Annotated in this window: 101 protein-coding genes, 1 tRNA gene and 1 pseudogene (1 of these 103 running past the window's edge); 62 read left to right on the top strand and 41 right to left on the bottom strand. The window is 68.9% G+C overall.

Annotation, left to right across the window (positions count from 1 at the left end; translation table 11 throughout):
* Positions 1–51: 51 nt before the first annotated feature.
* Entirely contained in the window at positions 52–696 is a 645-nt protein-coding gene (locus QFZ27_RS15940) for a (d)CMP kinase (RefSeq protein WP_429227357.1), read from the bottom strand.
* Between the two features lie 252 nt (positions 697–948).
* On the opposite strand from QFZ27_RS15940, the gene QFZ27_RS15935 reads away from it, so the two are divergent.
* The 8 genes from QFZ27_RS15935 to QFZ27_RS15900 all read left to right on the top strand — a co-directional run bounded on the left by QFZ27_RS15935 (position 949) and on the right by QFZ27_RS15900 (position 6,449).
* The gene (locus QFZ27_RS15935) at positions 949–1,422 is read left to right on the top strand and encodes a TIGR02300 family protein (protein ID WP_429227356.1); all 474 of its coding nucleotides are present in this window, start codon (positions 949–951) and stop codon (positions 1,420–1,422) included.
* A gap of 119 nt (positions 1,423–1,541) precedes the next feature.
* Positions 1,542–1,617, top strand: a tRNA-Ala gene (locus tag QFZ27_RS15930).
* Between the two features lie 119 nt (positions 1,618–1,736).
* Positions 1,737–2,237, top strand: a complete 501-nt coding sequence (locus QFZ27_RS15925; RefSeq protein WP_429227355.1) for a MarR family winged helix-turn-helix transcriptional regulator — start codon at positions 1,737–1,739, stop codon at positions 2,235–2,237.
* 1 nt (position 2,238) lies between these two features.
* Positions 2,239–3,489 (top strand): MFS transporter, encoded by a 1,251-nt coding sequence (locus QFZ27_RS15920; RefSeq protein ID WP_429227354.1) that lies wholly within the window; start codon positions 2,239–2,241, stop codon positions 3,487–3,489.
* A gap of 297 nt (positions 3,490–3,786) precedes the next feature.
* Positions 3,787–4,281: a YciE/YciF ferroxidase family protein gene (locus QFZ27_RS15915; RefSeq protein ID WP_429227353.1), complete on the top strand. Its 495-nt coding sequence runs from the start codon at positions 3,787–3,789 to the stop codon at positions 4,279–4,281.
* A 140-nt stretch (positions 4,282–4,421) separates the two neighbouring features.
* Positions 4,422–5,291, top strand: coding sequence for an SDR family oxidoreductase (locus tag QFZ27_RS15910; RefSeq protein WP_429227352.1), 870 nt, complete (start codon positions 4,422–4,424; stop codon positions 5,289–5,291).
* Between the two features lie 34 nt (positions 5,292–5,325).
* The gene (locus tag QFZ27_RS15905) at positions 5,326–5,937 is read left to right on the top strand and encodes a cysteine hydrolase family protein (RefSeq protein ID WP_429227351.1); all 612 of its coding nucleotides are present in this window, start codon (positions 5,326–5,328) and stop codon (positions 5,935–5,937) included.
* A 209-nt stretch (positions 5,938–6,146) separates the two neighbouring features.
* Positions 6,147–6,449 carry a hypothetical protein gene (locus QFZ27_RS15900; protein ID WP_429227350.1) on the top strand — a complete coding sequence of 101 codons (303 nt, stop codon included), beginning with the start codon at positions 6,147–6,149 and terminating at the stop codon, positions 6,447–6,449.
* A 104-nt stretch (positions 6,450–6,553) separates the two neighbouring features.
* Here QFZ27_RS15900 and katE read toward each other — a convergent pair.
* The 3 genes and pseudogenes from katE to QFZ27_RS15885 all read right to left on the bottom strand — a co-directional run bounded on the left by katE (position 6,554) and on the right by QFZ27_RS15885 (position 10,377).
* A pseudogene (katE, locus tag QFZ27_RS15895) lies at positions 6,554–8,663 on the bottom strand (catalase).
* A 226-nt stretch (positions 8,664–8,889) separates the two neighbouring features.
* Positions 8,890–10,059 carry a baeRF3 domain-containing protein gene (locus QFZ27_RS15890; protein WP_429227349.1) on the bottom strand — a complete coding sequence of 390 codons (1,170 nt, stop codon included), beginning with the start codon at positions 10,057–10,059 and terminating at the stop codon, positions 8,890–8,892.
* A gap of 21 nt (positions 10,060–10,080) precedes the next feature.
* The gene (locus QFZ27_RS15885) at positions 10,081–10,377 is read right to left on the bottom strand and encodes a DUF2934 domain-containing protein (protein WP_429227348.1); all 297 of its coding nucleotides are present in this window, start codon (positions 10,375–10,377) and stop codon (positions 10,081–10,083) included.
* Positions 10,378–10,533: 156 nt separating this feature from the next.
* Here QFZ27_RS15885 and QFZ27_RS15880 point away from each other — a divergent pair, with 156 nt between their 5' ends.
* Positions 10,534–11,613 (top strand): flavodoxin family protein, encoded by a 1,080-nt coding sequence (locus QFZ27_RS15880; RefSeq protein ID WP_429227347.1) that lies wholly within the window; start codon positions 10,534–10,536, stop codon positions 11,611–11,613.
* A 6-nt stretch (positions 11,614–11,619) separates the two neighbouring features.
* On the opposite strand, the gene QFZ27_RS15875 is transcribed toward QFZ27_RS15880, so the two are convergent.
* On the bottom strand, positions 11,620–12,477 hold the full coding sequence (locus QFZ27_RS15875; RefSeq protein WP_429227346.1) for an alpha/beta fold hydrolase: 858 nt from the start codon (positions 12,475–12,477) through the stop codon (positions 11,620–11,622).
* A gap of 11 nt (positions 12,478–12,488) precedes the next feature.
* Positions 12,489–14,246 carry a thiamine pyrophosphate-dependent enzyme gene (locus tag QFZ27_RS15870; protein WP_429227345.1) on the bottom strand — a complete coding sequence of 586 codons (1,758 nt, stop codon included), beginning with the start codon at positions 14,244–14,246 and terminating at the stop codon, positions 12,489–12,491.
* A 166-nt stretch (positions 14,247–14,412) separates the two neighbouring features.
* Here QFZ27_RS15870 and QFZ27_RS15865 point away from each other — a divergent pair, with 166 nt between their 5' ends.
* The 4 genes from QFZ27_RS15865 to QFZ27_RS15850 all read left to right on the top strand — a co-directional run bounded on the left by QFZ27_RS15865 (position 14,413) and on the right by QFZ27_RS15850 (position 20,759).
* Positions 14,413–15,510, top strand: coding sequence for an HlyD family secretion protein (locus QFZ27_RS15865; RefSeq protein WP_429227344.1), 1,098 nt, complete (start codon positions 14,413–14,415; stop codon positions 15,508–15,510).
* Positions 15,507–17,096 (top strand): DHA2 family efflux MFS transporter permease subunit, encoded by a 1,590-nt coding sequence (locus QFZ27_RS15860; protein WP_429227343.1) that lies wholly within the window; start codon positions 15,507–15,509, stop codon positions 17,094–17,096. The genes QFZ27_RS15865 and QFZ27_RS15860 overlap by 4 nt, the downstream gene beginning before the upstream one ends.
* Positions 17,097–17,196: 100 nt before the next feature.
* Complete coding sequence (locus tag QFZ27_RS15855; protein ID WP_429227341.1) at positions 17,197–19,572, top strand: phosphoketolase family protein; 2,376 nt, start codon at positions 17,197–17,199, stop codon at positions 19,570–19,572.
* Positions 19,572–20,759: an acetate/propionate family kinase gene (locus QFZ27_RS15850; protein WP_429227340.1), complete on the top strand. Its 1,188-nt coding sequence runs from the start codon at positions 19,572–19,574 to the stop codon at positions 20,757–20,759. Before QFZ27_RS15855 ends, QFZ27_RS15850 begins: the two co-directional genes overlap by 1 nt.
* Positions 20,760–20,842: 83 nt before the next feature.
* On the opposite strand, the gene QFZ27_RS15845 is transcribed toward QFZ27_RS15850, so the two are convergent.
* The 3 genes from QFZ27_RS15845 to QFZ27_RS15835 all read right to left on the bottom strand — a co-directional run bounded on the left by QFZ27_RS15845 (position 20,843) and on the right by QFZ27_RS15835 (position 22,617).
* Positions 20,843–21,475, bottom strand: a complete 633-nt coding sequence (locus QFZ27_RS15845; RefSeq protein WP_429227339.1) for a PQQ-dependent sugar dehydrogenase — start codon at positions 21,473–21,475, stop codon at positions 20,843–20,845.
* A gap of 66 nt (positions 21,476–21,541) precedes the next feature.
* On the bottom strand, positions 21,542–22,159 hold the full coding sequence (locus tag QFZ27_RS15840; RefSeq protein ID WP_429227338.1) for a DUF7133 domain-containing protein: 618 nt from the start codon (positions 22,157–22,159) through the stop codon (positions 21,542–21,544).
* A gap of 5 nt (positions 22,160–22,164) precedes the next feature.
* Positions 22,165–22,617 (bottom strand): DUF2231 domain-containing protein, encoded by a 453-nt coding sequence (locus tag QFZ27_RS15835; RefSeq protein WP_429227336.1) that lies wholly within the window; start codon positions 22,615–22,617, stop codon positions 22,165–22,167.
* Between the two features lie 193 nt (positions 22,618–22,810).
* Here QFZ27_RS15835 and QFZ27_RS15830 point away from each other — a divergent pair, with 193 nt between their 5' ends.
* From QFZ27_RS15830 to QFZ27_RS15805, 6 genes are all read left to right on the top strand, one after another.
* The gene (locus QFZ27_RS15830) at positions 22,811–23,806 is read left to right on the top strand and encodes an alpha/beta fold hydrolase (RefSeq protein WP_429227335.1); all 996 of its coding nucleotides are present in this window, start codon (positions 22,811–22,813) and stop codon (positions 23,804–23,806) included.
* Between the two features lie 126 nt (positions 23,807–23,932).
* On the top strand, positions 23,933–24,307 hold the full coding sequence (locus QFZ27_RS15825) for an avidin/streptavidin family protein (RefSeq protein WP_429227334.1): 375 nt from the start codon (positions 23,933–23,935) through the stop codon (positions 24,305–24,307).
* A gap of 165 nt (positions 24,308–24,472) precedes the next feature.
* Positions 24,473–24,694, top strand: coding sequence for a hypothetical protein (locus QFZ27_RS15820; protein WP_429227333.1), 222 nt, complete (start codon positions 24,473–24,475; stop codon positions 24,692–24,694).
* An 11-nt stretch (positions 24,695–24,705) separates the two neighbouring features.
* Positions 24,706–25,593 carry an HU family DNA-binding protein gene (locus QFZ27_RS15815; RefSeq protein WP_429227332.1) on the top strand — a complete coding sequence of 296 codons (888 nt, stop codon included), beginning with the start codon at positions 24,706–24,708 and terminating at the stop codon, positions 25,591–25,593.
* Positions 25,594–25,653: 60 nt separating this feature from the next.
* The gene (locus tag QFZ27_RS15810; RefSeq protein ID WP_429227331.1) at positions 25,654–26,610 is read left to right on the top strand and encodes an ABC transporter transmembrane domain-containing protein; all 957 of its coding nucleotides are present in this window, start codon (positions 25,654–25,656) and stop codon (positions 26,608–26,610) included.
* 109 nt (positions 26,611–26,719) lie between these two features.
* Positions 26,720–27,019 (top strand): putative quinol monooxygenase, encoded by a 300-nt coding sequence (locus QFZ27_RS15805; protein ID WP_429227330.1) that lies wholly within the window; start codon positions 26,720–26,722, stop codon positions 27,017–27,019.
* A gap of 4 nt (positions 27,020–27,023) precedes the next feature.
* On the opposite strand, the gene QFZ27_RS15800 is transcribed toward QFZ27_RS15805, so the two are convergent.
* On the bottom strand, positions 27,024–27,446 hold the full coding sequence (locus QFZ27_RS15800) for a MarR family winged helix-turn-helix transcriptional regulator (RefSeq protein ID WP_429227329.1): 423 nt from the start codon (positions 27,444–27,446) through the stop codon (positions 27,024–27,026).
* A 289-nt stretch (positions 27,447–27,735) separates the two neighbouring features.
* On the opposite strand from QFZ27_RS15800, the gene QFZ27_RS15795 reads away from it, so the two are divergent.
* The 7 genes from QFZ27_RS15795 to QFZ27_RS15765 all read left to right on the top strand — a co-directional run bounded on the left by QFZ27_RS15795 (position 27,736) and on the right by QFZ27_RS15765 (position 34,922).
* The gene (locus QFZ27_RS15795; RefSeq protein WP_429227328.1) at positions 27,736–28,683 is read left to right on the top strand and encodes a substrate-binding domain-containing protein; all 948 of its coding nucleotides are present in this window, start codon (positions 27,736–27,738) and stop codon (positions 28,681–28,683) included.
* Positions 28,684–28,767: 84 nt separating this feature from the next.
* Entirely contained in the window at positions 28,768–30,009 is a 1,242-nt protein-coding gene (locus QFZ27_RS15790; RefSeq protein ID WP_429227327.1) for an urea ABC transporter substrate-binding protein, read from the top strand.
* Positions 30,010–30,023: 14 nt separating this feature from the next.
* The gene (locus tag QFZ27_RS15785; protein ID WP_429227326.1) at positions 30,024–30,890 is read left to right on the top strand and encodes a branched-chain amino acid ABC transporter permease; all 867 of its coding nucleotides are present in this window, start codon (positions 30,024–30,026) and stop codon (positions 30,888–30,890) included.
* Positions 30,887–31,933, top strand: a complete 1,047-nt coding sequence (locus QFZ27_RS15780; protein ID WP_429227325.1) for an ABC transporter permease subunit — start codon at positions 30,887–30,889, stop codon at positions 31,931–31,933. Before QFZ27_RS15785 ends, QFZ27_RS15780 begins: the two co-directional genes overlap by 4 nt.
* Before the next feature lies 1 nt (position 31,934).
* Positions 31,935–32,663, top strand: coding sequence for an ATP-binding cassette domain-containing protein (locus QFZ27_RS15775; RefSeq protein WP_429227324.1), 729 nt, complete (start codon positions 31,935–31,937; stop codon positions 32,661–32,663).
* Positions 32,663–33,361, top strand: a complete 699-nt coding sequence (locus QFZ27_RS15770) for an ABC transporter ATP-binding protein (protein ID WP_429232463.1) — start codon at positions 32,663–32,665, stop codon at positions 33,359–33,361. Before QFZ27_RS15775 ends, QFZ27_RS15770 begins: the two co-directional genes overlap by 1 nt.
* A 46-nt stretch (positions 33,362–33,407) precedes the next feature.
* Positions 33,408–34,922, top strand: a complete 1,515-nt coding sequence (locus tag QFZ27_RS15765; protein WP_429227323.1) for an amidase — start codon at positions 33,408–33,410, stop codon at positions 34,920–34,922.
* A gap of 44 nt (positions 34,923–34,966) precedes the next feature.
* On the opposite strand, the gene QFZ27_RS15760 is transcribed toward QFZ27_RS15765, so the two are convergent.
* The 11 genes from QFZ27_RS15760 to QFZ27_RS15710 all read right to left on the bottom strand — a co-directional run bounded on the left by QFZ27_RS15760 (position 34,967) and on the right by QFZ27_RS15710 (position 51,194).
* Positions 34,967–35,839 (bottom strand): HpcH/HpaI aldolase/citrate lyase family protein, encoded by an 873-nt coding sequence (locus QFZ27_RS15760; RefSeq protein ID WP_429227322.1) that lies wholly within the window; start codon positions 35,837–35,839, stop codon positions 34,967–34,969.
* 204 nt (positions 35,840–36,043) lie between these two features.
* On the bottom strand, positions 36,044–37,549 hold the full coding sequence (locus QFZ27_RS15755; protein ID WP_429227321.1) for an FGGY-family carbohydrate kinase: 1,506 nt from the start codon (positions 37,547–37,549) through the stop codon (positions 36,044–36,046).
* Positions 37,546–38,394 (bottom strand): class I fructose-bisphosphate aldolase, encoded by an 849-nt coding sequence (locus tag QFZ27_RS15750; RefSeq protein WP_429227320.1) that lies wholly within the window; start codon positions 38,392–38,394, stop codon positions 37,546–37,548. Before QFZ27_RS15750 ends, QFZ27_RS15755 begins: the two co-directional genes overlap by 4 nt.
* 11 nt (positions 38,395–38,405) lie before the next feature.
* Positions 38,406–40,106, bottom strand: coding sequence for a glycerol-3-phosphate dehydrogenase/oxidase (locus QFZ27_RS15745; RefSeq protein WP_429227319.1), 1,701 nt, complete (start codon positions 40,104–40,106; stop codon positions 38,406–38,408).
* A gap of 265 nt (positions 40,107–40,371) precedes the next feature.
* Positions 40,372–41,364, bottom strand: coding sequence for an aldo/keto reductase (locus QFZ27_RS15740; RefSeq protein ID WP_429227318.1), 993 nt, complete (start codon positions 41,362–41,364; stop codon positions 40,372–40,374).
* Positions 41,348–42,328: a sugar-binding transcriptional regulator gene (locus QFZ27_RS15735; protein WP_429227317.1), complete on the bottom strand. Its 981-nt coding sequence runs from the start codon at positions 42,326–42,328 to the stop codon at positions 41,348–41,350. The genes QFZ27_RS15740 and QFZ27_RS15735 overlap by 17 nt, the downstream gene beginning before the upstream one ends.
* 5 nt (positions 42,329–42,333) lie before the next feature.
* Positions 42,334–43,305: an ABC transporter permease gene (locus QFZ27_RS15730; protein WP_429227316.1), complete on the bottom strand. Its 972-nt coding sequence runs from the start codon at positions 43,303–43,305 to the stop codon at positions 42,334–42,336.
* The gene (locus QFZ27_RS15725; RefSeq protein WP_429227315.1) at positions 43,302–44,852 is read right to left on the bottom strand and encodes a sugar ABC transporter ATP-binding protein; all 1,551 of its coding nucleotides are present in this window, start codon (positions 44,850–44,852) and stop codon (positions 43,302–43,304) included. The genes QFZ27_RS15730 and QFZ27_RS15725 overlap by 4 nt, the downstream gene beginning before the upstream one ends.
* 69 nt (positions 44,853–44,921) lie before the next feature.
* Complete coding sequence (locus tag QFZ27_RS15720; RefSeq protein WP_429227314.1) at positions 44,922–45,947, bottom strand: substrate-binding domain-containing protein; 1,026 nt, start codon at positions 45,945–45,947, stop codon at positions 44,922–44,924.
* A gap of 461 nt (positions 45,948–46,408) precedes the next feature.
* Positions 46,409–46,807, bottom strand: a complete 399-nt coding sequence (locus tag QFZ27_RS15715) for a RidA family protein (protein ID WP_429227313.1) — start codon at positions 46,805–46,807, stop codon at positions 46,409–46,411.
* A 397-nt stretch (positions 46,808–47,204) separates the two neighbouring features.
* The gene (locus tag QFZ27_RS15710; protein ID WP_429227312.1) at positions 47,205–51,194 is read right to left on the bottom strand and encodes an nSTAND3 domain-containing NTPase; all 3,990 of its coding nucleotides are present in this window, start codon (positions 51,192–51,194) and stop codon (positions 47,205–47,207) included.
* A 218-nt stretch (positions 51,195–51,412) separates the two neighbouring features.
* On the opposite strand from QFZ27_RS15710, the gene QFZ27_RS15705 reads away from it, so the two are divergent.
* Positions 51,413–52,321 carry a hypothetical protein gene (locus tag QFZ27_RS15705; protein WP_429227311.1) on the top strand — a complete coding sequence of 303 codons (909 nt, stop codon included), beginning with the start codon at positions 51,413–51,415 and terminating at the stop codon, positions 52,319–52,321.
* 215 nt (positions 52,322–52,536) lie between these two features.
* Here the strand turns inward: QFZ27_RS15705 and QFZ27_RS15700 are convergent, their stop codons facing one another.
* Positions 52,537–54,036: a CoA-acylating methylmalonate-semialdehyde dehydrogenase gene (locus tag QFZ27_RS15700; RefSeq protein WP_429227310.1), complete on the bottom strand. Its 1,500-nt coding sequence runs from the start codon at positions 54,034–54,036 to the stop codon at positions 52,537–52,539.
* Positions 54,037–54,129: 93 nt separating this feature from the next.
* On the opposite strand from QFZ27_RS15700, the gene QFZ27_RS15695 reads away from it, so the two are divergent.
* Entirely contained in the window at positions 54,130–55,017 is an 888-nt protein-coding gene (locus tag QFZ27_RS15695; RefSeq protein WP_429227309.1) for a LysR family transcriptional regulator, read from the top strand.
* Positions 55,018–55,174: 157 nt separating this feature from the next.
* A protein-coding gene (locus tag QFZ27_RS15690) for an IS5 family transposase (protein WP_429227308.1) occupies positions 55,175–55,929 on the top strand; the annotation gives its coding sequence in 2 pieces (ribosomal slippage) (positions 55,175–55,513 and positions 55,516–55,929; 753 coding nt in all).
* Between the two features lie 260 nt (positions 55,930–56,189).
* Here QFZ27_RS15690 and QFZ27_RS15685 read toward each other — a convergent pair.
* Positions 56,190–60,494 (bottom strand): Ig-like domain-containing protein, encoded by a 4,305-nt coding sequence (locus QFZ27_RS15685; RefSeq protein WP_429227307.1) that lies wholly within the window; start codon positions 60,492–60,494, stop codon positions 56,190–56,192.
* 263 nt (positions 60,495–60,757) lie between these two features.
* Here QFZ27_RS15685 and QFZ27_RS15680 point away from each other — a divergent pair, with 263 nt between their 5' ends.
* Positions 60,758–62,479 (top strand): cytochrome c biogenesis protein DipZ, encoded by a 1,722-nt coding sequence (locus QFZ27_RS15680; RefSeq protein ID WP_429227306.1) that lies wholly within the window; start codon positions 60,758–60,760, stop codon positions 62,477–62,479.
* Positions 62,480–62,493: 14 nt separating this feature from the next.
* On the opposite strand, the gene QFZ27_RS15675 is transcribed toward QFZ27_RS15680, so the two are convergent.
* Both QFZ27_RS15675 and QFZ27_RS15670 read right to left on the bottom strand, forming a co-directional pair.
* Positions 62,494–63,084 carry a dioxygenase family protein gene (locus QFZ27_RS15675; protein WP_429227305.1) on the bottom strand — a complete coding sequence of 197 codons (591 nt, stop codon included), beginning with the start codon at positions 63,082–63,084 and terminating at the stop codon, positions 62,494–62,496.
* A gap of 86 nt (positions 63,085–63,170) precedes the next feature.
* Positions 63,171–64,007 carry an alpha/beta hydrolase gene (locus QFZ27_RS15670; protein WP_429227304.1) on the bottom strand — a complete coding sequence of 279 codons (837 nt, stop codon included), beginning with the start codon at positions 64,005–64,007 and terminating at the stop codon, positions 63,171–63,173.
* A 97-nt stretch (positions 64,008–64,104) separates the two neighbouring features.
* On the opposite strand from QFZ27_RS15670, the gene QFZ27_RS15665 reads away from it, so the two are divergent.
* Both QFZ27_RS15665 and QFZ27_RS15660 read left to right on the top strand, forming a co-directional pair.
* Positions 64,105–64,665, top strand: a complete 561-nt coding sequence (locus QFZ27_RS15665) for a type 1 glutamine amidotransferase family protein (protein WP_429227303.1) — start codon at positions 64,105–64,107, stop codon at positions 64,663–64,665.
* The gene (locus QFZ27_RS15660) at positions 64,640–65,086 is read left to right on the top strand and encodes a helix-turn-helix domain-containing protein (RefSeq protein WP_429232462.1); all 447 of its coding nucleotides are present in this window, start codon (positions 64,640–64,642) and stop codon (positions 65,084–65,086) included. The genes QFZ27_RS15665 and QFZ27_RS15660 overlap by 26 nt, the downstream gene beginning before the upstream one ends.
* A 366-nt stretch (positions 65,087–65,452) precedes the next feature.
* Here the strand turns inward: QFZ27_RS15660 and QFZ27_RS15655 are convergent, their stop codons facing one another.
* Together QFZ27_RS15655 and QFZ27_RS15650 are read right to left on the bottom strand one after the other, a co-directional pair.
* Positions 65,453–67,060 carry an MFS transporter gene (locus QFZ27_RS15655; protein ID WP_429227302.1) on the bottom strand — a complete coding sequence of 536 codons (1,608 nt, stop codon included), beginning with the start codon at positions 67,058–67,060 and terminating at the stop codon, positions 65,453–65,455.
* Complete coding sequence (locus tag QFZ27_RS15650) at positions 67,057–68,250, bottom strand: HlyD family secretion protein (RefSeq protein ID WP_429227301.1); 1,194 nt, start codon at positions 68,248–68,250, stop codon at positions 67,057–67,059. The genes QFZ27_RS15655 and QFZ27_RS15650 overlap by 4 nt, the downstream gene beginning before the upstream one ends.
* Positions 68,251–68,387: 137 nt before the next feature.
* On the opposite strand from QFZ27_RS15650, the gene QFZ27_RS15645 reads away from it, so the two are divergent.
* The gene (locus QFZ27_RS15645) at positions 68,388–68,948 is read left to right on the top strand and encodes a TetR/AcrR family transcriptional regulator (protein ID WP_429227300.1); all 561 of its coding nucleotides are present in this window, start codon (positions 68,388–68,390) and stop codon (positions 68,946–68,948) included.
* 10 nt (positions 68,949–68,958) lie between these two features.
* Here QFZ27_RS15645 and QFZ27_RS15640 read toward each other — a convergent pair whose 3' ends face one another.
* From QFZ27_RS15640 to QFZ27_RS15630, 3 genes are all read right to left on the bottom strand, one after another.
* Positions 68,959–69,579, bottom strand: coding sequence for a cysteine hydrolase family protein (locus QFZ27_RS15640; RefSeq protein WP_429227299.1), 621 nt, complete (start codon positions 69,577–69,579; stop codon positions 68,959–68,961).
* A 182-nt stretch (positions 69,580–69,761) separates the two neighbouring features.
* On the bottom strand, positions 69,762–71,129 hold the full coding sequence (locus tag QFZ27_RS15635; protein WP_429227298.1) for an NAD-dependent succinate-semialdehyde dehydrogenase: 1,368 nt from the start codon (positions 71,127–71,129) through the stop codon (positions 69,762–69,764).
* Positions 71,126–71,875 (bottom strand): cysteine hydrolase family protein, encoded by a 750-nt coding sequence (locus tag QFZ27_RS15630; protein ID WP_429227297.1) that lies wholly within the window; start codon positions 71,873–71,875, stop codon positions 71,126–71,128. Before QFZ27_RS15630 ends, QFZ27_RS15635 begins: the two co-directional genes overlap by 4 nt.
* A 243-nt stretch (positions 71,876–72,118) precedes the next feature.
* Between QFZ27_RS15630 and QFZ27_RS15625 the strand changes: the two genes are divergently transcribed.
* From QFZ27_RS15625 to QFZ27_RS15595, 7 genes are all read left to right on the top strand, one after another.
* The gene (locus QFZ27_RS15625; protein ID WP_429227296.1) at positions 72,119–72,604 is read left to right on the top strand and encodes an alpha/beta fold hydrolase; all 486 of its coding nucleotides are present in this window, start codon (positions 72,119–72,121) and stop codon (positions 72,602–72,604) included.
* Positions 72,605–72,969: 365 nt separating this feature from the next.
* Complete coding sequence (locus QFZ27_RS15620; RefSeq protein ID WP_429227295.1) at positions 72,970–74,274, top strand: M24 family metallopeptidase; 1,305 nt, start codon at positions 72,970–72,972, stop codon at positions 74,272–74,274.
* The gene (locus QFZ27_RS15615) at positions 74,274–74,957 is read left to right on the top strand and encodes an isochorismatase family protein (RefSeq protein WP_429227294.1); all 684 of its coding nucleotides are present in this window, start codon (positions 74,274–74,276) and stop codon (positions 74,955–74,957) included. The genes QFZ27_RS15620 and QFZ27_RS15615 overlap by 1 nt, the downstream gene beginning before the upstream one ends.
* Before the next feature lie 29 nt (positions 74,958–74,986).
* Positions 74,987–75,649 (top strand): ABC transporter permease, encoded by a 663-nt coding sequence (locus QFZ27_RS15610; protein ID WP_429227293.1) that lies wholly within the window; start codon positions 74,987–74,989, stop codon positions 75,647–75,649.
* Positions 75,646–76,767, top strand: a complete 1,122-nt coding sequence (locus QFZ27_RS15605) for an ABC transporter ATP-binding protein (RefSeq protein WP_429227292.1) — start codon at positions 75,646–75,648, stop codon at positions 76,765–76,767. The genes QFZ27_RS15610 and QFZ27_RS15605 overlap by 4 nt, the downstream gene beginning before the upstream one ends.
* Positions 76,764–77,546, top strand: coding sequence for an ABC transporter permease (locus QFZ27_RS15600; protein ID WP_429227291.1), 783 nt, complete (start codon positions 76,764–76,766; stop codon positions 77,544–77,546). Before QFZ27_RS15605 ends, QFZ27_RS15600 begins: the two co-directional genes overlap by 4 nt.
* Positions 77,547–77,572: 26 nt before the next feature.
* Entirely contained in the window at positions 77,573–78,463 is an 891-nt protein-coding gene (locus tag QFZ27_RS15595; protein WP_429227290.1) for a glycine betaine ABC transporter substrate-binding protein, read from the top strand.
* 24 nt (positions 78,464–78,487) lie between these two features.
* Here the strand turns inward: QFZ27_RS15595 and QFZ27_RS15590 are convergent, their stop codons facing one another.
* Positions 78,488–79,537 (bottom strand): molybdopterin-dependent oxidoreductase, encoded by a 1,050-nt coding sequence (locus tag QFZ27_RS15590; protein ID WP_429227289.1) that lies wholly within the window; start codon positions 79,535–79,537, stop codon positions 78,488–78,490.
* Between the two features lie 118 nt (positions 79,538–79,655).
* On the opposite strand from QFZ27_RS15590, the gene QFZ27_RS15585 reads away from it, so the two are divergent.
* Positions 79,656–80,540: a LysR family transcriptional regulator gene (locus tag QFZ27_RS15585; protein ID WP_429232461.1), complete on the top strand. Its 885-nt coding sequence runs from the start codon at positions 79,656–79,658 to the stop codon at positions 80,538–80,540.
* 11 nt (positions 80,541–80,551) lie between these two features.
* On the opposite strand, the gene QFZ27_RS15580 is transcribed toward QFZ27_RS15585, so the two are convergent.
* Together QFZ27_RS15580 and QFZ27_RS15575 are read right to left on the bottom strand one after the other, a co-directional pair.
* Positions 80,552–81,337 carry a LytR/AlgR family response regulator transcription factor gene (locus QFZ27_RS15580; RefSeq protein ID WP_429227288.1) on the bottom strand — a complete coding sequence of 262 codons (786 nt, stop codon included), beginning with the start codon at positions 81,335–81,337 and terminating at the stop codon, positions 80,552–80,554.
* 55 nt (positions 81,338–81,392) lie between these two features.
* On the bottom strand, positions 81,393–82,394 hold the full coding sequence (locus QFZ27_RS15575) for a sensor histidine kinase (RefSeq protein WP_429227287.1): 1,002 nt from the start codon (positions 82,392–82,394) through the stop codon (positions 81,393–81,395).
* 479 nt (positions 82,395–82,873) lie between these two features.
* Between QFZ27_RS15575 and QFZ27_RS15570 the strand changes: the two genes are divergently transcribed.
* From QFZ27_RS15570 to QFZ27_RS15555, 4 genes are all read left to right on the top strand, one after another.
* Positions 82,874–84,376, top strand: coding sequence for an ATPase domain-containing protein (locus QFZ27_RS15570; protein WP_429227286.1), 1,503 nt, complete (start codon positions 82,874–82,876; stop codon positions 84,374–84,376).
* Positions 84,366–86,429 (top strand): ATP-binding protein, encoded by a 2,064-nt coding sequence (locus QFZ27_RS15565; protein ID WP_429227285.1) that lies wholly within the window; start codon positions 84,366–84,368, stop codon positions 86,427–86,429. The genes QFZ27_RS15570 and QFZ27_RS15565 overlap by 11 nt, the downstream gene beginning before the upstream one ends.
* 120 nt (positions 86,430–86,549) lie before the next feature.
* Positions 86,550–87,227: a GntR family transcriptional regulator gene (locus tag QFZ27_RS15560; RefSeq protein WP_429227284.1), complete on the top strand. Its 678-nt coding sequence runs from the start codon at positions 86,550–86,552 to the stop codon at positions 87,225–87,227.
* Between the two features lie 25 nt (positions 87,228–87,252).
* Positions 87,253–88,362: a mandelate racemase/muconate lactonizing enzyme family protein gene (locus tag QFZ27_RS15555; RefSeq protein ID WP_429227283.1), complete on the top strand. Its 1,110-nt coding sequence runs from the start codon at positions 87,253–87,255 to the stop codon at positions 88,360–88,362.
* Positions 88,363–88,367: 5 nt separating this feature from the next.
* Here QFZ27_RS15555 and QFZ27_RS15550 read toward each other — a convergent pair whose 3' ends face one another.
* Positions 88,368–89,120 carry a GntR family transcriptional regulator gene (locus QFZ27_RS15550; RefSeq protein ID WP_429227282.1) on the bottom strand — a complete coding sequence of 251 codons (753 nt, stop codon included), beginning with the start codon at positions 89,118–89,120 and terminating at the stop codon, positions 88,368–88,370.
* Positions 89,121–89,287: 167 nt separating this feature from the next.
* Here QFZ27_RS15550 and QFZ27_RS15545 point away from each other — a divergent pair, with 167 nt between their 5' ends.
* The 4 genes from QFZ27_RS15545 to QFZ27_RS15530 all read left to right on the top strand — a co-directional run bounded on the left by QFZ27_RS15545 (position 89,288) and on the right by QFZ27_RS15530 (position 93,922).
* The gene (locus QFZ27_RS15545; RefSeq protein WP_429227281.1) at positions 89,288–90,310 is read left to right on the top strand and encodes a sugar ABC transporter substrate-binding protein; all 1,023 of its coding nucleotides are present in this window, start codon (positions 89,288–89,290) and stop codon (positions 90,308–90,310) included.
* Positions 90,311–90,378: 68 nt separating this feature from the next.
* Positions 90,379–91,425 (top strand): ABC transporter permease, encoded by a 1,047-nt coding sequence (locus QFZ27_RS15540; protein WP_429227280.1) that lies wholly within the window; start codon positions 90,379–90,381, stop codon positions 91,423–91,425.
* Positions 91,426–91,439: 14 nt separating this feature from the next.
* Positions 91,440–92,408, top strand: a complete 969-nt coding sequence (locus QFZ27_RS15535; RefSeq protein WP_429227279.1) for an ABC transporter permease — start codon at positions 91,440–91,442, stop codon at positions 92,406–92,408.
* 2 nt (positions 92,409–92,410) lie between these two features.
* Positions 92,411–93,922, top strand: a complete 1,512-nt coding sequence (locus QFZ27_RS15530) for a sugar ABC transporter ATP-binding protein (protein WP_429227278.1) — start codon at positions 92,411–92,413, stop codon at positions 93,920–93,922.
* 18 nt (positions 93,923–93,940) lie between these two features.
* Here the strand turns inward: QFZ27_RS15530 and larB are convergent, their stop codons facing one another.
* The 3 genes from larB to larC are packed head-to-tail and all read right to left on the bottom strand — an operon-like array spanning position 93,941 to position 96,641.
* Positions 93,941–94,618, bottom strand: a complete 678-nt coding sequence (larB, locus tag QFZ27_RS15525) for a nickel pincer cofactor biosynthesis protein LarB (protein ID WP_429227277.1) — start codon at positions 94,616–94,618, stop codon at positions 93,941–93,943.
* Positions 94,615–95,418 (bottom strand): ATP-dependent sacrificial sulfur transferase LarE, encoded by an 804-nt coding sequence (gene larE / locus QFZ27_RS15520; RefSeq protein ID WP_429227276.1) that lies wholly within the window; start codon positions 95,416–95,418, stop codon positions 94,615–94,617. Before larE ends, larB begins: the two co-directional genes overlap by 4 nt.
* Positions 95,415–96,641 (bottom strand): nickel pincer cofactor biosynthesis protein LarC, encoded by a 1,227-nt coding sequence (gene larC, locus QFZ27_RS15515; RefSeq protein WP_429227275.1) that lies wholly within the window; start codon positions 96,639–96,641, stop codon positions 95,415–95,417. The genes larE and larC overlap by 4 nt, the downstream gene beginning before the upstream one ends.
* A gap of 95 nt (positions 96,642–96,736) precedes the next feature.
* Here larC and QFZ27_RS15510 point away from each other — a divergent pair, with 95 nt between their 5' ends.
* A complete protein-coding gene (locus tag QFZ27_RS15510; protein WP_429227274.1) occupies positions 96,737–97,492 on the top strand; it encodes a FadR/GntR family transcriptional regulator in 756 nt (251 codons plus the stop codon).
* Positions 97,493–97,499: 7 nt separating this feature from the next.
* Here QFZ27_RS15510 and QFZ27_RS15505 read toward each other — a convergent pair whose 3' ends face one another.
* The 3 genes from QFZ27_RS15505 to QFZ27_RS15495 all read right to left on the bottom strand — a co-directional run bounded on the left by QFZ27_RS15505 (position 97,500) and on the right by QFZ27_RS15495 (position 101,164).
* Positions 97,500–98,789, bottom strand: a complete 1,290-nt coding sequence (locus QFZ27_RS15505) for a nickel-dependent lactate racemase family protein (RefSeq protein WP_429227273.1) — start codon at positions 98,787–98,789, stop codon at positions 97,500–97,502.
* A 100-nt stretch (positions 98,790–98,889) separates the two neighbouring features.
* Positions 98,890–100,413: a GMC family oxidoreductase gene (locus QFZ27_RS15500; RefSeq protein WP_429227272.1), complete on the bottom strand. Its 1,524-nt coding sequence runs from the start codon at positions 100,411–100,413 to the stop codon at positions 98,890–98,892.
* A gap of 34 nt (positions 100,414–100,447) precedes the next feature.
* Positions 100,448–101,164 (bottom strand): FadR/GntR family transcriptional regulator, encoded by a 717-nt coding sequence (locus tag QFZ27_RS15495; protein WP_429227271.1) that lies wholly within the window; start codon positions 101,162–101,164, stop codon positions 100,448–100,450.
* Between the two features lie 182 nt (positions 101,165–101,346).
* Here QFZ27_RS15495 and QFZ27_RS15490 point away from each other — a divergent pair, with 182 nt between their 5' ends.
* The 9 genes from QFZ27_RS15490 to fhmpcd1 all read left to right on the top strand — a co-directional run bounded on the left by QFZ27_RS15490 (position 101,347) and on the right by fhmpcd1 (position 110,099).
* A complete protein-coding gene (locus QFZ27_RS15490) occupies positions 101,347–103,074 on the top strand; it encodes a GMC family oxidoreductase (protein ID WP_429227270.1) in 1,728 nt (575 codons plus the stop codon).
* A 33-nt stretch (positions 103,075–103,107) separates the two neighbouring features.
* On the top strand, positions 103,108–104,250 hold the full coding sequence (locus tag QFZ27_RS15485) for a cupin domain-containing protein (protein WP_429227269.1): 1,143 nt from the start codon (positions 103,108–103,110) through the stop codon (positions 104,248–104,250).
* 36 nt (positions 104,251–104,286) lie between these two features.
* The gene (locus QFZ27_RS15480) at positions 104,287–105,414 is read left to right on the top strand and encodes an LVIVD repeat-containing protein (RefSeq protein ID WP_429227268.1); all 1,128 of its coding nucleotides are present in this window, start codon (positions 104,287–104,289) and stop codon (positions 105,412–105,414) included.
* Between the two features lie 12 nt (positions 105,415–105,426).
* Positions 105,427–105,834 (top strand): RidA family protein, encoded by a 408-nt coding sequence (locus QFZ27_RS15475; RefSeq protein ID WP_429227267.1) that lies wholly within the window; start codon positions 105,427–105,429, stop codon positions 105,832–105,834.
* Positions 105,831–106,433 (top strand): glutathione S-transferase family protein, encoded by a 603-nt coding sequence (locus QFZ27_RS15470; RefSeq protein ID WP_429227266.1) that lies wholly within the window; start codon positions 105,831–105,833, stop codon positions 106,431–106,433. The genes QFZ27_RS15475 and QFZ27_RS15470 overlap by 4 nt, the downstream gene beginning before the upstream one ends.
* Positions 106,434–106,475: 42 nt before the next feature.
* Positions 106,476–107,312 carry an ABC transporter ATP-binding protein gene (locus QFZ27_RS15465; protein WP_429227265.1) on the top strand — a complete coding sequence of 279 codons (837 nt, stop codon included), beginning with the start codon at positions 106,476–106,478 and terminating at the stop codon, positions 107,310–107,312.
* Positions 107,309–108,112: an ABC transporter permease gene (locus QFZ27_RS15460; RefSeq protein WP_429227264.1), complete on the top strand. Its 804-nt coding sequence runs from the start codon at positions 107,309–107,311 to the stop codon at positions 108,110–108,112. Before QFZ27_RS15465 ends, QFZ27_RS15460 begins: the two co-directional genes overlap by 4 nt.
* A 65-nt stretch (positions 108,113–108,177) precedes the next feature.
* On the top strand, positions 108,178–109,146 hold the full coding sequence (locus tag QFZ27_RS15455) for an ABC transporter substrate-binding protein (protein ID WP_429227263.1): 969 nt from the start codon (positions 108,178–108,180) through the stop codon (positions 109,144–109,146).
* Between the two features lie 17 nt (positions 109,147–109,163).
* Positions 109,164–110,099, top strand: a complete 936-nt coding sequence (fhmpcd1, locus tag QFZ27_RS15450; protein WP_429227262.1) for a 5-formyl-3-hydroxy-2-methylpyridine 4-carboxylate 5-dehydrogenase — start codon at positions 109,164–109,166, stop codon at positions 110,097–110,099.
* Between the two features lie 324 nt (positions 110,100–110,423).
* On the opposite strand, the gene QFZ27_RS15445 is transcribed toward fhmpcd1, so the two are convergent.
* A complete protein-coding gene (locus QFZ27_RS15445) occupies positions 110,424–110,831 on the bottom strand; it encodes a hypothetical protein (RefSeq protein ID WP_429227261.1) in 408 nt (135 codons plus the stop codon).
* A 116-nt stretch (positions 110,832–110,947) separates the two neighbouring features.
* Between QFZ27_RS15445 and QFZ27_RS15440 the strand changes: the two genes are divergently transcribed.
* The 3 genes in view from QFZ27_RS15440 to QFZ27_RS15430 are tightly spaced (at most 54 nt apart) and all read left to right on the top strand, a layout consistent with a single transcriptional unit that may run on beyond the window.
* Complete coding sequence (locus QFZ27_RS15440) at positions 110,948–111,988, top strand: putative B6 ABC transporter substrate-binding protein (protein ID WP_429227260.1); 1,041 nt, start codon at positions 110,948–110,950, stop codon at positions 111,986–111,988.
* 54 nt (positions 111,989–112,042) lie between these two features.
* Positions 112,043–113,728 (top strand): putative B6 ABC transporter ATP-binding protein, encoded by a 1,686-nt coding sequence (locus QFZ27_RS15435; RefSeq protein ID WP_429227259.1) that lies wholly within the window; start codon positions 112,043–112,045, stop codon positions 113,726–113,728.
* Positions 113,725–113,935, top strand: the beginning of a protein-coding gene (locus tag QFZ27_RS15430; RefSeq protein WP_429227258.1) for a putative B6 ABC transporter permease subunit 2. 884 nt of this gene lie beyond the right edge of the window; only the first 211 of its 1,095 coding nucleotides appear in the window; it begins with the start codon at positions 113,725–113,727; its stop codon lies off the right edge, out of view. Before QFZ27_RS15435 ends, QFZ27_RS15430 begins: the two co-directional genes overlap by 4 nt.

The following is a 113,935-nucleotide window of genomic DNA, read 5'->3' as shown; positions in this document are numbered from 1 at the left end:
GCCGGGCCCGATGCCCGTATCTCCATCATATGATCGCCGACGGCCCGAGGGTCAGACAGCGTCGCGCGGGGGGCCGATCCGCCGGGACACATAGGCCAGAGCCTGATCGAACACCTGGTCCGCCGTCAGCTGGCTTGTATCCAACAGAAAAGCGTCGCTCGCCGGGACCAAGGGGGCCACGGCGCGGCGACGATCGCGCTCGTCTCTCTGTCTCAGGTCGTCGAGGACCTCGCCGTATATAGACTGGTGGCCGCGCTGCCGCAACTCTTTCCACCGGCGGGCGGCGCGGGTCTCCAGCGTGGCGGTGACGAAGATCTTGGCCGGGGCGTCCGGGCAGATCACGGTGCCGATGTCGCGGCCGTCGAGCACCGCCCCCGGCAGGCGCGCGGCGAAGCGGCGCTGGAAGTCGAGCAGCGCGGTGCGCACGCCGGGGATGGCGGACACCCGGCTGGCCGCCTGGGCCGCGGCGTCGCCGCGCAGCTCCGGGTCGCCGAGCACTGCCGGATCCAGCGCCAGCACCGCGGCGAGGCCGGCGATCGGGTCGTCCGGATTGCCGCCGGCGCGCAGCACGGCGACGGCGACGGCGCGGTACAGCAGGCCGGTGTCGAGATGGTCGAAGCCGTAGGAAGCGGCCAGGCGGCGGGCCAGCGTGCCCTTGCCCGAGGCGGCGGTGCCGTCGATGGCGATGACGGTCATGCCGCCGGGCCCAGGGCGCCGGCCGGGTGCGAGATCACGAGGCGCGAGATCACGAGATGCAAGGCGACCATCCCCATCACCGGCCCCGGGTTGCGCCCCGGGGCGAGAACTGTCGAACCCGCGGGCTGATAGCATGGCCGGGACGGCGGTGGAACGGCGACCGGCCGGTTCGATGACGTTTTGTTTTTGACAGCCGGCATTCTGCGTGGCAGATGGCGCCCTCTATCCCGACATGACCCGAGGAGGGCCGGCGTGGCGAAGCCTGAATGGGGCGCCAAGCGCATCTGCCACAATTGCGGGGCCCGCTACTACGATCTGCAGCGTGACCCGATCATCTGCCCGAAATGCGGCACCGAGTACGACCCGGAGGCCTTCCTGAAGTCGCGCCGGTCGCGGTCCATCATCGTCGATGAGCCGGTCGAGAAGGTGCGTGCCGTCAAGAAGGACGACGACAGCGACGCGCTGGACGAGACCGAGACCGAGGAGGCCGGCGACGACGAGGAGGCGGCCGAGGAGGTCGAGGTGATCGACGAGGGCGACCTCGACGAGACCTTGGTCGAGGAGGACGAGGACATCGCCGCCAAGGAGAAGGCGCCGGCCGACGAGTTCGACGCCGAGGAGGATCTCGTCGAGGACGCGGACGTCCTGATCGAGGATGCCGACGACCTCGGCGAGGAGGATGTCGACGTCGAAATCGAGGATGACGGCGAGGAGCGGAACCGCTGATCGCGGGGCCTGAAAAATTCCTGTAAAAAACCTCTTGCATAGGCGGGGCGGATGAATAAGATCCGGCCCCGCTGACGCCCCCCGGAAAACACCCCGGACGGTGCGTCACCCAGAGTTTCGGGGCCATAGCTCAGCTGGGAGAGCGCTACAATGGCATTGTAGAGGTCAGCGGTTCGATCCCGCTTGGCTCCACCAAGTAAAAGAGGCCTGGCCGGCGACGGCCAGGCCCTTTTCTTTTGTGCACCCCAGCGCAGTGCAAGCGGCAGGCGATCCGACGGAAGGAACCGGCACCGGCCGTTCCATGTTGCGGTCGTATGAATGAGTCATACGTCGCGAACCTGCTCGGTGCCTTCGGGCTGGCGATCACCGATGCGACAGAGGCGGCAGGCGCCGGGGAGCCGCTCTACGAAAGCGCCCATGAAGCGTTGGTGCTGATCGCGAACAATGGCGGCCGCAGCCTGGACTGGCTGCGACGGCGTCTCGACCTCACCCATTCCGGAGCGGTGCGGCTGGCAGATCGCCTGCAGCGCGACGGCCTGCTGACCCGGTCCCGCTCGGGTCGCGAGGTGGCGCTGGCCCTGACTCCGGCCGGGAGCGCCCTGGTCGCGAGGCTGATGGCAGCCCGGTCCCAGGCGCTGGCAGCGCTGCTGGCGCCGCTCGATGCCGGCGACCGTGCGGGGCTCGTCCGCATCATCGACGCGATGCTTTGTGCGAAGCCCCGGCGGCGGGCGGATGCCGATCGCGGCTGCCGGCGGTGCGATTGGGCCTCGTGTGGCGATCGCTGTCCGATCAGCCGCTCCGTATCGGAAGAGTGAGATGGCGATGTCGGGCACCACCCGGCTGACGGCCGTGCTGCTGCTGGCGACCACGGCCGACCAGTTCATGCTCATTGCATTGCTCTGGTTCGTGCTCGAGGAATCGAACGCACCGGCCATGGCGGCCATGGTGGTGCTGGCGCATCAGGTCCCGGCGATCGTCGCCGGGCCATTGGCCGGCAGGCTGCTCGACCGGTACGGCGCCGCCAGGCTCATGGCGACCGACAACCTGGCCCGCGCCCTGGTCCTGGCGGCGGTCCCGCTGCTGCATTGGGTCGGCAGCCTCGACCTCGTCGTCGTCTTTGTCTGTGTCGCCATGGCCGGGGCGCTCTCGCCCTTCACCTATGTGGGATCACGCGCCTTGCTGCCGTCGATGGCGCGAGGGCGCAACCTTGCCGGCGCCAACGGGCTGCTGTCGGTGGGAGACCAGCTGCCCTATATCTTCGGGCCGGCTTTGGGTGGCGCCCTGGCGGCCGCCCTCGGTGGAGCGGCGGCAGTGGCGGTGCCGGTCGCCTGCCTCCTCATCGCCGGGCTGCTCGCCGCCGGTCTTCCCGCCCTGGACCATTCGGCCGGTGAGTCTCCGGACGCCCGAATGGAGAACCACGGCGCCGCCGGCTGGCTGGGCTTCCGTCCGCTGACCTCGGACCCGGCCCTGCGGGCGCTGCTGGCCCTCAGCATCGTCTACTATTTCGCCTATGGCCCGCTGGAGCCGGCGCTCGCCGTGTTCGTGCGCGACCGGCTGGGATCCGGCGCCGCCGGCTTCGGGCTCCTGTGGACCGCATTCGGCATCGGCGCGATGGCCGGCCTGCTGCTCGTCAAAACCCTGTCCCGTCGCGGCCCGGGGCTCATGAACGCGCTGAGCGTCGTCGCCTTCGGCCTGGCAACGGCACCGCTGGCACTCGTCCACAACATGCCGGCGGCAATCGTCTTCATGGCCCTCGGCGGCATCGCCTGGGGGCCGTATGTGGCGCTGGAGGCGTCCGTGATCCAGCGGCGGGTCCCGGCGCGCCACCTTGCCGGGGCCTTCGCCGCGCGGCGTGCAATCCTGTGGACGGCCGCTCCGCTCGGGGTGGGCGCCGGCGGGCTCATGCTGAGGGTCCTGTCGCCCGAGACGGTCATCGGCTTGAGCGCAGGCGCCTGTGTCCTCGCCGGACTTGCCTGCCTGCTCATGCGGGACCTGCGGGCGGTCCGGGATCCGGACGCCGCGGTGGCGACCCCTGCACGCGCCGATGAATCGTTGTCGAACCACTGATGCCGTCGACGAGGTCTGTGGCGTACCCCGTCGGTCCAGCCAGGTCGATCCAGACCGGCGAGATCATCCTCAGAAATGGCAGTAGATCCACGTTGGCTCGCTTCAGATCTTTGAAGTAACGACAGATTATAGTTTGTTACATTTCGCCTTCTCGTTTCGCCGCCTCGTACCGTTTCGCCATCTGGAAAGAAGACTTTCGAGGAACGGAGAGCAGGTGACGCCTATTGACTTGTCGTCTGCGGCACGGCGCGTTCGATCGCTTCCGGCCGTCAGGTGGCAATCGATAGGGGGTAACCCATGGCGACGACTGAAAAGACACTCGACGACCTGTTCCTCGACACGCTGAAGGACATCTACTACGCGGAGAAGCAGATCCTGAAGGCCCTGCCCAAGATGGCGAAGGCCGCCCAATCCGCCGAACTCAAGGCCGCCTTCGAGACGCATCGCGACGAGACCGAGGGCCAGGTCGACCGCCTCGAGAAGGTGTTCGAGCTGCTGGGCAAGCGGGCGCAGGGCAAGACCTGCGACGCCATCATCGGCATCATCGACGAAGGCAAGGAGATCATGGAGGAGTTCAAGAACACCTCCGCGCTCGATGCCGGGCTGCTCTCGGGCGCCCAGGCCGTCGAGCACTACGAGATCTCCCGCTACGGCACGCTGAAGGCCTGGGCCGCCAAGCTGAACATGCCGGAGGCCGTGCGTCTGCTCGAGCAGACGCTGCAGGAGGAGAAGAAGACCGACCAGCTGCTGTCGAAGCTCGCGGAAAGCAGCCTCAACCGGAAGGCGGCCTGATCCGGCGCTGCGGCGAGCGATGATCCGCCCGGCATCGATCCGATGCCGGGCCACGTCCCGCTCGCCGCGTCACGGCCTGCAGGAGATCCTGACGTCCGGCGGCCTGTCTATCGAGGTCCGGACATCCGACGGAGACCATCATGACCGATCCGAAGACGGCCGGCCCGCAGCCGCCTCAGCCGGCACAGCAGCAGCGGCCGCCGGGCACGACGTCCGCGATGGACCCGCGCCCCGACCATGGCGAGGACAGCTATCGCGGCAGCGGCCGCCTGGACGGCAAGGTCGCGCTGATCACCGGCGGGGATTCCGGGATCGGCCGCGCCGTGGCGATCGCCTTTGCCCGGGAGGGCGCCGACGTCCTGATCTCGTATCTGAGCGAGCATGAGGATGCCCGCGAAACCGCCGATTGGGTGACGAAGGCCGGCCGCCGGGCGGTGACGATCGCCGGCGACGTCAGCGACGAAGGCCATTGCCGCGAACTGGTCGAGCAGGCGGTGCGGCAGCTGGGCGGCCTCGACATCCTGGTGAACAACGCCGCCTATCAGATGACTCACGAGACGCTGGAGGAGATCTCCGCCGAGGAGTGGGACAAGACTTTCCGCACCAACATCCACAGCCAGTTCTACCTGTCGAAGGCGGCCGTGGCGCACATGAAGCCCGGCGGCTCGATCGTCAACACAGCCTCGATCAACTCGAAGTCGCCGTCGCCGACCTTGCTGCCCTATGCCACGACCAAAGGGGCGATCGCGAACTTCACCGCGGGGCTGGCCCAGCTGCTGGCCGAGAAAGGCATCCGGGTGAACTGTGTTGCCCCCGGGCCGGTGTGGACACCCCTGATCCCGTCGACCATGCCGCCGGAAAAGGTCGAGCACTTCGGCGAAAACACCCCGTTGGGCCGTGCGGCGCAGCCGGCCGAGCTGGCCCCGGCCTATGTGCTGCTGGCGTCGCAGGAGGCAAGCTACATCACCGGCGCCGTGCTGCCGGTGACCGGCGGCCGCCCCATGCTGTGATGCCCTCGCGGACCCCATCGCCGGCGATGCCGCCGTGACACCCGACAAGGCGCTGCCGTTCGGCCGGCTGGGGGACAGGACGGTTCATCTCTGCATCGACATGCAGGAGCTGTTCGCGCGGCAGACCGCCTGGCACGTACCGTGGGCGCAGCGGACCTCGCCCATGGTGCGCCGCCTCGTCCGCCACCGGCCGGAGCACACCATCTTCACCCGCTTCCTGCCGCCCCGGCAGCCGGACGAGCTGCCCGGCAGCTGGCGGCGCTACTATACCCGCTGGGCGGAGATGACGCGCGGGATGCTGGATCCCAGGCTGCTGGAGCTGGTGCCGATGCTGGTGGAGTTCGTGCCGCCGGCCCTGGTCTTCGACAAGCACGGCTATTCCGCCTTCACGGCCCCAGGGCTCGGTGAGCGGCTTCGCGCCGGCGCGATCGACACGCTCATCCTGTCCGGCGGCGAGACGGATATCTGCGTGCTGGCGACCGCCCTCGGCGCGGTCGACCGGGGCTATCGCCTGGTGCTGGCGGAGGACGCGGTCTGCAGCACCTCCGACGACACCCATGACGATCTGCTCCGGCTCTTCCATGAGCGCTTCTCGCAGCAGATCGAGGTCGCGCCGGTCGATCTGATTCTCGAAGCTTGGCCGTGATCGGGCTGTCTCCTGCGGTGACGCGACCGGAGATGGAATTCGAAGCCTCAGCGGATATGCCCACTCCCCGCTGGAACAACGGCGATTCTGGATATGTTGCAGAAGTGCAGTTCATCGGAGCAGCGGGTTGTTCGGCCACTCGGCACCCCGACTTCAGCCCGTCCTGCTTCGTCCCGTCACGATCCGGCTGTCATGTGAGGAGTACTGCGATGCAAACCTGGCGCGTGTTCAATTCCTCCGGCTCGCCCGTGCCTCTGGACATTCAGGGCGAGGATCTGGTCAGCGCCATGGCCCGGCACCGGGAGGCGCTGCTCGCCGTCGCATTTCCCCAGGGAATCCAGGAGGTCGACAGAGCCTGGATGCATTGGGAACCCACGCTGCTGGACGGCCGTGGGGGAGTGGAGATCCTGGTGACCGGCCTTCGTGACGGCGCGGAGCGGGAAGGCCGCGTGATCATCGAGGCGACGCCCGGCGAGATCGCTCCGGATACCGGGCGCCCGGTCTTCTTCTGATCGGGCAACTGGGCGAGGCCCCTGTCGCTCGGTGCCGCGCGGCAGATCGGGGTGGCGACGGTCGACCAGATCCTCGACGCTTGGCGATGACACGCCGCCGGCCCCTAGCCGGCCGGTGCGCCCTCGCGCTCCCAGAACCGCAGGCGGCCCAGCGCTCCGACGAAGCCCGCCACGGCCCTGGCGCCGGCGATCTCGATCACGCCGGCATCGAGATCGCCGGTGATCCCTGCCTTGCCGAACAGTGGCCGTGCGGCCGGGACGTGGCCGATGAACTTGCAATGGGCGAACGCGTCGGCGACGAAGTCGCGCGCCGCGGGATCGGACAGCAGCGCCGCCACTCCGGTCTCCGAGGGCAGCAACGCCACGGCGTCGTAGAGGACCGCCGGACCGCCTGCAAGCATCTGATCCGCGACGACCTTGCTGCCGTCGCCCGCGGTCACGCCGCCGACCTTCGGCGCGATGATCTCGTGCACCGCTTTTTCGCGCTTCAGCGCCGTGATCAGGCCGTTCAGGATCGCCGCGTCCACGCCGTCGGTGACCAGGATGCCGAGCTTGCGACCCTCGAACCGCTGCGGCCCGTTCTTGAGGATGCTGAGCGCCGGCGACGGCGCCAGATCCTGGCGCGGGGCGACGGCGGCCGGCGCGGGCTTGGGCAGGCCGTCCAGGCCCAGATCCTGCGCCACCGTCTCGGCCAGGCCTTTGTCGATGTTGAGCAGATGCGCGACCAGGCGCTCGCGGATCACCGGAGTCTCGACCTTGCTCAGCTCGAAGGTCAGGGCGGCGGCGATGTGGGCCTGCTCGACCGGCGTCTGGCTGATGTAGAACTGTCGGGCCTGGCTGTAATGATCGGCGAAGCTCTCCGCGCGGATCCGCTGCTTCGGCCCCGCCTCCTCGGCGGCAAAGGACCGGAAGCCCTTCTCCGGCGACTCCCGCGGCCCTTCGCCCCAGGAGTTGGGCTGGTAGTTGGCCCGGCCGGCCGGGTTCCGCATCGCCATGTGCCCGTCCTGCTGGAAGTGATGGAACGGGCATTTCGGCGCGTTGATCGGCAGATGCGTGAAGTTGGCGCTGCCGAGCCGCTTCAGCTGGGTGTCGAGATAGGAGAAGTTGCGGCCCTGCAGCAGCGGGTCGTTCGAGAAGTCGATGCCGGGCGGGACGTTCTGGGTCATGAACGCCACCTGCTCGGTCTCGGCGAAGAAGTTGACCGGCATGCGGTCCAGCACCAGCCGGCCGACCATCCGCGGCGGCAGCACCTCCTCGGGGATGATCTTGGTCGGGTCGAGGATGTCGAAGTCGAACCGGTCGGCGAAGTCCTGGTCGAACAGTTGCACCCGCAGATCCCATTCCGGGAAATTGCCCGACTGGATCGCCTGCCACAGGTCGCGGCGGTGGAAGTCAGGGTCGGCGCCGTTGATCTTCACCGCCTCGTTCCACACCACCGACTGCATCCCGAGCTTCGGCTTCCAGTGGAACTTGACGAAGGTCGACTTTCCGTCGGCATTGACGAAGCGGAAGCTGTGGACGCCGAAGCCCTCCATGAAGCGGAAGGAGCGCGGGATCGCCCGGTCGGACATGACCCACATGATCATGTGCATGCTTTCCGGCGTCAGGCTGATGAAGTCCCAGAAATTGTCATGCGCCGACTGCGCCTGGGGGAAGCCCCGGTCCGGCTCGGGCTTCACCGAATGGATGATATCCGGGAATTTGATCGCGTCCTGGATGAAGAACACCGGGATGTTGTTGCCGACGATGTCCCAGTTGCCCTCGCGGGTGTAGAGCTTGACGGCGAAGCCGCGGACGTCGCGCGCCAGGTCGAAGGAGCCCTTGCTGCCGGCGACGGTGGAGAAGCGGACGAAGGCCGGCGTGCGCTCACCCACCCGCTGGAAGATGTCGGCGCGGGTGACGTCGGTCAGGGCCTCGGTCGTCTCGAAATATCCATGCGCGCCGTAGCCGCGGGCATGCACCACCCGCTCCGGGATCCGCTCATGGTCGAAGTGGAAGATCTTCTCGCGGAAGTGGAAGTCCTCCAGCGCGGTAGGGCCGCGCTCGCCGATCTTGAGCGAGTTCTGGTCGTCCGAGACCGGCCCGCCCTGCGCGGTGGTGAGGACGGGTGTCGCCCCCGGCGACCTGATGCAGTTCGCCCCCATGTCCGCGCAACAGCGTCTGATCGTGGATCGTCGCCCGATCCGGGGCGGCACGCTTGGATGATCTGGCCATGGGAGCTCCCGAGGGGTTGCCTGCGTGGTCCGACACGTCCGCATCGGCTGCGCCATGCAACGCCAACCGGGCGGGCGGCAGCGTGGTTCCACCGATTCCGCGGGACCGTTCCAGCCGCTCATGCGCGACCGCGGCCTCGGGGATCAGGACGCTGGCCCGCCCGCAGGTCGCCATGGTCGAGCAGCCCCTGCCATGTGGTCAGGCCGGCAGTGGCGCGGCAGCTGCCTCAGTAGCGCAGCGCGGCCGCAGCCGGCACCGAGCGCGGCAGCTTGTCCCGCGGCAGGCTGAAGGCGGTGCCGCCGGTCGCCAGCGTCATCACTGCCGCCAGATTCAGCAGGTCCTCCTCGCCGTTCGGGGTGCCGCGCGCTGCGGCGATGCCCCTGCCCTCGTCGAAATGGCCCCAGATCGTCTCGTCCGCGGCGATCAGCAGCGAGTCCACCCGGCCATCGCGCGCGGCGGCCAGGATCTCCTCCAGCCTGATCGCCACCGTGGGCTCTGCCGTTCCCAGCCGGGCCTTGATACGGTCCAGCACCGGTTCCGCCTTGGCCTCTTCCGGCGGCAGGACGGCCAGGGCGGCGTCATGCAGCTCCTGGTCATCCATCCGCGCAGGATGACGGCTCACGAAATCGGGCAATAGCTCCGGCCAGTCACCCGCGTTGCGGACGTGGCCGGCCAGATCCGGCTCGGCGACCAGGACGACCGGCGCCGGGTCACCGGCCAGCCGGCGCCGCACTGCCTTGACCGAGCGGTGCACGAAATCGACGAGCTGGGTCTCGTGCAGCTCCGCCGGACTTTCATAGCTGTGCCGGGCCGCGGAGGCGGCCTCGCCGGCACCGCCGCGCCCGGCCGGATTGGCCTGCTTCGTAGCCTCGACATCGGTCTCCGCCGCCACCTGGTCGAGGGAGCGCGGCAGATCCGGCGGCGTGATGTCGCGGCAGGTCTCGCGCGTCGCCTTGAGCAGCCGCGATCCGCCGGCGCTGATCGCCAGGACGTGGAAATGGTCAGCCGGGCCGAAGCGGTCGAGGATGGGGCGCAGCAGGAAGCGATGTCCGACGGCGCTCATATCCTCCACCGGCGCTTCGTCCAGCGGCAGGGCATGGACGCGATCTTCCGCCAGGAACAGCGCGAAGCCAGGGTCGAGCGAAGGGAAATCGGCGGTGGACAAGGCCTCTTCGCCCGCGGCCAGCAGCGCCTGGCGCTGATCCGGTGCGAGATCGGCGGCCCGCAGCCGCTCCTGCAGCATGTGCTTCAGGTTCCGGCGCTTCGCCCCGAGGCCACCTGCTGCGCGCTGCACCGGCTCGGTGGCAACGTAGAGGGTGACCGCGGGATCATGGGCGGCCACAAGCCATGCCCTGTCCTGCGGGCTGATCGTGGGGTCGGCTGTCGGGTGCGCCATAAGCGGGCCTCCTTCTACAGATCAGCGGGCGCGCTTGCGCTTCCGCTGCGGATAGTCCGGACGCTCGGCCTGGTCGGTCCGGCCGGGCAGATCGCCGAGGGACTCCACGGCCTCGATCGGCTCGACCGGCTCGGGATGGCTGGCTTCCTCGCCATCGGCCGCGACCGGGTTGGGCTTGGTCGCGTTCCGCTGGTTGTCCTCGATCGCGACCAGCTCCCGCGCCATCTCCCAATGCGCCTCCTCCCGGCCGGAGGGGTAGCCTTCCTCGACCCAGATGCGATGCGCATGCGCGCGGATCCGCTGCTCGAGATCGTCCATATCGCTCCTCCTCCGGGATGCCTTCCACTGGCGAACAGGCTCAACGGGAAGGCGGTTCCGGCTGGTTTGGAGCCGCCCTGCCGGTTGGTTCGAGGGAACTCGACCCCGCGGCGCACCGTCATTCCGGACAGGCCCATCGCCGCCGCAGGAGCCGCCGTGACCGATCTCGAACCACGCAAGGGCACACCCAGCCCCCGTTTGGCCGAACCCGAGTTCCGCCGGCGGTTCCTCGGCCAATTCCAGGATCCCGCCTACGATCCGCTGCAGGCGGAGCTCGGCCGGATCGCCGATGCTGCCTGGGACGCCTACAGCCATTCCCGGAAGAGCCCGCACACGCGGAAAGCCGGTCCCGGCTTCGCCGACCCGGATTACGACCTGTCGGTCGACTGGATTGCCGCCCGCGATGCGATCCGCGAGGCGGAGCGCCGCCACGGCGACCCGGCACTGCCGGCGCGGATCCTGCTGGTCTGCGGCTCGTCGCGCAGCGAGCACACCTGCCCCAGCGAGATGTCGAAGACCTTCCGGCTGACCGAGCTGGCGCGGGAGGTCTTCGCCGCCGCGGACGGAGTCGAGGCGGATGTGCTGGACCTCAGCCGGCTGGCCTCCGAATACGGGCGGCACATCCACCCCTGCAAGGCCTGCTTCTCGACCTCGGCCGCGCTGTGCCACTGGCCATGCTCCTGCTATCCGAACCATTCGCTCGGCCAGGTCCATGACTGGATGAACGAGATCTACCCACTCTGGGTCGCGGCGCATGGCGTCATGATCTTGACGCCGGTGAACTGGTACCAGGTCTCCTCGCCGGTGAAGCTGATGATGGACCGGCTGGTCTGCGCCGATGGCGGTAACCCGGACCCGACCTCGACCCAGGGCAAGGACGCCAGACGGGCGAAGGAGATGGAGATGGCGGGCTGGGACTATCCCCGCCACCTCGCCGGCCGGCTGTTCTCGGTCGTCGTTCACGGGGATGTCGAGGGCGCGGAGGGCGTGCGCCGCAGCCTGTCGGACTGGCTGAGCTCCATGAATCTGGTACCGGCCGGGCCGCTGGCGGAGGTCGACCGCTACATCGGCTACTGGGAACCCTACGCCATCAGCCATGCCGCGCTGGATAAGGACCACGCGGTGCAGGAGGAGGTGCGCAACGCGGCGCGAACCCTGCTGGAGGCGGTGATGGCCCAGCGCGTCGGGCGGCAGGTCGCCGCCGGCGCCGCGCTGCGGGAGCCGCGGCAGAAATAGCCGCGGTCAGCCCTTCAGAAATCTCCGCAGCGCGTCGGCCAAGGCCTCCGGCACCTCCTCGGCCATGTGGTGGCCGCAGTCGAGGCCGTGGCCGGTCAGGTCCCTCGCCCAAGGCCGCCAGACCGCCAGCACGTCGCCATAGAGCTCTTCGAGATCGTCGCGCTGCGACCACAGGGCCAGCGTCGGGCATTCGATCCGCCGCCCGGCGCGACGGTCCTCGGCGTCGTGCTCGCGGTCGATGCCGAGCCCGGCGCGATAATCCTCGATCATGCCGTGGACCGTCTCCGGGTCGTGGATCGCCTCGCGGTAATCGGCATAGGCCTCGGCCCCCATCTGCTCGGCGGTGGCGCTGTACCAGGCGTCCGGGTCGGCCAGGATGGCGCGCTCCGGCTTGCTCTTCTGGCCGAAGAAGAACCAGTGCCACCAGGCCTGCGCGAAGCGCGCGTCGCAGCGCTCCAGCGCCTCCAGGATCGGGACTGCGTCGAGCACGGCGAGGTGGCTGATCCGGTCCGGATGGTCCATGGCGGCACGGAAGGCGGTGTAGGCGCCACGGTCATGGCCGACGATGGCGAAGCGGTCGAAGCCCAGCCGCTGCATCAGCGCGACGCAGTCCCGCGCCTTGGCCCGTTTGGACGAGCCGGCATGGTCCGGCGTGTCGGCCGGCTTGGAGGACCGGCCGAAGCCGCGCAAATCCGGGCAGACCACGGTGTGCTCCGCGGCCAGCAGCGGCGCCACCCGGTGCCAGGTTGCATGGGTTCGGGGATGGCCGTGCAGCAACAGCGCCGGCGGCCCGGACCCGCCATGCCGCACCCGCAGCGTGGCTTCCGGCAGCTCGATCATCTGGAGCGCGAAACCCTCGAACATCGCGGCGGCTCCTAAACCAGCTCGCGCACCGTGTCGGAGGCGACGGTCAGAGCGATCTTGCGCCGGGCCGGCGTGCCCCGCGCCAGCGCCTCCGCCAGATGCGCCGCCTGCTTCAGCGTCGCCTTGGCCGGCATCGGCGGCTCATGCGGGTCGACCACCGCCTCGACCAGGGCTGGGCCCGGCGCCGCCATCGCCTCGCGCAGCACCTCGCCGCAGCGGGCCGGGTCGTCCACCGACCAGGCGGCAATGCCGAAGCCGCGCGCCACCGCGGCGAAGTCGATCGGCTGCAGCTCGCAGACATATTCCGGGTTGCCCAGGAACACCATCTGCTCCCATTTGATCTGGCCCAGGGCGTTGTTCTTGATCACCACGATCTTGATGTTGAGGTTGTACTTCACGCAGGTGGCGAGCTCGCCGAGCAGCATGGTCAGGCCGCCGTCGCCGATGAAGCACACCACCTGCCGGTCCGGATAGGCCACTGCCGCGGCGATGGCGTAAGGCAGCCCGCAGGCCATCGAGGCGAGGTTGCCGGAGCAGGAGAACATCATCCCGTCCCGCATCGTCAGGTGCCGCGCCGCCCAGGTGGTGATGGTGCCGGAATCAGTGGCGACGATGGCGTCGTGCCGCAGCAGCTTGTCCAGCTCGTGCGCCACCACCTGCGGTTTCATCGGCATGTCCTGCCGGGTGCCGCGCTCGACCATCAGTGCGTTCCACTCCTCCATTCCCTTCTGCGCCTGCGTCAGGAAGGAGCGGTCGTCGCGATGCTGCAGCCGGGGCAGCAGCGCCTCCAGCACCTTGCGCGCATCGCCCACCAGGCCGGCTTCGACCGGGTGCCGCAGGCCGATGCGCTGCGGGTCGAGGTCGATCTGCACCGCCCGCGCCTGCCCGGGCTTCGGATAGTACTCGATATAGGGGAAGGCGCTGCCGGCGATCAGCAGCGTGTCGCATTCCTCCAGCGCCTCCTGCGACGGCAGGGTGCCGAGCAGGCCGATGCCGCCGGTCGAATACGGGCTGTCGTCCGGCAGCGCGCCCTTGCCGAGCAGCGGCTTGATCACCGGCGCGCCCAGCCGCTCGGCCACCGCCTCCAGCACCTCGCGGGCGCCGAGCGCGCCGCGGCCGGCCAGGATCGCGGTCTTCTTCCCGGAGTTCAGGATCGCGGCGGCCCGAGCGACCTGGTCCTCGCCCGGCATCTGGGCCGGCGGCGCCATCACGTCGGAGACATGGCCGGGCACGTTGCGCTCCGACCGCGTCCGGGCCTCGACCGGCTGCGACTGCATGTCGACCGGGATGGTCACATGGGCGACGCCGCGGCGGCCGAGCGCCGTCCGGCACGCCAGCTCGACCGTGTTCTCGACGTGGTTCGGCCCCATGATCCGGACATTGTAGGCCGCGACATCGGCGAACAGCTTGTCCAGCTCGACATCCTGCTGGGTGAAGGTGTGCACCAGGTCGTGGAATTGCAGCCCGGTGATCGCCAGCACCGGCTGGCCGTCCAGCTTGGCGTCGTACAGCCCGTTCAGCAGATGGATGCCGCCGGGGCCGGAGGTGGCGAGGCAGACGCCCAGCTTCCCGGTCCATTTGGCATAGGCGCAGGCGGCGAAGGCGGCGGCTTCCTCGTGCCGCACCTGGATGAAGCGGATCCGGTCCTGCCGAATCCGCAGCGCCTCGATCACGCCGTTGATGCCGTCGCCGGGGATGCCGAAGACGGTGTCGACACCCCAATCGATCAAGGTTTCGACCAGGACGTCGCCGGCAGTGGGGCGGGCCATCTCGTTTCTCCTGCGTTCGGGGTTCGCCTGGGCAACGGCCGCCGGCAAAAGGCCGTTCCGGCGGGCGGCCCGGAGAAAATTCGTCGCAGGTTGAGCCGGACCGGCGGCCCCTCCTGTTGCCAGGGTGGGACGACGCACCGATCGGCACCGATCGCGAGGGCTTGCCATGACGCCAGACGATGCAGCACGCGCCGAAACGCCGGCGGCGGAGGACCGGAAGCGGGCCGAGCCCGAGGATCGCCGCGGCTTCCTCGCCCGGCACGGAAGGGCGGTGCTGATCGGCTCGGTCGCGGCGGTGGTGCTGCTGGCCGGCGCGGTCGGGTGGTGGCTGCATGCCCGCAATTACGAGAGCACCGACGATGCCTTCATCGATGCCCGCACCGTGTCGGTCAGCCCGCAAGTCAGCGGCGCCATCGTCGACCTCCCGGTGACCGACAACCAGCTGGTCGAGGCCGGCGCCGTGCTGGCCCGGATCGACGACCGCGACTATGCCGCCGCCCTGGCCCAGGCGCGTGCCAAGGTCGACCAGTCCCAGGCGGATATCGCGAACTTCGCGGCCCAGATCGAGGCGCAGCAGGCCAGGGTCGACCAGGCGCGGCTGCAGGTCACCGCCGCCCAGGCCGCACTGCAATTCGCCGAGGATGAGAACAAACGGGCGCAGGATCTGGTGAAGACCGGCGCCGGCACGCAGCAGCGGGCCGACCAGGCGGCGACCGACCTGCGCCAGCGTCAGGCCGATTTCAACGGCGCCCAGTCGGCGCAGACCTCCGCCGACAAGCAACTGGGCGTGCTGCGGGCCCAGGCCCAGGGCGCGGCGGCCGCGCTGGAGCAGGCGCAGGCCTCGCTGCAGCAAGCCCAGGCGAACCAGGACCGCACCGTGCTGACGGCGCCCGTCGCCGGCCGCGTCACCAATCTCTCGGCCGCGCGGGGCGCCTATGCCTCGCCCGGCCAGAGCCTGATGATGCTGGTGCCGCGCGACATCTGGATCACCGCCAACTTCAAGGAGACGCAACTCGACCTCATGCGCGCGGGCCAGCCGGTCTCGATCTCGATCGATGCCTATCCCGGCCGGGACTTCCCCGGCCATGTCGACAGCCAGCAATTCGGCAGCGGCACGGCCTTCGCCCTGCTGCCGGCCGAGAACGCCACCGGCAACTACGTGAAGGTGGTGCAGCGGGTGCCGGTGAAGATCGTGTTCGATCAGCCGCCGGACCTGCCGCTGGGCCCCGGCATGTCGGTGGTGCCGACCGTGACGGTGCGATGAGCGCCGCGGCCGAGGCCGCCGGCAGCCGCTCCGCGGCCGGCGGCCGCAACCCGTGGCTGATCGCCGGCGTGGTCTCGATCGCCACCTTCATGGAGGTGCTGGACACCTCGATCGCCAATGTCGCGCTGCGCCACATCGCCGGCGGCCTCGCCGCCGGGCAGGACGAGAGCACCTGGGTGATCACCAGCTATCTCGTCGCCAACGCCGTGGTGCTGCCGATCAGCGGCTGGCTGTCCGGCGTGGTCGGGCGCAAGCGCTTCTACATGATCTGCGTCGCGCTGTTCAGCGTGAGCTCGCTGCTGTGCGGCCTCTCTTCCAGCCTGGAGATGCTGATCGTCTGCCGGGTGCTGCAGGGGCTCGGCGGCGGCGGGCTGGCGCCGAGCGAGCAGTCGATCCTGGCCGACAGCTTCCCGCCGGAGAAGCGGGCCCAGGCCTTCGGCATCTACGCCATCGCCGTGATCGTCGCCCCGACCTTCGGGCCGACCATCGGCGGCTGGATCACCGACAACTACTCCTGGCACTGGATCTTCCTGATCAACGTGCCGATGGGCATCGCCTCGCTGATCCTGGTGCAGTGGCTGCTGGTCGAGCCGGATATCCTGAAGCAGGAGCGTCGGAAGGCCCTGGCCGGCGGGCTGAAGGTCGACTGGATCGGGTTGCTGCTGGTCGCGCTGTGGCTCGGCTGCCTCGAGGTCATGCTCGACAAGGGCCAGCGCGAGGACTGGTTCGACTCCGCTTTCATCACCGCCTTCGCGGTGATCTCCTTCGTGTCGCTGGTCCTGCTGGTGCCGTGGGAGCTGTCGTGCAAGGACCCGATCGTCGACATCCGGCTGGTGCTGCGCCGCCAGTTCGGCGCCACCTGCCTGGTGATGCTGGCGGTCGGCGCCATCCTCTACAGCTCGACCCAGATCCTGCCGCAGCTGCTGCAGGAGCAATACGGCTACACCGCCACCTGGGCCGGGCTGGCGCTGATGCCCGGCGGGCTGATGATGTTCGTGCTGATGCCGATCTCCTCCCGCCTCACCAACCTGGTGCCGCCGAAATACCTGATCATGGCCGGGATGACGGTGGTGGCGCTGGCGATGTGGCATTTCACCACCCTCTCGCCCGACGCGGATTTCAGCTATTTCGCCTGGTCGCGGGTGTTCCAGATGATCGGGCTGCCGTTCCTGTTCCTGCCGATCACCACCGCCTCCTATGCCGACCTGCCGCCCGACAAGACCGGCCAGGCGGCGGCGCTGATCAACGTGGCGCGCAACCTCGGCGGCTCGATCGGCGTGTCGCTGTCGACCACGCTGCTGGCCCGGAATGCGCAGGTGCACCAGAGCTATCTCGCCGGCCATGCCTCGCCCTCGGCCCTGCCCTATCAGCTGGGGCTGGACCAGGCGACCGCGCATTTCCTGGCCCAGGGCGCAAGCCAGGCCACCGCGCAGCAGCAGGCCTTCGATTGGATCGGCCAGCTGGTCCAGGACCAGGCCACGCTGCTGTCCTATATCGACGTGTTCCAGGCGCTCGCGATCGTGGCCCTGCTGATGGTCCCGGTCGCGCTGCTGCTGCGCCGTGGACAATCCGGCGCGGCGGGCTGACCATTGCAACGGAGCCCAGTCCTCGTCGGCGGAGCAGGAGCGCCGGCGCGCACCGAAACCCGTCACTCCCATCGGCAACGGCGTTGAGGAGACATTCGGCATGTCGCCAGACATCAAGGATCCGGACCTCGCCAAGCTCGACGCCTATTGGCGCGCGGCGAATTACCTGTCGGTCGGGCAGATCTATCTGCTCGACAACCCGCTGCTGGAGCAGCCGCTGGCGATCGGGCACATCAAGCCCAGGCTGCTCGGCCATTGGGGCACGACGCCGGGGCTGAATTTCATCTACGCCCATCTCAACCGGGTGATCGCCCGCGACGACCTGGACATGATCTTCATCTGCGGTCCTGGCCATGGCGGGCCGGCGGTCGTCGCCAACACCTATCTCGAAGGCATCTATTCCGAGATCTATCCGGAGATCCGGCAGGATCGGGAAGGCATGCGCCGGCTGTTCCGGCAGTTCTCCTTCCCCGGCGGCATCCCCAGCCATGCCGCGCCGGAGACGCCGGGGTCGATCCATGAGGGCGGCGAGCTGGGCTATGCCCTGGCCCATGCCTATGGCGCCGCCTTCGACAATCCGGAGCTGATCGTCGCCTGCGTCATCGGCGACGGCGAGGCCGAGACCGGGCCCCTCGCCGCCTCCTGGCACTCCAACAAGTTCCTCAATCCGAAGACCGATGGCGCGGTGCTGCCGATCCTGCATCTGAACGGCTACAAGATCGCCAACCCAACCATCCTCGGCCGCATGACCGACGAGTCGCTGCTGCGGCTGTTCCAGGGCTTCGGCTACGAGCCCTATTTCGTCGAGGGCTCGGACCCGGCGCCGACGCATCAGGCGATGGCCGCGACGCTTGACATCGTCATCGACCGCATCCGCGAGATCCGGACCGGCACTCAGGCGGACGGCATGGCCCGGCCGCCCTGGCCGATGATCATCCTGCGCACGCCCAAGGGCTGGACCGGGCCGAAGGAGGTCGACGGGCTGAAGACCGAAGGCTTCTGGCGGTCGCACCAGGTTCCGCTGTCCGGCCTGGCCGACAAGCCGGAGCATCTCGCCCGGCTCGAGGCCTGGATGCGCAGCTATCGGCCGCAGGAGCTGTTCGACGAGTCCGGCCGGCTGGTGCCGGAGCTGCAGGCCCTGGCGCCGCAGGGCGACCGGCGCATGGGCGCCAACCCGCACGCCAATGGCGGAAAGCTGCGCCGGGAGCTGGAGGTCCCCGACTATCGGAGCTTCGCCCTCGAGGTGCCGGAGCCCGGCGGCAGCCACGGCGAGGCGACGAGGGCGATGGGCCAGCTGCTACGCGACGTCATCCGGCAGAACCCGCAGACCTTCCGCCTGGTCGGGCCGGACGAGACCGCCTCCAACCGCCTCGACGCCGTGTTCGAGGTCACCGACCGGGTGTGGATGGAGGACATCCTGCCGGAGGACGTCCACCTGGCGCATGAGGGCCGGGTGATGGAGGTGCTGAGCGAGCATCTGTGCCAGGGCTGGCTCGAAGGCTACCTGTTGACCGGCCGGCACGGCCTGTTCTCCTGCTACGAGGCCTTCATCCACATCGTCGATTCGATGGTCAACCAGCACGCCAAATGGCTGAAGGTGACCCGCGAGCTGGAATGGCGGCAGCCGATCTCGTCGCTGAACTACCTGCTGACCTCGCATGTCTGGCGGCAGGACCACAACGGCTTCAGCCACCAGGACCCCGGCTTCATCGACCACGTCGTCAACAAGAAGGCCGACATCGTCCGCATCTACCTGCCGCCGGACGCCAACACGCTGCTGTGGGTGACCGACCATATCCTGCACACCTATGACCGGATCAACGTCATCGTCGCCGGCAAGCAGCCGTCGCCGCAATGGCTGGATATCGACCAGGCCGCCGCCCATTGCCGGGCCGGCATCGGCCGCTGGGGCTGGGCCAGCAACGAGGGCGACGGCGACCCGGACGTGGTGCTGGCCTGCGCCGGCGACGTGCCGACGCTGGAGGCCGTCGCCGCCGTAGCGCTGCTGCGCGACCAGCTGCCAGCGCTGCGCATCCGCCTGGTCAATGTCGTCGACCTGATGGCGCTGCAGCCGAAGGAGCAGCACCCGCATGGCCTGCCGGAGGAGGATTTCATCGGTCTGTTCACCCATGACCGGCCGGTGATCTTCGCCTTCCACGGCTATCCGCAGCTGGTCCACCGCCTGACCTACAAGCGCACCAACCACGACAATTTCCATGTCCATGGCTTCCGCGAGGAGGGCACCACCACCACGCCCTTCGACATGGTGGTGCTGAACCAGCTGGACCGCTTCCACCTGGCGATCGCCGCTATGGACCGCCTGCCGCAGCTCGGCGCCGATGCCGACCGCGCCCGCCGCCGGTTCCAGGAGCGGCTGGCCGAGCATCACGACTATGTCCGGCAGCATGGCCGCGACATGCCCGATGTCGCCGACTGGCGCTGGCCGAGCCGCGGCACCGCGGCGCCGTTCGACTGATGCCGCTCGAAATCCTGGCCCTCAACGCCGGCTCCTCCTCGATCAAGCTCGGCCTGTTCGAGGAGCGCGGCGGCAAGGCCATGCGCCGCGCCAAAGCCGTGCTCGACCTGAAGGGCCGGCCGCCGGCGCTGCGGCTGGAGGCGGAGGGCATCTCCGATACGATCGGGATCGGCGCCGCGGATCCGGCTGACCTGCGGGCCGTGCTCGACGGCTGCCTGCAGGTGCTGGACGACCGGCTCGGCCTCGACGGCTTGGCCCTGGCCGGGCACCGGGTGGTGCATGGCGGCGAGGCCTTCACCGGCCCGGTCCGCATCACCGGCGAGGTGCTGGACCAGTTGCAGGCGCTGGTGCCGCTGGCGCCGCTGCACCAGCCGCCAGCGCTGCGGCTGATCGAGGCGATGGGGGCGCTGCGGCCCGGCATCGTCCAGACCGCGTCCTTCGACACCGCCTTCCACTCCGGGCAGCCGGACCAGATGCGCCGTTTCGCCCTGCCGCGACCGCTGCATGACCGCGGCATCAAGCGCTACGGCTTCCACGGCCTGTCCTACCGCTTCATCGCCGAGGCGCTGTGCCGCGACCACCCGGAAATCGCGGCCGGCCGGGTGGTCGTCGCCCATCTCGGCAGCGGCGCCAGCCTCTGCGCCCTCAAGGACGGCGCCAGCGTCGAGACCACCATGGGTTTCTCTGCCCTGGACGGGGTGCCGATGGCGACGCGGCCCGGCGCGCTGGACGCCGGGGTGCTGCTGCACCTGCTGGGCCCGGACGGCATGACGGTCGAGGAGGTCGAGGACCTGCTCTATCACCGCGCCGGGTTGCTCGGCCTGTCCGGCATCAGCGGCGACACCCGCGACCTGCTGGCCAGCTCCGACCCGGCGGCCGGCGAGGCCCTCGACATCTTCACCTTCCGCATCGCCCAATCGATCGCCGGCCTCGCCGTCACGCTCGGCGGGCTCGACGCCCTGGTCTTCACCGCCGGCATCGGCGAGCACCAGCCGGAGATCCGCGCCCGGATCTGCCGGCGGCTGGAGTGGCTGGGTCTCGGCACCGATGACCGGCTCAATGCGAGGAACGCCGGCCGCATCGACGCCTCCGGCAGCGCCGCCCGGATCCTGGTGGTCCCGACGGATGAGGAGCAGATCGTCGCCGATGAGGGGCTGGCGATCCTGCCAGGCCAGGCGAACCGCTGAAGGAAGCGTGGAGCCCGGGCACCGGCCGGCCAAGGGGCTGAGGTCATGACGCCGGTGATGCCTCCTGCTTCAGGAGGCCGCAGCTATTCCGCCGTGACGCGCCACAGAGTGTTGCCGACGTCGTCCGCGATCAGCAGCGCGCCGGATTTGTCGATCGCGACGCCGACCGGCCGGCCGCGCGCCTCGCCATCCGCATTCAGGAAGCCCGTCACCACATCCTGCGCCTTGCCGTTCGGATGCCCGCCGCTGAACGGGACGAACACGACCTTGAAGCCGTTGAACTCACCCCGGTCCCAGCTGCCATGCTCGCCGACGAAGGCGCCGCCTCGGTAAGGCTGGGGCAGCGAGTCCGCCGTGCTGAAGGCCATCCCGAGCGGCGCGACATGCGAGCTTAGCGCATAGTCCGGGACGATCGCCTTCTCGACCAGGTCGGGGCGCTGCGGCTGGACGCGCGGGTCGAGATGCCGGCCGTAATAGCTGTAGGGCCAGCCGTAGAAGCCGCCATCCTTGACCGAGGTCATGTAGTCCGGCACCAGGTTGGGACCCAGCTCGTCGCGCTCGTTCACCACGGTCCACAGCGCGCCGCTCTCGGGCTCCCAGCTCAGCCCGTTCGGGTTGCGCAGGCCGGTCGCGAACAGGCGCCAGCGCCCGGTTTGCCGGTCGACCTCCCAGATCGCGGCGCGGTTCTTCTCCGCCTCCATGCCGTTCTCGGCCACGTTGCTGTTCGACCCGACGCCGACATACAGCAGCGATCCGTCCCGGCTGGCGACCAGGCTCTTGGTTCAGTGATGGTCGATCGGGCCGCCCGGCAGCGGCGTCAGCACCGTACCGGGCGCCGTGATGCTGGTATCGCCGGTGTGGTAGGGAAAGCGCAGGATCGCATCGGTGTTGGCGACATAGAGTTCGCCGCCGACCAGCGCCACGCCGAAGGGCGAGCTGAGATGGTCGATGAAGATGCTGCGCGTCTCCGGCTTGCCGTCGCCATCGGCGTCGCGCAGCAGCGTGATCCGGTTGCTCGGCAGATCGCCGCCGCCCGTCACCAGCGATTCGATCCAGCCGGTCACGATGCTCTTCGGCCGCCGGATCGGTTCGACCCCCGGCGGCTTGGATTCGACCACGAGAACATCGCCGTTGGGCAGGACGGACAGCGAGCGCGGATGTTCGAGGCCGGTCGCCAGGGCCTCGATCTTCAGCCCCTTCGCGACCGTCGGCGCCTCGCCCTGCTTCCAGCCGACGACGGAGGCGAGATGCATCGGCGGGAACAGGTATTGCTGCGGCTCGGGCAGGACGGGGTTGGCGCCGATCTGGCTGCCGGTGTCGAAGTCCTCCTCATTACAGGCCGCAAGGGCAAGCATCGAGGCGGCGGCCAGCGCCAGCGCCGCAGGCCTCAGGGGAAGCAATCCAATCATCGCTGGTCCACTCCCACGCCGTGGCGATAGACCATCGACCAGCCCATCCAGCCGGTGAACAGAAGAATCAGGACGACCGCGGCCGACAGGATCAGCCGCCAGGGGACCACCGAGGTCCAGCCGTCGCGGGTGTGGACCAGCATGTTCAGGGTCGCCAGGACCAGCACGACGACATTGCCGATCGCATGCGGCCAGGCCGGGCGCAGGGCCCGCACCCGGCGGTTGCCCAGGAAGTCGATCAGCCCGGCGATCGCGGCGAGGATGCCGAGGATCACGCCGACCGTGACCAGCCAGGCGGAGAAATCGGCCCACATCATCTCGGCGGTGCGCCAATAGGTGATGTCGGTCAGGAGCGTGCCGACGAAGCAGGTGATCGGCACCGACACGAGCATCACATGGATCGGATGATGGGCGATGTGGGCGGTCGGGCCGAGATCGGCTCTGGTCATCGCAATATCCCGCGGGACTAAGGATGCAGTCCTAGTCCAACGGCGCCCGAGGCTGCGCCGTTCCAGTCGGCCGCGAAGCCCGCGGTTCGAGGAAAGGGAACCCCTCGCCGGCAATGCGATTGAAACGGTGGGTGCGCCCCCGGAGCGCCGGCGGGCAGGCCTTCGATGCAGCCGACCAGCATTGGATCTGATCATGGTTCGACATTCGTGGATCGCCCTGCTTTCGGCGCTCGCAGTGTGCCTTTGCGTCGCCGTCTCACCCGGCCATGCCCAGGACACGCCCGGGCCGCTCCCCTCGCGGACCGGCCTGCCGGCCGATTTCGACACGACCTTTTCCCATCGGTTCGCGGAAGCGAACGGCGTGCGGCTGCATTATGTGATTGGCGGTCCGGCCGATGGCGAACTGGTCGTCCTTCTCCATGGCTGGCCCCAGACCTGGTACACATGGCGGCGCGTGATGCCGGAGCTGGCCAAGGCGGGCTTTCGCGTCGTGGCGGTCGACTATCGTGGTGCAGGCGAGTCGGAACGACCGCTCGACGGCTACGACAAGGCCACCATGGCGGCCGACATCCGGGATCTTGTGCGCCAATTGGGCCCGGCGAAGGTGGATCTTGTCGGCCGCGACATCGGGGTCATGGTCGCCTATGCCTATGCCGCGCAATGGCCGGACGACGTCGCCAGGCTCGCGATGCTCGACGTGCCGGTGCCCGGCACGCGGGTCTGGGACGAGGCGATCCACAAGCCCGATCCGGAGCTCTGGCATTTCGGCCTGCACCAGCAGCGCGACGTCGCCGAGATGCTCGTGGCCGGGCATGAGTATGCGTACATCTCGGACTTCATGAAGAAGCGGCTCGCCGCGCCGATCGCCGACGAGGATCTGGCTCTCTACGCGCGGGCCTATGCCGCGCCCGGGGGGATGCGCGCCGGCTTCGAGCTGTATCGCGCCTTTCCCGAGGACGAACGGCGGTTCAGGGAATTCCTGAAGGCAAAGCTGCCGATGCCGGTCCTGGCGCTCGCCGGCGAGCGGAGCAATGGCTGGAAGGAGCTGGATATGGCCAAGGAGGCTGCCGATAACGTCTCCGGTGCCGTGGCGCCGGAGACCGGGCATTGGCTGCCGGATGAGAACCCGGGCTTCGTCTCCCGGCATCTCATTGCATTCTTTCATGGCCGGGCGGAGAACGCGCAGTAACGTGGCATGGAAGGGCCGTCCCGGCGCCGCGATGGCAAGCCGCCGGGCCGGGGCACAAGCACAACACCGGGAAACCGAATCCAGAAACGGCCTGTTCATCCGGCATCAGGTCACGGAGGTGTCGACATGGCATCCTGGAACGGCACGTGGCGCAACCAGTATGGTTCGATCGTCGTGATCGAGAACGACAGCGACGGCATCATCCGCGGCGTGTTCCGTACCGCCCTGGAGGACAGCAGCTTCTTCGGGCAGGAAGTTCCGATCCATGGCGCAGCTCACGGCGACGTCATCGGCTTCACGGCCGCCGCCAACGGCACGACCGGACCGGCGGCGGTCAGCTACACGGGGCTGCTCAGGGACGGCAAGCTCAAGACGCTGTGGCACACCGTCGCCGACCAGACTCTGAGCGCAGCCGAGGAAGGTGCGCCGGCAAGGATCAGGAAGGTCGGCGCCTGGCGCGCCTTCGGGACCAGCCTGGACACCTTCGAACGCGTCAGCTGATCCGCTCGTCGGGCGGTCTGGCTCGCATCATCGCGAGAGCAGGCGGCGTGCCGCCGCGACCACCTGGCTGGACTATCTCGCTTGGATATGGCGAGGGATCGCGCGACCGGGGGAGGAGGCCGCACATGCGCCCGACGGCCCGGCGGCACGGAGCTGTCTGTCATCGTGGAGGTGGACCCTGCCGAGGATGGAAGCCCCGCGGCGGCCATAGTCCACAACCGGCGTCCAGGAAAGAATTTGCGGCCGAGCGGAACGGAGGCGGCCGGCCGTCCATTCGCTGACTCAGTGATTCTGCTTCAGGAGGCCGATATGGGCCGCGGCATTCTTCTCTGGCTTCTCGGGATTCCGATTCCGGTGATCATCCTCATCCTGCTGCTGTTCCGTTGAGGGAGGGCGACATGGTCGGCACTTATTCCGAATATTCCGAAACGCGCGCCGTCGTCCCGGCTGTGGAGGCGGCAGCCTCCGGCGTGTCCTGGGACGCCGTCTTCGCCGGCGCCGCCGTCGCCACCGCAGTCACCCTGGCGCTGATGGTCCTGGGGGCGGGCTTCGGCCTGTCCATCGTCTCGCCCTGGCCCGGATCGGGCGCCGGCGCCACGACCTTCGCGGTCACCACCGCGATCGGGCTGGTCGTCATCCAGTGGGTGGCCTCCGGCCTCGGCGGCTACGTCACCGGACGGCTGCGGACGCGTTGGACCAGCCTCCACACCGACGAAGTCGCCTTCCGCGACACGGCCCACGGCTTTCTCGCCTGGTGCGTTTCCACTCTGTTCGTGGTTCTGATCCTGGGCGTCGTCACCTACGGCACGGCGTCGACCGGCGTCCAGGCGACGGCGACGGTCGCGTCCGGCGCGGCGCAGGGCGCGACGGCGGCGGCCCCGGCAGCGGTGCCCGCCGACCCGACCGGCTACGCCATCGACCTGCTGTTCCGGCCCGCGCCGGACGCCCAGCCACCGGCAGCCGGCACCACCGATCCGCGTCCGGAGGTGGCGCGGATCCTGGCCAACGCCGTCGCGGCCGGCAGCCTGCCCGCGGCCGACAAGAGCTATCTGGCCCAGCTCGTGGCGCAGCGCACCGGCCTGAGCCAGGCCGACGCGGAGAAGCGGGTCGACGAGATGACGGCCCAGGTCGACGCCGCGGTGGCCAAGGCGCGCGAGACGGCGGATGCCGCCCGCAAGGCCGGGCTTTCGACCGCCTTCACCGCCTTCCTGGCACTGTTGATCGGCGCCTTCATCGCGGCGGTCAGCGCATCGCTCGGCGGCCATCTGCGCGACGACCGGATCTGAGGACACCAACCGCCTCGGCTCCGGCCGAGGCGGCCCTCGGACCTGGCATCGCGGACCACCATGCCTCAGGGCCTTTTCCGCTACATCTGGCGGGTCAGCGCGCGGGACCAGATCCTGCTGTCGCTGCTTGCCATCATGGTCTTCCTGCTCGACCTCGCGCCCCTGGAGCTGCAGCGGCGGATCGTCAATGGCGCGCTGGAAAAGCACGCCCTCGAGCAGTTGATCGTGCTGTCCCTGCTGTATGTCGGCGTCGTGCTGGTCCAGGGCGGCCTCAAGCTCCTTCTGAACATCTATCGCGGATCGGTGACCGAGGCCGCCAACCGGCGGCTGCGGCTGCAGCTGAGCCCATCCGGCGCCGACGGCGGGTCCGGCGAGCCGGACGCCCGCAAGGAAGGCATCGACATCTCGATCATCGTGTCGGAGGTCGAAGCCGTCGGCGGCTTCATCGGCGCCAGCGTCTCGGAGGTGGTTCTGAACGGCGGGCTGCTGATCGCCGTGTTCGGCTACATGGTGGTGCTGGAGCCTTGGATGGCGGCCGTCGCCGCCGTGCTGTTCCTGCCGCAGTTCCTGTTCATCCCGTTCCTGCAGCGGGCGATCAACCAGCGCACCGAGCAGCGGATCAAGGTCATGCGCGGCCTCAGCGTCGAGATCGTCGACGAGGCCGCCGAGCGGCGAGGTCCCCGCGAGACCGGCCGCTATCGACGGCAGGTCGGCGACATCTATCGCCTCAACATGCAGATCTACCGGCGGAAGTTCAGCATGAACTTCCTGATGAACCTGCTGCACCAGATCGGGGTCATCGGCATCCTGTTCGTCGGCGGATGGTTCGTCGTTCGCGGCGAGACCGAGGTCGGGACGGTCGTCGCCTTCATTTCGGGGCTGAACCGGGTCAACGACCCATGGGGAGACCTGGTCAACTACTTCCGCGACATGACCAATGCCCGGGTCAAGTATCGCCTGATCGCCGCCGCCCTCGGCGATCGCGCGATCGACGCCGACGCCGACGCCGCGACATAGCCGATGCCGCGCCACCTCGATCTCCGCTCCGGCCAGCCGGATTCAGTTAATTGAATATTCAATAATTTGAAATTACGATACAGAGGAGAAATCCAGGCACGAGGACAGGATGATCACGATCACGGCGGTCCTGCGCGCGAAACCGGGAATGGAGGCCGAGCTGCAGGCCGCGCTCCTCGCCGTCGCGGCGCATGTCCGGGCCGCGGAGCCCGGCACGGTAGACTTCTTCGTCTCCCGCGACGTCGAGACGCCGGCGGTCTTCACCACCTATGAGCGGTTCCGCGACCGCGCCGCCATGGACACGCATAACGGCTCCGCCGCCGTCGCCGCCTTCTTTGCTACGGCAGAGCCGATCCTGGACGGGAAAGCGACCCTGCACATCTGCGACGAGGTCAGCGCGAAGCGTTGAGACCTTACTCCGCGATCAGGCCGCGCAGGATCTCGGTCAGCCGCGCCAGATCGCCGGGGGAGAGGCGGTCGAGGACGCGCTTCTGCTGCTCGCGGGCATAGCCGCCGATCTTCTCCCACAGCGCCTGGCCGCGCCTGGTCGCGTAGATCAGGACGCGGCGCCGGTCGTTCGGGTCGGGCGCGCGGACCACCAGCGACTGCGCCACCATGCGGTCGATGATCTTGGTCAGGGTCGGTGCCTCGACGAAGACCTGCTCGGCCAACTCGGTCATCGGCCGTCCCTGGCCGTCGGCAAGCAGGCCGAGGACCCGGGACTGCTCGATCGGCACTCCCTGGGGCCGCAGCTTCTCCCTGAGCTCTTCCTCGAATTGACGGTTCACGCCGGCGATGAGGTAGGCCAGCTGGTCTTCCAGGCGTTCTGCCGTCATGCCTATTTAACCATCGAAATTTCATTAGATGAGTTCGGAAGTAAATACGCGGGACAGGTGCGGCTTTCAAGACCGGCAGGATGCGCGGCACGCCGCCGGCGTTGCCCAGAACATGGGCATGCAGGGCCGCCTCGCCGGTTTTTACGGCATGCCGGCCGCAACCGCAGGCCGTCCGGCCCAGGCCGCCGGGCTGGCATGGTCATTGCATTGGATTGTCGACAAACTCGAAGCTGCGCTCGACGGGCGATGCGACACTCCGCCGGCGCGTCCATCCTGCGAGGGATCTGGCGTGAAGATCGGGTTGCTGCTGCCGCGGGACGGGCCGGCCGGCCTGTGGTCCCCGTCGACCGAAGCCAGCGCCGTGCTGGCCGTCGCGGAGATCAACGCCCGCGGTGGCATTCGCGGCCGCCCGATCGACCTGGTCCTCGGCGATGCCGGCGGTACGGTGGCGGAAGCGGCGGTGGCGGCCGACGACCTGATCGCTCTGGACGAGGTCGACCTGGTGGTCGGCATGCATCCCAGCGACATGCGCGAGGCGGTGACGGCCGCGGTGCGCGGCCGCCGCCCCTATCTGTACACCCCACAATACGAGGGCGGCCGGATCGAGGCCGGCGTGACCGCGACCGGAGTCACCGCGGCCGAGCTGCTGCGCCCGGGCCTGCACTGGCTGTCGGAGCAGCGCGGCGCCCGGCGCTTTTTCATCGTCGGCAACGACTATGTCTGGCCGCAGGTGTCGGGCGCCATCGCCCGGGCGCTGATCCGCGACGGCGGCGGCACGCTGGTCGGGCAGAGCTTCCTGCCCTATGAGACGCGAGACTACGACCCGGTCTTCGCGGCGATCCGGCGGACCCGGCCGGATGTGGTGATCCTGCTGCTGGTCGGCCAGGAGGCGATCGCCTTCAATCGCGAATTCGCCGGGGCCGGGCTGGACCGCCACCATCTCCGCTTCGCGCTGGCGACCGACGAGACCGTGCTGTACGGCATCGGCGCCGAGGCCTCGGCCGGCCTCCACGTCACCGCGATCTATCTGGCGACGCTGCGCTCGGCCGGCAATGACGGCTTCCTCGAGCGCTATCACGGCAGCTTCGGCGACCATGCGCCGACCCCGAACGCCTTCTGCCGGTCCTGCTACGACGCGCTGCACGCTTTGGCGGGAAAGCCCCGCCCCGTGCCGCGCCAAGCCGTGCATCTGGCCGAGGCCGACGGGCTCGACTTCCGCGTGATCGCCAGCTTCTGAGCCGGCCGATAAATCTATTGCAATAGCAATAATTGCCGTTTCATATATATCCAATCCAAAAATTAGCGGCAGGAGAGGCGGCACATGCGGATCTCGCGGCGCGACGTTCTGAAGACCACGGCTCTGTCGGCGGCCGGCCTGCTGGCCAGCCCGGCCATCCTGCGGCACGGCGCCCTCGGCGCCGACGACCCGATCCTGGTCGGCAGCCTGCACGACCAGTCCGGCCCGCTCGCGGCCACCGGCGTGCCGATGGTCGCCAGCCTGCAGCTGGCGATCGAGGAGGCGAACGCCGCCGGTGGCCTGCTGGGCCGGCCGCTGAAGCTGGTGCATTACGACACCCAGTCGACGATCCAGATGTACAGCCAGTACGCCCAGCAGCTCGCGCTCAAGGACAAGGTCGCGATCGTGCATGGCGGCATCACCTCGGCCTCGCGCGAGGCGATCCGGCCGATCTTCGACCGGTTCAAGGTGCTGTACTTCTACAACACGCTCTATGAGGGCGGGGTCTGCGACCGCAACATCTTCTGCACCGGCACCACCCCGGCCCAGACGGTCGAGAAGCTGGTCCCCTCGGCGATGAAGAGCTGGGGCAAGAAGGCCTACATCATCGCCGCCGACTACAATTACGGCCAGATCACCGCCAAGTGGATGACCAAATACGTCCGCGACAATGGCGGCGAGGTTCTGTCGACCGACTTCTTTCCGCTGGACGTGACCAATTTCGGCCCGACGATCAGCAAAATCCAGGCCGCCAAGCCGGACATCATCCTGTCGGCCCTGGTCGGCGGCAACCACACCGCCTTCTACCGGCAATGGGCCTCGGCCGGGATGAAGCAGGAGATCCCGATCGCCTCGACCACCTTCGGCCTGGTCAACGAGCAGACCACGCTGGATGCGCAGGAGAGCGACGGCGTCCTCGCCGCCTACGGCTATTTCGAGGAGCTGACGACCCCGGCCAGCACCACCTACGTCAAGAAGCTGAAGGACAAGTTCGGCGCCGACATCCCCTATATCTCCGAGATCGCCGCCGCGACCTATGAGGGCTTCTACCTGTGGCTCGAAGGCGCGAAGAAGGCCGGCTCGCTCGACCGCATGAAGGTGATCGAGGCGCTGGAGACCGGCATCAGCTTCGACGGGCCGACCGGCAAGGTCGTGCTCGACCACGCCACCCATCACGCCACGCGCAACGCCTATCTCGGCAGCGTCAAGGACCGGCACTTCTCGGTGGTCGAGACCTTCGAGCAGCAGCCGCCCGCCGACACCGCGGCGGTCTGCAACCTGATCGACAAGCCGACCGACAACCAGCAATACGTGATCAAGGTCTGAGCGGGGCCGGACCGATGGATCTCGCCGCCATCCTCGCGCTCGACGTCCTGAACGGCGTCGCGTCCCTGATCCTGCTGTGCACCGGCCTGGCGGTCATCTTCGGGATGATGCGCATCATCAACCTCGCCCATGGCGAGTTCCTGATGCTCGGCGCCTACGCCACCGTGGTCTCGACCAATGCCGGGGTGAATGTCTGGGTGGCGATGCTGGTGGTGGCGCCGCTGTTCGTCGGCGCGGTCAGCCTGGTGGTGGAGCGCTGCCTGATCCGCTTCCTGTACGGCAGGCTGGTCGACACCATGCTGGCCACCTGGGGCCTCAGCCTGTTCATCGTCGGGCTGGTGACGACGATCTACGGCAACACCATCCAGGGCGTGCCGACGCCGCTGGGCGGCTTCTCGATCGGCGCCTACCGGTCCAGCCTGTACACCCTGTTCCTGGTGGCGATGGCGGTGCTGCTGCTGGCCGCGGTCTGGGCGGTGCTGCGCTACACCCGGCTCGGGCTGATCGCGCGGGCGACGATGCAGAACCCGAACATGGCGGCCGCCCTCGGCGTCAGCCCGAACCGGGTCTACATGGCCACCTTCGCGGTCGGCGCCGCCATCACTGGCCTGGCCGGCGGCCTCTTGGCGCCGGTCTCCGGCGTGGTGCCGACGATGGGCGCGGCCTATGTCGCCAAGGCCTTCATCACCGTGGTCGGCGGCGGCTCGTCGATCCTGGCCGGCACCGCCTCGGCCGCCGGGCTGTTCGGCTTCATCAACCAGATGGCGGCCTATCTGACCACGCCGGTGTTCGGCGAGGTGACCCTGTTCGTCTCGGCGATCATCCTGATCCGGGTGCTGCCCCAGGGCATCTCCGGCCGCTTCTTCGGGCGCAGCCTATGACCTCGCACCATCTCGCCAAGCTGGCGCAGGCAGCGGCGCTGGCCGCGGCGGTCGCCGCCGTCGTCGTGATGCCGCAGCAGGTCGAGATCTTCGACCTGATGCAGTACACGCTGTTCGCGGCGATGGGCATCCTGGCCCTCAGCCTCGGCTTCATCTGGGGCTTCGGCGGCATCCTGTCCTTCGGCCAGACCGCCTTCTTCGGCCTCGGCGCCTATGCCTATGCCGTCGCCGCGATCAATTTCGGCGACAGCACCGGCGCCGTGGTCCTGGCGGTGCTGGTGCCGGCGGGGTTCGCCCTGGTGCTCGGCTATTTCATGTTCTACGGCCGGATCAGCGACGTCTATCTCGGCGTGATCACGCTGACGGTGACGCTGATCCTGTTCAACCTGATCAACTCCACCGCCGGCGATGAGTACCGCATCGGCACGGCGGCGCTGGGCGGCTTCAACGGCATGCCGTCGATCCCCGGCCTGAACGCGCCGGGCAATCCGGACTACCTGCTCGACCCGGAGGAGCTCTGGTTCGTCACCGGCGGCGCCCTGATCCTGGTCTATGTCCTGCTGCGCCTCCTGCTGGCCAGTCGGTTCGGCCGGGTGGCGGTGGCGATCCGCGAGAACGAGACCCGGGCCGCCCTGCTGGGCTACGACCCGCGGCTGACCAAGCTCGCGGTGTTCGTCGTGGGCGGCGGCGTCGCCGGGCTGGCCGGCTGCCTCTATGCCAATTGGGGCGCCTTCGTCAGCCCGACGATCTTCAGCCTGGCTTTGTCGGCCGAGATCATCATCTGGGTCACGGTCGGCGGCCTGGGCACCCTGATCGGCCCGGTGATCGGCTGCGTCCTGATCCAGTACCTGGTGGCGCAGATCGGCACGCAGCAGACGTTCAACGCCAACCTGGTGTTGGGCGTCATCCTGATCGCCTTCGTGCTGCTGCTGCGCCGCGGACTGGTGCCGACGGTGCAGGATCTCTGCGGCCGGCTGGCCGGCCTGGTCCGCCGCCGCGCCCGGACCGCCGAGAGTATCGGCGCGCTGAAGGAGGCCGAGTGAGATGGCGACGCCGGTCCCCCTGCTCGAGACCAAGGCCCTGACCATGCGCTTCGGCGGCGTGACCGCGGTCAGCGAGGTCGACTTCACCCTGCGCGAGGCCGAGCTGCGCTGCCTGATCGGGCCGAACGGCGCCGGCAAGAGCACCTTCTTCAAGATGCTGACCGGCCAGCTCGCCCCCAGCGCCGGTACGATCATGTTCCGCGGCCGGCCGGTCGCCGGCGCCAGCCCGCACCAGATCGCCCGGCTCGGCGTCGGCATCAAGACCCAGGTGCCGAACGTGTTCAACGGGCTGTCGGTGCGCGAGAACATCTGGCTCGGCGCCCGGCGCACCCACACGCCGCTGCGCACGGCCGCGGTGGTCGACGAGGTGCTGGAGAAGATCCGGCTGACCGCGAAGGCCGCGACCCTGGTCGGCCAGCTGTCGCACGGCCAGCGCCAATGGGTCGAGATCGGCACGGTGATCGCGGCCGATCCGGAGTTGATCCTGCTGGACGAACCGGCGGCCGGCATGACCCATGACGAGGTGCTGCGCACCGCCGAGTTGATCCGCGAGATCAACCAGTCCCGCGCGCTGGTGGTGGTCGAGCACGACATGCAGTTCATCCGGATGATCGCGCGGACCGTCACGGTGTTCCACCAGGGCCGGGTGCTGCTGGAGGACACGGTCGACGCGGTGCTGCGCGACGGCCGGGTGCGCGACGTCTATCTCGGCAAGAAGGTCGCGGCGTGATGCTGAGGGTCCAGGGCCTGCACGGCGGCTACGGCCGCATCCCGATCCTGGCGGGGGTCAGCCTCGCGGTCGAGGCCGGGGAGTCGGTCGGCATCCTCGGCCACAACGGCATGGGCAAGACCACGCTGATGCGCACCCTGATGGGCTACCTGCCGGCCACGGCCGGGACGGTCAGCTTCGAGGGCCGCGACATCACCAGGGCGCCGACCGCCGATCGCGCCCGGGCCGGGATGGGCTTCGTGCCGCAGGGGCGCGAGATCTTCCCGAACCTGTCGGTGATGGAGAATCTGCGCATGGGCATGGCCGCCGCGCGCGAGGACCGCACCGTGATCGACGAGGTGCTGACCGAGTTCCCGCGGCTGCAGCGACTGCTCGACCGGCGCGGCGGCGCGCTGTCGGGCGGCGAGCAGCAGTTGCTGGCCCTGGCGCGCTGCCTGTGCATGCGGCCGAAGCTGCTGCTGCTGGACGAGCCGACCGAGGGCATCCAGCCCTCGATCATCGAGGAGATCGTGGAGACGCTGGATGGGCTGCGCGCCCGCCGCGGCCTGACCCTGATCCTGGTCGAGCAGAATCTCGATTTCATCGCCGCGCTGTCGCAGCGGATCCTGACCATCCAGAAGGGCCGGATCACCGGCAGCCTGGCACCCGAGCAATTCCGCGACCCCGAGCTGGTCGCCGAGTTCGTCGGCATGGCGTAGCCACCCGCACCACCGTTCCGCCCACACCCGATAGGGGAGCACAGCAATGGCCGTCACCCGTCCGTCCGTTCCGCAGCTGGTCGACATCGCCGCCGGCCTCGGCATGCATCTGACCACCGACCAGGCGGCGGAATACCTGTCGCTGATGGCCGGCAGCTTCGCCGCCTATGACGTGGTCGACGCGCTGCCGGACGAGGTGCCGGCGGTCAAGTATCCGCGCACGCCCGGCTATCGGCCGGGCCCGGCCGAGAATCCGCTCAACGCATGGTACTGGAAGAGCGAGGTCAAGGGCGCCGCGGGCGGCAAGCTGGCTGGCAAGACGGTGGCGCTGAAGGACAATGTCTGCCTGGCCGGCGTGCCGATGATGAATGGCGCCTCGACCCTCGAAGGCTATGTCCCGAACATCGACGCCACCATCGTCACCCGCATGCTCGATGCCGGCGCCACCATCCTGGGCAAGGCGGTGTGCGAGTATTTCTGCCTGTCCGGCGGCAGCCATACCTCCGAGCCCGCGCCGGTGCACAACCCGCGCAAGCGCGGCTATTCGGCCGGCGGCTCCTCCTCCGGCAGCGGCGCCCTGGTCGCGGCCGGCGCGGTCGACATGGCGATCGGCGGCGACCAGGGCGGGTCGATCCGCATGCCCGCCGCCTTCTGCGGCATCTATGGCATGAAGCCGACCCATGGCCTGGTGCCCTACACTGGCGTGATGCCGATCGAATCCACCATCGACCACACCGGGCCGATGACGGCGACGGTGGCCGACAACGCGCTGCTGCTGGAGGTGCTGGCCGGCCCCGACGGGCTCGACCCGCGGCAATACGCGCCCAAGGTCACCTCCTACACCGGCGAGCTCGACCGCGGGGTGAAGGGCATGAAGATCGCCGTCGTCACCGAGGGTTTCGCCGGCGCCAACCTGGAAGCGGATGTGAAGGAGAAGGTGCTGGCCGGGGCCGAGCGGTTCCGGTCGCTCGGCGCCGAGATCGCCGAGGTCTCGATCCCCGAGCATCTGGTCGCCGCCTCGATCTGGACGCCGATCGCGCTGGAAGGCCTGCAGTGGCAGATGATGCTGGGCAACGGCATGGGGATGAACTGGAAAGGCCTCTACAATGTCGGCCTGATCGACGCCCATGCGGCGTGGCGGGAGCGGGCCGACGACCTGTCCGAGAGCCTCAAGATCTCGATGCTCACCGCCCAGTACTTCATCAGCCACTACCGCGGCCGCTACTACGCCAAGGCGCAGAACCAGGCCCGCCGGATCAAGGCGGCCTACGACGCCGCCTTCGCGCAGTACGACCTGCTGCTGATGCCGACCCTGCCGATCAAGGCGACGCCGCTGCCGGAGCCCGGCGCCTCGATCACCGAGATCGTCACCCGGGCTTTCGAGATGATCGGCAACACCTCGCAGTTCGACGTCACCGGCCACCCGGCGATGTCCCTGCCCTGCGGCCTCGGCAGCGGCCTGCCGATCGGGCTGATGCTGGTCGGCAAGGACTATGCCGAAGCCACGATCTACCAGGCCGCTGCGGCCTTTGAGGCCAGCGGCGACTGGACGAATTTCTGAGGAGGACGGCCGCGACTGAGCGGCGCTGCGCTGGGGTCCTGACCTCAGCGATCGCCGCCGGCACCTGAATTGGGACCAGGTGCGGCCCGTCCCAGCATGCGCCGGGCCCGCTCCACGACCGGCGCGTCGACGAAGCGCCCGTCGACCAGATAGGCGCCCTTGCCCTCGCGACGGGCATCGGCATCGGCCTCGACCACCTTGCGGGCCCAGGCCAGTTCCTCCTCCGACGGGGCGAACGCCTGGTTGAGGATCGGCACGACGGCGGGATGGATGCAGCTGGCCCCGTCGAAGCCGAAGGTCCGCGCCTCGCGCGCGGACGCCGTCATCGCCTCGACGTCGCGGTAATCGGCGACCGAGCGCAGCAGGCCGTAGGAGCGCAGCCCCGCCGCCTTGGCGGCGTAGTGCAGCAGCAGCTTCGGCAGCCGCAGAGTCTCCGGCGTCGGCACGGCGCCGGTGGCGGTGGCGAAGTCCTCCGAGCCGAGGGCCAGCGCGACGACCCGGGGGCCGGCGGCGATCGCGCGGGCGTCCAGCAGCGCCGCCGGATCCTCGATCAGGGCGATGAACTCCATGGCCGGCCGGCCGAGGTCCCGCTCGACCGGATCGAGCCGCCCGGCCAGCTCCGCCAGCTCGGCCGCGGAGCCGGTCTTGGGCACCAGCAGCCCCGCCGCGCCGGCGCGGCAGGCGGCCTCCGCGTCGAGGAAGCGCAGCTCCGGCTCGGCGTTGATCCGCACATAGACCACGGCACCGGATTGCCCGGCCTGGACGACGCTGTCCGCCAGCGCGTCGCGCGCCGCCGCCTTGCGGGACGGCGCGACGGCATCCTCGAGATCGAGGATCACGACGTCGGCGCCGCGGGTGTGGGCCTTCTCGATGAAACGCGGCTCGGAGGCCGGGACGTAGAGCAGCGAGCGGATCATGTGGTCTGTCCCGTCATCTGTGCGGCCTTGCGGGCGGCCTGTACGGCTCGGCGGTTGCTGCTGCGTTCGGCGAGCTCGGCCGAGATCGCCTGCGCGCCGATCCTCGGCAGTGCGAGGGTATGCGCGACATCGACCCGGCGACAAGGTCTCGGACGTCCACATCGAGCTCAACGGCGCCGTCGGCCGTGCTGGCCTGCAGCGCGATCAGGCCTGGCCGAGGTCGCGCAAGGCCGCCCAGTGCGGCGCCAGGCTTTTGCCGACCGCCTGCCACAGGGCGAAGCGGCGCTGATAGAAGCCGGCCAGGCAGGGATCGGGCACGATCTCGCGCGACGGCGCCACCATCGCGGCGGCGGCCTCGTCCAGGCTGTCGTAGCGGCCGGCGCCGGCCGCGGCGGCCATGGCGGCGCCGAGCGCCCCGGTCTCCGCCTGCGCCGCGACCCTGACCGGCAGGCGCAGCACGTCGGCGATCATCTGCGGCCAGACCGGGCTGCGGGCGCCGCCGCCGGAGATGGTGATGCCGCGCAGCCGGGCGCCAGCGGCGAGCAGCTTCTCGACATGAGCGAGATGGGCGAAGGCGACGCCTTCGAACACCGCCCGCACCATGTCGCCGCCATCGTGCCAGCCGGCCAGGCCGAAGAAGCCGGCCCGGGCCGACGGATCGCCCGCCGCGCCGTAGAGATAGGGGTGGTACATCGGCCCGTCGGCCTTGGCCGGCGCCGCGGCGGCCAGGGCATCGGCCAGGGCGAAGGCGCTGCCGCCCTGCCGCCGGGCATCCTGCGCCAGCAGGTGATGGGCCAGCCATTCGAGATTGGCCGCCGAGGTGGCCGAGTTCTCCATCGACAGGAAGCGGCCGGGGGCGATGCCGGCCGACATGAACACCCCGTCCAGCGGGGCGTCGACCACCACCTGGTTGATGCTCCAGGTGCCGAGGATGATCGAGGCCTGGCCCGGCCGGGTGACGCCGGCGCCGACGGCGCTGGCCACCACGTCGAAGAAGCCGGCCACCACCGGCGTGCCCTCGGCCAGGCCGGTGCGGGCCGCAGCTTCCGCCGTTACCGTGCCGACCTTGTCGGTGGGCCAGTGCAGCGGCGGCAGCTTCGCGGCGACGCCGCCGAGCCCGTAGATCTCCAGCAGCCCGTCATCGTAGCGGTTCTCGGGCAAACGCAGCAGCCCGGCCCCGCCCATGTCGGTGATGTCGGTCGCCACCCGCCCGGTCAGGGCGTGGACCACCAGGTCCTTGCACATCAGCACATGGGCGGCGCGGGCCAGCACCTGCGGCCGGTGCCGCGCCATCCAGGCCAGCAGCGCCGGCGTCTGCGACGGCCAGGGCCGCTGCAGGCAGATCGCCGCCGCCGCCTCCCCCACCCCGGCCGCCGTCCACTCCTCGACCAGCCCGGCGGTGCGGGAGTCGAGCGACTGGATCGCCGCCAGCGGCCCGCCATCGGCGTCGAGCAGATAGAGGCCGTTGCCGTGGCCCGAAGTGCCGATGCCGGCGATGTCGCGGCCGTGCAGGCCGCTCTTGTCCAGGAGCTCGCGGACGAGGTCGGCGAGATCGGCACGCAGGCGGCCGATGTCGCGCTCGACCATCCCCGGCTCCGGGCTGTGGCCGCCGGTGTCGCGATGGGCGCAGGCCAGCTCGCGCCCCGCATCGTCGAACAGCAGCGCCTTGACCCCGGTGTTGCCGGCGTCGATGCCGAGCCAGGCGCTCATCGTCCGCCACCGTTGCGGTAGATCGACCAGGCGGCGTCGGCATCCGCGCCGTCATGGATCATCGCCATCAGCGCCGCCACCACGGCGCCGGGATTGTCGTGCTGGTAGATGTTGCGGCCATAGACCATGCCATGCGCTCCCTGCCCCATCAGCGCGGCCGAGGTCTCGAACACCCGCCGCAGGTCGGCCTTGCCGCCGCCGCGCACCAGCACCGGGCAGCGCGCCGCCTGGACCACGTGGCGGAAATCGGCCGGGTCGTCGGTCGGATCGGCCTTGACGATGTCGGCGCCGAGCTCGCGCGCCAGCCGCACCAGGGTGACGATCTTCTCGGTGTCGCCGTCGACCAGATAGCCGCCGCGCTCGTTCGGCTGCATCACCAGCGGCTCGACCATCAGCGGCATGCCGTATTTCTCGCAGTCATTGCCGAGCCGGCTGATGTTCTGCACGCATTGCCGGAACAGCCCCGGCTCGTCCGGCAGCATGAACAGGTTCACCACGACGCAGGCCGCGTCAAGCCGCAGGGCCGGCAGGATCGGGTCGGCCTCGTTCTGCAGCAGCGCCCACATCTCGCGATGGCGCTGGCGGTTGTACGGGTTGCCCATGTCGACCCGCATCACCAGCGCCGGACGGTTCTGCCCCGGCATCGACTGCAGCAGGTCGGCCTGGCCGTAATTCATCTGGATCGCGTCCGGCCCGGCCTCGGCCAGCATGCGGACCACGCCCGCCATGTCCTCCAGCCCGGCCATGAAGGAGGGCTCGTTGCAGACGCCGTGGTCGATCGCGACGTCCAGGCAGCGGCCATTCCGCATCAGCCGGTTCAGGCGGACCTTCTTGGTCAGATACATTGGAGTCCCCATCAATGTTGCGCAGCCTGCACGCGGTGGCGGCGGGCCATGATGCCGTCGAAGCGGGCGGCGGCGGCCATGGTCTCGGCCTCGGTCCAGTCGAGGGCGGCGGCGACCAGGCCTCCGGCCTCGGCGACCAGGGCCGGCGTGATCCGGCCTTCCATTCCCAGCAAGGTGCGGCGCAGCAGCAGGTCGCCGATGTCGCGCACCCGTTCGGTCTCGATCAGGTATTGCAGCTCGCGCCGCGAATAGTCGGGCGCGGCGGCGACCGGCGCGTCCGGCCCCTCGCCGAGGAAGCGGGCGACGGCGATGGCGCGGCTGCCGTAGCGCTCGCTGAGATCCTGGAAGCGCGCCAGCGGCAGATCGGCGGCGGCGGCCTGGTCCCGCTGCCAGCGCGATCGGGTGTCGGCGTCGCGCGGAAAGCCCCGGCCGCCGCCAATCGCTAGGTCGTGGGTGCCGACCCGGCGCGGCCGGCCGAGCTGGGCCAGGGCCAGGTCGGCGACCTCCTCGCCGAAGGCGCGGAAGGTGGTCCATTTGCCGCCGATCAGGGTCAGCACGGCGAAGGGCAGCGCGCCCGCCGGGTCGACCTCGACCGCATGGTCGCGGCTGATCCGCCCGGTCGCCTCATCCTCGCTGACCGGCAGCGGGCGGACGCCGGTGAAGACATGGACGATCTCGTCCTCGCGCACCTCCAGCTCCGGGAAGATGCCGGCCAGCGCTTCGAGCATGTAGCGCTTCTCGTCATCCAGGCAGACCGCGTCGTCAGGGTCGTCGATCCGGATGTCGGTGGACCCGACCATCGCCGCGTTCGCATGGTTGAAGGCGATGCAGATGCGGCCGTCGCCGTTCTCGAAATAGATCATCCGGTCGCCCAGCGCCTCCTGCAGCGCGGGGTTGCGGATCATCAGATGCGAGCCCTTGGTGCCCTGGACCCGGCGGCGGTTGGTGGCCGGGCCGATGGCGCCGCCGACGAGATCGACCCAGGCCCCGGTGGCGTTGACCACCACGCGCGGCGCGATCCGCCCGCTGGCGCCGGTCAGCCGGTCGCGCCAGGCCAGGCCGTCGCCGTCGCGGCCGGTGATCTCGGTGTAGGAGAAGGCGCGGGCGCCGGTCTCGGCCTCGGTGTCCAGCAGCAGCTCGATGCCCAGCCGCTCCGGCTGGGTGACGCGGGCGTCATAATACAGCACCCCCGCCACCGCCCGCCGGGTGATGCCCTTGGCCAGCCGCTGCAGCTTGACCCGGCCGATGCCGCGGTGCCGCGGCATGGTCCGGCTGCGCCAGGACAGGATGTCATAGAGCGCGAGCCCGGCCCGGATCATCAGCCCGGGCCGCGCCTTCGGCCGGTCGGCGATGCCGAGGAAGGCCCCGATCGTTGCCAGCGTGCCGCGCAGCCGGGCCGTCACCGGCACCAGGGTCGGCAGCGGCGAGACATAGTGCGGCGCGTTGCGCAGCAGCCGGTCGCGCTCCTGCAGCGACTGGCGGACCAGCCGGAACTCGCCGTTCTCCAGGTAGCGCAGGCCGCCATGCACCATGCGGGACAGGGCGGCGCTGGCGCCGGAGCAGAAATCGTCGCGCTCGACCAGCACCACGTCGATGCCCTGCAGCGCCAGCTCGCGGAAGGTGCTGATGCCGTTGATCCCGCCGCCGATCACCAGGACATCGGCCCGCTCGGGGATGGCCCGCTGGGGGATGGCCGAGCCATTGCCGGTCATTGTGTCGTGTCCAGCAAGAAGGCGGGCAGCGACATCGATCGAACATAAAGTGAGTCCCCCCTCCCCTCGCGGGAGGGGGTTAGGGGGAGGGGGTTCTCTCGGATCGAACCAGCCCGGACTGCCGCAAACCGGCACGGACGGCGAACTGGGTGCCCTGCCCATTCGCGCGCGGACGCGCGCAGACCCCTCCCCCTGCCCCCCTCCCGCAAGGGGAGGGGGGACTCAAAAGGGGCAATGTGTGAGTTGGACATTCCCAAAGCCGATCCTAAGCAGCCGCCGCGACCGGGCCGAGATGGGTGGCGATGGCGCGGTCGATCGCCGCCAGCTCGTCCGCCGCCAGGCGCAGCTCTCCCGCCCGCGCATTCGCCCGGGCCTGGTCGGCGTTGCGCGCGCCGCACAGGGCGAAGGTGATGCCGGGCTGCGCCAGGGTCCAGGCGATCACCACATCGGCGACCTCCACCCCATGGTCGCGGGCGATGCCGCCCAGATCCGCGGCGAAGGCAGCGACCAGGCGGCGGTTCTCGGCCGAGAAGCGCGGATTGGTGCGGCGCAGGTCGTCGCCGTCGAAGCTGCGCTCCGGCCCGATCCGGCCGGTCAAGAGGCCCAGCGCCAGGCTGGAATAGCTGATCACGGCGATGCCGGCCTGGCGGCAGGGCGGGATCAGCGTCCGCTCGAGCCCGCGGTCGAGCATGTTGTAGGCCTCCTGCACGCAGTCGACCGGACCGGCCGCACGGTAGGCGGCGAGGTCCTCGACGCTGGCGTTGCTGATGCCGATCGCGCGGGTCTTGCCCTCGGCCTTCAGCGCCAGCAGCGCCGCCATGGTCTCGGCGATCGGGGTCGTCGGGTCCTGCCAATGGGTGATCAGCACGTCGACATGGTCGGTGCGCAGCCGGCGCAGGCTGGCCTCCAGCTCCGCCCGCACCGACTCGGCGCCGAGATAGCGGTGGATGGTCTTGTCGTCCTGGCCGACGAAGGGGCGGCCCTTGTCGGTGTCCCAGACCAGGCCGCATTTGGTCACCAGCACCACCTCGTCGCGCCGCCCCTCGACCGCCCGGCCGACCAGATCCTCCGCCCGGCCCAGGCCATAGGCCGGCGCGGTGTCGATCAGGGTGACGCCGGCATCCAGCGCGGCGCGGATCGCCGCGACCGAGGCGTCGTCATCGCCGCCGCCCCACAGCCAGCCGCCCATGGCCCAGGTGCCGAGCCCCACCGCGCTGGCGGGGATCCCGCTGGCCCCGATCTCACGCTGCATCTGCATCCTTGCCCTCCAGCTTTTCGACGACGGCGCGCGCCGTCCGGTCGTCCGTGATCAAATGGCCCAGCGCGCCGCCACGCAGCACCGCGGCGATGGCCCCGACCTTGCGCTCGCCCGAGGCGACCGCGATGCGCCGCGGGATCCCCGCCAGCTCGTCCAGCGTCAGCGCCACCAACCGGCGGTTCGACGGGTGGTCGCAGGGCCGGCCGTCGCGGTCGACCAGATGGGCCAGAAGCTCAGCCTCGGCCCCGACGCGCTCGATCGCGCCGCGGTCGGCGGTGTCCGACAGGGTCAGGTAGGTGGCGTGCTCGTCGCGCACCGAGCCGATGCCGAACAACGCGACGTCGGCCGACCGCGCCATGTCGAGCACGCTGCGGATGGTCGATACCGACAGCAGCGCCGCCCGCTCCGCCTCGTTCGCCGCGAAGATCGGGGCGTGCAGCTGGTAGGCCTTGCCGCCCAGCTTCTCGGCCAAAGCGACGGCGACATGGTTGACGTCGGTGCGGAACTTGCCCTGGACGCCGCCGGTGGCCGGCACGACGCGGACGTCATAGGCCCGCGGCGGCGCCAGCGCCTCGATCGTGGCGCAGAGGGCGACGCCGCCGGAGACGGCGATGGTCATGCCGTCGGCCAGGCCTTCCAGCAGCGTGGTCGCCGCCGCCTCGGCCGCCGATTTCAGCACGATCGCCGGGTCGGTCGAGACCGCGGCCACCGCCACGGCCGAATCGAGGCCGCCCAGGCGCTTCAGCGTCACCGACAGCCCCTCCTCCGCGTCGAAGGGCGAGCGGATGCGGATGTCGACCAGCCCGCGCTCATGCCCCTCGCGGATCATGCGGTTGACGCTGGCCGGCGAGATGCCGATCTCCGCCGCGATGTCGGCCTGGGAGCGGTGCTCCTGGTAGAACATCACCAGGACGCGGTGGATGTTTCGCAGTCGTTCGGATTCGCTGTAGAGCGGGCGCGGCATCGGTCTCAGCCCCGGGCTTTGTTCATGTTGAGGAGGTGATCGATCGTCACCGCCACCAGCAGGATGGCGCCGCGAATGATGTCCTGCCAGTACACCGGCACGTTGAGCAGGATCAGCGACGACGTGACCAGCGACAGCAGGGCCGCCCCCAGCACCGCGCCGGCGATGGTGCCGGACCCGCCGTTCAGGCTGGCCCCGCCGATCACCGCGGCGGCGATGACGCTGAGCTCCATGCCGACGCCGAATTGCGGGGTGGCCGCGCCGAACCGGGCCATGTAGATCACCCCGGCGACGCCGGCCAGCGTGCTGCACAGCGTGGCGCAGATGATCTTGGTGCGCCTGGTGTCGATGCCGGAGAAGCGGGCCGCCTTCTCGTTGCTGCCGGTGTAGTAGACCCGCCGGAACAGCACCGATTTGCGCAGCAGCACGTCGAACACGGCGATCAGCACCAGGAAGATCAGGATGACGAAGGGCAGGCCGCCGAGGTTGCCCTGGCCGATGAACTTGAATTCCTTCGGCAGCGAGAACAGCGACTGCGGCGTGCCCTGGGTCAGCAGCAGGCTGAGGCCGCGGGTGATCACCATGAAGGCCAGCGACACGATGAAGAAGTGCAGCCCGATGCGGGTGACGCACAGCCCCATCAGGAAGCCGATGGCACCGCAGCACGCGACCGCGATCAGGCTGGCCGACCAGGGGTCGAGCCCGGCCAGGAACAGCGTGCCGCCGATCACCATCGACAGGCAGACCACCGATCCGACCGACAGGTCGATGCCGCCGACGATCAGCAGGATGGTCATGCCGATGACCACGATCCCCTCGATCGAGAAGGACAGCAGGATCGCCCGCATGTTCGACAGGGTCAGGAAATAGGGCGACGCGAAGCTCATCGCCACGAACAGCAGGGCGATGATGGCCAGGAGGCCGAATTCGCGGACCCGGACGACGCGCATCATCGGCGCCACGGCGGCCATGCTCATCTGATGTCTCCCATGGCGGCACGGCGCGGCGCGCCCTGCCGGTGGTGCTGGTCACCGAGGCCCGAGGCCAGCTGCATGATCGCCTCCTCGGTCATCCCGTCCGGCCCGAGCTCGCCGGCCAGGCGACCCTCATGCAGGACCAGGATGCGGTCGCTGATGCCGATCAGCTCCGGCAGCTCGGATGAGATCGCGACGATGCCGGCGCCCTGGTCGGCGAGCTCGCGCAGGATGGCGTAGATCTGCGCCTTGGCGCCGATGTCGACGCCGCGCGTCGGCTCGTCGACGAACAGCACGCGGGGGTTGACCGCCAGCAGCCGGGCCAGCGCCACCTTCTGCTGGTTGCCGCCGCTGAGCGTCGCCACCGGCTGGTGCACGCCGGCGCAGCGGATGCCCAGGCGCTGGCGCATCGCCTCGGCCAGCGCCGCCTCGCGCCGGCGGCTGACCATGACCGGGCCCGACACCAGGCGCAGGTCCAGCGACGAGACGTTCTGGGCGATCGACAGGTCGAGGAAGACGCCGTTGCCCTTGCGGTCCTCGCTCAGATAGACCAGCCCCTGCCGGATCGCGGCGGGGTAGTCGCCCGGCGGCACCTCGGCGCCGTCGCAGGTGACCCGGCCGGCAGCGCGCCGGGCAAGGCCGCAGATCGCCTGCACCGTCTCGGTGCGGCCGGAGCCGATCAGCCCGCCGAGGCCGACGATCTCGCCCGGCCGGACCTCGAAGCCGACATCGCGGACGATGCCGCCGTCGGACAGGCCCTCGACCCGCAGCAGCGGGGCGCCGGCGGCCGGGCCGCGGCGCGGCGGGTACAGGTCCAGCAGCGGCCGGCCGACCATCTTCGCCGCCACCTGCTCCGGCGTCGTCGCCGCGGTCTGCAGCGTCTCGACATAGGCACCGTCGCGGAACACGGTGATGCGGTCGGCGATGGCGAAGATCTCGGCCATGCGGTGGCTGATATAGATGATGCCGATGCCGCGCGCCTGCAGGCCGCGGATGATCGCGAACAGCGCCTCGGCCTCCGCCTCGGTCAGCGCCGCCGTCGGCTCGTCGAGGATCAGCACCCGGCAGTTCAGGGTCAGGGCCTTGGCGATCTCGACGATCTGCTGGCTGGCGATCGGCAGCTCGCCGGCCCGGACGTCCACGGGGACCGGATGCAGGCTGGCCAGCACCGCCTCAGCCCGCCGCTTCAGGTCGCGCGTGTCCAGCCACAGGCCGCGCCTGAGGCCGCGGCGGCCGTTGGTCTCGGCCATGAAGATGTTCTCGGCCACGGTGGCGTCGGGGCAGAGCGCGATCTCCTGGTGCACCAGCCCGATGCCGAGCGCCTGGGCCGCGGCCGGGCTGGGGATCCGCACCGGCTTGCCGTCCAGGCTGACCGTGCCGCGGTCGGGCTGGTGCACGCCGCCCAGGACGTTCATCAGCGTCGACTTGCCGGCGCCGTTCTCGCCCATCAGGGCGTGCACCTCGCCGGCCTGCAGCTCGAACCGCACGCCGGACAGCGCGCGGACCGGGCCGAAGCTCTTGGCGATGTCGTGGACGGAGAGCAGGGACATGGGACGTCGAAGGCTTTCCTGGTCGCGGAGGCCGGCCGGGACGGTCCCGGCCGGCGGGCGGATCGGCGATTACTCGTCGATGCCCTTGGTGCCGCGGCGCTGCAGATACTTGTCCCAGTAGAAGTTATCGGCATTGGCCGCCGTCACCACCGCGTAGCCATTGTCGATGAACGGGATCACCATCGGGTTCCGGCCGGCGCCCTTGGCGTCGTTCATCGGGTCGATCAGGTCGGGATGGGCGGCGAGATACAGCGCCATGAAGCCCATATAGCCCTGCATGCCCTGGTTCGGGTTGACCGAGCCGAACACCTGGCCGGCCTTGATCATGTCGAGGATCTTGGCGTTCACGTCGGCGGTCATGACCTTGATCTTGCCGCCGAGCTCGACGCTGGCCTGGGCGGCGCCGAGGGCCGAGTTCGCCTCCGGCATGAACAGCGCGCCGAGATTCGGGTTGGCCTGGGCCATCGACAGCACGGCCTGGTAGGCCTTGTTCGGGTCCTGGTTCGAGGCGGCGCGGGCCACCAGCTTCATGTCCGGCCACTTCTCCTCCATCCGCTTGATGAAGGCGGCGACGCGGCGGTCGTGGTTGTCCTGGCCCGGATTCTCCAGCACGCCGTATTCGCCCTTGCCGCCCATCGCCTCGGCCACCGCGTCGGCGGCGCCCTTACCCTCGAGGTCGTTGTTCGAGGTGATGAAGGCGGTGCGGTTCGAGTTCGGCGAATCCGCGGCGAAGGTGACGATCGCCGTGCCCTGCTCGATGGCGCGGTTGATCGGCTCGATGAACGGGTCGGAGTTCATCGGATGCACCAGGATGCCCTTGGGCTGGCGCGCCAGGATCTGGTCGAAGCTGGCGATCTGCTTGGTGACGTCGTAATCGGGCGTGCCGGTGTAGATGGTCTCGCAGCCCATCTGTTTGCCGGCCTGCTTGAACATCTCGTAGACCGGGAACCAGTACTCGACGCCCGAGACCATCACGTTCATGGCGTAGAGCTCGCCGGGTTCGCAGCGGAACGGCTCCGCGGCTCCGGCCGGGGCGGCGGACAGCACCGCGCCAAGGGCGGCGCCCGCCAGGATCCGGGTACGCAAGGTCTTCATCTCTCGTCCTCCCTAGCTCCGGCAGCGGCATCCGCGGCCGGTTGTTGATGTATATTTCAATGACTGAAATTTCTTCCCTTCAACAAAGCGGGCTTTGCCGTCGGCGTCAAGCGCTTTGTCGGAGGGCAAGGAAAAAGGGGCGCGCCGGCGGAACCGGCGCGCCCCTTGGGGTCGATCGAGGATGGACGACTTGAGCATGATCATTTCAGGTCAATCACGCCGGCGCACACCCGGCCGAAGATGACCAAGATGCCAAGCATCTTCGTATTGCCTCTCCCGCCTGGCGGGAGAGGTCGGGCTCGCGCAGCGAGACCGGGTGAGGGCGGACCGGGCCTCGACAAAAGGTCTCACCCGGGCCGCTCCGCGCCTTCGAAGGCCAGCAACGGCATCGACCGACAGAAAAACGAGTCCCCCCTCCCCTCGCGGGAGGGGGTTTTCGCCGTCAAACCCGAGCCTGGCCTCTAACCAGCCTGCGGGATGCGCGCGATGACCTTGATCTCGAAATCGAAGCCCGCCAGCCAGTTCACGCCGACCGCAGTCCAGTTCGGGTAGGGCGGCTCGCCGATCGCCTTCAGCCGGATCGGGCCGATCGTCTCCCACTGCGCGGCCGGATCGGTGTGGAAGGTGGTGACGTCGACGACGTCCTCGAAGGTGCAGCCCGCGGCCTTCAGCACGGAAGCGAGATTGTCGAAGGCGAGCTGGACCTGCTTGGTGAAGTCCGGCTCGGGCGACCCGTCCTCGCGGCTGCCGACCTGGCCCGAGACGAACAGCAGATCGCCCGACCGGATCGCCGCCGAATAGCGGTTGATCTCGTAGAGCGCCTGCCGGCCGGCAGGGAAGATCGCATCGCGCTTGGCCATCGTTTCACTCCTGTGCAGACAAGGCCGGGCCGCCCGGCCGGCGCGACGATCGCCCGGCTTCAGGGTTCAGGCCCGCTGACCGGGACGAGCATTCACATACGTCCCGTATGCCGGCATATCGGGACATACGCCGCGTATGTCAATACGCATACGCGACGTATGCTCTTTGAACCGTGTGAATCGAGGCCGGGTGATTCGTTCGGCAAAGCCGATAGAATGTCGAGCAACGATGAGGCGTTCCATACCTCCTGGCTATTGCTCATGGGATAGCCGCGGGGGACAATATCTGGCGACCGATCGGTATCGTGCGGAGCGGCGGAGCTATCGCCAGCTCCTTTACATCTTGTTCGTGAAGCAAGCGCTCGCCCCGACCCTGCGATGGGCAAGCAACGATGCTTCATCGTCTTTGCCCTTCTGTCTTTCGCTCGGGCTTGCCGGTTCTGGCTTTCATGTAGTTGAGCACCTCTGCGCACGCGTCATGATCACCCAAATCGGAAAAATCTAAATCGTCGATTTTGGATGGTGCGCTCCTCAACACCCAAGCCACCGCCCGATGGCCGGCAGGCAGCATTGCTACGATTTCTTCGGCAACCCGACGGTCGCGATCTTTGAGGTGCCAGACGATTGGAAGCAGAAGGACTTTTCGCTTGGCGTTAGCTGCCAGATCTTCCGCCACCGCGCGAATTGCCGAGACGTCTGCGCGCCGGCCCAAAAGCGCTGCGAGGATAGTTGCAACGGGCGCATACCTAGTGGCGACCAGAGGTGAGCTGATGGCGTTGATAACTCGTTTCCCAAGTGTTTCACCGGCCCGATGCAGGGCCTCGGCTGCCAATACCCTCACTGACGTTCGTCCTGGCCGAACCGCGAGATCAAAGAGCCTCTTCTGGCTAGCGACGCCTGATTCTGCCATCAACTGGAAAACTGCGCGCCGCAGTTTGGGATCGGAAGTGTCAGTCGCAATGTTGAAGAGGGCTTTTCCTGCCTCATCTCCGAGCGGCTTCAGAAGGAGCAATGCATCAACCGCCTCTCGTGCAATCGGATAGTCGTGGGATTCATTACCCCATCCTATCCCATTTGCCGTCCATCGATCGCTCGCGAGCTTGAGCAGCGTAGCTTGGTGATCAGTATGGGGTTTCGTCTTGAGCAACTCCACAAGCGCCCGTCGGACTGGACTGGCGCGGTGGAAAGCAAGTGCGAGGACGCGCTCAGGCAGAGGTGCTGCGAGCGGCGTCGCGACGGCCTTCAGGGCGAGTGCCGCCACATGGGCGAACCGGTGATCGAGCGCCGCCTCCACCTGCGCGTTCATTTCACGATGAATTGCTATCTTTATCGCAAGAACCGCGGTATCGGGGTCATCCTCTGTTACAAGAGCCCAGGTGACGTCTTCCTCAACCAGCAATCCGACGCTTGCGTCCAGCAGAAGCCGGAGTGAACGCACCTGGCGGCCCGCATCCGCGGTCGTGGTGAGTACGTCGCGTGCCACCGTGGAAAGGACAGGTATCTTGTCCCCCTCCAGCGCGACTTCCGCTGCGACGATGTCTCCGTATGGATCAGGCAATTGCGCAGCTGCTGCTGCCGCAGCAGCGATATGCTTCTCACCATCGCGCGAGCCGCCACCGAGCAGATAGGCAACCCCACGACCTATCTCAATGACACGACTGACCGCCCGTTGTCCGATGAGCTCGGCCACAATCCTGGGAAACGACTGAATGTCGTGTTCGATCAGGCACGTCAATGCCGCCCGCTCAATATTGACATCCGGGGATCCGTTGCGGAGCCTGTCCTCAAGTGAAAGACGATATCGTGAATCCCATCTCTTGAGGAGTACAACCCAGAGGTCATCTTCGTCCTTCGTGCCAAAACCCGCGGCGAAGGCACTAGCGAACTCCTGATCGTCGAACCGGCCTTGGCGCGCATCGGTGACCAGGATACGAAGCCAGTATGGCCGCAACCAATTCGCATGCCGATGTTGCACGATGTGCTGCCAGCCTATGGCCTCGCGGACGCGCTCAAGGTAGGCAACTAGGAATTGATCAGCGGTATAGCCATCATCATTGTGCTGGAGATACTCTACATAATCCTCGCTGTAGACTCCGTTAATAATATCGAGCCGCTTTTCTGCAGAATCCTGAAGATCCTTCGGCGTCGGCGTTAGAACGTCGACAGCCATATCAACAATTCTCTCAAATCCGCCGATATCCGCCAAAGCACCACGGGAAATAGCCTCATCGGATTCAATGTATCCGAAATGTACTGCTGTATCTGCTGCCTCAAGAAATGCACTCGTCAACCCAGATGAAAGCTGAGTGAGTTCATCTGCAAAATCTTCTGGATAGTAGATACGATCGTACGGCAAAATTGTCCGAATAAAGTTTTCAAGTACAGATTTAGTCGATGGATCGCTCTTGCGCGCGGAGTACCAAACAGTACTGAGTTTCGGCTTTGCCCAGGTGGTCAGATCGGGTAGGGACTCACCTCGTCGATTCAGCAGGAAGCGTGCAATTTCTGCAACGTTGCTCGCTTTGGAACCTGCGCGAGCGGCAAGTTCGAGGTGAGGTTGGAAGTCTGCTCCTTCTACGAGTCTCTCCTCCAGCCAAGCATCAATCTTAGCACTGGCGTCATCGCTCAGCAGAATTCTGAACTGATCGGCCGCATGGGCCATGATGCGAACGGCCGTGCCTGTGTCAGGCAACGAGCCTGAAACGAGGAGATCGACCAGTCGACGTAGCGTTTGGCGAACAAGTTGACGATGATCCTTGAGCGTTCGCTCGATCCCTGCTTCGACGCGCGGGTGGTAGTAAGCGAGCGCCCCTTCATCGCTTTGGCGCAAATTCCGCGCGGCCACAAAGAAATTGACGAGAGGGGACGCGCCTTCTCCCATAGCCGCATCGATATCTGCAAGGCGATCATCAATCTCAGCTAGCATTGCGGGCTCTATCGTACCGTTCGCAGTAAGAAGCGCCCATATGACCGCTGCAGCACGCACATCGCCTCGGCTCTCGATTTGCTCGATCACTGTTTGTTCGATCGAGTTTTGATGCGCACGCTTAATTGCCTCAGCGACATATACCGGTGGATTTATTAGACCGGCCCGATCCTGCGTGCGCAACGCGTCGAAGAACTTCTGGATCTCAAGGGGGGTTGCGAGCTCATCAAGCACCTTATTTCGTGAGCCGCGAGCGAGAGGCTGCAACTCACTTGGCAGGCTCTCGATGCGACTTTCATAGAGTCGGCGTCGCTCGCGCGCCTGATAGTTCTCCGCCTCAAGCGCAACGGTCCAGCGTTGTACCTTTGAATATTCGTCCGATGCCTTAGCCACATCGAGTCTAGATGTCGCGATGACCATCCGCTCGGGCCTGGCGCCTGAGAGGGCTTCCGCTACGCGAAACCTCCATGGGTTATTCTCGCGATCGAAAGCGATCTTGCCCCAAGGGTCTTCGATGTCGAAGAGGACCGGTCCAAGCGTTACGTCGTCACGCAACTGCGAAGGACCGGACCGAATCGGCACGCGGGTCAGACCGGGAATTTCCTTGCGTAACTCATCATACAGTTTTTTGGTTGCCAGTGTTTTGCCTGTGCCCGATTGGCCGATGATAATGCCAGCCGACTCTCTCGCCATGACAGCGCGCAGATCGCCCCAATTTGTGGGATGGACGTAGTGTTCGAGCTCAGGTGAATTTGCCAGATAGCCTTCGTGCCGGCGTATGACATCCTCTAACTGGTCGCGGCTCCAGTGACCGCCCGCTGCCCCCGCAATCCTGCCGCGAGCATCCTGTCGCAGCCTGTTACGGCAGTCCTCCAACTGCGCTTTGGGTATGTGACAGCCCTCGATAAGCAGCCGATCGATGTCCAGGCGCAGGCGCTCGTCGTCCTGGTTAGCGATGACAGCCACGCGGCCTGAAATATCGTGATCGATCCCCTTTCTGATTGCGCTCGGCATGACCCCAGGCTGGGGCCAAGCTCCTACTCGCCGCCGCACTAGTTTGCGAGCGTCGCCATTAACACCCGCACTGGTGACCAGGAGATAGCGGCAATTGGCCTTTTTGAGTCGATCCGCGGCTGAGACTCGCTTCTCGCCGCCGTGGGTTAGGAGTGTCTTGAGCGTTGTCGGCGTCCAAGCGTCGCCGCTGCGGCGCTTCGCCTGCACGATGAGCGTATAGCTCGTCATCGACACACGATTGACCAGCCGCCCAGGCTCGGAATAGGCGAGCGTCGCCTCTAGGTCCTCCTGAGTTGCTGGCTCCAGGACCATGGTCTCTGCCCATCGGCTGAGGACGACGAGGTCCAGGGCGAGCCAGACCGAGACATCAATTTGATATTCATAACCTAGGATCGAGGCAGCACCCGACCCGCTTTCTTCCTCTTCCGAGGCGTCGTCCTGGTTCAAGTTTGGAATCCTTCTTCGTCGTCGATATAGAGCAAACTTCAATCTCGTGGAAAACATTACTATCTCACTGACTTCCCCAAAACCGTCGCCCAAAAGCTCGCGCCCGGCTATACTGTGCGAGCCGGCCGTACATCAGCCGCGCGGCCCAACGACCCCGCCCAATCAGTAAACACAATGTTCATTGCGCTCGCCTGCGCGACTCGTTCATGATACGTTCCATGAAGGAGATCCCTGCCGATTTCGACGTTCAGGCCTATGGCCGCGGCTGCACGCTGCAGCAATGCGAGATGCTCACGCGTCTGGCCGAGATCGGCATGCAGCTGGCCGAGGCGGCCGGTGCCCGCGCCCTTGCCGCCCAGGCGCCGGGCACTCAGGCTTCGGCTCAGGCCGAGGTCCCGGCTGCTGATGGGACCGCCGAGGCGTCGGACGGGCATCCCCCGGCGGCTCACCCCCCGGCTGAGGCCCAGCCTCCGGCCGGAGACCCGGGCCTCGCCTTCGCCCGCTACGCCCATCTGGTGCGCCAGACCCTGGCCCAGCGCGCCCGCGCCGTGCAGGACCTGTGCGCCCGCGACGGCGGCCGGGAGGCCCGCCGCGCCCGCCATCGGGAGGAGGTCGAGGACGTCATCATCCGCCTGATCGGGGCCGACCGTGGCACCGACCGCACCCCCTTCGCCGATCTCAGGATGCAGCTCGACCAGGCGCTGGTCGAGCTCTATGGCGACCAGGACGACCCGGTCGAGGACCGCACGGTCCCGTCGGTCGTGGCCGGCCTGGTCTGCGGTCTCGGCCTGGTCCGGCAATGGCGCCGCCGGCAGCCGCGCTACGAGAACGGCCGCCCGGGCCTGCCGGCCGGCACCCCAGCCGAGATCCGGGCCGAGCGCGCCCGCCGCCGGACCGCGGTCGTCGCCATGACCGAACAGTGCATCGCCGAGGTCGGCGACCCCGCCCGGATCGCCGACCTCAAGGCCGGGCTGGCGGTCCGGCTGCAGGAGCCCGACATCGACAGGCTGCTCGATACCGCCAGCACCGAGAAGGCCACGGTCCGCCTCTGCCGCTCCCTCGGCATCGACCTCCACTCCGACCTCTGCCTCGAGAACGGCCCCGAGGTTCCGCCCGATAGCAGTTGAGCGCCGCCCCTCTTTCGAGTCCCCCCTCCCCTCGCGGGAGGGGGCTAGGGGGAGGGGGTTTTCGCCGTCATGACCGGCCTGAACTCCGGCGATCCGGCCGGACCGCCTGTTCCTTGCGCATTCGCGCGCGGACGCGCGCAGACCCCTCCCCCTGCCCCCCTCCCGCAAGGGGAGGGGGGGACTAGGAAGGAATGGTTCAGAGGCAGGCGGGACGCTTACTTCATCGTCGGCATCACGAATTCGGCGCCGGCGCGGATGCCGGTGGGCCAGCGGGTGGTGATGGTCTTCAGCCGGGTGTAGAAGCGCACGCCCTCCGGCCCGTGCATGTGGTGGTCGCCGAACAGCGACGACTTCCAGCCGCCGAAGGAGTGGAAGGCCATCGGCACCGGGATCGGCACGTTGACGCCGATCATGCCGACCTGGATCTGGTGCGCGAACTCGCGCGCGGCGTCGCCGTCGCGGGTGAAGATCGCCGTGCCGTTGGCGAATTCATGGCCGTTGATCCAGCCGGCCGCGGTCTCGTAATCCGGCGCGCGGACGACCGACAGCACCGGCCCGAAGATCTCCTCGCGGTAGATCTTCATGTCGGTGGTGACGTGGTCGAACAGCGTGCCGCCGATGAAGTAGCCGTCCTCATAGCCCTGGCGGCGGAAGTCGCGCCCGTCGACCACCAGCTTCGCCCCTTCGGCGACGCCGGAGTCGATGTAGCCGCGCACCTTGTCGAGATGCTGCCGGGTGACCAGCGGCCCCATCTCGGCCTCCGGGTCGGTGCCGGGGCCGATGGCCAGGGCGCGGACCCGCGGCTCCAGCCGCGCCAGCAGGGCTTCCGCCGTCTTCTCGCCGACCGGCACCGCGACCGAGATCGCCATGCATCGCTCGCCGGCCGAGCCGTAGGCGGCGCCCATCAGCGCGTCGACCGCCTGGTCGAGATCGGCGTCCGGCATCACGATCATGTGATTCTTGGCGCCGCCCAGCGCCTGGCAGCGCTTGCCGGTGCGCGCCGCGGTCTCGTAGATGTAGCGCGCGATCGGGGTCGAGCCGACGAAGCTGATCGCGGCGATGTCGGGGTCGAACAGCAGCGCATCCACCGCCTGCTTGTCGCCATGCACGACGCTGAACACGCCGTCGGGCAGCCCGGCCTCCTTCAGCCAATCGGCCAGCAGCAGCGAGGCCGAGGGGTCGCGCTCCGACGGCTTCAGGATGAAGCAGTTGCCGCAGGCCAGCGCCACCGGGAACATCCACATCGGCACCATGGCCGGGAAGTTGAACGGGGTGATGCCGGCGACGATGCCCAGCGGCTGGCGCAGCGCGTGGCTGTCGACCCGGGTGCCGACATTCTCGGTGAACTCGCCCTTCAGCAGCTGCGGCGCGGCGGTCGCGAACTCGACCACCTCGATGCCGCGCTGGACCTCGCCGCGGGCGTCGCTCAGCACCTTGCCGTGCTCGGCGGTGATGGCGGCGGCCAGCTCGTCGGTGCGCTCCTCGAGGATGCGCAGGAAGCGGTTCAGGATGCGGGCGCGGCGCAGCGGCGTGGTGCCGGCCCAGCCGGGGAACGCCTCGCGGGCCGCGGCGACCGCGGCGCGGACGTCGTCGACCGAGGCCAGGGCGACGCTGCCGCTCTGCTGGCCGGTGGCCGGGTTGAAGACCGGGGCGGTGCGCCCGCTGCTGCCCGCGAACCGGCGGCCGGCGATGAAATGATGGATCTCGGTCGGCATTGTCGTCTCCTCCACTGCTGCCGGCAGCTTCCCGCTTTACCCGGCGCGCATCAACGCACAGGATCGAGCAACCGTTGTGCGGGATTTGAAGTCATGGACTGGGACCATCTGCGCGTCTTCCTGGCGGTCGCCCGGCACGGCCAGTTGCTGGCCGCGTCGCGCAAGCTGGGGCTGAACCACGCCACCGTGGCCCGCCGGCTGGATGCGCTGGAGGCCGATCTGGGCACGGTGCTGTTCGACCGGCGGCCGGCGGGGTCGGTGCTGACCCAGGCCGGCGAGCGCCTGCTGCCGGTGGCCGAGGGCATCGAAACCGCCCTGCTGGGCGCGGCGGAAGGGCTGCGGGACGACGAGGCGGAGGTGGCGGGCACGGTGCGCATCGGCGCGCCGGACGGCCTCGGCAACCATTTCCTGGCGCGCGAGCTGGGGCGCTTCGCCCGGCAGTATCCCAGCCTGACGATCGAGCTGGTGCCCCTGCCCCACAGCTTCTCGCTGTCGCGGCGCGAGGCCGATTTGGCGATCGGGCTGGACCGGCCGGTGGAGGGACGGCTGATCGTGTCGCGGCTGACCGATTACAGCCTCGGGGTCTATGCCGCGGCCGACTATCTCGCCGCGGCGGGCACGCCCGCGGATGCGGACGGCCTGGCCGACCATGTCGTGGTGACGGGGGTCGAGGACTACGCCTATGCCCCGGCGCTGGACTATGCCTGGGCGCTGGAGGACCGGTCGACCCGCCGCTTCCGCTGCGCCAGCGTCACCGGGCAGATGGAGGCGGTGCGGGCCGGCATCGGCATCGGCGTGCTGCACGATTTCGCCGCCGCCGACATGCCCGGGCTGGTGCGGATCCTGCCGGAGATGGGGTTCCGCCGCAGCTACTTCATGCTGTCGCATCCGGACAGCGCCGGGCTGCGGCGGGTGGCGTTGTGCCGGCAGTTCATCGCCCGCCGCTTCGAGGAGGAGCGCCGGCGCTTCCTGCCGGCATGACTGAAACGGGTCCGGACCCATCGGTCGAAAGCAAAATGAGTCCCCCCTCCCCTCGCGGGAGGGGGCTAGGGTTAAAACCCAATCATCCTCTTGATGAAGTCGGTGAATCGTGATTCACCCGGATCCCGGATCGACCAGAAGGGAGCGGGGACGACTGATGAGCAATCTGTTCTGGCTCAACGACGAGCAGTGGGCGGCGATCGAGCCGTTCATGCCGACGAACCAGCCTGGGGCGCGGCGCCAGGACGACCGTCGCGTCATGTCGGGCATCTTCCACGTCTTGAGGACCGGCTGTCGCTGGCAAGATTGCCCCGGGGCGTATGGCCCGGCCACGACCATCTACAACCGTTTCAACCGCTGGTCGCGCAAGCGCTTCTGGACGGGCATGCTGGAAGCGCTCGCCAGCGCCGGTGCGGCGACCAACGCCGTCGCCATCGACGCCACCTACGTGAAGGCCCAGCGCGCCGCCTATGGCGGAAAAGGGGGGCCAAGGCGCAGGCCATCGGGCCTTCGCGCGGTGGGAACACAACGAAGATCCATGCGCTCACCGACGTGATCGGCCGCCCTTTCGTCGTCGACCTCACGCCCGGCAACGTCGCCGATGTGACCGCTGCGCCGAAGTTGATCGAGCGGGCGGCGGGCTTGGGCTATCTCATCGGCGATAAGGGCTACGATGCCGACGGCCTGCGCGCGATGATCCGCGCCCGCGGCGGCCGGCCAGTGATCCCCGGCAAGGCCAACCGCAAGCGCAAGATCCCGCTCGACAAGGCTCGCTACAAATCTCGCCATCTGATCGAGAATGCTTTCGGCCGATTGAAGGACTTCAGACGTATCGCCACTCGCTACGACAAGCTGGCCCGAAACTTCTTGTCCGCCGTCGCCCTCGCAACTTTGCTTGTCTTCTGGATCTGATTGAGTCTGGAGCCTAGGGGGAGGGGGTTTCGAAGCCCGGAACCGGCCCGGACTCTGGCGATCCGGTCCCGATGGCGAAACCCGTCCTTCGCATTCGCGCGCGGACGCGCGCAGCCCCTCCCCCTGCCCCCCTCCCGCAAGGGGAGGGGGGACTATAAAGGGACGGCTTCAGCTGTTTTGCAAAGGTCCCGCAAGCGGGAGAGGCACAACTCAGCGCCTTGGCGTCATCGAGATGGACCGATCCAACTTCATCCGGCTCTCTAGCGGCTGGCCACTCCGGCGCAGGCATTCTGGCCGTCCAGCGACCGCAGATAGGCGGTCACGGCCGCGATGTTGCCGACACCGATCTTGCCGCCATGCACCGCGCTGAGGTTCGGGCGGAACACATCCGCCAGCGTCGCCGCCTGGCCGTTGTGGAAGTACGAGGAGGACTCCCACACGCCGTGCAGGGTCGGGGTGTCGAAGCCGGTGCCGGGCAGCGGCTGGCCCGACCCCGTGCCGGACGACGGCTGCACGGTGCCGACATCGTGGCGCTGGTTGTCCTGGCTGACGGCATTGCCGTGACAGGTGGTGCAGTTGGCCGTCTGGAACACCTGCTGGCCCCGCTGCGCCTCCGCGGTCAGGCAGCCCTGCGCGGTTCGGTACGGGCTGCGCTGGAAGGTGCTCAGCGACGTGACATAGGCCGCGAGGGCATCGAGATCGGCGCTCTTGCCGGCCTTCTTCGGGCCCAGCGGGTTGATGGTGGCGGCATAATCGGCGTCGCTCATGAAGCCGGCGCCCTCGAACTCGTCGCGGATGTCCTTCTCGAAATCCTGCAGCTCGTCGAAATTGCCGGTCCAGTGCAGCTTGCCCATGGCCGGCCCGACCCCCTGCCGCCCCTGCAGCGAGATGGTGCGGCGCAGGCCCTCACCGCGCTGGGTGAAGTCCCAGACCATGCCGTCGCTGTCGCCGTCGACATGGCAGCTGGCGCAGGAGATGTAGCTCTCGCTGCTCATCCGCGGGTCGGCGGCGTTGTAGAAGATCCGCTTGCCGGCCAGCACGGCGGTCGGCAGCGGCTCGGTCGCCACGGTCGGGATCGCCGTCGGGGCCGGGGTGATGAAATCCTCGCCGGTCAGCACCTTGGCGATGTCATGCACGGTGACGCGGCGGTCGAGGAAGGCGTTGACGAACAGGCGCTTCCGCGCCGCGTCGAGATACAGGCCGTGCGGCGTGCGGCCGATGCCGGCGACCGACCCGACCACCGCGCGGCGATACGGATCGACGATCTCGACGCTGTTCGATTCCATCTCGGCGACGAAGAGGTAGTTGCCGGAGGGTGCGAAGATCGCGGCGCGGGCCGGCCCCCGGTTGTTGAAGTCGATCTGCTCGGCGAACACCTCCCTGCCCTGCGCCAGGTCGAGCTGGGACAGGATCGAGCGCACGGTGGTGTCGGCCTTCAGGTCGATCTGCTTGCGGAAGCGGCCCTGGACGATGTTGTCCTTCTTCGACGGCAGCACGGCGCGCCGCCCGTCCGGCGAGATCACGACCTGGTTCATGTAGTTGGCGACGCCGGGGGCCGCGGCCTCCGTCGCCGGCGTCGTCGTGTCGACCGGCAGCGCGATCACGGCCGGGGCGGCGGTGGTGGCGAGGCTGACCTTGTAGACCTCGCCCTGCGTCATCTTCGAGCGGAAGCGGGTGACGTAGGCCGTCCTCGAATCCGCGCTGACGGCGATGCCGCGCACGTCGCCGCCGCCCGGCAGCGTCACCCGGCGGGTGATCGCGCCGGTCGACGGGTTGAACACCGCCAGCACCGACTTGCCGGCCAGGGTCAGCAGGCCCTTGGTGCCGTCGGGCGTGAACGCCACGCCATAGGGCGCGCTGCCGTAGTCCAGCGTGAAGGTGCTGACCGCCTTGGTCAGCGGGTCGATGCGCAGCAGCTTGTCGTCGCCCTGCACCGCGACCCACAGCTTGCCGCCAGGCCCGAGGGCCAGGGTCTTCGGCTCCTTGCCGACCGCCAGCTGCCAGCTCTTGGCCAGGGTGGCGGCGTCGATCGCGGCGATGGTGCCGGCATCCGGGTCGAGGGCATAGACCGCGGTGGCGTTGCCGACGATGTTGCTGGTGTGGGTCGGGGCCGCGGCGGTGACCGGATGGATCACGCTCTGCAGGAAGGAGAACGAGGTCTCGGTGCCGTCCTCGGTCACCACCGTCACCGACACGGTGTAGTTGCCCGGCGTGGCATAGGTGTAGCGCGCGATCGGGCTGGCCGCGGTGGTGGTGACCGGCGCGCTGCCGTCGCCGAAGTTCCAGACGTATTTCGCCCCGCTGAGGCCCAGCGCAGCCGGGTCGAGCGCGACCGCCTTGGCGACCTGCTGTTGCGGCAGCACCGCCGGGCGGGGGTTGAAGATGCCGTCCACCTCGGCGTCGGCCAGCACCCGCTTGTAGACCCGGACGTCGGACAGGATGCCCTTGAAGGCGACCGGGTTGCCCTGGATCTGCCCCAGCATCTGCAGCTTGTCGAACAGCCCCAGCACCCCCGCGGTGCCGGTCGAGGTGACCTTGGCGCCGTCGATGAACATGGCCTGGGCACCGGTCACGGCGTCGCGGGTCAGGGCGACCTGATGCCATTGCCCGTCATTGATCGGCGCCGCCGACCGGGTGACCGGATTGGTGGCGCTGCGATCTCCGACGGACAGGTTCAGATGCCCGGCAGCGTCGATCCAGCCCCAGAACACGTCATTGGCGCCGCCGGCCTGGTCGCGCCCGAAGATGCCCGGCGCCTGCCACGGATTGCTGTTGCCGATCTGGCTGGTCTTCATCCGGAAGCTGACGGTCGCGGTGCCGCCCAGGGCCTCGGCGATGGTGTCGCTCTCCAGCTCGACGCCGGTGGTCCGGGGCGTGAAGTCCAGGCCGCCGTCGCTGTAGCTGTCCTGGCTGCTGGCCTTGCCGTCATTGCCGCCGGCCACGTCGGTCAGGGTGGAGGCGAGCGGCCAGCGGTTGACATAGGCGGTCGGCACCGACTGGCTGCCGGTGGTGAAGCTGGAGGTGAATTCCGTGGCGAGGCCGTTGCCGGCATAGTCCTTCACGCCACCGGCCGTCAGCACCACCTCGTATTCGGTGTTGAGCTGCAGCGGCTGCGCCGGGGAGAAGTTGACGATGCCGAGCTGCACGCTGTAGGTGCCGGCCAGCGCCGTCCCGCCCTTGGGCCGGACGATGAAGGTGCCGGCGTTGACCGTCTCCGGCAGGATGCTGTCGGACAGCGCCAGGCCGACCCGCGACGTCGTCGCCTGGCGCAGCAGGCCGTTGCCGGGCGAGACGGTCAGCACCGCAGGCGGCGTGGTGTCCGGGGCCTTCTGGTGCGGCCGGAACGCGGTGTTGCTGCCATGGTCGCTGCCGACGAAGACCAGGTTGCCGAACATCGCCACCTGGCCGAGATCCGGGTCGCGGTTGCCGCGCGGCGGGACGGTGACGTTGTCCGCCACCCGCTCGGACCGCCCGATCTCCGTATAGGAGGCGGGGTTGGTCACGTCCAGCTTGAAGATGTAGCGCTGCGCCCCGACGATCAGGTGGTCGTCCTGGGCGGCGCAGTACAGCCCCTCCTCGATCGCGGTGGTCTCGTTCTCGATCTTGACCTGGCGCAGGTTCGAGAGGTCGTAGCCCGCCATCTTGCCGTCGCCGTTCCGCCCGGAGGTGTAGAGCTTCCGGCCGTTGAAGCAGGTGGCGTAGTAGTTCGGCAGGGTGGTCTTGCCGCCGATCAGCGTCGGGTTCAGCGGGTCGGAGATGTCGAGGCTGGCGAAGCCGGACGTCGTCTCCATCGAGGTCAGCACCATCTCGTTGCCCATGGCGAAGACCGGGCCGGCGCGGAAGCCGCCCAGCTCGCCCAGCGGCACCGGATTGGCCCGGCCGTTGCCGCGATCGGCGATCCTGGCATTGGCCGGATCGCTGGCGTCGACGATGAACATGCCGCGACTGGCCGAGGCGACGTAGAGATAGGGCGCCTGCCAGTACATCTGCCAGTTCACGTTCTCGTAGTCGCCGGCGTTCACGCCCGGCAATACGAGCTTCTTGACCTGCTTGATGTCGTTGATGTCGGTGAAGTCCCAGAACTCCACGCCATAGATGCTGGGCAGGGCGATGTAGTCCTTGCCGCCGATCGTGGCCTGGCCGAAGGCGTGCGGCTCGCGGAACTCCTTGGTGCGCCCATCCGGCTCGTAGATGGTCTTCACCAGCTTGATGTCGCGCGGGTTGCTGACGTCGTAGATCAGGAAGCCGCCGGTCGCCTCGCCGCTGTCCGGCGCGAACAGGGTCACGAAGTAGCCGTTGTGCATGACCCCGACATTGGTGCCGTAGGGCTTCTGCGGGCTGGTGTTGCCGGGAATCGTGTACTGGATCACCGGGATGCCGTTGGCGTTGGTGGCGGTGTTCCACCTGATCGTCGAGATCTCGCGGAACAGCTCGGCATCGGTGTAGGTGAGATTCCCCAGGCCGGGGCCTTCGAGGGGGAGAGGATCTTGCGCGGAGGCCGGCAGGCCGGGAGCCAGAGTCACGGAGACCAGGCTGGCCAGGAGGGCCAGTCGACAGGCGTTCATTTTCTCCCCCTTCTTCCTTATTCCTGCTCTGCCGTCGAAGCTGCGGCCTCTCAGGTCGAGCGGGTATACGCGTCCAGTCCTATCGACGATGGAGTGTCCTATCGGGCGTGTCAATAAATCTCAAATGTTGAAATATCTTTCAAATACCGTCTTTACAGAGCCAACAGCCGCTAACAACGGCTAACGGGCAAATCTCCGGGCCGCCGCCCACATCACGGCTCAGGACCACCCATCCCTGGCGGCCTGAGCCGCGGAGACCCAAGATGCTGCTGTTCGTGCTGGCCTATCTCGGCGGCGTGCTGACCATCGTCAGCCCCTGCATCCTGCCCGTCCTGCCCTTCGTCTTCGCCCGGGCGGACCGGCCGTTCCTGAGCAACGGGCTGCCGATGCTGATCGGCATGGCCGTGACCTTCGCCGCCGTCGCCAGCCTAGCCGCGGTCGCCGGCGGCTGGGCCGTCGCCGCCAATGAATGGGGCCGCATCGCCGCGGTCGCGCTGCTGGCGCTGTTCGGGGCGACGTTGCTGGTGCCCCGCCTGGCCGAGCGGCTGACCCGGCCCCTGGTCGTGCTCGGCGGCCGGCTGTCGGACGCCGCCGAAGATGTCGGCGCGCGGCGCTCGCCGGTGCCGGCATCGCTGCTGCTGGGCGTCGCCACCGGCCTGCTGTGGGCGCCCTGCGCCGGGCCGGTGCTGGGGCTGATCCTGACCGGCGCCGCGCTGAACGGCGCCAATCCCCAGACCTCGCTGCTGCTGCTGGCCTATGCCCTTGGCGCGGCCACCTCCCTGGCCCTGGCGCTGCGGGCCTTCGGCCGGATCTTCGCGGCGATCAAGCGGTCGCTCGGCGCCGGCGAATGGATCCGCCGCGGCCTGGGCGTGGCGGTGCTGGCCGGCGTCGCGACCATCGTCCTGGGGCTCGACACCGGCCTGCTGACCCGGGTGTCGCTGGCCGGCACGACGTCGATCGAGCACGGGCTGATCGACCGCCTGCACCCCGTGACGAAGGCCGCCGGCCGGCCGGCCCCGCTGCCGGTCGTGGGATACTTCCCGCCCCTGACCGGCGCCGTCGACTGGCTGAACTCGCCGCCGCTGACCCGGGAAGGGCTGCAGGGCAAGGTCGTGCTGGTGCAGTTCTGGACCTATTCCTGCATCAACTGCCTGCGCACCATCCCCTATGTCCGCGCCTGGGCCGAGAAGTACCGGGACCAGGGGCTGGTCGTGATCGGCGTGCACTCGCCCGAATTCGCCTTCGAGCGCAATGTCGACAACGTCCGCAAGGCGATCGCCGACCTGAAGATCGGCTACCCGGTGGCGATCGACAACAATTACGCGGTGTGGCAGGCCTTCGGGAACCAGTACTGGCCGGCGCAATACATCATCGACGCCCAGGGCCGGATCCGGCACGAGCATTTCGGCGAAGAGGGCTATGACGAGTCGGAGCGGATGATCCAGCAGCTGCTGGCCGAGGCCGGGCACGCCGATCCCGGCGCCGGGCTGGTCGCGGTCAGCCCCGCCGGCGTCGAAGCGGCCTCGAACGCGAACGATGTCGGATCGCCCGAGACCTATATCGGCTTCCGGCAGGCAGAGAGGTTCGTCTCGCCCGGCGGCGCGGCGCCCGACGCCAGCCATGTCTACGAGGCCGGCACGCCGCGGCTGAACCAATGGGGCTTGGCCGGCGACTGGACGGTCGGCGCCGAGCTGGCCTCACTGAACCAGGCGGGCGGCGGCATCGTCTACCGCTTCCACGCCCGCGACCTGCACCTGGTGCTGGGACCGGGACCGGACGGCAAGCCGGTGCGGTTCCGCGTCACCATCGACGGCGCCGCGCCGGGCGCCAGCCACGGCACCGACACCGATGCCGACGGCCAGGGCGTCGTGACGGAGCACCGCCTGCACCAGCTGGTGCGCCAGGACGGCCCGGTTGCCGATCGCAGCTTCGAGATCCGCTTCCTCGATCCCGGCGTCCAGGCCTATGCCTTCACCTTCGGATAGGCGGTTGCGCGGAGTCAGATGACGAAGTCGAAGCGGCCGAACCGTCCATCCTGCACATCGGTGACGGCGAGCAGCAGGCGCTCGTCGAACAGGCCATCGCGCCGGTTCCCGGGCTCGCCGGGGAAGAACAGCTGCGTGGTCAGGACCGATCCGCCCGCCCGCTGCACCTTGACATGGTAGTGCCGGGTGCGGCCGGGATAGAGCGCCGGCACGATGGTGGCGAACCACCACCGGCCGCCGTCATCGCTGAACTGGTGGCCGCGGAACCGGAACCCGGCGTTGTCGTACCGGCCGGCCGCATCGGCGTGCCAGATCTGCACCAGCGCGTTGGGGACCGGCCGGCAATCGGCATCCAGCACCAGGCCGGCGACGGTGATCCTCTCGCCGGACGGGGCGCCCGCAGCCAGGTCCCGCGTCAACGGGGCGTCGGGCCTGAAGAAAGGCCCTTCCGAGCTTGCCGGCGTGGCGTCGTCGTCGTCGCAGGCCGGCGTCGGCAGCAGCCGCGCCGGCGGCGATTGCGCCCCGGCCGGGGCAGCGGCCAGGAACGGCAGGGCGGAGGCGGACAGAAAGGTCGCGAGGACGGTCCGGCGCGTCGGCTGCATCATGCTCTTCCTCCTTCCGGCAGGCGCCGGTTCTTCAGAAGATGGGCTGGCCGGCAAGTCCGGGAAAGGCGTCGCTGCCGAATCCGGCTTCAGGCGGCGCGGTCCTTCACCCAACGGGCGAGCGCCTCGAGCTCCCGCAGCGCGACGGGATCGCGGCCCGCGCCCTTGAGGAAGCCATGGTCCTGGCCGGCGGCCACGACGAAGCGGCTGTCGGCGCGGGAGCCGAGGCGCTGGAACAGCAGGGCGGAATCATCGAACACCGCATCCAGCTCCGCCGCCAGGACATAGGCCGGCACGGCGATCTCGCCGGCGAAGTCCAGGGGCCAGGCGTCCTGCGCCGCGGGGCCGAGGCGGCGGTACATGACCGCCAGCGTTTCCGCATCCAGCCCGCTCTCCGCGGTGCCGTTGCGGGCGATGCTGCCGCCCTCGACGCCGCCGAACCCGCCATACAGCAGGGCCAGCCCGGCGACCCGGGCCCGCCGCTCAGGATCGACTCCTTGCAGGCCCCACAGGGCGACACAGGCCCCGGCGCTGTCGCCGGCCAGGACCAGCCTGTCCACGCCGATCCCGGCGAGGGCGGCGCAGGCTGCGACCGCGTCGTCGCGCTGGGCCGGGAACGGATGCTCCGGCGCCAGGCGGTAACGCGCCGACAGCACGCGCATCCCGGTCAGCCGCGCCAGCCAGGCGGTGACGCAGCGATGGCTCGTGGGGCTCCCCGCCACGAAGCCGCCGCCGTGGAAATAGAGGATCGCGACCTCCGGTGCCGGGTCCGGCGGGGTGAACAGCAGGCCGCCGCGGAAGGCGCCCGCCTCCTCCACCACCGACTCGGACACGTCGTCAGGCAGCGGCCCGGCCCGCTCCTCGGCATCGCGGGCGTGGTGCGCTCGCAGCTCGGCGGGACTGGATGTGGCCCATGACACGCTCATGCGATGCGATCCGGACTGGGGACATTGACCGCGCCGTCGCCTGTCGGGACACTCCGCGGTCCGACAGGGATGCAACGACCGGCACCAGGGACGCAACGTGATTCAGGCACCCCGCGGACGCGCACAGCAGGGGACGGCGCCGCCGATCACCTTCGCCGTCCTGGTCTTCCCCGGCTTCCCGACCATGGCGTTCAGCTCGGTGATCGAGCCGCTGCGCGCCGCCAACATCCTGGCCCGGCGCGAGTGCTATCGCTGGATCGCCGTCGGCCTGTCCGGCGGCAAGGTCCCGGCGTCGAACGGCTTCACCATCGAGCCGGTGCTGGGCGCGCGCGAAGCACCGCTGGTCGACCGCATCGTGGCGTGCTCCGGCGGCGACGCGGACCATGTCGTGGCCGAGCACGCGGTCGCCTGGATCCGCCGCAACCTGCGGACTGGGGCCTGGATCGGCGCGGTCGCCGATGCCGCCTTCTTCCTAGCCCGGGCCGGGCGTGTTGGACGGCCATGCCTGCACCCTGCACTGGACCAGCCAGCCGGCCTTCACCGAGGCCTTCCCCGAGATCGAGCTGCGGCGCGACCTCTATGTCATCGACCGCAAGCGCTTCACCTCGGCCGGCGGCGTCGGCAGCCTGGATATGATGCTGGACATCATCGGCGCTGATTGCGGGGCCGAGCTGGCGGCCGGCGTCGCCGAGTGGTTCGTGCACAGCCCGCTGCGCTCCGGCGTCGACCGCAAGCTGATGCCGCTGCGGCTGCGCACCGGCATCCGGGACGAGCTGGTGCTGTCGGCGATCGCGATCATGGAGGAGGCGGTAGAGGACCGGCTGCGGATGACCGGGCTGGCCGACCGCCTCGGCGTCTCCGCCGACCGGCTGGAGCGCGCCTTCCGCGCGGCCGCCGGCACCTCCCCCGGCGCCTATTACCGCCGGCTGCGGCTGCGTCGGGCGGCGGACCTGCTGGCCCATTCCACCCTGCCGGTGCGCGACGTCGCTTTGGCCTGCGGCTTCTCCGACATGTCGAGCTTCGCCCGGGCGTTCCGGGAGTTCGAAGGCGTCTCGCCACGCGCGGCGCGCAGGCCTTAGTGGGGGAAAATCTGACGCTTGGTACCCGACGGAACAGCCGCTGTGGTGAAGGGTTTCGGATGCCGGCCCGTCGAGACCTATCCGCCGGCGCTGAGGGCCGGCGTCCGAAACCCTCCCAGGAAGGGGCGGATTGCGGAAGTTGCACCGACGGCCACTGAATGGCCGCTTTGAACGACAGCAGACATGCGGTCTCCCGGCCGACTGCCAAGTGGCAGCGTGCCCGAATGGCGGTTCTCACGCATTGGAAAGCTCGTTGCGCGCTGATTAGGCTATTGCGTGAGGCCGGCGCGCGCTGCGGCCCAGTCGGAGATGTGGCCAGCGGAGGGGGCGGAGTCCATGGTGGTCAAGCGCGATTACTGTCCGACGTTAGAACGGAGACCTCCTGCGCCGGCTCAGGAGCGCCGTGAAGAACAGGCAGGCCAGGGCTCCGCAGGCTGCCGAGGCAAATCCATCCTGATAGGCGAGCACGTTCGCCTGCGTCGCGATCGCGCCGGACAGCATTTTGTAGGACTGCATGATCGCGGCGCCGCCATCGGTGCTGGAGGTTGCTATCCGCGCCTGGTAACCGGCAAGGCGCGCGAGCGTATCGCTGTCCCCGGCCACCACCTGGTTGCCGATATAATGAGAGTGGATCTGTTCCTGGACGCGCACATAGGTCTGCATGGAGGCCGTCCCGATCTCCCCGCCAAACAGACGGGACGTCTGTAACAGAGAGCCGATCATCAGGGCCTCGCTCGGCACGGTGTTGCGGACCACGAGCACGGTAAAAGCCGTCAGGGCGAAGGACTGCCCGATCGCCTGCAGGATCTGCGAGGGCAAGAACTCGTCGGTCGCCCAGTCAGCGGTGATCCGCGTCGTCATCAGGCAGGCGATGCCGATCAGCGTGACGCCAAGGGCCAGCGTGGCCCGGCCGTGAGTCTTCCGCAACAGCAGGGCCAGCGGCACCACGATGACGAACTGCGGCAACGCGATCCACAGCAGCACCTTGCCGATCTGCAGCTCCCGGAAGTTCTGCACCGTCTGCAGGTAGTTCGGGATGATGTAGGCGGTCGACAGGATGATGTAGCGAAGGCCGGCGAGGATGAGGAGGAGGATCGGCAGGTTGCCGCGCAGGAGCAACCGCAGGTTGACGAAAGGCTGCTTTGCCGTCAGTTCCCGCACCAGGAATGCGATCGTCAGGATGGCACCGCCGGCCAGGAGACCGACGATCAGGCCGCTGCCGGTCCAGTCGAGCCGGTTGCCCTGATCGAGGCCGGCATAGAGCAGCGAGAACCCGATCCCGGAAAAGCACAGCCCCGCCCAGTTGAGCCCGCGCAGCAGCGCGGTATTGATCGGGTCGCGCGGCACGCCGAACCAGATGCAGGCAAACATCACCGGTAGCCCGGCACAGTATTGCCAGAGGATCCAGTGCCAGCTGAAGGTGTCGACATACCAGCCTTCCAGTGAGGCGGCGACGTTTTGCGAGAGTTCGGAATTCATGGCGTAGGCGGCGCAGCCATAGACGACGAGCTGGGCTGGCAGGCTTCTGATAATGAACGACACCGTCAGCGGGATGAAGGTGCCGGCGCCGACGCCGGAAAGGCCGATCAGCACCAGGAACAGCGTGAAATTGTTCGAGACCGGAGCGGCGAGCGAGGCAAAGAAGAACAGCGTTATACCGGCGAGCAGCACGCGGCGGGCGCCGAAGACGGCGCCGAGATAGGGCGAGGCGACGCCGACGAGCATCTGGCCGACACCGAAGCTGGTCGTGATCCAGGCTCCCTCGTCGAAGCCGACATGCAGGCCGCCCCGCAGGTCGGCGAGGCCGAAGCTCGTCATCCGGGCGCCGATGGTTGCCAGGATGGATCCGAGCAGGACGCCGACCAAGCCGACATAGGGACGCCAGCTGTCGATGGCGAGCCGGATCGGCTGGGGGTGTCTGGCGCGGTGCAGCGCAACGGCGACCGCGCTCAGCGGCTCGTGGGCGGTGTTCATCGGGCTGCCTGCCCGGACGTCGCGGCCTCGTGCTCGCCGGTGTCGATCGTCACCACGACCGACATTCCCGGCCGCACGAGCTCTCCCAGCACAGGGGAAGGGTCGAGAGCGACCTTCACCGGCACGCGCTGCACGACCTTGGTGAAGTTGCCGGTCGCATTGTCGGGTGCGAGCAGCGCAAAGGTGCTTCCGGTGCCGGGCGACCAGCTGTCGACGTGCCCGGTCAGCGCGACATCCGGGAAGGCGTCGACCGTGATCCGGGCCGGCTGCCCGATCCTGATATTGGTCATCTGGGTCTCCTTGTAGTTGGCGATCACCCAGATGTCCGGCAGCGCCATAACCGACACGACCTGTCCGCCGACATTGACGAACTGGCCGTCGCGCACCTGGCGTTGGCCGGTCATGCCGTCGACGGGTGAGCGAATCTCCGTGTCGCGCAGGTTGTTCTCGGCGAGCTGCCGCGCCGCCCCGGCCGCAGCGAGCTGGGCCATCAATTGCTGTTCCTGGATATCGAGGCTGTCGAGCAGCGCGCGCTGCTGGTCGACGGCCGCATCATTGAGGTCGAGCTGCGCCGCGGTGTGTTTTTCCGTGGCATCGGTTTGCTCGACCGTCCGCAAGGTGCCGGCCAGGCCGCTGTCCTTCAGCGTGCGCTGCCGGACGGCCTCGAGATGGTCGCGCTCGAGGTCGGCGGCGGTGCCCGTGCGCGTCGCTTCGGCCTGGCGGATCAGGGCCCGCTGGATGGCGCGCTGGTTCCTGATGTTCGACAGTGTCGCCGAGGCTGAGGCCTCGTTCGCACGGGCCTGCGCGAGCTGGGCCTCGTAATCCGATGGGTCGATCCTGGCGAGCAGGTCGCCACGGCGGACGTTCTGGTAGTCCTGAATCCCGACACGGAGAATCCGCCCAGACACCTTGGCGCCCATGGGGGTCAGGTCGCCGGCGACATAGGCATCGTCGGTCGCGGCGAAGCGGCGCGCGCCCATCCATCCTTCCCAGTTGTTCGCAACCACCCAGGCGGCCAGTCCGGCCAGGACAACGACCGCCGCCCGCGCAACCGGCCAGAACAGGCTTGATGCCGTCGCCGGCGCTCCTTCCGGAACGGCGGTCGGGTTCGAAGGGGACGGAGCAGATGCCGGCTCCGGGGCACGACGCTGCTCCGTAGGTGCCCCGGATGCCGGGCCGGTGTCTGCCATGTCCATGTCTCCTGTCACCGCCTGGGACCGGCCGCGGCCGAGTTAAACCTGATGGCTGTCATGCTTGTAATTTGGGCTGGCGGGCATGAACATGGCGGAAGTCAAGTGCGGCCGTCAGATGCCCAAGGAAAGCGCGCATGGTTCGTTATCCTCCGGCCGAGACGGCTGAGAAGCATCAGAAGATCCTGGAGCAGGCTGCCCGCATGTTTCGCGAACGCGGCTTCGACGCAGTCTCGATCGGCGACCTGATGAGAGCCGCCGATCTGTCCCACGGCTCGTTCTACAACCACTTCGATTCCAGGCAGGAGTTGATGAGCGAGTGCGTCGACTACGTCTCGGCTCGAGCCGTCGGCCAGATCATTGGCGCAGCGCCGTCGGCGGAAGGCAGGAAGGTCTTCGTCTCCCAATATCTCAGCGTCGCCAACCGTGACGCCCCGGGCAATGGATGCCTGATGTCGTCCCTCGCCTCGGAGATCGCGCGCGAGCCCAAGGTCCGGCCGACGATGACGCGCTATGTCCAGGCCTTCATCAACACGATCGCCACGCACTTCCCCTGGAAGAAGAAGGCCAACGCACGCCGCGAGGCGATCCGCCTGACATCGTCCCTGGTCGGCGCCCTGCTCCTTGCCCGAGCGGTCGACAACGAGGAATTGTCGCTCGAGATCCTCAACGAGGTGACCGCGCAATACGCCGACTAGCGTCCGGGCCTCAGGCCGGCTCGACCGCCCTCAGGAAGCCGTCGATCGTGGTGACCTCGTGGCCGAAGGTCGGGTACGACAATGCGATCGCGGCGTTGTGGGCCTCCTCGGTGAACTCCGAGACGGCGTCGGTCAGGAACGTCACGTGCAGGCCTTCCTCCAGAGCGTGGCGGCCGGCGCTCTCGACGCAGGTGTGGGACGTCAGGCCCGCCAGCACGACCTTCTCGATCCCGTGCTCCCGCAGTTTCGGCACCATGTCGGTGTTGACGAAGCTGTCGAAGGTGCGGTGGCGGCTGATGATGACGTCGCCGTCATGCGGCGCAAACGCGTCGTAGAACTCCGCCCCCCAATCGCCCTTCCAGAAGAGCTTGTTCTCCATCGCCCATTGCCAGCGGGGATGGATGTGGCGGACATCGTCGAAGCTGTGCTCGTGCAGGCCATGCGGCACGTAGAAGATCTTGACGCCCTTGGCACGGGCGCCGTTGATCAGACGCTTCAGATTCACCTTGAAGTTGGTCTTGTCGAGCATCTCGCCGATGCGCGGGGCAAGCTTGCCCTTCTCGTCGAGGAAGTCGTTGAGAAGGTCGACGAGGAGCAGGGCGGTATCACCAGTGGAGTAGGGTTCTTTCATCGCAATGTCCTTCCGTGTTCAGGAGGCGGCCGCCGCGTGGCGGGTTGCCGTGGAGATCCCCCAGGCCTGTCGGGGGACAGGCTTGGGGGCGGGCACCTCCGACATCGCCCTCTATCTCCGAAGGGGATACCGGGGGCGTCTCCTGCCCGGTCGGGGGACGAACCGGGCAGGAAGCAGCACTGTCAGGTCACGCGAACGAGCTTGCGGTTCACGAATTCGGCGATGCCGAGGTCCGAGAGCTCGCGGCCGTATCCGGAGTTCTTGACCCCGCCGAACGGCAGTTCGGGTGCCGATGTCGGCGTCGAATTGATGAACACCATCCCGATATCGAGCCGGCTCGCCACCCTCTTGGCGCGTTCGACATTCGGCGAGATCACGGCCCCGCCGAGCCCATAGGGTGAGTCGTTGGCGAGCTTGATCGCCTCCTCCTCGTTCTCCGCCGCGAACACCATGGCGACAGGTGCGAAGAACTCCTGGTGGAAGACAGGATTCGTCGGCGCGACCTCGGTCAGGATCGTCGGGGCCAGGAAGTAACCCCTGCGATCGAGCTTCCTGCCGCCGGTCACGACCTTTGCCCCGCCGGCCACACCCTGCTCGATCTGCTGCAGGACGTGGTCGAGCGCCGCCCGGCTGGTCAGCGGGCCCAGCTTCGTCCGGCCGTCGAGCGGGTCGCCGGGGACAAGCTTTTCGAGCTCTTCCCTGAAGCCGGCCGTAAAGGCCTCGGCGATGGAGGCGTGGACGATGAAGCGCTTCGAGCCGGTGCAGGCCTGCCCGGTGTTCATCATCCGGCCGCCGACCGCCAGCCGCACGGCCGTCTCGAGGTCCGCATCATCAAGCACGATGAAGGCGTCGCTGCCGCCGAGCTCCATCGTGCTTTTCTTCAGGGCCTTGCCCGCGGCCGCGGCGACGGCGGCGCCCGCCCGTTCGCTGCCGGTCAGGGCGACGCCCCTGACCCGCGGGTCGGCAATCGCGGTCGCCGCCTGGTCATTCGTCAGAAACACATTGGTGTAGGCCCCCAGTGGTGCGCCGGCGTCGAGAAGCACCTTCTCAAAGGCCAGGGCGCATTGGGGAACACCCGGTGCATGCTTCACGATGATCGTGTTGCCGGCCATCAGGTTCGGTCCGGCGACACGCGCGAGCTGGTAGTAGGGGAAGTTCCACGGCTCGATGCAGAAGATCGGGCCGATGGGGCTGGTCTCGATATGGGCCTTGCCCTCCCGCACGTCGAGATCCCGCGCAGCCAGGATGGCTTCGGCACGATCTGCGTAATAGTCGAAGATGTCGGCGCACAGGGCGACCTCGCCCAGAGCCTCGACATAGAGCTTGCCCATTTCGGTCGTTGCGATCCTGGCGAGGTCGTCACGACGCTCGCGCAGGATCGCTGCGGCCTGCTTCAGGACCGCCTTTCGAGCATCGAAGGGGCGCTTTCGCCAGTCTTCGCGAAACGTCGTGTCGGCTTGCGCGAGGATTGCGCTCAGTTCCGCGTCGCTATGTTCGGTGAACGCCGCGATCGGTTCTTCCGTAAAGGGATTGATCGAGAGATAGGTCATCGGGACTCTTTCGGTAACTGGGCCAGCAGGTCGTCGGTCTTCAGGATGGCATGCGCAAACATCGGCGCATTGGTGGCCGCGGCGACCATTCCTTCGGGGCTGAAGGCTGCAGTGGCATCCGGCACGAGCGTGACGTGGTAGCCGAGTTCCATGCCGTAGCGGGCGGTCGACTCGATGCAGCTGTTGGCGATCAGGCCGACCAGGATGATCTTCTGGATGCCGTGCTGCTTGAGCTGGAGATCGAGATCGGTGTTGGCGAAGCCGCTCTGGGCCCAGTGCTCCTTGACGATCACATCGCCCGGCTTCGGGCCGAATTCCTCATGGAACTCCCCGCCCCAGCTTCCGGCCTCGAAGGCGCGCAGCGGCTCGCCCTTCTGGATGAACGCGTTGATGTGCTGCCAGCCGAGGTGGTCGTGGTCGCAGGCCCGGTGGTGGGGAACGATGATGACCTGCATGCCGAGGTTTCGGATCGCGGGGATCAGCTTGCGCAGGTTGCCGAACATTCCCGAGGCCTCGGCGGTCGGCCGGATGGCTTCGTAGAGCTTGCCGCCCTCGCTCATGAAGTCGTTGTAGGGATCGACGATCAGCAGAGCAGTGCGGTCCGCTGGGTATCCTTCCGACATCGTGTTGGTCCTTCTGGTCTGGATCGTGGCGGCCGCCGACCGCCTGCGGATCAGCGCGGTTGAACGCCGTTGACTCCCGCTGAGCGGAACGTTGTCGCGGGATGGGGGTGAAGCGATGGGCAAGCTTTAACCTGATAATCATCAGGTTTGTGTTTGCCTTAGGTGGCCGGTCCCACCGGCCGTGTCAAGTGACCTACCGCCGGATTCGTCGCCGATCTCCCCAAATGAATTCCAGGCTTGACATTGACGGCATCTCCATCGATCCATCTACATTCAATTCTGATAATCATCAGGCTTAAGCAATCGAGATGCAGGCCGCACGAAGCCGGCACCGGACGGTTGCAGCCGATGAAAAGGAAGCCTGAGATGAAACTTCCAAAGCGACGCCATGCTGGCGCGATGGCGCTGGCCGCATTGCTGTCGATCTCAGCCGCGCCCCGGACAGCGTTCGCCGAGGTTGCCCGGCACGTGCTGTTGGTGCATGGCGCCTTTGTCGACGGTTCGGGCTGGCGGGAGGTCTATGACATCCTGGCCAAGCGCGGCTTTCACGTGGTCGTCGTGCAGCAGCCGATGACCTCGCTCGCCGACGACGTCTCGGAAGTACGGCGTGTGCTCGACCAGCAGGCCAGCCCGACCATTCTGGTCGGGCACAGCTATGGCGGCGTCATCATCACCGAGGCGGGCGACGATCCGAAGGTCGCCGGTCTCGTCTACATCGCGGCGCTGCAGCCGGACGTGGGCGAGAGCGTCTCGACGCTTGCCGGCAGCGCGCCCCAGCCGTCGAACGACATCCGTCCGATCCCGGGCGGATACCTTCGGGTCCCGGGCTTCCTGCAGGCCGTCCGGCCCTGACATCTGCGCTGCCGAAGCTGCTTCAACGGCCGCACACCAACCAAATCCAGATCGCGCTCAACAAAACACGCGTTTCCACACAGCCTCGGTCGTCTTCTGCCATTCCTAGCGGGTATCAAGCGTCAGATTTCACCACTAGGCATCCCATCCTCACGTCATCGCGAGCCCCGCAGGGGCTTGGCGATCCAGCGGCACCGGCCCCTGGATGGCCACGTCGGCTTCGCCTCCTCGCCATGACGATCTTTTGATCGCCGCAGGGGTAGGGATCAATCGTCGCCGTTGCGGAATTCCGCACAATTATTGCGGGTTTTCGCACGAACCGCGCCCGCCGACCGTCGCATCCTGTGACGAACAGGGAGACGCGAATGAGCATCGTGGTGTTCAACCCCGACAGCGTGGAGGACGTCGATTTCGCCGAGCGGATGCGCCATCCGGCGACCTCGGACGAATCCGTCGGCATGTGGCTGTCGGACACCGAGCCGTCCTATGTCGACGTCCATGCGCTGCGCCAGGGCCGCCTCGCCCGGCTGCGCCGCTGGATGGCCGATTCCGGCTACGGCGCGGTGGTGCTGTTCGACCCGTACAACCAGCGCTACGCCACCGGGTCGCGCAATATGTTCGGCTACTTCCTGCGCAACTCGACCCGCTACTTCTTCGTGCCGGCCGCTGGGCGGGTCGTCCTGTTCGAATACCCGCAGAGCTACCACGTCTCCACCGTGCTCGAGACGGTGGACGAGGCGCGGCCGTCCAAGCTGGTCTGGTCCTCCGTGTCGAATCGCGACGGCGAGACCGCCGGTGCCTTCGCCGACGAGATCGCCGAGCTGCTGCGCGCCCATGGCGGCGGTTCGATGAAGATCGGCCTCGACCGCTGCAACCACCTGCACGCTCTGGCGCTGGAGAAGCGCGGCTGCACCGTCACCGACTGCCAGGGCGAGATCCTGGCCGTGCGCGCGGTGAAGACGGTGGAGGAGATCAAATGCCTGCAGGCCTCGATGGCCGGGGCCGAGGCCGCGGTCGCCGCGGTGCGCGAGGCGATCAGGCCCGGCATCTCGGAGAACGAGCTGTTCGCCATCATGTATCATGAGGTGATCCGCCAGGGCGGCGAGTTCATCGAGACCCGGCTCCTGACCTCCGGCCAGCGCACCAACCCCTGGTTCAGCGAGGCCGGCGGCCGCAAGGTCCGGCCGGGCGAGCTGGTGGCGCTCGATACCGACACGATCGGCTGCTACGGCTACTATTCCGACTTCTCACGCACCTTCCGCTGCGGTCCGGGGCGGCCGACGGACTACCAGAAGATGCTGTACCGGATGGCACACGACCAGATCCGGCACAATATCGGCATCGTCAAGCCGGGCATGGCTTTCCGCGAGGTGGCGGAGAAGGCCTGGAAAATCCCCGACCGCTTCGTCGAGCAGCGCTACACCTCGGTCATGCACGGCGTCGGCATGCATGGCGAGACGCCGTTCATCGCCCATGCCATGGACTACGAGACCTATGGCCGGGAGGGCCATCTGCTGCCCGGCATGGTGGTCAGCGTCGAGAGCTATGTCGGCGAGAAGGGTGGCCGCGAGGGCGTGAAGCTGGAGGACGAGATCCTGATCACCGAGACCGGCACCGAGCTGCTGTCGCGCTTCCCCTATGAGGACGAGTTCCTGGACGGGGAGGTGTGATGCGGACGGCTCTGACCATCGAGCCTGGCCGGGCGGCGGCGCTGTTCGTCGACCTGCAGGAGGAGCATCGCCGCGACCGCCGCTACCTGGTCGAAGGCTTCGACGCCCTGATCGGCAACGTGCAGCGGCTGCAGCAGGCGGCGCGGACGGCCGGCATCCCGGTGCTGCACTCGGCCTATGTCGTCGACTTGGCGGCGCAGCGGGCCAGGCCGTTCCACCCGGTGATGGCCGACGGCACCTCGGCCTTCAGCGACGCCAACGACCCGATGTCGGAGATCTGCGCCGAGGTCGGCCCGACCGACCGCGAGCCGGTGCTGGTGAAGTCGGATGCCAGCGCCTTCGCCGGCGGCGGGCTGGCCGAGCGGCTGGCGGCGCTGGGCACCGAATGGCTGTTCGTCGCCGGGGTGTGGACCGAGGCCTGCATTGCCCAGACCGTGAAGGACGCGGTCGATCTCGGCTTCCGCGTCGCCCTGGTGAAGGATTCCTGCGGCAGCGGCAGCGCGGCGATGCACCAGACCGCCATCCTCAACCTCGCCAACCGCCTCTATGGCGGCGCCGTGGTCGACACCGAGGGCGCCTGCCGGCTGATGGCAGGCGGGACGGTCGAGGCCTGGCGGGTGCAGGGATCGGTGCCGCTGCGCTTCACCTATGACGACGCGGCGAGGCTCTATCTCGACCTTTGACGGCGAGGCAATCACGGGAACGCGGCCTGATGGACACGCTCACCTTTGCCTACGACAACCTGGACGTGATCGCGGCGCGGGCCCTGGAGCACGTCTCGATCGTCGCCGTCGCGGTGTCGATCGCGATCGTTACCGCCGTCCCGATCGGCATCGCCATCACCCAGTCCAGGCGGGCGGCAGACATCGTTCTCTACCTCGCCTCGATGATGATCACGGTGCCGTCGGTGGCGCTGTTCGGGCTGATGATCCCGCTGCTGTCGCCGATCGGCCACGGCATCGGCACCGTTCCGGCCGTGATCGCGATCATCCTCTATTCGCAGCTGCCGATCATCCGCAACACCTACACCGCCATCGTCGATGTCGACCCGGCGCTGCGCGAGGCCGGCATCGGCATGGGCATGAGCGCGGCGCAGCGGCTGCGCCAGGTCGAGATCCCGCTGGCGATCCCGGTGATCATGGCCGGCATCCGCACGGCCGCGGTGATGAACATCGGGGTGACGGCGATCGCGGCCTATATCGGCGCCGGCGGCCTCGGCACCTTCATCTCGCGCGGCATCAGCCAGTCCGACCCGCGGCAGCTGATCACCGGCGCGGTCGCGGTGTCGCTGCTGGCGATCGCGGTCGACCTGCTGCTGGCGCTGGCGCAGCGGCGGCTGACCTCGAAGGGCCTGGCCCGGGGAGCTGCCGCATGATCCGGCTGGACCGCCTGACCAAGGTCTTCGACACCCCGTCCGGCCCGGTGGTCGCGGTCGACGAAGTCAGCTTCGACTTGCCGGCCGGCAAGATCTGCGTGCTGCTCGGCCCCTCCGGCTGCGGCAAGACCACGACCATGCGGATGATCAACCGCCTGATCGAGCCGACCGGCGGGACCGTGTTCATCGACGACCGCGACACCAGGACGGTCGACCCGATCCGGCTGCGCCGGTCGATCGGCTACGTCATCCAGCAGATCGGGCTATTCCCGAACAAGACCGTGGCCGAGAACATCTGCGTCGTGCCCGACCTGCTGGGCTGGGACCGGAAGAAGTCCCGCGCCCGCGCCGCCGAGCTTTTGGAGCTGGTGGCGATGGAGCCGGCGGTGTTCATGGACCGCTATCCGAAGGAGCTGTCGGGCGGCCAGCAGCAGCGCGTCGGCGTGATCCGGGCCCTGGCGGCGGACCCGCCGGTGCTGCTGATGGACGAGCCCTTCGGCGCCATCGACCCGATCAACCGCGGGGCGATCCAGGACGAGTTCCTGCGCATGCAGGCGGCCTTGCGAAAGACGGTGATCTTCGTTTCGCACGATTTGGACGAGGCGGTGAAGATGGCCGACCGGATCGCCATCTTCCGCGCCGGGCGGCTGGAGCAGTTCGCAACGCCCGAGCAACTGCTGGCCAACCCCGCCACACCGTTCATCGAGACCTTCCTCGGCACCGACCGCACGCTGAAGCGGCTGCGGCTGGTGCGCATCGCCGATGTGCCGCTGGGCCGGCCCGGCACGGTCCGGCGCGACGACCCGGTCGGCCGGGCGCGCGAGCTGATGCGGGCCAGCGGCTGTCCGGCCGTGCTGGTGCTGGACGCGGACGGACACCCCGGCGCCATGGTCTCCGGCAGCCGGGCCGGGGCGGTCCGCGGCGGCACCTGCGGCGACTGCGCCGAGCCGATCCGCGCCACCATTCCCCTGACCGCCGACCTGCGCAGCGCCGTGACGCTGATGTTCGCGCATGACATGCCGCTGCTGCCCTGCGTCGATGCCGAGGGCCGGATCCAGGGCGCCCTGACCTATGCCGGCATCATCCGTGGCCTGTCGGCGCGGGGGGCATCGGCATGAGCGATGTCGGCAAGGCCTGGACCGGGCGTGCGGCGCCGCTGGCGACAGGCGGTCGGCCCCTCCCCGTCCCGGGCATCGCGGCGCTGCTGTGGCTGCTGCTGGCTACGGCGGCGGTGCTGTGGTGGCTGGCGAGCGACATGCCGGCCGAGATCCTGTCCTATGAGGAGGACATCGTCTTCCTCGGCCTGCAGCATATCAAGCTGGTGGCCTGGGCCGGCGGGCTGGCCATCCTGACCGGCGTGCCGGCCGGCGCCATGCTGTCCCGCCCCGCCTTCCGCCGGTCGGCCGAGCTGGTCCTGCAGGTGTTCAACCTCGGCACCACGATCCCGACGCTGGCGGTGCTGGCGCTGAGCATGACGGTGCTGGGCATCGGCACGGTGCCGTCGGTGTTCGGCCTGTGGGCGGCGACGCTGCTGCCGATCGTCCGCAACACCTATGCCGGGCTGCGCAACGTGCCGACGCCGCTGATCGAGGCCGCGCGGGGCATGGGCATGACCCCGGGCCAGGTGTTCTGGCGGGTCGAGCTGCCGAACGCGCTGTTCATCATCTTCGGCGGCGTCCGGACCGCCCTGTCGATCTGCGTCGGCACCGCGCCGCTGGCCTTCCTGATCGGCGCCGGCGGCCTGGGCGAGCTGATCTTCACCGGCATCGCGCTGAACGACCTGCCGATGATGCTGGCCGGCGCCATCCCGACGGCGCTGCTGGCCGTGCTGACCGACTTCGCGGTCGGCCGGCTGCAGATCCACCTCGTGCCGCGCGGGATCAACCCGCTGCGGTGAAGGCACAACAAGCAGGGAGCAAGACGATGATCAAGACGACATTGCGGCGCGCGATCCTGTCGGCGATCGCGCTTCTGGCCTGCGGCGGCGCGGCCGGCGGCGCCGAGCTGACGGTCGGCGGCAAGGACTTCACCGAGCAGCTCCTGCTGGCCGAGATGACCAAGCAGCTGCTGGAGAGCAAAGGCTATACGGTCGAGAAGAAGGACGGCATGGGCACCAACATCGTCCGCGCCGCGCTCGAAAGCGGCGAGGTCAGCCTGTACTGGGAATACACCGGCACCTCGCTGGTCACCTTCAACAAGATCACTGACAAGCTGACGCCGGACGAGACCTACGCCAAGGTGAAGGAGCTGGACGGCGCCAGGGGGCTGGTGTGGCTGGCCCCGTCCAAGGCCAACAACACCTATGCCCTGGCCACGCGCAAGAACAACCCGAAGACCGACGGGATGGCGACGCTGTCCGACCTCGCCGCCGCCTACAAGGACGGCAAGGACCCGGTGATGGCGACCACGGCCGAGTTCCCGAAGCGCGAGGACGGGCTGTTGGGCCTGCAGAAGGCCTACGATTTCAAGGCCGGCCGCGCCAATGTCCGGCCGATGGAGATCGGCCTGGTGTTCCCGGCCCTGGCCAATGGCGATGTCGACGTCTCGGTGGTGGCGGCGACCGACGGCCGCATCGCCGCGATGGACCTGACCCTGCTGAAGGACGACAAGGGCTTCTTCCCCAACTACGCGCTGGTGCCGGTGGTGCGGAAAGACGTGCTCGACGCCCATCCCGACCTCAAGCCGCTGCTCGAGAGCTTGGCCACCCGACTGGACGACGCGACGATGCAACGCCTGAACGGCGAGGTCGACGTGCAGAAGAAGACGATCGAGGCGGTCGCCACCGAATATCTCAAGGAAGCCAGCCTGTTCTGACGCGGTCCGGCTCCAGCGTGCCCATCATCGGACGCTGACGGGCACGCTGTGGATCGCGTTGCGCGCCCCCTCGACCGGCTGGGTCGTGCCATCGGCCTCGAAGGCCCGCACGCAGAGCTGGATTGCGCCTCGATCGCCGGGCCGCCAGGGCAATGAAAAGCGCTGCCAGGCCCAGCCGCGCCTCGGCTCCAGGGCGGCCTGCCGGTAGCTGGTGCCGCCATCGACGCTGACCTCGACGCGCTGAATGCCGCGGAAGGACCAGCTCCAGCCCCAGATCTCGGTGGGCTGGTCCGCGGCAAGCACCGCGTCGGGCGCCGGTGCCACGATGATCGCCTCCGGCGCGATCGCCCAGACCGGGCGCCGCGCCGGCCCGCCGGCGGCGATGTCCGCGGCGTCGCCGGGGTCGTTGTACAGCTCCGCCGCGAAGACACCATCCGCCCGCCGATCCGCGAGGCGCAGCCGCCACAGCCATTTGACGCTGTTGGTGCCGTAATAGCCGGGGACCACGAGCCGTGCCGGAGCCCCGTGCTCGGCCGACAGCGGCACCCCGTTCAGCTCATAGGCGATCAGGACGCCGCCCGCCGGCAGCCGCTCGAGCGGCAGGTCCTTGACGTACCAGTCGCAGGCCGTTCCCGCGAAGTCGCCGCCATCGAGCCCATAGGACCAGAGGAACCTGGCCCGCGGGTCGATGCCGGCTTCCTCGAGCAGCGCGGCGAGATCGACCCCGCCCCAGCGGACATTGGCGACGCGGCGGGTCGGCACATGCGGTTCGAAGGGACTGCCGCAGCATTGGTGCATTGCCTCCACCACCACCTTCGGCCGGGACCTCAGATCCGCCAGGCCGAGGGTGAGCGCCCGGCCGACCAGCCCGTCGATGCGGAGCGACCAGGATCCGGGCTCGATGCGGGGAATCCCGAGATGGGCGATGACCGGGAGGTCGTCCGTCGCGGTCACCGGGGCCGTTGTCTCATGCGGCCGCAGCTTGATGCGGCGGACGCCCTCGGCCGGCTCCATCGGCGGGCGCGCCGGACCGATGAGATGGCCCGACGAGGCGTGACCGGGATGTCGGTTCATGGCTCGCATGCCTCTGAGATCGGTGTCGGCGGACAGCTTCGCCATGCCGCGCACCCAGCACAATCCGCGACGGATGCGATACGGTCTTCCGAAAATCGGGAGACCGATCGTGGACCGGATGGACGATCTCGAGGCGTTCCTGGCCATCGTTGAAAAGGGCAGCCAGGCCGCCGCCGCCCGTCATCTGGGCCGGTCGCTGCAGTCGATCGGCCGATCGCTGGCCGCGCTGGAGCAGGGCATGGGCGTCGAGCTGATCCGGCGCACGACACGCTGGTCGAACCCTACGGAGACCGGGCTGGCCTTCTATCGCCGTGTCAAGCCGCCCTTCCTGGAGATCCGGGAGGCCAGGCTCGAGGCGACCGACAGGCGGGACGCGCCGTCAGGCCTGCTGAGAATCGGCGCCCCGACACTGTTCGCGCCTGCCTACGTCGCCCCCGCCATCTGCGACTTCATGGAGCGCTATCCGCAGATCGAGGTGGAGCTCAGGGCTTCCGACCGCCAGGTCGATTTGCTGGAGGAAGGTCTCGATCTGGCGGTGCGGATCCGGGACATGGCGGATTCGGAGCTGAAGACCCGGCGGCTCGGCAGCCTTCGCGTCGTGGTGTTCGGCGCCCCGGCGTATTTCGCCGACCAAGGCCGGCCCGGGCATCCCGACGACCTCACCCGGCATCAATGCGTCCTGCGCATCGCCGATGGCGACGCCGGGGCGTGGCCGTTCCGGATCGGCAGCCGGCGGCGGACGGTGCGCGTCGGCGGACGCTTCCGGACGGACAGCACCGCGGCGATGCACGCGGCCGTGGCACGCGGGCTCGGCATCGGCCGCGCGCCCCTGTGGCAGATCCGCGACCTGGTCGAGCGCGGCGCGGTCGAGGTCGTCCTGGAGGCATTCGAAGCCGCCAGGCTGCCGGTCCACGCCGTGTGGCCGCCGACGAAGATCCTGGCGGCGAAGACGCGGCTGTTCGTCGACGCCCTGGCAAGACGCCTGAAGCGCGAGGAGCTGTAGCCCCGCAACGGTCAGGCCCGCACCATGGGCTCCCCCTCCAGGCACTGCCGCAACCGCCGGGCGGCGATCCGGCCGAGGGCGATCGGCCCGATGCCGCCGCCCAGCGACACGCTGCAGCGCCCGGCATCCTGCCAGTCGACCCGCTCCAGCTGGTCCAGGTTGACGATCAGCGAGCGGCTGATGCGGACGAAGGGCGGCTTCGGCAGCTGGGCCTCGAAATGGCGCAGCAGCCGGCACACCAGATAGTCCCGCGCGCCCTTCAGGAAGACGCGGGTGAAATCCGCCTCCGCCGTCAGCATCGCCACCGTGCCCAGGGGCGCGATCACCGACTTGCCGTCGATCCGCAGATGGATGCGCTGCTGCGACCCGCCCGGCTGCGGGTCGCCGTCCAGCTCGGCATCGTCCTGCCGCTCGCGTCCCGGCGCCTCGGCCCGGGCCGCGTCCAGGCGATGCCGGCGCAGCCGGTCGATCGTCACCGACAGCCGCTGCGGATCGACCGGCTTGAGCAGGAAGTCGAGCGCCGAGACGTCGAAGGCCTTGACCGCGTAGAGGTCGTGCGCGGTGACGAAGACGATCGCCGGCATCGGCGACAGCTGCGCCAGCAGGTCGAAGCCGCGGCCGTCGGTCAGCTCGACATCCAGGAAGATCGCGTCGGGGCGCAGCCGGTCCGCCTGCTCCCGCGCCTCGGCGACGGTACCGGCCTCGGCCACGACCTCGACATCGGAATGGGCCTGCAGCAGGCGCCGGAACCCCCGCCGGGCCGGCGGTTCGTCGTCGACCAGCATCACGCGAAGCATGCCGTCCCCTTCAGCACCAGCCGCGCCACCACCGTCTCTCCCTCCTGGGCCACCGTCAGTTCGTGCCGCGCCGGATAATGCAGTTCAGCCGGCGGCGGGTGTTGGCCAGCCCGACCGCCGGCCGGTCGTCCGTCCGCGGCCCCAGCCGGCCCGGATTGGTGACCTCGATCGCCACCGCATCGTCGTCCAGGCGGCGGGCGGCGACCCGGATCTCGAGCGGGCCGGCGTAGGTGCGCAGCCCGTGCTTCACCGCGTTCTCGACCAGCCCCTGCACGATCAGATGCGGCACCGGGACGGCGCTGGCCCGCGGGTCCGGCTCGACCGTGCAGCGCAGGCGGTCCTCGAAGCGCAGCTCCTGGATGCGGACATAGGCGCGCACGGCCTCGATCTCCTCGCTCAGCGGGCACACCGGCCGGGTCTGCGGGTCCAGCGAGTAGCGGAGATAGGCGGCGATGCGGTGGGTCATCTCCAGTGCCGCCTCCGGGTTGTCGGGAATCTCGACCGCCACGGTGTTCAGCGCGTTGAACAGGAAATGCGGGTCCAGCTGCAGCCGCAGCCGTTGCAGCTCCGCCCGCGTTGCCGCGGCCTGCGCCTCGCTGCGGCGCGCCCGCTCCGACCGGGCCTCGACATCCGCCCGGATCCAGAAATAGGCCAGCGACCAGCCGAGGAAGACGGCGGTGTAGTACACGGCCGGGATTGCGTCCAAGCGGGCCATGCTGCCGCGGTCCAGCCCCTCAAACAACAGGTCCTCGACCAGATTGACGATCCCCATCAGCAGCAGGCCGCCGAGGATCGAGCCCACCACCACCAGCCCGGCAATCACGGCCGGCCGCTGCCGGGTGCGGGCCAGGACCGTCTGATGCGCCAGCGCCGTCAGACCGAAGCCGATCGGGTCGATTTTCCGGGTGATCGTCAGCGCCAGCCCGAGGTCATTGAAGGTGGCAACCCGCGACGCCAGGCCGAACAGGGCGATGAAGATCCAGCCGGCCGTGTGGACCCGCCAGAACGACGGTGCCGTGCCGGGGGCTGGCCCGCGATCGGCAAAGGTCGCGAACACGCCCGGCCTGCGCCGCCTCTCGCCCTGGGAAGCCCCGGTTGACCAATCCATCGCTGGGAGCGGTTCATCGACCGGCAGGGTCGGTTCATCGATTGAAGAATGCGACAGTAGAGCAAGAATATTATCGTAAATGCAACGATGAAGACGCCATTCTGCGTCAGACGGGGATCGGCGCCCGCAGAAGGCGGCCTGGCCTCTCCGGTCGAGCGAGGGGGAATAAACATGCGGACGAAGATGACCATCGTTCGGTCGGCTGCGGCTGGACCGGCCCTCGCGGTTCCCCGGCGTCCCGGCCTCTGGCCACGCCTCGCCCTGCTCTCCTGATCCGCCGGGAGCCGACTGTCCGGCCTGCCGGGCACGGCCGGTGGCGGCACCTCGCGCTGGACGTGAGCCCCCTGCCTTCGCATGTCAGCCGGGATCAATCCAGCGCTTCGCCGCGTTGATCCGATCGGAAGCGGTAGTCAGTTCGGAGGGCACAGATGAACGACCATCCGGAGGCCGCCCGGGTGTCCACGGGCAGCGCGGGATTGGACGATATTCTCTGCGGGGGGCTCGACCCCGACCGGCTCTATCTCTACGAAGGCCAGCCCGGCACCGGTAAGACGACGATCGCGCTGCAGTTCCTGCTCGAAGGAGTCCGGAACGGCGAGCGCGTGCTGTTCGTGACGCTGTCCGAGACGGAACGCGAGCTCACGCTGGTGGCGCAGCGCCATGGCTGGTCGCTCGGGGGCATCGACATCTTCGAGCTGGTGCCCCCGGAGACCACGCTGGACCCGGCGCAGCAGGTCACCGTGTTCCATCCGGCCGAGATGGAGCTGAGCGAGACGATCAATCTGGTCTTCGAGCGCGTGCAGCAGGTCGATCCGACCCGGGTGGTGATCGACAGCCTGTCCGAGTTGCGGCTGCTGGCGCAGAATCCGCTGCGCTACCGGCGCCAGGTGCTGGCACTGAAGCACTTCTTCGCCAGGCGCCGCTGCACCGTGATCGTGCTCGACGACCTCACATCGGCGCAGAACGACCTGCAGCTACATTCGATCTCGCATGGCGTCGTGCTTCTGGAGCAGCTGGCGGTCGACTATGGCGGCGAACGGCGGCGCCTGCGCGTGGTCAAGATGCGCGGTATTCAATTCCGCGGCGGCTATCACGACTTCACCATCACCTCCGGCGGCCTGAGGGTCTTCCCGCGGCTGATCGCGGCCGAGCACCATGCGGAGTTCCCCGCAAGCGTGGCGTCCAGCGGGGACGCCGATCTGGACGCGCTGCTCGGCGGCGGGCTGGACCGCGGCACCAATGCGCTGCTGATCGGCGCCGCCGGCGTCGGCAAGTCGTCGCTGGCGCTCACCTTCGCCATCGCGGCGGCACAACGCGGGGAGCACGCGGTGCTCTTCAACTTCGACGAAGGGCGCGGCACGGTCGAGGCGCGTGCCCGCGCGCTCGGCCTGCCGCTCGAAGAAGCCCTGGCCTCGGGGCGGATTCAGTTCTGCCAGGTCGACCCTGCCCAACTGTCGCCGGGCGAGTTTTCCATGCTGGTGCGCGATGCCGTCGAGCGAGACGGCGCCAGGATGGTCGTCATCGACAGCCTGAACGGCTATCTCAATGCGATGCCTGACGAGCGCTTCCTCGTGCTGCAGATGCACGAGCTGCTGAGCTATCTCAACCAGCAGGGGGTGCTGACGCTGCTGCTGCTGGCCCAGCACGGCATGATCGGGCCGCAGGAGACGCCGATCGACATCAGCTATCTCAGCGACGCGGTGATCATGGTCCGGTACTTCGAGGCGACGGGCCAGGTGCGCCGCGCCCTCTCCGTGGTCAAGAAGCGTACCGGAAACCACGAGCACACGATCCGCGAGTTCCGCCTCACCGGCACGGGCATCCATATCGGGCCGCCGCTCTCGGAATTCCGGGGTGTCCTGACCGGGACGCCAGAATATGTCGGAAATGCCGAGCCGCTGCTGCAGCCCGGTGGACAGAATGGAGCCTGATCCGCACAGCCTGCGCGTCCTGGTGTTCGCGCCCATCGGCCGGGACGGCCCGGCCTCCGCGGAGATCCTGAGGCGGGCGGGCCTGACGGCCTCGATCTGCACCGGTCTCGACCAGCTGGTGGCGGAGCTGGAGGCCGGGGCCGGCGCCGCCTTCGTCGCCGAGGAGGCTATCGTGGGCCGGGACATCACCGACCTTCTCCTATGGGTGGACGCCCAGCCGCCCTGGTCCGACCTGCCCTTCGTCCTCCTCACCAGCCACCGGGAGCCGGCGGCGGTCGCCGCCTGGCGCCTGGACATCATCCAACGCCTGCGCAACGTCACCCTGGTCGAGCGGCCAGTGCAGCCGATCAGCCTGTCCAGCACGCTGCAGGCGGCGCTGCGCAGCCGCCAGCGGCAATATGATGTGCGCGGCTTCATCGAGGCCCGGGAGCGTATGGCCCAGGAGCTCGAGGCCTTGGTCGCCGCCCGGACGGCGGAGCTGAACGCCAGCAACACCCAGCTGCGCGAGGAGATGGCGGAGCGCGCACGCAGCGAGGAGCAGTTCCGGCTGCTGGTCCAGGGCGTGACCGACTACGCCATCTACATGCTCGACCCCCAGGGCCGGATCAGCAGCTGGAATGCCGGGGCCGAGCGCATCAAAGGCTATGCCCCGGCGGAGATCATCGGCGAGCACTTCTCCCGCTTCTACACGGATGAGGACCGGGCCGCCGGCCTGCCGGCGATCGGCCTCACGATCGCAACGCGGGAAGGGCGGTTCGAGAAGGAAGGATGGCGGGTCCGCAAGGACGGGACGCGGTTCTGGGCGCATGTGGTCATCGATGCGATCCACGATGATGCCGGAACCCTGACCGGCTTCGCCAAGGTGACCCGCGACATCACCGAGCGGCTGAAGTCGCAGAAGCAGCTGGAGGAGGCCAGGGAGGCCCTGTTCCAGTCGCAGAAGCTGGAGGCGATCGGGCAGCTGACCGGCGGCATCGCCCATGATTTCAACAACCTGCTGATGGTCATTCTCGGCAGCCTGGCGCTGATGCGCAAACGCCTGCCGCCGGAGACCGGCGCAGCCCTGTCGCTGCTCGACAATGCGGTCCAGGCGGCCCAGCGCGGCGCGACACTGACCAAGCGGATGCTGGCCTTCGCCCGCCGCCAGGAGCTGAAGATCATGGCCGTCGACATTTCCGACCTGGTGCGCGGCATGGCCGACCTGCTGCAGCGCTCGCTCGGGCCGTCCATCACCATCGAGACCCGGTTCCCGCTCGGCCTGCCCAAGGCGTCGACCGACCCCAACCAATTGGAATCCGCCCTGCTGAACATCGCGGTCAATGCGCGGGACGCGATGCCGGAGGGCGGATCGATCACCATCGCCGCCAAGGCCGCGACAGCCGACGAACCGGCTCCCGGCCGCTATGTCTGCCTGTCGGTGACCGACACCGGGGAGGGCATGGACCCGGAGACGCTCGCCCGGGCGACGGAACCGTTCTTCACCACCAAGGGCATCGGCAAGGGGACCGGGCTCGGCCTGTCGACGGTGCATGGGCTGATGGAGCAGTCGCATGGCCGGATGGTGCTGGCCAGCCGGAAGGGGACCGGCACGACGATCGAGCTGTGGCTGCCCGTGGCGTCCGCCGAGGCCGAACTGTCGCCGCCGGACGAGGCCGCTGCCCCGGCCGCGGCGGAGGCGCTGGGCCGGCTGCACATCATGGCGGTCGACGATGACGGCCTGGTGTTGATGAACACGATCGCGATGCTGGAGGAGCTGGGCCATGCCGCCGTCGGGGCGACCACAGGAGACCAGGCGCTCGATGCGCTCCGCCGCGAGGCCGCGGACCTCGTCATCACCGACCACGCCATGCCGCGGATGACCGGGGCCGAGCTGGCCGACCGCATTGCGACGGAATGGCCCGGGCTTCCAGTGATCCTGGCCACCGGCTATGCCGAGCTGCCGATGGGGATCGGGGCCAATCTGCCCAAGCTCGCCAAGCCCTTTTCGCTGGAGGAGCTGGAGATGGCGATCCGGTCCGCCACCTCCGCCGTAACCCCGGATCGTCCCGGGTAGGCGGAGCGCCGGCGCCTCGGACAGGGCGACGCTCGTTGCATGAATCGTGCACGATCCACGATGCATGATTGACTCCAGCCCGGCCCGCCCTCTATCAGGGCCGGATCCGGGAGGATCGTCGTGCCGCAGAAAGCCGCCATCTCCCGCGTCGTCCTGGCCGATCAGGTCGTGCGCGTGCTGCAGGAGCGCATCCTCGACCGAGTCTATGAGCCGGGCGCGCGGCTGAACATCGATGCCCTGTCGCGCGAGCTGGAGATCAGCTCGTCACCGATCCGCGAAGCCTTGATGCGCCTCGCCGCCGACGGGCTGGTCGCCGCGTCCTCCTTCGCCGGATTCTCGGTGGCGCCGGTGCCGCCGCGTAGCTGGTTCGAGCAGCTGCTGGCCTATCGCGTCCTGGCCGAGGGCTGGGCCGCCCGGCAGATGGCGCGCCGCCGCCCGACCGCCGCGATCGGGCGCATGCGCGAGAGCCTGGCGGCGATGGCGGGCGGCCGGATGGGCCGCAAGGCGCGCGACTACCTGACCGCCAACCAGGCCGACCAGGCCTTCCACGAGGCCATGCTGGACGGCGCCGGCAACGAGATCCTGGCCCGCAGCGTGCGCGACCTGCACCCGCATCTGCACCACGCCCGGCTGTTCGCCCGGGTGCCGCAGGACATCGCCCCGGTGCTCGCCGAGCATCAGGCGATCCTGGCCGCCATCGAAGCGGGCAACGAGGACGGCGCGGCCGGCGCCCTGGAGCGGCACCTGCGCGCTTCCTGGCAGCGCTACGACGGCTGGACGGCGGACGAGCCGGCCTGACCCATCACTGAAAAGGACATTCCCCGTGGCCAAGATCGCTTCCGTCGAGATCCTGCAGGCCGACCTGAAGCCCAAGGTCAAGCGCACCGACGCGGTGCAGGCCTTCGAGCTGCAGGAGACGCCGATGGTCCGCATCACCGACGCGGATGGCGCCGTCGGCACCGGCTACAGCTACACCATCGGCACCGGCGGCTCCTCCGTCGCCAAGCTGCTGGACGACCATCTGGCGCCGCTGCTGCTCGGCCGCGAGGCGGACGAGATCGAGCGGATCTGGCGCGACCTGTTCTACCGCGTCCACGCCACCACGGTCGGCGCCCTGACCTCGATCGCGCTGGCCGCCATCGACACGGCGCTGTGGGACCTGCGCAGCCGCCGCACCGGCATTCCGCTGCACCGGTTGGCCGGCGGCGCCAAGGACAGCATCCAGCTCTACTACACCGAAGGCGGCTGGCTGCACCTGGACCAGGCGGCGCTGGTCGAGGAGGCGCTGCAGGCCAAGGAGAGGGGCTTCGGCGGCACCAAGGTGAAGGTCGGCCGGCCGCATGTGGCCGAGGACATGCGCCGCCTGTCCGCCGTGCGCGAGCAGGTCGGCGACGCCTGGGAGATCATGACCGACGCCAACCAGGGCTTCACCCTGGACGAGGCGGTGCGCCGGGTGCGCAGCTTCCAGGAGGTCGGCATCGCCTGGTTCGAGGAGCCGATCCACGCCGACGACGTCCGCGCCCATCAGCGGCTGGTGGCATCGACCAGCGTGCCGATCGCGGTCGGCGAGTCGATGTACAGCATCTCGCAGTTCAAGGACTACCTGCAGAGCGACGCCTGCTCGATCGTCCAGGTCGATGTCGGCCGGATCGGCGGCATCACCCCCTGGCTGAAGGTCGCGCATATGGCCGAGGCCTTCAACGTGCCGGTCTGCCCGCATTTCCTGATGGAGCTGCACCTGCCGCTGTGCTGCGCGGTGCCGAACAGCCGCTGGCTGGAATTCATCCCGCAGCTCGACCTCGTCACCACCGAGGCGATCCGGATCGAGAACGGCCGGGCGATCCCATCGGAGACGCCGGGACTGGGCATCGAATGGAACTGGCAGGCGCTGGACCGGGTCATCGTCCACCGCGGCCGGCATGGCGGCCGGTGACGGCTTCAGTCGACCACGTAGCGGCGGTAGCGCTCGGGCAGCTGGTCGAGCAGCACGAAGGCGCGGTCGACGTGATAGATCAGCCGCGCCTCGGCCTCCGCCGCGTCGCCTTCATCCAGCGCGTCGATGATGGCCGTGTGCTCCTGGATCACCAGCGGCAGCCGGTCCGGGCTGCCAAACAGCCGCATGAAGCGGGCCAGCCGGGTCCAGGCGGTCTGGATCGTGGTCCACACCCCTTCGCGGTTGGCGAAGCTCATCAGCAGGTGGTGGAACTCGGCGTCCGCGGCGTGAAAGCCGTCCGAGTCCCCGGCCTCGAGCAGCAGCCGCTGCTTCGCCGGCACCGCCCGGGCCGCGGCGCTCATCGCCGGGGTCCAGATCTCCGCCGTCTCGCGCAGCACCGCCACCTCCAGCGCCCGGCGCACGAAATGCGCGTCGCCGATGCCGCTGAGCCGGATCGGGGCGACGAAGCTGCCCTGCTGCGGATAGACGTCGATCAGCCCCTCCTCCGCCAGCCGCTGGATGGCCGCCCGGATCGGCGTGCGTGACACGCCGAACTGCCGGCTGATGCTGTTCTCGCTGATCGGGGTGCCGGGCAGCAGATGGACGCCGACGATGGCGGCCCGCAGCGCCTCATGCACCTGGTCGGCGACCGGCAGGCGGCGGTCGAGGCCGAGCCGAATCGCCCGCAGCCCGCCCGACTCCTCGTCCAGCTCGGCGGCGGCGATGGGCGGCGCTTCGGTTGGTGCGGCGATCGGCATCTCTCCCTCCCCGAACAGCGCAGCCTTCGGCCATTTGTCCGACCTGTTCGACCGGAAGAGCCACAATTCGATTGCGCCTTGCACACTTGGATACTAGCGTTTCACCGAGCCGTTCAAGTGCGCTGACGCCTTGACGGCACCCGACAAGAAACCTTGGGGAGGATCTGATGTCCCGACATGTCCGGAGGGCCGTTCTGGCCGGCCTGGCGTTGCTGGCTGGGGCCGGCACGGCTGCCGCCGACGACACCCGCGTCGCCCTGGTGCCAGGCGGCCCGCACCCGTATTTCTCGGCCTGGGAGCAGGCCGGCAAGGACGCCGCCCGCGACTTCAAGCTCGCCGCCGCGGACTACAAGGTCCCGCAGAAGTGGGAGCTGAGCACCCAGAACCAGTTGCTCGAGAGCCTGGTGACCCAGGGCTACAACGCCTTCCTCGTCTTCCCCGGCGACCCCGTCGGCAGCGTCAGCACCGTGGCCGAGCTGGCGGATAGCGGTGCCCCGGTGATCGCCACCGCCGGCTGCCTGAAGGACCCGTCGGAGGCGCAGTTCTGCCTCGGCACCGATGTCGGCAACTCCGCCTATCTCGGCACCAAGGAGTTGCTGAAGGCGATGGCCGGCAAGAAGCGGATCCTGCATGTCACCGGCTTCCTGGTCGACCCCAACACCCAGCTGCGCATCGATGCGGTGGAGAAGGCGGCGAAGGAAGACGGCGCGCAGGTCGTGCAGGTGATCGCCGACATCGACGCGCCGGAGCCCGCGGAAGAGAAGATCAACGCCTATCTCGCCGCCCACGCCGCCGATGTCGACGGCATCGTCAGCACCGCCTGGGTGCCGTCGGTCGTGGCCGCCAATGCGCTGCGCCGGATCGGCGACAAGCGCATCCAGATGGTCGCCATCGACCATGACGAGGTGGTGCTGAAGGCGATCAAGGACGGCTTCCTGCACGGCACCATGCTGCAGAACCCGTATGGCCAGGCCTATATCGGCTCCCACGTCGTCGACCGGCTGCGCAACGGCTGCACGATCAAGGCCGACGCGCCGTGGAAGACCAACGCGCTGACCAGCCACTTCGTCGATTCCGGCACCGTCTTCGTCGGCGCCGACAAGGTGGACGGCTACGTCGCCGCGATGCAGGACATCACCAAGAACCTGCTGGCCAGCTTCGACGCGACCTACCTGAACTGCAAGTCCTGAGCGGCTTCACCCGGCCGAGCCTTCGCGGTCCGGCCGGGTTCCGCAGACCGTTTCCCAGAGCCAGACCGATGCATGCCGAAGACAGCGCCGCGCCCCCGTCACAGGTCGGGTCCCCGCAGGCGACGCCGCGCGCGGCGTCCGGCCGGCCACGCTTCTGGCTGACCAACGAGTTCGGCCTGATCGTGCTGATCGCAGTGTTCGTCACCGCCTTCGGCCTCTTGACTCCGGGCTTCCTGTCGCCGTTCAACCTGTTCGCGCTGGGCCGCACCGCCGCGATCAACGTCATGATCGGCCTGTCGATGATGGTGGTGATCGTCACCGGCGGGCTGAACCTGGCGGTCGGCGCCATCGGTGTCTGCGCCGCCATGGCCTGCGGCTGGCTGATCCAGGATGCCGGCCTGCCCTGGCCGCTGGCCATTCTCGGCGGGCTGGCCATGGGCGCGGCGCTGGGTTTCGTCAACGGCTGGACCGTCGTCCGGTCCGGCCTGCACAGCTTCATCATCACCCTGGCCAGCATGAGCATCTTCTTCGGGGTGATGATCTTCCTCAGCCGGGGCGAGTCCTATCGCGAGCTGCCGCCGGTGTTCTCCAGCTTCGGCCGGCTGCGCTTCCTCGACGGCACGCTGTCACCGCTGGTGCTGGTGGCCGTTGCCGTCGCCGTGCTGCTGGTGGTGCTGTACCGCTTCACCGTGGCCGGGCGCGAGATGCTGGCCGCCGGCGCGAGGCCGGAGGCCGCGTCCCTGTCCGGCATCCGGGTCGACCGCGTCTTCATCTATTGCCACATGCTGTCGGGCCTGCTGGCCGGCATCGCCGCGCTGATGCTGGTGGCGCGCAACGGCGCCGCCCTGCCCTCGATGGCCGGGCAGCTGGGGCAGGACTGGCTGCTGCCCGCCTTTCTCGGCCCGGTGCTGGGCGGCACGCTGCTGTCCGGCGGGCGGGTGTCGGTGGTCGGCACCTTCCTCGGCGCCTTCCTGGTGACGCTGCTGACCAGCGGCCTCTTGCTGCTGCAGGTCGGCGAATTCTGGGTGCAGGCCTTCCTGGGCCTGCTGCTGCTCCTGGCCGTGCTGATGGACATGGCGCGCCGCTCGTTCCTGGCGCGAAGGAGAATGGTTTGATGGGGGATGGTGTGATGGGGGCCCTGTCCCGCTATGCCCGGACCGACTGGTTCGGCCCGCTGCTGGTGACGGTGCTGGCGATCGTCATCGTCGGCGCCTTCAACCCGTCCTTCCTGTCGCCGCTGAACATCCAGGTGCTGCTGCTGGCGATCTCGGTCAACGCGCTGATCGCCTTCTCGCAGATGATCATCATCGCGGTGGGCCAGATGAACCTGTCGGTCGGCGCCATCGGCGGGCTGGCGGCGATCAGCTTCGCCGGGATGATGCAGGTCTGGGGCCTGCCGGCGCCGATCGCGGCCGTGCTGGCGCTGCTGATCGGCGTGGCCGCCGGGATGGTCAACGGCGCGTTCATCGCCTGGACCGGGATCAGCGCCTTCGTCATCACCCTGGCCAGCCTGTCGATGTTCAAGGGCATCAATCTCGGCATCACCCAGGCCCAGCCCTTCTACGGCATCCCGGACGCGGTGAAGGCCTTCGGCAACACCACCTTCATCGACCCGCTGCCCTGGCTGGTGCTGCCGACGGCGTTGGTCGCCGTGGGGCTGTGGTTCCTGCTGAACCGCCAGGCGCTGGGCCGCTTCATCCTGGCGGTCGGCGGCAACCAGCACGCGGCCGAGTTGTCGGGCATCTCGGTCGGCTTCACCGTCGTAGCCGCCCATGCGATCTCCGGCCTGCTCGCCGCCCTGGCCGGCATCATGCTGGTGGCGCGGCTGCAGATCGGCCAGCCGACGATCGGTGACGACTGGCTGATCCTGTCCTTCGCCGCGCCGGTGATCGGCGGGGCGGTGCTGTCCGGCGGCCATGTCAGCGTGTCGGCGACGCTGCTGGGCGTCGTCATCGTCGCGATCATCACCCAGGCCCTGGTGCTGTTCAACATCGACCCCTTCCTGGTCCAGGTCGTGCTCGGCGTCCTGATCCTGTGGGCGGTCGGCATCAACCGCCTGCGCGAGCTGCGGCTGCGCAAGGCCGTGGCGGGGGTCTGACCATGGCGGTGTTCGAGGCACGCGGCGTCAGCAAATTCTTCCCCGGCGTGAAGGCGCTACAGGGCGTGTCGCTGACCCTGGAGCCGGGGTCGATCCATGCCCTGCTGGGCGAGAACGGCGCCGGCAAATCGACGCTGATCAAGATCATCACCGGCGTGCACCGACCCGACGAAGGGCAGCTGCTGCTCGACGGCAAAGCGGTCGAGCTCGGCGGCCCGCGCGACGCCACCGCCCACCGCATCGGCGTGGTGCATCAGGAGCGTAACCTGATCCCGCGCTTCTCGGTCGGCGAGAACATCGCGCTGGAGCAGCTGGCGGCCCATCCGCTGCGCCGGGTGGATTATGCCAAGGTCAATGCCGACGCGCGCCAGTGGCTCAAGGTGCTGGACCTCGACATCGACCCGCGCATCCCGGTCTCCCAGCTCAGCGTCGCCAAGATGCAGCTGGTCGAGATCGCCAAGGCGCTGTCGCTGAAATCGCGCGTGCTGCTGCTGGACGAACCGACGGCGGCACTGACCCCGCACGAGACCGACATCCTGTTCGGCCTGCTGCGCCGGCTGCGCGACGAAGGCGTCAGCATGCTGTTCGTCAGCCACAAGCTGGAGGAGGTGCAGGCGATCTGCGACCGGGTGACGGTGCTGCGCGACGGGCGCAACGCCTGCGAGAGCCAGTCGATGCAGGGGCTGGGCCGGCAGGACCTGGTGCGGCTGATGATCGGCCGGGCCGAGCTGATCGCCGACTGGCCGGCGCGCGACCATTCCCAGGCGCCGGCGGCGCTGCGGCTGCAGGGCGTATCGACCGGCCTGGGCCATCGCGGCGTCGACCTGACCCTGCGCCGCGGCGAGATCGTCGGCCTGTACGGGCTGGTCGGCGCCGGGCGGACCGAGCTGGCGAAATGCATCCTGGGCCAGTTCCCGATCACCGCCGGCACGGTCGAAGTCGAGGGCAAGCCGGCAAAGATCCGCGACGTCGCCGACGCCATCCACCGCGTCGGCATCGGCTATGTCAGCGAGGATCGGAAGCAGGAAGGCCTCGTGCTGATGCATTCGGTGCTGGAGAATGCCGGCATCACCGTGTGGCGCCGCCTGACGCGCCGCTTCGGCTTCCTGACCGACGGCATGGTGCGGGCCAAGACCGAGCCCTTCATCAGGCGGCTGGCGGTGCGCACCCCGTCGCTGAACCAGCTGGTCGGCAACCTGTCCGGCGGCAACCAGCAGAAGATCAGCGTCGCCAAATGGCTGGCTGCCGGGGTCAAGGTGCTGATCGTCGACGAGCCGTCGGTCGGCATCGACATCAAGACCAAGGCCGAACTGCACGAGCTGCTGCGCGAGCTGTCGGAGACCGGCACGGCGATCCTGCTGATCACCAGCGACATGCCGGAGATGATCACCCTGGCCGACCGCATCGTGGTGATGAACGCCTACCGGATCGAGGGCGAGATCACCAACACCCGCGACTACCGGGCGATGAGTGAGGGGATCATGAACCTGATCCACCGGGTGGAGGCGGCCTGACGCCCCGGCGCCGAACCCCTAGCCCCGCTCCTGCAGCCGCCGCGCGCCGTTGAGCAGGCGCAGCGCGGCGCAGGCGGCGCCATAGCCGTTGTCGATGTTGCAGACCGACAGGCCCGGGGCGCAGCTGGCCAGCATCGCATCCAGCGCGGCGCGGCCGCCCGCGGCAACGCCATAGCCGACCGAGGTCGGGACGCAGATCACCGGCCCGGCCACCAGCCCGCCGACGACGCTGGCCAGCGCCGCATCCATGCCGGCGACGACGATCACCACCGGATGGGCCCGGATCTCGTCCAGCCGGTCGGTCAGCCGCCACAGCCCGGCCACGCCGATATCGCTGAACAGGGTGGCCTGGTGGCCGGCATGGCGCAGCGTACGCTCCGCCTCGCGCGCCACCGGGATGTCGGAGGTGCCGGCCGACAGGATCGCCACCTGGCCGGCGCCCGAAACCGACCGCAGCGGCCCGAAGAAGCCGGTGCGCGATACCGGGCAATAGTCGATGCCGCCGCGATGGCCCGGCGGGAGGGTCTCCAGCTTGGCCGGGTCCAGCCGGGTCAGCAGCAGGCCGGCCCCCGCCGCCTCGGCGAGGTCCAGGATCATCGCGATCTGGGCAGCGGATTTCTCGCCGCAATAGATCGCCTCGTCCTGGCCGATCCGGCCGCCGCGACCGAAATCGAGCGTGACCTCGTCCTGGCTCATCCCGACACCCCGACGAAGGCGCTGCCGACCCGGTACGGGGCAAAGGCCAGCGGCCGCGACGCGGCGGCTTCCGGCAGCGCGGCGCGGATCGAGGCCTCCAGCGCCGCGGTCGCGCGCTCATCCAACCCGGCCAGGCTGCCGGGATCGAGCTCCACCACCAGCCCGGCGGCGCGGACCCGGCAGCGCACCGTCCGCGGCTTCAGGCGGCTGGCGACCAGCTGTTCGACCGCGTCGATGGTGCGCAGCATCTCCGGCTCGATCGGGATCAGGGTCTCGACCCGGCTCGACAGGCAGGGCGAGGCCGGCAGCTCCGCCAGGTCGCCGAGGCCGAGGTCGCGCGCCAGGGCCCGCAGCCCGGCCTTGCCGATCCCGGCCTCGACATAAGGGTGGCGCACGCCATGCTCGCGCGCCGCGTCCAGCCCTGGCCGGTACTCGCCGAGATCGTCCAGATTGGTGCCGGAGACGATGGTGCCGGCGACCCGCCCGGCGATGGCGCCATACAGGTTGGTCTTGCAGAAATAGCAGCGGTTCAGCGGGTTCTCGCGGTAGCGAGAATCGGCGAACTCGCCGGCGTCGAGCACGGTCAGGGCCCAGCCCTCACGTCCGGCCCAGTCGCGCACCCGCGCCGTCGCCAGCGGAGGCACCGCCGGGGACACAGCATGGACCACCGTCACCGCGCCGGGGCGGCGGCGATGGGCCAGCACGGCCAGGGTCATGCTGTCGACGCCGCCGCTGACCGCCACCGCGACCGACCCCAGCCCGTCCAGCACGCCCTCGAGCCGCATCCGATCCGTGCTCATGACTCTTCCACCGCTTTCTCCGCCGCCCGCCGTCGGGCCTTGCGCGCCGCATGCCCGTCCAGGTCGGCCACGTCATCCGCCTCGGCCTTGGCCGTGCGCCCGCCGGGGCGGTCGACCGCCTTGACCCGCACCGTCCGGCCCCCGGCCTCAACCTCGACCACGCGCCGCGGCAGCACCGCCCGGGCCTGGATCGAATGCCGCAGGCCGATCGTCGTGGTCTCCGCAAAGCACAGGCGCAAGATTTCGTCGCGCGCTTCCGGCCGGGCCAGCAGGCGGAGATGCGCCATCATCCGCCCCTTCTTGCCGAAGACCGGGGCCTGGACCACGTCCAGCACCGCCGGATGGGCCCGCAGCCGGTCCAGCGCCAGCGCCAGCTCCTCGCCCGACTGGTCGTCGATCTCGCACTCCACCACCAGCACGGCATCCGTTTCGAAGCCCGGCGCCTGCTCCACCGGGTCGAAGCGCAGCACCCGCACGCAGTTGCTGAGGCCCGGCAGGATGCGCGTGCCGAAGCCGATGCCGGTGCCGCCCAGGATCCGCGGCCGCGGCGCCTGCAGGACCGTGTCGCCGCAGAGATGGCGCAGGATGGCGGCGCCGGTCGGGGTGACGCGCTCACCGCCGACGCCGTCATCGATCACGGCGAAGCCCTGCAGCAGCAGCGCCGTGGCCGGCGCCGGCACCGGCAGCGGCCCATGCGCGCTGCGCACCCGGCCGGAACCGAGCGGGATGGCGCCGACGGTCCAGCGGGTCGCACCTACCGCGGAGATCAGATGCGCGGCGCCGATGATGTCGGCGATCGAATCCCAGGCCCCGACCTCGTGGAAGCTCACCGCCTCCACCGCCACGCCATGCACCCGCGCCTCGGCCTCGGCCAGGTGGCGGAAGATGGCGATAGCGTGATCGCGGACGGCCGGGTCGAGTTCCGATGCCTCCAGCCCCTCGCGGATCCGGCGCCAGGCGACATGATCGTGGTCGCCCCCTGCCCCGCCCGGCCGCTCGACCAGGAAGCGCCGGCCGGCCAGCACGCCATCATTGTGCGGCGTCAGCCGGACGGTGACGCCGGCCAGCAGTCCGCCGGTGCGGGCCAGGCTGCCGTGCAGCCCGGCCTCGTGCTCCGGGAACAGGTCGAGCATCGCGGCGATGAACATGTCGCCCGCCAGGCCGCCGACCAGATCGAGATGCAGCTCCATGCCCGGACTGTTCCAGATTGCCGGCAGGTTCACAATGCGGCCGCCGCGGCACCGGGATCCGCGGCCTTGCGCCGCGCCGCCGGCGCTGCGATCCTGCGCGCTGCGCGGCGTGTGAATTGAAGGACGATATGAGCGGGGATTCCTCGGCTTTCGCTGCGATCAGAAAGGCCCCCAACCTCACCGCCGGCCTGGTCGAGACGCTGGAGGCGCAGATCGCGTCCGGCGACCTCGGCCCCGGCCAGCGCCTGCCGACCGAACAGGCCATCGTCACCGCCACCGGGGTCAGCCGCACCGTGGTGCGCGAGGCGCTGGCCTCGCTGCGCGCCCGCGGCCTGATCACCACCCGCCAGGGGCTGGGCGCCTTCGTGGCCGAGACCATGCCGGCCCGCTCCTTCGCCATCGACGCGGAGAAGCTGGAATCGATCGGCGACGTGCTGCAGGTGCTGGAACTTCGGCTGAGCATCGAGGTCGAGGCCGCGGGGCTGGCCGCCGAACGGCGCGACCCGGAAGGGCTGGCGCACATCGAGGCGGCGCAGGCGGCGTTCCTGGCGGTGATCTCGGCGCCCGGAGCCGATGCCGAGACCGTCGGACTGGGCGAGGATCTGGCCGTCCACCGCGCCATCCTGGCCGCCACCGGCAACGCCTATTTCGCCAAGGTGTTCGACGTCTTCAACGTGGTCATCCCGCGCCAGCGCATTCCAGTCGCGGCCCTGTCGCAGGCGGAACGCGAGCGCCATCTGCGCCGTGTCGGGCAGGAGCATGAGGCGATCCTGGCCGCGATCCGCGCCGGCGACGCCGCCGCCGCCCGCCGGGCGATGCGGGTGCATCTGAGCCGCGCCCGCGACCGCTACGCCGCCCTGCGGATGGAGGCGAAGGCGCCCTGACAGGCTCTCAGCCCGCCGCATGATAAGGGATGACGTACGGGCCTTCCGGGATGATCGCGACCGCCGGGTCGTTCGCGCGCGCCACGCTGGCGGCGATGGCGGCGTCGAGGTCGTCGACCAGCGCCGTGCCGGTGATGCCGCGTTCGGCCGCGCCGAGGCCGGTGGTGTAGAGCTCGACCCGGCCGAGGCGCAGCGACTTCAGCTGCATCTCGGTCTGCCATTCGTCGATCTCGGCCAGCGACTTCGCCGTCAGCGTCGCCAGGAACCACTCCGGCCCCAGCTCGACCAGCCGGGTCTGGGCCTCGCGGAACTCCGGCGAGCCGAAGCCTTCGGAGCATTCCGAGGCGATGATCAGCGTGCCGCCCGGCGCCAGGATGTCGAGCGGCGTCACCATGCCCTTGATCGTCTGGTAATAGGTCTTGTCCAACGGATAACCGGCCGATGAGGTCACCACCGTCCTGAACTTGCGCGGCACCGGCACGCGGGTGGCGCCGCTGACGAAATCGACCGCCGCGGCGTGGCTGGCGATGATCTCGCCGAAGGTGACGCAGACCAGGTCGCGGTCCTCGTCCAGCACGGTGTTGAGGCCGTAGACCTCGCCCAGCATGCCGACGATCTGCAACTGCTCCTCATGCAGCGGGTTGCCGACGAGGTTGCACTGGACCGCGAGCGGGTCCTCCATGAACCGCGCCGAATGGAAGGTGCGGATGGTCTCGTGATGGGCGACGCCGGGGGCGATCACCTTGCGGCCGCCGGACCAGCCGGCCATGAAATGCGGCTCGACCAGCCCGGTGGCGATGCGCAGGTCGGCCTCGACGAATTGCCGGTCGATCCGGACCGGCGTGCCGCGCGTCGCCGTGCGGCCGAAATCGACATGGGCGGCGTCGTCGCGGGCGTCGTGGTTGTCGACCCGGACATGCTCCAGCACCCAGGGGTCGCCGACCAGCTCCGCCAGCTCCTCGCCCAGATTGGGCCGGTGCAGGCCGGTGGCGACCAGGATGCTGATGCGGTCCAGCGGGATGCCGGATGCGACCATGGTCTCGACCATCGGCCGCAGGAACAGCCGGTTCGGCACCGGCCGGGTGATGTCGCAGATCAGGATGCAGGCGCTGCGCCGGCCGCGCGCCAGCTCGGCCAGGCCGGGCGCGCCGATCGGCTGCGCCAGCGCTCGGGCGATCGCGGCCTGCGGGTCGGGCAGCTTCGGCAGCGGCTGCTTGCGCACCACCGTCGCCTGCGCCCCCGCCGGCAGGCGGATCGGCAGATGGCCGCGGCCATAGGAGAGGGTCAGTGTGCTCACGGCGCTGCTCCGCTTCGGCTTCAGGCGGGGGATGATGGCACCCCGCCGAGAGCCCGCATTCTACCCGACCAGCATCGTCGTCAATCGGAAAACATCGTATCTACAGAAACCATCTGTCCGCAGAGGCGGCCCAGCTTTCCGCGATGGCGATTGCGGCGGCGTTGACCGGCCCGCTGGTGATCGAGGGGATGACCGAGGCGTCGACGACGAAAAGGCCGCCGATGCCGCGCACCGCGAGCGACGAATCGACCACGGAGCCCAGGCTGCAGGTGCCCACCGGATGGTGGTGGGTCATCGCCGCCCGCGCCAGGAAAGCGTCGAGATCGGCATCCGCCTCCACCACCGGCCCCGGCAGGATCTCGCCGTCGTTCCACTCTGCCAGCGGTGCGCCCCGGCCAACCCGGCGGGCCAGGCGCAGCGCCGCGCGAAACGTCGTGCGGTCGTAATCGGTCGAGAGATAGGCCGGATCGATGATCGGGGCATCGGCGATCGACGGGCCGCCGGGCCGGATCACGCCGCGGCTGGTCGGGTGGGTGACGCCGCACATGATGGTGTAGGCGGCGCCGGCCTCCGGACGGGCGAAGGCCTCGGTCACCACCGGCAGCACGACGCAGGCCAGGGCGACGTCCGGCGCGCCCTCCGCCCGGGTCGGGTCGTCGCTGTGCAGATACATCAGCGATTCCGAATGCTGCAGCCGCGACGGCGCCACCGGCCGGCGGGCGCGGTAGACGTTGCCGGCCGCCAGCAGATGGTCGTGCAGGTTGCGCCCGACCTCCGGCAGCTCGTGCCGGCAGGCGATGCCGGCGCCGCCCAGGGTCTCCGGGTCGCCGATGCCGGAGCGCATCAGCAGCAGCGGCGAGGCGACCGCGCCGGCGCAGAGCACGATGCGGTCGGCGGTCACGATCTCCTCCGCCCCGTCCCGGGTGATCCGGACGCCGCGGGCCTGGCCGCCCTGCAGCACCAGATCATGGACCAGGATCCCGATCAGCAGCGTCAGGTTCGGCCGGCCGAGGACCGGCGCGAGATAGGCGTCGGCGACGCTGACCCGCCGCCCGCCGCGGATCGTCAGCTGGTTCGGCGCCACGCCGGCCAGCAGTCCGGCATTGTGGTCGCCGAGCCAGGGCGCGCCGATCGCCAGGCCGGCTGCCATGTAGTCGCGGACCAGCGGATGGACCTGCTCGTCCGGCAGCAGCACGTCGAGCGGCCCGGCATCGCCATGCACGGCCGAGGCGCCGCCGGAGAAGCGCTCGCAGCGGCGGAAGGCCGGCAGCAGCGCCTCGTGCGACCAGCCGGGCCCGCCCGCGGCGGCCCAGGCCGCGAAGTCGTCGGGATGGCCGCGCACATGGGCCATGGCGTGCAGGCAGCTGGAGCCGCCGACGATGCGCCCGCGCGGCCAGTCATGGACGCGGCCGGCGGTGCCCGGCTGCGGCACGGTGCGGTAGGCCCAGTCATAGGCCCGCCCCTGCAGAAAGGGCCATTGCGCGGGCGCGGCGATGTCCGGGTCGGACGGCATCGTCCCGGCCTCGATCAGCCCGACCGACAGGCTCGGATCCTCGCTGAGCCGCGCCGCCACCACCGAGCCGGCGGAGCCGGCGCCGATCACCAGCACGTCGAAACCGGCCATGGCCGCGCGCTCCCCTGCGATGAAGGACGAGCCGTCAGGCCACGGCCATGCCGGGACCGAGGCGGTCGAGGATCTGGCGCTGCACCGCGCCGAGATGGGCCCGCATCGCCTGCTCCGCCGCGTCCGGGTCGCGCGCGGCGATGGCGTCGGCGATCGCCTTGTGCTCGGCGTCGCGCTGCCGCAGCCGGTTCGGGCAGCTCGGGTTGTCGCTGTTGCCGAAGCGCAGCCGGGCGTCGGTCGCCACCTCGCGGATCAGGGCGTAGAGCTCGGTCGCCAGGCTGTTGCGGGCACCGGCCGCGACCGCCTTGTGGAAGGCCAAATCGACCGCCCCGGCCGAGGCACCGGGCGGCGTGCTCGCGGCGCGCTGGATGCGCATGATCTCGAAGGGCGAGGCGCGCAACGCCGCCAGCCGGGCCAAGGCCGGCTCCAGCATCATGCGCAGCTCGATGATCTCGACCGGGTTGGTGTCGCGGGCGAGGTCGTCGCCCCGCCGCGCTGCCGTGGTCCGCGGCCGCCCGGTCCGCGCCGGCTCCAGCTCTCCCGCCGCGCGCAATTGATCGAGCGCCTGCCGCAGCCGGTGGCGCTTGACGTTCAACCGCTCCGCCAGGGCCCGTTCGGACGGCTTGCCCTGGCCGGCGGCGAGGATGCCGCGCACCGCCGCGACGATCTCGGCGAGGCTGTCGTCGCGGCTGGAGGGATCTGGAGTTTGATCGTCGGCGTTCGGGTGCTCGGAAGGCGCCGATCGGTTCATCCTGGTCCCTCTGGCTTGGTTCTTGGCGTCCGCTTCCGCGGCAGACCCACCCAGACGGCAGGTCCAGCCACGTATGCCACCATAGCAACCATTTCCCATGGTTGACAAGAATGGTTGGCAGTGGTCGAGTTGAATCCAGCAAGCGCCGCCCAGACCGGCGCAACCCCGACAGGAGGCTTCCGGTGACTCCCGCCGCAGGCTACGACACCATCATCGTCGGCGCCGGCTCCGCCGGCTGCGTCCTCGCCGCCCGGCTGAGCGAGGATCCCGCCCGCCGCGTGCTGCTGCTGGAGGCCGGCGGCTGGGACCGCGACCCCTGGATCCACATCCCGCTCGGCTGGGGCAAGATCCTGCAGAAGCGGCTGCACGACTGGGGCTATTTCAACGAGCCCGAGGCCAATGTCGACAACCGCCGGGTGGAATGCGCCCGCGGCAAGGTGGTCGGCGGCTCATCCTCGACCAACGCCATGGCCTATGTCCGCGGCAATCGGGGCGACTACGACCGCTGGGCCGCGTCGGGACTGGACGAGTGGTCCTACGCCCACGCCCTGCCCTATTTCCGGCGGCTCGAAACATGGGAGGGCGGCGCCGATGCCTGGCGCGGCGGCGACGGCCCGATGCGGGTGCAGCATTGCCGCTACCAGGACCCGCTGCTCGAGGCCTATGCCGCCGCCGGACAGCAGGCCGGGCATGGCTGGACCGACGACTACAATGGCGCCCAGCAAGTGGGCTTCGGCCGGCTGCAGATGACCATCCGCGACGGCCGGCGCTGCAGTGCCGCCACCGCCTATCTGCGGCCGGCGCTGCGGCGGCCGAACCTGACAGTCTCGGTCGGGTCGATGGCCACCCGCATCCTGCTCGAGGGCACCCGCGCGGTCGGCGTCGACTATGTGAAGGACGGGAAGATCCTGACCGCCTGGGCCGATGCCGAGGTGATCCTGTCCGGCGGCGTCATCAACAGCCCGCAGCTGCTGATGCTGTCCGGCATCGGCGACCCGGAGCAGCTGGCGGCGCAGGGCATCGGTACAAGCATCCCGCTCAAGGGCGTCGGCCAGAACCTGCAGGACCATGTCTCGACCATCCTGATGTACCAGCGCCGCGGGCCGGGGCCGTTCCACCGGATGATGCGCGCCGACCGGATCGCGCTGGAGCTCGGCAAGGCCTATGCCTTCGGCAAGGGCTTCGCCGCCGACGTGCCGGGCGGCGTGGTCGCCTTCCTGAAGAGCCGGACGGAGGCGGCGCTGCCGGACGTGCAGTTCCTGCTGACCGCGGCGCCGCTCGGTGCCTGGCCCTACTTCAAGCCGTTCAAGCAACCCTTCACCGACGCCTTCGCCTGCCGCGTGGTGGCGATCCAGCCGGAGAGCCGCGGCACCGTCGCCCTCGCCTCCGCCGACCCGATGGCGGCGCCGCTGATCCGCCAGAACTTCCTGGCGACCGATGCCGACTGGGCCAGCCTGCGCGCCGGCATCCGGATGGCGCGGGAGGTGATGGCGCAGGGCCCGATGGCCCGCTTCGTCGCTCGCGAATCCGCCCCCGGCCCGGGCAAGACATCGGATGCCGAGATCGACGCCTATATCCGCGCCAGCTCGATCACCGTGCACCACCCGCTCGGCACCTGCCGCATGGGCATGTCGGCCGATGACGGGGCGGTGGTCGACCCGCAGCTGCGGGTGCATGGGGCGGAAGGCCTGCGCGTGGTCGACGCCGCGGTGATGCCCGACCTGACCTGCGGCAACATCAACGCCGCGGTGCTGATGATCGCCGAGCGCGCCGCCGACGTGATCCGCGGCGTGCCGACACTGGCACCGACTGCAATCCCGACCAATGAACCAACCAATCGCCAACCATATGCTACTCAACCAAACAATATGGTTGAAACGGTCGGCCAGCGGGCATACCGTCATGGCTAAGGCCGGACAAACGATCCGAGACAGGGGAGCGACATGACGGACACACGTGCCGCGGCGCAATCGGCGTCCAATCGCGATGCCGCCCTGAAGGCGCTGTACGACGACGTCTTCACCAAGAACATGTTCCCGTTCTGGGCCAGCTCGACCGAAATCGATCACGACGAGATCAAGCAGCTGATGGGCACCCAGAAGGCGCTGCCCTTCCTGTGGAGCTACAAGGACGACATCGCGCCGATCCTGCAGCGCTCGGCCGAGCTGATCCATATGGACGATTCCGAGCGGCGCTCGCTGATCCTGGTCAATCCCGGCCTGTCGCCGCGGCGGGCAACGGTCAGCACCATGTACACCGCCTATCGCCTGAACGACCCGAACGAGGTGATGCCGCCGCACCGGCATTCGCCCAGCGCCATCCGTTTCGGCCTGACCGGCCGCAGCAACTTCACCGGCGTCGAGGGCGAGGACATCACCTTCGGCCCGGGCGACATGGTGCTGACGCCGATCGACGCCTGGCACAACCACGGCAACATGGGCGACGAGCCGGCGGTCAACCTGTCGGTCCTGGACCTGCCGCTGGTCGAGACCCTGAACGCGGTCTATTTCGAGCACGACTATGCCGAGAGCGGCGTCGCCAAGAAGGTGCAGAGCGCCCGCTTCCCCAGCGACTATTCCGCCCGGGTCTATGGCGCCGGCGGGCTGCGGCCGCGCTTCATCGACCACCATCGCGGCTCCGGCCTGTCGTCGCCGATGTATGTCTACCGCTGGGACGCGATGCGGGAACAGCTGGAGCGGTTCAAGGACTGGGACGGCGACCCGTATGAGGCGCTGATGATCGAATATGTCGATCCGCTGACCGGCGGGCCGGTGTTCAAGACCATCACCTTCTTCGCCCAGATGCTGCGGCCGGGCGAGCGCACCCGCCCGCTGCGCCAGACCGCCAGCCTGCTGGTGGCGCCGTTCCAGGGCAGCGGCCATTCCATCGTCGACGGCAAGCGCTTCGACTGGGCCGAATTCGACACGCTGGCGGTGCCCGGCGGGTCGTGGTGCGAGCATGTGAACGGGTCGGAGACCGAGCTCGCGATCCTGTTCGTGGCCAGCGACGAGCCGGCGCAGAAGGCCTTCGGCCTGTTCCGCAGATGGGGCCGCGACGCCAGCGGCGACGTCGTCCGCATGATCTGACGGCCTCTCTCCTCCCTCGAACGATCCGAGGCCATCTTGCCGAGCTCCGCCAACACCACCCTCGTCTCGCATATCGACTGCCCGGGCGGCGGCCAGGTCTGGGTCGAGGGCACGACGCTGTATATCGGCCATATGCGGTCGCCCAGCGGCACGACCATTGTCGACGTCGCCGACCCGCGGCACCCGAAGGTGATCGCCCGGCTGGAGCTGCCCGAGGGCTGGCACTCGCACAAGGTGCGGGTGAGGGACGGCATCATGGTCGTCAACCACGAGAAGCTGGGGCAGAGCGGACCGAAGGAGTTCGGCGGCGGCATCGCGATCTACGACGTCTCCCGGCCCAGCGCGCCGAAGCTGATCTCGAAATGGATGACCGCCGGCCGCGGCGTCCACCGCTACGATTTCGACGGCCGCTACGCCTATATCTCGCCGACCGCCGAGGGCTATGTCGGCAACATCGTCATGATCCTCGACCTGATCGACCCCGCCCGGCCGGTCGAGGCCGGGCGCTGGTGGATCCCCGGCCAATGGACCGGCGGCGGCGAGGAATACCCCTGGGCCGAATGGGTGTCACCGCGCTGCCACCACCCGATCCGGGCCGGCGACCGGCTGTATGTCAGCTACTGGCATCACGGGCTGTTCATTCTCGACATCGCCGACATGGCGCGGCCGAAGCTGATCTCGCAGCTGAACACCAGCCCGTCCTTCCCGCACCCGACCCACACCTGCCTGCCCATCCCGCAGCTGCTGAAGGGCCGCAGGATCATGGTCGTGGCCGACGAGGATGTGGCCAAGCTGCGGCCATCGCCACCCGCCTTTACCTGGATCTACGACATCACCGACGAGCGGCTGCCGCTGCCGATCGCGACCTTCCAGGTGCCGGGGCTTGATCCGGACGGGGCGCCGCAGCCGGCGATGACCGGCTGCCACCAGCCGTCGGAGCGCTTCACCGGCACCGTCATCCCCTTCGCCTGGTTCGCGCAGGGGCTGCGGCTGGTCGACATCGCCGACCCTTTCGCGCCGCGCGAGGTCGGCCATTTCCTGCCCGACCCGCCGGCCGGCGAGGAGCGGGCGTCGTCGAACGACGTCACCATCGACGATCGCGGCCTGATCTACCTGATCGACCGGATCAACGGCGTCGACATCATCGAAACCAGCGCCTTCTGAAGGGGACCCGCCTTGTCCGACACCGCAGACGCTGCGCCGCGCTACGCCATCGGGCGCAAGAATCCGAACCTGCCGTTCCACCCCGCGGTGCGGGCCGGCGACTTCATCTTCGTCTCCGGCCAGGTCGGCAAGGATGCCGAGGGCAACATGGTCGACGGCACGATCGAGGAGGAGACGCGGGCGACGATCGAGGCGATCCAGCGGGTGCTGGCCGAGGACGGCGCCACCCTGGCCGATGTCGTCCGGGTCACGACCTATCTCGAGGATACCCGCGACTTCGGCCGCTACAACAAGGTCTTCGCCGAATACTTCAAGGACGCGGTGCTGGCGCGCACGACCGTCGAGGCCCGCGCCGTGATCAACACCAAGGTCGAGATGGACGCCATCGCGTACAGCCCGGCGAAAGGAAAGCAAGGATGATCAGACTGCTGGGCCGGCACACCTCCGGCAACGTGCAGAAGGTGCTGTGGCTGCTGGAAGAGCTGGGCGTCGCCTATGAGCGCGAGGATTACGGCCGCCAGTTCGGCAACACCCAGACCGACGAATACCGGGCGCTGAATCCGAACGCCAAGGTGCCGACCCTGGTCGCCGGCGACGTGGTGATCTGGGAGTCGAACACCATCCTGCGCTACCTCGCGGCGATGTACGGCCCGGCCCTGACCGGCGCGACCCCGGCCGAGAAGGCCGATGTCGAGCGCTGGATGGACTGGCTGCTGGCCAGCGTCAACAGCCTGTACGTCGCCATCTTCAAGGATGCGAAGAAGCCGCCGGAGGAGCGCGGCGCCGAATTCGCGGCACAGGCGAAGGAACTGGCGGAGCTGCTGGCGATCGCCGACCGGCATCTGGCCGGGCGGGACTGGTTCGCGCTGGACCGGCTGACCGTCGCCGATGTCGCCCTGGGGCCGGTCCTGAAGCGCTGCCTGGGCTTCCCGATCGACCGGCCGGCCTTCGGCGATCTGGACCGCTGGCTGGCGGCGCTGGAGACCCGGCCGGCGTTCCGCAAGGCAACGGCGGGATAAGCGGCGCCTGATACGGAAGGACGGGATGGGAAGAGCTGGATCATGCCCGTGACGAGACTGAAGGAGCCCGCGGCGGCACCGTCGCCCGACACCGCGCAGATCGCGGTCGAAGGCGTGTCGGTGACCTTCGACATCCTCGGCCTGCGGCAGCAGGTGCTGCGCGACATCAGCCTGAGCGTGCCGCGGGGATCCTTCGTCTGCCTGATCGGCCCGTCCGGCTGCGGCAAGAGCACGCTGCTGAAGGTGTTGGCCGGCCTGGTGCCGCCGACCGAAGGCCGGGTCCGCGTCGCTGGGCTGGCGCCGGATGAGGCGGTGCGGCGACGGATCATCGGGCTGGTGTTCCAGGAGCCGAACCTGCTGCCCTGGAAGAACGCGCTCGACAATGCGGCGCTGCTGCGCGAGGTGGCCGACAGGTCGCTGTCCCGGGCCGAGGTGCTGCAGCGCGCCCGGGCGATGCTGCGGCTGGTCGGGCTGGAGGATGCGGAGGCCAAGCGGCCGAACCAGCTGTCCGGCGGGATGCGCCAGCGCGTCGCCATCGCCCGGGCGCTGACGCTGGAGCCCGACATCCTGCTGATGGACGAGCCCTTCGGCGCCCTCGACGCGATCACGCGGGAGGAGATGAGCCGGTCGCTGCTGGAGATCTGGGAGCGCACCGGCAAGACCATCGTGCTGGTGACCCATTCGATCGACGAGGCGGTGCTGCTGTCGCGCCACGTCCATGTCATGGGCGTCGGGCCGGGCCGGATCATCGACAGCCTCGAGATCCCCCTGCCCTATCCGCGCGGCGAAGACAGCTATGCCGACCCGCGCTTCCGGGCGATGGAGAGCCGGCTGCGGTCGCTGCTGATCCAGGGCCACGCATCGCGGGGGCGGCCATGAGCGGCGCCACCATCCTTGCCAGCCGGAACAGCGCCACATCGGGATGGCTGCCGGCCGTCGTGCTGCTGCTGGTCACGATCACGGTCTGGGAGGCCGCGATCCGGATCTTCGACGTCTCCAGCTACATCCTGCCAACGCCCTCGGCCATCGGCGCCACCCTGCTGCGCGAGGCCGGGCCGCTGTGGGAGGCGACCCAGGTGACGGCCGTCGAGATCCTGGTCGGCTTCCTGGTCGCGGCCGCGGTCGGCATCGCGCTGGCCATGTTCATCGCCCGGTTCCGCCTGCTGGGCCGGGCTCTGTACCCGCTGATCGTGCTGTTCCAGACCGTGCCGAAGGTGGCATTGGCGCCGATCTTCATTCTGTGGTTCGGCTACGACCTGGCGCCGAAGGTCGGGCTGATCCTGGTGATCGCCTTCTTCCCGGTGACACTGTCGATGTTGGCCGGGCTGGAGGCGGCGGAACCGGGCCTCTTGTCCCTGATGCGGTCGGTCGGCGCCAGCCGGACCACGATCCTGCTGCGCATCCAGATCCCCTACGCCCTGCCGCAGCTGATGGCCGGGCTGAAGATCGCCGTCACCTTCAGCGTCATCGGCGCCATCGTCGGCGAGTTCGCCGGCGCCTCGGCGGGGCTGGGCTACATGATCCAGTTCGCCTCGACCCAGCTGGACACGCCGATGGTGTTCGCGGCGCTGCTGGTCGTGTCGGTGGTCGGGGTCGTCTTCTACTATGCGATGGAGTGGCTGGAACGTCTGGTGGTGCCCTGGGCGCCGAAATTCGATCCGGCGCTGCGGTCCGCCTGATCCGAGCAACTCAAAAAGGCCGCGGGAGGCTGAAGATGCTAAGGAGATCGGTCTGTAGAGCCCTGATGGGGCTGGCGGCGGCGGTCCTGGCGGGCCCGGCCCTGGCCGCCGACCAGGTGAGCGTGCAGCTCGACTGGGTGGTGCGCGGCAACCACGCCATGTTCTTCGTGGCCAAGGAAAAGGGCTATTTCGCCCAGAACGGGATCGAGGTCACCGAGATCCGCAAGGGCACCGGGTCGCCCGACGCCATGCGGCTGGTGGCCAACGGCAATGCCGATTTCGGGTTCGGCGACCTGCCGACCCTGGCCGTGGCGCGGTCCCAGAGCGTGCCGGTGGTGGCGCTGGCCGCGGTCAACCAGCGCTCGCCGATCGGCATGATCGCCCTGGCCAAGAGCCGCCAGTTGAAGACCCCGGCCGACATCAAGGGATTGAACATCGGCATCCACCCGGCCGGGTCGACCTATATCTTCTACAAGGCGTTCCTGGCCGCGAACGGCATGACCGAGGCCGACATGAAGATGAGCAGCGTGTCGCCGCCCTATGAAAGCTACCTGCTGCTCGGCCGGGTCGACGCGGTGCCGGGCTATATCGATGCCGAGGTGCCGGAGCTGGAGGCCAAGGCCGGCGGGCCGGGCTCGCTCAGCATCCTGCTCGGCGCCGATTACGGCTACGACGTCTACGGCTCCGGCCTGTTCACCTCCGAGACCATGCTCAAGGACAAGCCCGACGTGGTGAAGCGCTTCGTCGCCGCCTATCTCGAGGCCTTCCGCTTCACCGCCGAGAACCCCAAGGAAGCCGCGGCGATCACCGCCAAGGCGGCGCCGGGCTACGCCGCCAAGACCGACATCCTGGCGGCGCAGTTGCAGGCCGATATCGACCACACCTTCACGGGCGACGACACCAAGGCGAACGGCCTCGGCTGGATGACGCAGGAGAAATGGGCGAACACGATCAAGGTGCTGACCGACCAGGGCGCGCTGAAGGGCACGGTCGCGGCCGACGCCGCCTTCACCGACGCTTATCTGAAGCCCTGAGCGGCGGGAGGACAATGATGCCGAGCCTTCAGGTCGCGGTGATCGGCCTCGGCACCATGGGGCCGGGGATCGCGGCGACGCTCGCCCGCGGCGGCATGGACATCAGGGTGCACGACACCGCGCCGGCCGCGATCGAGCGCGCCCGCTCGGCGATCCCGCAGGCCGGATCGGTGCTGGACCTGTTGGGCATCGCCCCGCCGGATGCCGGCGAAGGGACGGTCAGCTTCCATGATGACCTGCCCGGGGCGGTCGCCGGAGCTGGCCTCGTGATCGAGAACGTGCCGGAGAAGGTCGAGATCAAGGCCCAGGTCTACCGCGCGCTGGACCCGCTGCTGCCGGCGGAGACGATCGTCGCCTCCGACACCTCCGGCATCCCGATCACCACGCTGCAGGGCTTCCTGTCGCATCCGGAGCGGCTGGTCGGCATGCACTGGTCGAACCCGCCGCATATCATCCCGATGATCGAGGTGATCGCCGGCCGGCACACCGCGCCGGCGACGGTGGCCTTCATCAGCGACCTGGTCCGGTCGCTGAGGCTGCTGCCGGTGGTGGTGAAGAAGGACGTGCCCGGCTTCGTCGAGAACCGCATCCTCTACGCCCTGCTGCGCGAGGCGATCGACCTGGTCGACCAGGGGGTGATCGACGAGGAGGGCATGGACACCTGCGTGTCCTGGGGCATCGGCTACAAGCTGAGCGTGGTCGGGCCGATGCGGCTGCTCGACATGGCCGGGCTGGACATCTACCAGTCGGTCGCCGGCTTCCTGAACGCCGAGCTGTCGGACCGCAAGGACGTCGCGGGCTACGTCACCGACCGGACGCGGACGGGCAAGCTGGGGATCAAGAGCGGCGAGGGCATCTTCCCCTACACGCCGGAGCAGATCCGCGAGCTGCAGGCCGAACGCGCCCGGCGCCTGGTCGCCGTGCGGCGGATCCTGGAGGGACGCGATGGATGACCCATGCCGGCGAGCCCGCGATCGGACTCCGTTTCGCAAGACCGGGCGCTATCCATTTGCCTCTCCCGCTTGCGGGAGAGGTCGGGCTCGCGCAGCGAGACCGGGTGAGGGCGGCTCGGCCGCGACACCAGGATTGCTGTTTCAGGACCGGGCGGATCATGCGCTCGCTCGCCGCAAAGCTGTGCTTTCGGCGAGGCCGCGATCCCCTCACCCGGACATCCTTCGGATGTCCGGCCTCTCCCGCAAGCGGAAGAGGCAATCTGTTCGCATGACCCACCGTCAGTATCGCCGATCGACGTGCGAATGCCGTAGCGCAAGCCGGTATCAGCGGCAGACCAGCCGCTCGCCGTCCGGCGCGCAGTCCACCGCGATCGGGGCCGCCACCGCGCCGGCATGGCGCGGCAGGTCGATCGGGCTGCGCGTGGCCCAGCTGCGGCCAGCCACGCCGCACCACAGCGCCTCGACCGGCAGCCGGTCCTGCTTGTCGTTGAGCAGGTACACCGCCCCGCCGGCCGGGTCGAACCACAGCCGCACGCTGACCGAGCCGCCCGGCCCGGCCTGGCCGAGATCGACCGAGTACCAATGGGCGATGGCGGCGCCGCAGGCGATCCGGCCGTCGCCGCGGTTCTCCGCCCGGAACATCCGTTCGGTGAGCCCATCATGCCCATGCCCGGCGGCGAAGGCCGGCAGGACCGTGAGCAGCAGCGCGAACGACGGAAGGAAGCGCATCACCGCATGACCTCGGAAGGATGGGCCGCAACAAAAACAATACTAAATCACATCGCAATACAATAAAAATCAAGCATGTATTGTTCACCTTTAGAAAACAACAAACAGGGGGTTACGACATGTTGAAATCGATGATGATCAAGGCCAGCCTCGGCGCGCTGCTGCTGGCTCTGGCGTCGACCGCGGGCGGCGCCGCGGAGATCAAGAGCATCGCCATCCTCACGCCGGAACAGGGCACCGATTTCGGCTGGAACCAGCAGGGCGTCGCCGCGGCGAAGGCGGCCGGCGCCAAGGAAGGCGTCGAGGTCACTGTCGCCGAAGGGCTCGGCTATGGCGACGTTCGCGCGACGATGCGCGAGCTGGCGGCGGACGGGGCCGGCCTGCTGATCGCCCATGCCAGCGGCTACAACACCTCCGCCCCCGAGATCGCGGCCGAGACCGGCGTGCCGGTGGCGATCGTCGACCGGCCGGACCTGCTGAAGCCCGGCCTGATCGCCGACTACACGCTGAGCGGCCATGAGGGCGCCTATCTGGCCGGGCGGCTGGCGGCGAAGATGACGCGCACCGGCACGGTCGGCATCGTCGTGTCGGGCGAGCCGCCGTCCTGGAACTCGCAGTCGGCCGCCTTCGCCCAGGGCGTGAAGGCGGAGAAGCCGGAAGTGAAGATCCGCTACGCCGTGATCGGCCCGGCCGCCTACAGCGACGCGGCCGGTGGCAAGCGGGTGACGGAATCGGTGATCGCGGCCGGGGCCGACATCATCTTCGGCCAGGGCAACGGGTCGAGCTTCGGCATGATCCAGGCGGTCGAGACCAGCAAGGCCACCGACGGCGGCAAGGTCTATTTCATCGACGTGATCGGCGACAAGTCCAGCATCGACAAGGGCAACCTGCTGTCCTCCGTCGTCTGGAACATCACCCCGGTCTATGCGGCGATGATCGCCGACCTGAAGGCCGGCAGCTTCGGCACCAAGCATTATGCCATCGGCCTGGCCGACGATTCCGTGCAGTTGCTGAAGACCAAGGCCATCCCCGAAGATGTTTGGGCCCAGATCACGGCGCTCCGTGGCGACATCGTCAGCGGCAAGCTGAAGGTCGAGCCGGTGTGGGATGCGGCGGCGGTCCGGGCGCTGATGTCGGACGTCTCGGCGACGGCGCAGTAAGCTCGCCGGAGGAGCCCGCCGGGACCTCCCGGCGGGCCGCGGAACGACGGAACCATGACCGCATCATCACCGGAGCCCGGCGCGCCGATCCTGGCGCTGCGCGGCATCACCAAGCGCTTTCCCGGCGTCGTCGCCAACGACCAGGTCGACCTGGCGATCCGGCCCGGCGAGGTGCATGTGCTGCTGGGCGAGAACGGAGCCGGCAAGTCGACCCTGATCGCGATGCTGTCCGGCCTGCTGCAGCCGGATGACGGCAGCATCCTGGTCGACGGCGACGAACAGCCCATCGCCTCGCCCCGCCATGCCCTCGGCCTGGGCATCGGCACGGTGTTCCAGCATGTCATGCTGGCCCCGACCCTGACCGTGGTGGAGAACCTGGCGCTCGGCCTGTCCTGGTGGCGCCGGCCCGACCGCGCCCGGCTGGCCGCCGAGTTCGGCCGCACCGCCGAGGGGCTGGGCCTGTCGATCGACCCGCACGCCGTCACCGGCGCGCTGTCGCTGGGCGAGCAGCAGCAGGCGGAGATCGTGCGCGCGCTGCTGCGCGGCAGCCGGGTGCTGATCCTGGACGAGGCGACGGCGATGCTGACGCCGAAGGGGGTGGAGGAGCTGGGCGCGCTGATGCGGCGGCTGGCCGGGCGCGGCATCGCCGTGGTCTTCATCACCCACAAGCTGAAGGAGGCTTTCGATTTCGGCGACCGCATCTCGATCCTCCGCCTCGGCCGCAAGGTCGGCGAGATCCCGCCCGAGCGGCTGCGGGCGCTGGATGAGCGCGCGGCCACGGCCGAGATCGTGCATCTGATGTTCGGGTCTTCTTCTGAGTCCCCCCTCCCCTCGCGGGAGGGGGCTAGGGGGAGGGGGTTCTCTCCGTCAGAGTCGTCGGGAAGTTTTCAGACACCCGGTTCAACCTCGACCATTCGCGCGCAGATGCGCGCAGACCCCTCCCCCTACCCCCCTCCCGCAAGGGGAGGGGGGACAATAGGAGAAGAGGTTCCAGCACCGATTCTGGTCGTCCGCGACCTCAGCGTGCCCGGCCAGGGCGCCGCGGCCGTGGCCGATGTCGCGCTGCAGGTGGCGCCAGGCGAGATCCTGGGCATCGCCGGGATCGACGGCAACGGCCAGGCGCAGCTGGCCGAGGCACTGGCCGGGCAGCGGCCGGCGACCGGCGGCTCGGTGCTGCTGGACGGCCGGCCGATCGATCGGCTGGATGTCGGCGCGCGGCGCCGGCTGGGCCTGCGCTACGTCACCGACGACCGGCTGGGCGAGGGCACGGTCGGGTCGTTCCCCGTCTCGCTGAATCTGCTGCTGAAGCAGATCGGCGAGGCGCCGTTCTGGTCGCGCGGGCTGGAGCGGACGGACGAGATCGATCGCCACGCCCGTGCCCTGGTCGCCGCCTTCGACGTGCGCACCCCGGGCATCCGCACGCCGGTCGGCCGCCTGTCCGGCGGCAACATCCAGAAGGTGCTGCTGGCGCGCGAGCTGTCCGGCACCGCCCGGGTGGTGATCTACAGCAAACCGACTTACGGGCTTGATCTGCAGACCACGCTCGCCGCGCGGCGGCGGATCCGCGACGCCGCCGAGGCCGGCGTCGCCACCATCCTGATCTCGACCGACCTCGAGGAGCTGCTGGATCTGGCGGACCGGATCGCGGTGATGTCGCATGGCCGCATCGCCGGCACCGTCGCCAATGACGACGAGGCCCGGCGCCGTGTGGGCGAGCTGATGATCGGGGCGAGGCCATGACGGCGGACGCGGTGAACGGCACGGCCCCCGCGCAGAAGCCGCCCGCCACCCCCGGCGTGGCTGCGGCCGCGTTGCATTGGGCGCTGGTCACGCTGGTGCCGATCCTGGCGGCTCTGCTGCTGTCCGGCGGGGTGCTGCTGGCGCTGGGGACCGACCCGCTGGCCTATTACGGGCTGGTGCTGCAGCGCGGATTGCTGTCCTGGCTCG

This window comes from Inquilinus ginsengisoli (genome assembly GCF_050434925.1).
GTDB classification, from domain to species: domain Bacteria; phylum Pseudomonadota; class Alphaproteobacteria; order DSM-16000; family Inquilinaceae; genus Inquilinus; species Inquilinus ginsengisoli_B.
Note: the sequence above shows the minus strand (reverse complement) of the source record. Positions and strands in the feature narration are given on the sequence as shown.

Coding starts and splice junctions, on each gene's coding strand:
- QFZ27_RS15715 (WP_429227313.1), bottom strand. CDS start 46,807: ATGGCCAAGCGCGATGCGATCTTCCCTGCCGGCCGGCAGGCGCTCTAC.
- QFZ27_RS15675 (WP_429227305.1), bottom strand. CDS start 63,084: ATGATGCAGCCGACGCGCCGGACCGTCCTCGCGACCTTTCTGTCCGCC.
- QFZ27_RS15900 (WP_429227350.1), top strand. CDS start 6,147: ATGCAAACCTGGCGCGTGTTCAATTCCTCCGGCTCGCCCGTGCCTCTG.
- QFZ27_RS15830 (WP_429227335.1), top strand. CDS start 22,811: ATGGTTCGACATTCGTGGATCGCCCTGCTTTCGGCGCTCGCAGTGTGC.
- QFZ27_RS15565 (WP_429227285.1), top strand. CDS start 84,366: ATGGAGCCTGATCCGCACAGCCTGCGCGTCCTGGTGTTCGCGCCCATC.
- QFZ27_RS15435 (WP_429227259.1), top strand. CDS start 112,043: ATGACCGCATCATCACCGGAGCCCGGCGCGCCGATCCTGGCGCTGCGC.
- QFZ27_RS15800 (WP_429227329.1), bottom strand. CDS start 27,446: ATGACGGCAGAACGCCTGGAAGACCAGCTGGCCTACCTCATCGCCGGC.
- QFZ27_RS15645 (WP_429227300.1), top strand. CDS start 68,388: ATGGTTCGTTATCCTCCGGCCGAGACGGCTGAGAAGCATCAGAAGATC.
- QFZ27_RS15745 (WP_429227319.1), bottom strand. CDS start 40,106: ATGACCGGCAATGGCTCGGCCATCCCCCAGCGGGCCATCCCCGAGCGG.
- QFZ27_RS15890 (WP_429227349.1), bottom strand. CDS start 10,059: ATGGCGCACCCGACAGCCGACCCCACGATCAGCCCGCAGGACAGGGCA.
- QFZ27_RS15470 (WP_429227266.1), top strand. CDS start 105,831: ATGATCAGACTGCTGGGCCGGCACACCTCCGGCAACGTGCAGAAGGTG.
- QFZ27_RS15660 (WP_429232462.1), top strand. CDS start 64,640: ATGATGCTGGACATCATCGGCGCTGATTGCGGGGCCGAGCTGGCGGCC.
- QFZ27_RS15785 (WP_429227326.1), top strand. CDS start 30,024: ATGGATCTCGCCGCCATCCTCGCGCTCGACGTCCTGAACGGCGTCGCG.
- QFZ27_RS15835 (WP_429227336.1), bottom strand. CDS start 22,617: ATGACCAGAGCCGATCTCGGCCCGACCGCCCACATCGCCCATCATCCG.
- QFZ27_RS15760 (WP_429227322.1), bottom strand. CDS start 35,839: ATGATCCGCTCGCTGCTCTACGTCCCGGCCTCCGAGCCGCGTTTCATC.
- QFZ27_RS15725 (WP_429227315.1), bottom strand. CDS start 44,852: ATGTCCCTGCTCTCCGTCCACGACATCGCCAAGAGCTTCGGCCCGGTC.
- QFZ27_RS15740 (WP_429227318.1), bottom strand. CDS start 41,364: ATGCAGATGCAGCGTGAGATCGGGGCCAGCGGGATCCCCGCCAGCGCG.
- QFZ27_RS15620 (WP_429227295.1), top strand. CDS start 72,970: ATGAGCATCGTGGTGTTCAACCCCGACAGCGTGGAGGACGTCGATTTC.
- QFZ27_RS15885 (WP_429227348.1), bottom strand. CDS start 10,377: ATGGACGATCTCGAGCAGCGGATCCGCGCGCATGCGCATCGCATCTGG.
- QFZ27_RS15635 (WP_429227298.1), bottom strand. CDS start 71,129: ATGACCTATCTCTCGATCAATCCCTTTACGGAAGAACCGATCGCGGCG.
- QFZ27_RS15860 (WP_429227343.1), top strand. CDS start 15,507: ATGAGCGCCGCGGCCGAGGCCGCCGGCAGCCGCTCCGCGGCCGGCGGC.
- QFZ27_RS15755 (WP_429227321.1), bottom strand. CDS start 37,549: ATGAGCGCCTGGCTCGGCATCGACGCCGGCAACACCGGGGTCAAGGCG.
- QFZ27_RS15510 (WP_429227274.1), top strand. CDS start 96,737: ATGAGCGGGGATTCCTCGGCTTTCGCTGCGATCAGAAAGGCCCCCAAC.
- QFZ27_RS15580 (WP_429227288.1), bottom strand. CDS start 81,337: ATGCTTCGCGTGATGCTGGTCGACGACGAACCGCCGGCCCGGCGGGGG.
- QFZ27_RS15455 (WP_429227263.1), top strand. CDS start 108,178: ATGGGGCTGGCGGCGGCGGTCCTGGCGGGCCCGGCCCTGGCCGCCGAC.
- QFZ27_RS15650 (WP_429227301.1), bottom strand. CDS start 68,250: ATGGCAGACACCGGCCCGGCATCCGGGGCACCTACGGAGCAGCGTCGT.
- QFZ27_RS15805 (WP_429227330.1), top strand. CDS start 26,720: ATGATCACGATCACGGCGGTCCTGCGCGCGAAACCGGGAATGGAGGCC.
- QFZ27_RS15460 (WP_429227264.1), top strand. CDS start 107,309: ATGAGCGGCGCCACCATCCTTGCCAGCCGGAACAGCGCCACATCGGGA.
- QFZ27_RS15590 (WP_429227289.1), bottom strand. CDS start 79,537: ATGAACCGACATCCCGGTCACGCCTCGTCGGGCCATCTCATCGGTCCG.
- QFZ27_RS15680 (WP_429227306.1), top strand. CDS start 60,758: ATGCTGCTGTTCGTGCTGGCCTATCTCGGCGGCGTGCTGACCATCGTC.
- QFZ27_RS15910 (WP_429227352.1), top strand. CDS start 4,422: ATGACCGATCCGAAGACGGCCGGCCCGCAGCCGCCTCAGCCGGCACAG.
- QFZ27_RS15825 (WP_429227334.1), top strand. CDS start 23,933: ATGGCATCCTGGAACGGCACGTGGCGCAACCAGTATGGTTCGATCGTC.
- QFZ27_RS15865 (WP_429227344.1), top strand. CDS start 14,413: ATGACGCCAGACGATGCAGCACGCGCCGAAACGCCGGCGGCGGAGGAC.
- QFZ27_RS15915 (WP_429227353.1), top strand. CDS start 3,787: ATGGCGACGACTGAAAAGACACTCGACGACCTGTTCCTCGACACGCTG.
- QFZ27_RS15570 (WP_429227286.1), top strand. CDS start 82,874: ATGAACGACCATCCGGAGGCCGCCCGGGTGTCCACGGGCAGCGCGGGA.
- QFZ27_RS15810 (WP_429227331.1), top strand. CDS start 25,654: ATGCCTCAGGGCCTTTTCCGCTACATCTGGCGGGTCAGCGCGCGGGAC.
- larB (WP_429227277.1), bottom strand. CDS start 94,618: ATGAGCCAGGACGAGGTCACGCTCGATTTCGGTCGCGGCGGCCGGATC.
- QFZ27_RS15780 (WP_429227325.1), top strand. CDS start 30,887: ATGACCTCGCACCATCTCGCCAAGCTGGCGCAGGCAGCGGCGCTGGCC.
- QFZ27_RS15585 (WP_429232461.1), top strand. CDS start 79,656: ATGGACGATCTCGAGGCGTTCCTGGCCATCGTTGAAAAGGGCAGCCAG.
- QFZ27_RS15875 (WP_429227346.1), bottom strand. CDS start 12,477: ATGTTCGAGGGTTTCGCGCTCCAGATGATCGAGCTGCCGGAAGCCACG.
- QFZ27_RS15850 (WP_429227340.1), top strand. CDS start 19,572: ATGCCGCTCGAAATCCTGGCCCTCAACGCCGGCTCCTCCTCGATCAAG.
- QFZ27_RS15940 (WP_429227357.1), bottom strand. CDS start 696: ATGACCGTCATCGCCATCGACGGCACCGCCGCCTCGGGCAAGGGCACG.
- QFZ27_RS15695 (WP_429227309.1), top strand. CDS start 54,130: ATGGACTGGGACCATCTGCGCGTCTTCCTGGCGGTCGCCCGGCACGGC.
- QFZ27_RS15655 (WP_429227302.1), bottom strand. CDS start 67,060: ATGAACACCGCCCACGAGCCGCTGAGCGCGGTCGCCGTTGCGCTGCAC.
- QFZ27_RS15595 (WP_429227290.1), top strand. CDS start 77,573: ATGATCAAGACGACATTGCGGCGCGCGATCCTGTCGGCGATCGCGCTT.
- QFZ27_RS15765 (WP_429227323.1), top strand. CDS start 33,408: ATGGCCGTCACCCGTCCGTCCGTTCCGCAGCTGGTCGACATCGCCGCC.
- QFZ27_RS15670 (WP_429227304.1), bottom strand. CDS start 64,007: ATGAGCGTGTCATGGGCCACATCCAGTCCCGCCGAGCTGCGAGCGCAC.
- QFZ27_RS15920 (WP_429227354.1), top strand. CDS start 2,239: ATGGCGATGTCGGGCACCACCCGGCTGACGGCCGTGCTGCTGCTGGCG.
- QFZ27_RS15855 (WP_429227341.1), top strand. CDS start 17,197: ATGTCGCCAGACATCAAGGATCCGGACCTCGCCAAGCTCGACGCCTAT.
- QFZ27_RS15440 (WP_429227260.1), top strand. CDS start 110,948: ATGTTGAAATCGATGATGATCAAGGCCAGCCTCGGCGCGCTGCTGCTG.
- QFZ27_RS15705 (WP_429227311.1), top strand. CDS start 51,413: ATGAAGGAGATCCCTGCCGATTTCGACGTTCAGGCCTATGGCCGCGGC.
- QFZ27_RS15770 (WP_429232463.1), top strand. CDS start 32,663: ATGCTGAGGGTCCAGGGCCTGCACGGCGGCTACGGCCGCATCCCGATC.
- QFZ27_RS15730 (WP_429227316.1), bottom strand. CDS start 43,305: ATGAGCATGGCCGCCGTGGCGCCGATGATGCGCGTCGTCCGGGTCCGC.
- QFZ27_RS15485 (WP_429227269.1), top strand. CDS start 103,108: ATGACGGACACACGTGCCGCGGCGCAATCGGCGTCCAATCGCGATGCC.
- QFZ27_RS15540 (WP_429227280.1), top strand. CDS start 90,379: ATGCATGCCGAAGACAGCGCCGCGCCCCCGTCACAGGTCGGGTCCCCG.
- QFZ27_RS15545 (WP_429227281.1), top strand. CDS start 89,288: ATGTCCCGACATGTCCGGAGGGCCGTTCTGGCCGGCCTGGCGTTGCTG.
- QFZ27_RS15465 (WP_429227265.1), top strand. CDS start 106,476: ATGCCCGTGACGAGACTGAAGGAGCCCGCGGCGGCACCGTCGCCCGAC.
- QFZ27_RS15495 (WP_429227271.1), bottom strand. CDS start 101,164: ATGAACCGATCGGCGCCTTCCGAGCACCCGAACGCCGACGATCAAACT.
- QFZ27_RS15750 (WP_429227320.1), bottom strand. CDS start 38,394: ATGTATCTGACCAAGAAGGTCCGCCTGAACCGGCTGATGCGGAATGGC.
- QFZ27_RS15815 (WP_429227332.1), top strand. CDS start 24,706: ATGGTCGGCACTTATTCCGAATATTCCGAAACGCGCGCCGTCGTCCCG.
- QFZ27_RS15925 (WP_429227355.1), top strand. CDS start 1,737: ATGAATGAGTCATACGTCGCGAACCTGCTCGGTGCCTTCGGGCTGGCG.
- QFZ27_RS15610 (WP_429227293.1), top strand. CDS start 74,987: ATGGACACGCTCACCTTTGCCTACGACAACCTGGACGTGATCGCGGCG.
- QFZ27_RS15530 (WP_429227278.1), top strand. CDS start 92,411: ATGGCGGTGTTCGAGGCACGCGGCGTCAGCAAATTCTTCCCCGGCGTG.
- QFZ27_RS15640 (WP_429227299.1), bottom strand. CDS start 69,579: ATGAAAGAACCCTACTCCACTGGTGATACCGCCCTGCTCCTCGTCGAC.
- QFZ27_RS15700 (WP_429227310.1), bottom strand. CDS start 54,036: ATGCCGACCGAGATCCATCATTTCATCGCCGGCCGCCGGTTCGCGGGC.
- QFZ27_RS15535 (WP_429227279.1), top strand. CDS start 91,440: ATGGGGGCCCTGTCCCGCTATGCCCGGACCGACTGGTTCGGCCCGCTG.
- QFZ27_RS15605 (WP_429227292.1), top strand. CDS start 75,646: ATGATCCGGCTGGACCGCCTGACCAAGGTCTTCGACACCCCGTCCGGC.
- larE (WP_429227276.1), bottom strand. CDS start 95,418: ATGAGCACGGATCGGATGCGGCTCGAGGGCGTGCTGGACGGGCTGGGG.
- QFZ27_RS15600 (WP_429227291.1), top strand. CDS start 76,764: ATGAGCGATGTCGGCAAGGCCTGGACCGGGCGTGCGGCGCCGCTGGCG.
- QFZ27_RS15685 (WP_429227307.1), bottom strand. CDS start 60,494: ATGAACGCCTGTCGACTGGCCCTCCTGGCCAGCCTGGTCTCCGTGACT.
- QFZ27_RS15720 (WP_429227314.1), bottom strand. CDS start 45,947: ATGAAGACCTTGCGTACCCGGATCCTGGCGGGCGCCGCCCTTGGCGCG.
- QFZ27_RS15625 (WP_429227296.1), top strand. CDS start 72,119: ATGAAACTTCCAAAGCGACGCCATGCTGGCGCGATGGCGCTGGCCGCA.
- QFZ27_RS15870 (WP_429227345.1), bottom strand. CDS start 14,246: ATGGCCCGCCCCACTGCCGGCGACGTCCTGGTCGAAACCTTGATCGAT.
- QFZ27_RS15615 (WP_429227294.1), top strand. CDS start 74,274: ATGCGGACGGCTCTGACCATCGAGCCTGGCCGGGCGGCGGCGCTGTTC.
- QFZ27_RS15550 (WP_429227282.1), bottom strand. CDS start 89,120: ATGCCGATCGCCGCACCAACCGAAGCGCCGCCCATCGCCGCCGCCGAG.
- QFZ27_RS15775 (WP_429227324.1), top strand. CDS start 31,935: ATGGCGACGCCGGTCCCCCTGCTCGAGACCAAGGCCCTGACCATGCGC.
- QFZ27_RS15735 (WP_429227317.1), bottom strand. CDS start 42,328: ATGCCGCGCCCGCTCTACAGCGAATCCGAACGACTGCGAAACATCCAC.
- QFZ27_RS15790 (WP_429227327.1), top strand. CDS start 28,768: ATGCGGATCTCGCGGCGCGACGTTCTGAAGACCACGGCTCTGTCGGCG.
- QFZ27_RS15500 (WP_429227272.1), bottom strand. CDS start 100,413: ATGGCCGGTTTCGACGTGCTGGTGATCGGCGCCGGCTCCGCCGGCTCG.
- fhmpcd1 (WP_429227262.1), top strand. CDS start 109,164: ATGCCGAGCCTTCAGGTCGCGGTGATCGGCCTCGGCACCATGGGGCCG.